Source organism: Variovorax sp. PMC12, assembly GCF_003019815.1.
In the GTDB taxonomy this organism is placed as follows: Bacteria; Pseudomonadota; Gammaproteobacteria; order Burkholderiales; family Burkholderiaceae_C; genus Variovorax.
The window spans coordinates 1,737,278-1,847,972 of sequence record NZ_CP027773.1; the positions used below are offsets into that span (position 1 = coordinate 1,737,278).

General features: G+C 67.4%; 109 protein-coding genes, 1 tRNA gene and 1 riboswitch (2 of these 111 cut by a window edge). Of the genes, 48 read left to right on the top strand and 62 right to left on the bottom strand.

Features of this window, described 5'->3' with window-relative positions; translation table 11 throughout:
* The 3 genes in view from C4F17_RS08100 to imuA are tightly spaced (each overlapping or abutting the next) and all read right to left on the bottom strand, a layout consistent with a single transcriptional unit that may run on beyond the window.
* On the bottom strand, positions 1 to 1,429 hold the 5' end (the start) of the coding sequence (locus tag C4F17_RS08100; protein ID WP_106934888.1) for an error-prone DNA polymerase. The gene continues 1,925 nt to the left of window position 1, outside the view; the window shows 1,429 of its 3,354 coding nt (coding positions 1-1,429); the start codon lies at positions 1,427 to 1,429; the stop codon falls past the left edge of the window.
* A complete protein-coding gene (locus C4F17_RS08105; RefSeq protein WP_106934889.1) occupies positions 1,422 to 2,774 on the bottom strand; it encodes a Y-family DNA polymerase in 1,353 nt (450 codons plus the stop codon). Before C4F17_RS08105 ends, C4F17_RS08100 begins: the two co-directional genes overlap by 8 nt.
* Positions 2,743 to 3,552 (bottom strand): translesion DNA synthesis-associated protein ImuA, encoded by an 810-nt coding sequence (gene imuA, locus C4F17_RS08110; protein WP_106934890.1) that lies wholly within the window; start codon positions 3,550 to 3,552, stop codon positions 2,743 to 2,745. The genes C4F17_RS08105 and imuA overlap by 32 nt, the downstream gene beginning before the upstream one ends.
* Positions 3,553 to 3,726: 174 nt before the next feature.
* Here imuA and C4F17_RS08115 point away from each other — a divergent pair, with 174 nt between their 5' ends.
* Both C4F17_RS08115 and C4F17_RS08120 read left to right on the top strand, forming a co-directional pair.
* Positions 3,727 to 4,575 (top strand): CmcJ/NvfI family oxidoreductase, encoded by an 849-nt coding sequence (locus C4F17_RS08115; RefSeq protein ID WP_106934891.1) that lies wholly within the window; start codon positions 3,727 to 3,729, stop codon positions 4,573 to 4,575.
* The gene (locus tag C4F17_RS08120; protein ID WP_106934892.1) at positions 4,572 to 5,177 is read left to right on the top strand and encodes a 2-hydroxychromene-2-carboxylate isomerase; all 606 of its coding nucleotides are present in this window, start codon (positions 4,572 to 4,574) and stop codon (positions 5,175 to 5,177) included. The genes C4F17_RS08115 and C4F17_RS08120 overlap by 4 nt, the downstream gene beginning before the upstream one ends.
* Here the strand turns inward: C4F17_RS08120 and C4F17_RS08125 are convergent.
* Positions 5,166 to 6,080, bottom strand: coding sequence for a LysR substrate-binding domain-containing protein (locus C4F17_RS08125; protein WP_081266724.1), 915 nt, complete (start codon positions 6,078 to 6,080; stop codon positions 5,166 to 5,168). The two genes, C4F17_RS08120 and C4F17_RS08125, sit on opposite strands and share 12 nt — an antisense overlap.
* A 114-nt stretch (positions 6,081 to 6,194) precedes the next feature.
* On the opposite strand from C4F17_RS08125, the gene C4F17_RS08130 reads away from it, so the two are divergent.
* On the top strand, positions 6,195 to 7,118 hold the full coding sequence (locus tag C4F17_RS08130; protein WP_442805200.1) for an aldo/keto reductase: 924 nt from the start codon (positions 6,195 to 6,197) through the stop codon (positions 7,116 to 7,118).
* Here the strand turns inward: C4F17_RS08130 and C4F17_RS08135 are convergent.
* The 7 genes from C4F17_RS08135 to C4F17_RS08165 all read right to left on the bottom strand — a co-directional run bounded on the left by C4F17_RS08135 (position 7,105) and on the right by C4F17_RS08165 (position 15,221).
* The gene (locus tag C4F17_RS08135; RefSeq protein WP_106934893.1) at positions 7,105 to 8,076 is read right to left on the bottom strand and encodes a Bug family tripartite tricarboxylate transporter substrate binding protein; all 972 of its coding nucleotides are present in this window, start codon (positions 8,074 to 8,076) and stop codon (positions 7,105 to 7,107) included. The two genes, C4F17_RS08130 and C4F17_RS08135, sit on opposite strands and share 14 nt — an antisense overlap.
* 14 nt (positions 8,077 to 8,090) lie before the next feature.
* Positions 8,091 to 9,218 (bottom strand): porin, encoded by a 1,128-nt coding sequence (locus tag C4F17_RS08140; protein ID WP_106934894.1) that lies wholly within the window; start codon positions 9,216 to 9,218, stop codon positions 8,091 to 8,093.
* 125 nt (positions 9,219 to 9,343) lie between these two features.
* Positions 9,344 to 11,044 (bottom strand): dihydroxy-acid dehydratase, encoded by a 1,701-nt coding sequence (ilvD, locus tag C4F17_RS08145; RefSeq protein ID WP_106934895.1) that lies wholly within the window; start codon positions 11,042 to 11,044, stop codon positions 9,344 to 9,346.
* Positions 11,041 to 11,493 carry an aconitase X swivel domain-containing protein gene (locus C4F17_RS08150; RefSeq protein WP_106934896.1) on the bottom strand — a complete coding sequence of 151 codons (453 nt, stop codon included), beginning with the start codon at positions 11,491 to 11,493 and terminating at the stop codon, positions 11,041 to 11,043. The genes ilvD and C4F17_RS08150 overlap by 4 nt, the downstream gene beginning before the upstream one ends.
* Positions 11,490 to 12,785 carry an aconitase X gene (locus C4F17_RS08155; protein ID WP_106934897.1) on the bottom strand — a complete coding sequence of 432 codons (1,296 nt, stop codon included), beginning with the start codon at positions 12,783 to 12,785 and terminating at the stop codon, positions 11,490 to 11,492. The genes C4F17_RS08150 and C4F17_RS08155 overlap by 4 nt, the downstream gene beginning before the upstream one ends.
* Before the next feature lie 53 nt (positions 12,786 to 12,838).
* Entirely contained in the window at positions 12,839 to 13,681 is an 843-nt protein-coding gene (locus C4F17_RS08160) for an IclR family transcriptional regulator (RefSeq protein ID WP_106934898.1), read from the bottom strand.
* A gap of 85 nt (positions 13,682 to 13,766) precedes the next feature.
* Positions 13,767 to 15,221 (bottom strand): FAD-dependent oxidoreductase, encoded by a 1,455-nt coding sequence (locus C4F17_RS08165; protein WP_106937486.1) that lies wholly within the window; start codon positions 15,219 to 15,221, stop codon positions 13,767 to 13,769.
* Between the two features lie 155 nt (positions 15,222 to 15,376).
* Here C4F17_RS08165 and C4F17_RS08170 point away from each other — a divergent pair, with 155 nt between their 5' ends.
* Together C4F17_RS08170 and C4F17_RS08175 are read left to right on the top strand one after the other, a co-directional pair.
* The gene (locus C4F17_RS08170; protein ID WP_106934899.1) at positions 15,377 to 16,372 is read left to right on the top strand and encodes a Bug family tripartite tricarboxylate transporter substrate binding protein; all 996 of its coding nucleotides are present in this window, start codon (positions 15,377 to 15,379) and stop codon (positions 16,370 to 16,372) included.
* Positions 16,369 to 17,385, top strand: coding sequence for a Bug family tripartite tricarboxylate transporter substrate binding protein (locus C4F17_RS08175; RefSeq protein ID WP_106934900.1), 1,017 nt, complete (start codon positions 16,369 to 16,371; stop codon positions 17,383 to 17,385). The genes C4F17_RS08170 and C4F17_RS08175 overlap by 4 nt, the downstream gene beginning before the upstream one ends.
* A 15-nt stretch (positions 17,386 to 17,400) precedes the next feature.
* Here the strand turns inward: C4F17_RS08175 and C4F17_RS08180 are convergent, their stop codons facing one another.
* A complete protein-coding gene (locus C4F17_RS08180) occupies positions 17,401 to 18,258 on the bottom strand; it encodes an alpha/beta fold hydrolase (RefSeq protein ID WP_199851929.1) in 858 nt (285 codons plus the stop codon).
* Between the two features lie 8 nt (positions 18,259 to 18,266).
* Positions 18,267 to 18,839, bottom strand: a complete 573-nt coding sequence (locus C4F17_RS08185; RefSeq protein ID WP_106934902.1) for a cytochrome b — start codon at positions 18,837 to 18,839, stop codon at positions 18,267 to 18,269.
* A gap of 128 nt (positions 18,840 to 18,967) precedes the next feature.
* On the opposite strand from C4F17_RS08185, the gene C4F17_RS08190 reads away from it, so the two are divergent.
* Entirely contained in the window at positions 18,968 to 20,425 is a 1,458-nt protein-coding gene (locus C4F17_RS08190) for a glycosyltransferase family 2 protein (protein ID WP_106934903.1), read from the top strand.
* Positions 20,426 to 20,429: 4 nt separating this feature from the next.
* Here the strand turns inward: C4F17_RS08190 and C4F17_RS08195 are convergent, their stop codons facing one another.
* The 6 genes from C4F17_RS08195 to C4F17_RS08220 form a co-directional block, all read right to left on the bottom strand.
* Positions 20,430 to 21,254: a DODA-type extradiol aromatic ring-opening family dioxygenase gene (locus C4F17_RS08195; protein WP_106934904.1), complete on the bottom strand. Its 825-nt coding sequence runs from the start codon at positions 21,252 to 21,254 to the stop codon at positions 20,430 to 20,432.
* A 122-nt stretch (positions 21,255 to 21,376) separates the two neighbouring features.
* Complete coding sequence (locus tag C4F17_RS08200) at positions 21,377 to 22,261, bottom strand: LysR family transcriptional regulator (protein ID WP_106934905.1); 885 nt, start codon at positions 22,259 to 22,261, stop codon at positions 21,377 to 21,379.
* Between the two features lie 76 nt (positions 22,262 to 22,337).
* Positions 22,338 to 23,060: an ABC transporter ATP-binding protein gene (locus C4F17_RS08205; RefSeq protein ID WP_081266711.1), complete on the bottom strand. Its 723-nt coding sequence runs from the start codon at positions 23,058 to 23,060 to the stop codon at positions 22,338 to 22,340.
* Between the two features lie 34 nt (positions 23,061 to 23,094).
* Entirely contained in the window at positions 23,095 to 25,020 is a 1,926-nt protein-coding gene (locus tag C4F17_RS08210; protein WP_081266710.1) for a branched-chain amino acid ABC transporter ATP-binding protein/permease, read from the bottom strand.
* Between the two features lie 25 nt (positions 25,021 to 25,045).
* The gene (locus C4F17_RS08215) at positions 25,046 to 25,921 is read right to left on the bottom strand and encodes a branched-chain amino acid ABC transporter permease (protein WP_081266709.1); all 876 of its coding nucleotides are present in this window, start codon (positions 25,919 to 25,921) and stop codon (positions 25,046 to 25,048) included.
* 83 nt (positions 25,922 to 26,004) lie between these two features.
* The gene (locus C4F17_RS08220) at positions 26,005 to 27,234 is read right to left on the bottom strand and encodes an ABC transporter substrate-binding protein (RefSeq protein ID WP_081266708.1); all 1,230 of its coding nucleotides are present in this window, start codon (positions 27,232 to 27,234) and stop codon (positions 26,005 to 26,007) included.
* A gap of 219 nt (positions 27,235 to 27,453) precedes the next feature.
* Between C4F17_RS08220 and C4F17_RS08225 the strand changes: the two genes are divergently transcribed.
* A complete protein-coding gene (locus tag C4F17_RS08225) occupies positions 27,454 to 29,310 on the top strand; it encodes an ABC transporter ATP-binding protein (protein ID WP_199851930.1) in 1,857 nt (618 codons plus the stop codon).
* Between the two features lie 14 nt (positions 29,311 to 29,324).
* Here the strand turns inward: C4F17_RS08225 and C4F17_RS08230 are convergent, their stop codons facing one another.
* Entirely contained in the window at positions 29,325 to 29,756 is a 432-nt protein-coding gene (locus C4F17_RS08230) for a VOC family protein (RefSeq protein ID WP_106934907.1), read from the bottom strand.
* Between the two features lie 83 nt (positions 29,757 to 29,839).
* Between C4F17_RS08230 and C4F17_RS08235 the strand changes: the two genes are divergently transcribed.
* From C4F17_RS08235 to C4F17_RS08245, 3 genes are all read left to right on the top strand, one after another.
* Complete coding sequence (locus C4F17_RS08235) at positions 29,840 to 30,421, top strand: TetR/AcrR family transcriptional regulator (RefSeq protein ID WP_106934908.1); 582 nt, start codon at positions 29,840 to 29,842, stop codon at positions 30,419 to 30,421.
* A 346-nt stretch (positions 30,422 to 30,767) separates the two neighbouring features.
* Entirely contained in the window at positions 30,768 to 32,171 is a 1,404-nt protein-coding gene (locus tag C4F17_RS08240) for a DUF2868 domain-containing protein (protein ID WP_106934909.1), read from the top strand.
* Complete coding sequence (locus tag C4F17_RS08245; protein ID WP_106934910.1) at positions 32,168 to 33,592, top strand: GTPase/DUF3482 domain-containing protein; 1,425 nt, start codon at positions 32,168 to 32,170, stop codon at positions 33,590 to 33,592. Before C4F17_RS08240 ends, C4F17_RS08245 begins: the two co-directional genes overlap by 4 nt.
* Positions 33,593 to 33,598: 6 nt before the next feature.
* Here C4F17_RS08245 and C4F17_RS08250 read toward each other — a convergent pair whose 3' ends face one another.
* The gene (locus tag C4F17_RS08250; protein WP_106934911.1) at positions 33,599 to 34,594 is read right to left on the bottom strand and encodes a sialic acid TRAP transporter substrate-binding protein SiaP; all 996 of its coding nucleotides are present in this window, start codon (positions 34,592 to 34,594) and stop codon (positions 33,599 to 33,601) included.
* Between the two features lie 177 nt (positions 34,595 to 34,771).
* Here C4F17_RS08250 and C4F17_RS32720 point away from each other — a divergent pair, with 177 nt between their 5' ends.
* The 5 genes from C4F17_RS32720 to C4F17_RS08270 all read left to right on the top strand — a co-directional run bounded on the left by C4F17_RS32720 (position 34,772) and on the right by C4F17_RS08270 (position 38,812).
* A complete protein-coding gene (locus C4F17_RS32720) occupies positions 34,772 to 34,930 on the top strand; it encodes a hypothetical protein (RefSeq protein ID WP_159053623.1) in 159 nt (52 codons plus the stop codon).
* The gene (locus C4F17_RS08255; protein ID WP_106934912.1) at positions 34,927 to 35,697 is read left to right on the top strand and encodes a class I SAM-dependent methyltransferase; all 771 of its coding nucleotides are present in this window, start codon (positions 34,927 to 34,929) and stop codon (positions 35,695 to 35,697) included. Before C4F17_RS32720 ends, C4F17_RS08255 begins: the two co-directional genes overlap by 4 nt.
* Before the next feature lie 136 nt (positions 35,698 to 35,833).
* Positions 35,834 to 37,246: a glycerophosphodiester phosphodiesterase family protein gene (locus tag C4F17_RS08260; RefSeq protein ID WP_106934913.1), complete on the top strand. Its 1,413-nt coding sequence runs from the start codon at positions 35,834 to 35,836 to the stop codon at positions 37,244 to 37,246.
* A gap of 37 nt (positions 37,247 to 37,283) precedes the next feature.
* Positions 37,284 to 37,907, top strand: coding sequence for a PAQR family membrane homeostasis protein TrhA (gene trhA / locus C4F17_RS08265; protein ID WP_106934914.1), 624 nt, complete (start codon positions 37,284 to 37,286; stop codon positions 37,905 to 37,907).
* Positions 37,908 to 37,954: 47 nt separating this feature from the next.
* On the top strand, positions 37,955 to 38,812 hold the full coding sequence (locus C4F17_RS08270) for an amidohydrolase family protein (RefSeq protein ID WP_199851931.1): 858 nt from the start codon (positions 37,955 to 37,957) through the stop codon (positions 38,810 to 38,812).
* Positions 38,813 to 38,822: 10 nt separating this feature from the next.
* On the opposite strand, the gene C4F17_RS08275 is transcribed toward C4F17_RS08270, so the two are convergent.
* Together C4F17_RS08275 and bla are read right to left on the bottom strand one after the other, a co-directional pair.
* Positions 38,823 to 39,140 carry a hypothetical protein gene (locus C4F17_RS08275; RefSeq protein ID WP_106934915.1) on the bottom strand — a complete coding sequence of 106 codons (318 nt, stop codon included), beginning with the start codon at positions 39,138 to 39,140 and terminating at the stop codon, positions 38,823 to 38,825.
* Positions 39,141 to 39,342: 202 nt separating this feature from the next.
* Positions 39,343 to 40,230, bottom strand: a complete 888-nt coding sequence (gene bla, locus C4F17_RS08280; RefSeq protein ID WP_081266697.1) for a class A beta-lactamase — start codon at positions 40,228 to 40,230, stop codon at positions 39,343 to 39,345.
* Between the two features lie 452 nt (positions 40,231 to 40,682).
* On the opposite strand from bla, the gene C4F17_RS08285 reads away from it, so the two are divergent.
* A complete protein-coding gene (locus C4F17_RS08285; RefSeq protein ID WP_106934916.1) occupies positions 40,683 to 40,943 on the top strand; it encodes a hypothetical protein in 261 nt (86 codons plus the stop codon).
* A gap of 113 nt (positions 40,944 to 41,056) precedes the next feature.
* Here C4F17_RS08285 and C4F17_RS08290 read toward each other — a convergent pair whose 3' ends face one another.
* The 7 genes from C4F17_RS08290 to C4F17_RS08320 form a co-directional block, all read right to left on the bottom strand.
* Complete coding sequence (locus C4F17_RS08290; RefSeq protein ID WP_106934917.1) at positions 41,057 to 42,040, bottom strand: Bug family tripartite tricarboxylate transporter substrate binding protein; 984 nt, start codon at positions 42,038 to 42,040, stop codon at positions 41,057 to 41,059.
* Positions 42,041 to 42,067: 27 nt separating this feature from the next.
* Complete coding sequence (locus C4F17_RS08295) at positions 42,068 to 43,036, bottom strand: tripartite tricarboxylate transporter substrate binding protein (RefSeq protein WP_234382665.1); 969 nt, start codon at positions 43,034 to 43,036, stop codon at positions 42,068 to 42,070.
* A gap of 94 nt (positions 43,037 to 43,130) precedes the next feature.
* Entirely contained in the window at positions 43,131 to 44,192 is a 1,062-nt protein-coding gene (locus C4F17_RS08300; RefSeq protein WP_106934918.1) for a cyclase family protein, read from the bottom strand.
* A gap of 10 nt (positions 44,193 to 44,202) precedes the next feature.
* The gene (locus C4F17_RS08305; protein ID WP_106934919.1) at positions 44,203 to 45,129 is read right to left on the bottom strand and encodes a hydroxyacid dehydrogenase; all 927 of its coding nucleotides are present in this window, start codon (positions 45,127 to 45,129) and stop codon (positions 44,203 to 44,205) included.
* Positions 45,126 to 45,812 carry an RraA family protein gene (locus tag C4F17_RS08310; RefSeq protein ID WP_106934920.1) on the bottom strand — a complete coding sequence of 229 codons (687 nt, stop codon included), beginning with the start codon at positions 45,810 to 45,812 and terminating at the stop codon, positions 45,126 to 45,128. Before C4F17_RS08310 ends, C4F17_RS08305 begins: the two co-directional genes overlap by 4 nt.
* A 114-nt stretch (positions 45,813 to 45,926) precedes the next feature.
* A complete protein-coding gene (locus C4F17_RS08315) occupies positions 45,927 to 46,868 on the bottom strand; it encodes a Bug family tripartite tricarboxylate transporter substrate binding protein (protein ID WP_199851964.1) in 942 nt (313 codons plus the stop codon).
* 168 nt (positions 46,869 to 47,036) lie between these two features.
* The gene (locus C4F17_RS08320; RefSeq protein WP_275892582.1) at positions 47,037 to 47,906 is read right to left on the bottom strand and encodes a LysR family transcriptional regulator; all 870 of its coding nucleotides are present in this window, start codon (positions 47,904 to 47,906) and stop codon (positions 47,037 to 47,039) included.
* On the opposite strand from C4F17_RS08320, the gene C4F17_RS33120 reads away from it, so the two are divergent.
* Together C4F17_RS33120 and C4F17_RS08325 are read left to right on the top strand one after the other, a co-directional pair.
* On the top strand, positions 47,905 to 48,045 hold the full coding sequence (locus C4F17_RS33120; protein WP_199851998.1) for a hypothetical protein: 141 nt from the start codon (positions 47,905 to 47,907) through the stop codon (positions 48,043 to 48,045). The genes C4F17_RS08320 and C4F17_RS33120 overlap by 2 nt on opposite strands.
* A gap of 275 nt (positions 48,046 to 48,320) precedes the next feature.
* The gene (locus tag C4F17_RS08325) at positions 48,321 to 49,187 is read left to right on the top strand and encodes a DUF2272 domain-containing protein (RefSeq protein ID WP_234382667.1); all 867 of its coding nucleotides are present in this window, start codon (positions 48,321 to 48,323) and stop codon (positions 49,185 to 49,187) included.
* 25 nt (positions 49,188 to 49,212) lie between these two features.
* Here C4F17_RS08325 and C4F17_RS08330 read toward each other — a convergent pair whose 3' ends face one another.
* From C4F17_RS08330 to C4F17_RS08340, 3 genes are read right to left on the bottom strand one after another with little or no spacing between them, the layout of a single operon-like run.
* On the bottom strand, positions 49,213 to 49,479 hold the full coding sequence (locus C4F17_RS08330; protein WP_081266691.1) for a DUF3297 family protein: 267 nt from the start codon (positions 49,477 to 49,479) through the stop codon (positions 49,213 to 49,215).
* A 47-nt stretch (positions 49,480 to 49,526) separates the two neighbouring features.
* A complete protein-coding gene (locus C4F17_RS08335; protein ID WP_106934923.1) occupies positions 49,527 to 49,994 on the bottom strand; it encodes a ribonuclease HI family protein in 468 nt (155 codons plus the stop codon).
* A gap of 13 nt (positions 49,995 to 50,007) precedes the next feature.
* A complete protein-coding gene (locus C4F17_RS08340) occupies positions 50,008 to 50,517 on the bottom strand; it encodes a hypothetical protein (RefSeq protein ID WP_106934924.1) in 510 nt (169 codons plus the stop codon).
* A gap of 53 nt (positions 50,518 to 50,570) precedes the next feature.
* Between C4F17_RS08340 and C4F17_RS08345 the strand changes: the two genes are divergently transcribed.
* The 8 genes from C4F17_RS08345 (at position 50,571) to C4F17_RS08380 (ending at position 57,767) form a co-directional block, all read left to right on the top strand.
* Complete coding sequence (locus C4F17_RS08345; protein ID WP_081266688.1) at positions 50,571 to 51,311, top strand: glutamine amidotransferase; 741 nt, start codon at positions 50,571 to 50,573, stop codon at positions 51,309 to 51,311.
* Positions 51,312 to 51,422: 111 nt separating this feature from the next.
* Positions 51,423 to 52,061 carry a CDP-alcohol phosphatidyltransferase family protein gene (locus C4F17_RS08350; RefSeq protein WP_106934925.1) on the top strand — a complete coding sequence of 213 codons (639 nt, stop codon included), beginning with the start codon at positions 51,423 to 51,425 and terminating at the stop codon, positions 52,059 to 52,061.
* Between the two features lie 27 nt (positions 52,062 to 52,088).
* Positions 52,089 to 52,670 carry a glutathione S-transferase family protein gene (locus C4F17_RS08355; RefSeq protein WP_081266686.1) on the top strand — a complete coding sequence of 194 codons (582 nt, stop codon included), beginning with the start codon at positions 52,089 to 52,091 and terminating at the stop codon, positions 52,668 to 52,670.
* A 94-nt stretch (positions 52,671 to 52,764) separates the two neighbouring features.
* Entirely contained in the window at positions 52,765 to 55,167 is a 2,403-nt protein-coding gene (locus C4F17_RS08360) for an acylase (RefSeq protein WP_106934926.1), read from the top strand.
* Between the two features lie 13 nt (positions 55,168 to 55,180).
* The gene (locus tag C4F17_RS08365) at positions 55,181 to 55,831 is read left to right on the top strand and encodes a histidine phosphatase family protein (protein WP_106934927.1); all 651 of its coding nucleotides are present in this window, start codon (positions 55,181 to 55,183) and stop codon (positions 55,829 to 55,831) included.
* Between the two features lie 59 nt (positions 55,832 to 55,890).
* Positions 55,891 to 56,853, top strand: coding sequence for a DnaJ C-terminal domain-containing protein (locus C4F17_RS08370; protein ID WP_081266683.1), 963 nt, complete (start codon positions 55,891 to 55,893; stop codon positions 56,851 to 56,853).
* A gap of 2 nt (positions 56,854 to 56,855) precedes the next feature.
* Entirely contained in the window at positions 56,856 to 57,173 is a 318-nt protein-coding gene (locus C4F17_RS08375) for a chaperone modulator CbpM (RefSeq protein WP_106934928.1), read from the top strand.
* A gap of 9 nt (positions 57,174 to 57,182) precedes the next feature.
* On the top strand, positions 57,183 to 57,767 hold the full coding sequence (locus C4F17_RS08380; RefSeq protein WP_106934929.1) for a DNA-3-methyladenine glycosylase I: 585 nt from the start codon (positions 57,183 to 57,185) through the stop codon (positions 57,765 to 57,767).
* Positions 57,768 to 57,843: 76 nt separating this feature from the next.
* Here C4F17_RS08380 and C4F17_RS08385 read toward each other — a convergent pair whose 3' ends face one another.
* The 10 genes from C4F17_RS08385 to C4F17_RS08430 form a co-directional block, all read right to left on the bottom strand.
* A complete protein-coding gene (locus C4F17_RS08385) occupies positions 57,844 to 58,197 on the bottom strand; it encodes an alpha/beta hydrolase (protein ID WP_081266769.1) in 354 nt (117 codons plus the stop codon).
* A gap of 220 nt (positions 58,198 to 58,417) precedes the next feature.
* A complete protein-coding gene (locus tag C4F17_RS08390; RefSeq protein ID WP_106934930.1) occupies positions 58,418 to 59,386 on the bottom strand; it encodes a Bug family tripartite tricarboxylate transporter substrate binding protein in 969 nt (322 codons plus the stop codon).
* Between the two features lie 142 nt (positions 59,387 to 59,528).
* Positions 59,529 to 60,383, bottom strand: coding sequence for a hypothetical protein (locus C4F17_RS08395; RefSeq protein ID WP_106934931.1), 855 nt, complete (start codon positions 60,381 to 60,383; stop codon positions 59,529 to 59,531).
* 43 nt (positions 60,384 to 60,426) lie between these two features.
* Positions 60,427 to 61,098, bottom strand: a complete 672-nt coding sequence (locus C4F17_RS08400; protein WP_234382670.1) for a DUF1345 domain-containing protein — start codon at positions 61,096 to 61,098, stop codon at positions 60,427 to 60,429.
* Between the two features lie 120 nt (positions 61,099 to 61,218).
* Complete coding sequence (locus C4F17_RS08405; protein WP_106934932.1) at positions 61,219 to 62,001, bottom strand: Crp/Fnr family transcriptional regulator; 783 nt, start codon at positions 61,999 to 62,001, stop codon at positions 61,219 to 61,221.
* Positions 62,002 to 62,187: 186 nt separating this feature from the next.
* Positions 62,188 to 66,909, bottom strand: coding sequence for a beta strand repeat-containing protein (locus C4F17_RS08410; protein WP_199851932.1), 4,722 nt, complete (start codon positions 66,907 to 66,909; stop codon positions 62,188 to 62,190).
* A gap of 105 nt (positions 66,910 to 67,014) precedes the next feature.
* Complete coding sequence (locus C4F17_RS08415) at positions 67,015 to 68,424, bottom strand: CsgG/HfaB family protein (RefSeq protein WP_081266676.1); 1,410 nt, start codon at positions 68,422 to 68,424, stop codon at positions 67,015 to 67,017.
* 16 nt (positions 68,425 to 68,440) lie between these two features.
* A complete protein-coding gene (locus C4F17_RS08420) occupies positions 68,441 to 68,950 on the bottom strand; it encodes a hypothetical protein (protein WP_081266767.1) in 510 nt (169 codons plus the stop codon).
* Between the two features lie 131 nt (positions 68,951 to 69,081).
* Positions 69,082 to 69,288 (bottom strand): hypothetical protein, encoded by a 207-nt coding sequence (locus C4F17_RS08425; protein ID WP_081266675.1) that lies wholly within the window; start codon positions 69,286 to 69,288, stop codon positions 69,082 to 69,084.
* A complete protein-coding gene (locus C4F17_RS08430; RefSeq protein ID WP_106934934.1) occupies positions 69,285 to 70,709 on the bottom strand; it encodes an EAL domain-containing protein in 1,425 nt (474 codons plus the stop codon). The genes C4F17_RS08425 and C4F17_RS08430 overlap by 4 nt, the downstream gene beginning before the upstream one ends.
* 621 nt (positions 70,710 to 71,330) lie before the next feature.
* Between C4F17_RS08430 and C4F17_RS32725 the strand changes: the two genes are divergently transcribed.
* Entirely contained in the window at positions 71,331 to 71,540 is a 210-nt protein-coding gene (locus C4F17_RS32725; RefSeq protein WP_159053624.1) for a hypothetical protein, read from the top strand.
* A 57-nt stretch (positions 71,541 to 71,597) separates the two neighbouring features.
* On the opposite strand, the gene C4F17_RS08435 is transcribed toward C4F17_RS32725, so the two are convergent.
* The 14 genes from C4F17_RS08435 to C4F17_RS08500 form a co-directional block, all read right to left on the bottom strand.
* Positions 71,598 to 71,858 carry a hypothetical protein gene (locus C4F17_RS08435; RefSeq protein WP_081266673.1) on the bottom strand — a complete coding sequence of 87 codons (261 nt, stop codon included), beginning with the start codon at positions 71,856 to 71,858 and terminating at the stop codon, positions 71,598 to 71,600.
* 121 nt (positions 71,859 to 71,979) lie between these two features.
* Complete coding sequence (locus C4F17_RS08440; protein ID WP_106934935.1) at positions 71,980 to 72,678, bottom strand: Crp/Fnr family transcriptional regulator; 699 nt, start codon at positions 72,676 to 72,678, stop codon at positions 71,980 to 71,982.
* Positions 72,679 to 72,882: 204 nt separating this feature from the next.
* Positions 72,883 to 73,116, bottom strand: coding sequence for a hypothetical protein (locus C4F17_RS08445; RefSeq protein WP_081266766.1), 234 nt, complete (start codon positions 73,114 to 73,116; stop codon positions 72,883 to 72,885).
* 230 nt (positions 73,117 to 73,346) lie between these two features.
* Positions 73,347 to 73,423: transfer RNA gene (locus C4F17_RS08450), tRNA-Pro, on the bottom strand.
* A 26-nt stretch (positions 73,424 to 73,449) separates the two neighbouring features.
* Positions 73,450 to 73,917 (bottom strand): MerR family transcriptional regulator, encoded by a 468-nt coding sequence (locus tag C4F17_RS08455; protein ID WP_081266643.1) that lies wholly within the window; start codon positions 73,915 to 73,917, stop codon positions 73,450 to 73,452.
* Between the two features lie 72 nt (positions 73,918 to 73,989).
* On the bottom strand, positions 73,990 to 74,367 hold the full coding sequence (locus C4F17_RS08460) for an integration host factor subunit alpha (protein WP_081266764.1): 378 nt from the start codon (positions 74,365 to 74,367) through the stop codon (positions 73,990 to 73,992).
* A 5-nt stretch (positions 74,368 to 74,372) separates the two neighbouring features.
* Entirely contained in the window at positions 74,373 to 76,814 is a 2,442-nt protein-coding gene (pheT, locus tag C4F17_RS08465; protein WP_106934936.1) for a phenylalanine--tRNA ligase subunit beta, read from the bottom strand.
* Positions 76,815 to 76,855: 41 nt separating this feature from the next.
* Complete coding sequence (pheS, locus tag C4F17_RS08470; RefSeq protein ID WP_106934937.1) at positions 76,856 to 77,932, bottom strand: phenylalanine--tRNA ligase subunit alpha; 1,077 nt, start codon at positions 77,930 to 77,932, stop codon at positions 76,856 to 76,858.
* 112 nt (positions 77,933 to 78,044) lie between these two features.
* Complete coding sequence (gene rplT, locus C4F17_RS08475) at positions 78,045 to 78,404, bottom strand: 50S ribosomal protein L20 (protein ID WP_012747009.1); 360 nt, start codon at positions 78,402 to 78,404, stop codon at positions 78,045 to 78,047.
* 24 nt (positions 78,405 to 78,428) lie between these two features.
* Entirely contained in the window at positions 78,429 to 78,632 is a 204-nt protein-coding gene (gene rpmI, locus C4F17_RS08480) for a 50S ribosomal protein L35 (protein ID WP_007832497.1), read from the bottom strand.
* Positions 78,633 to 78,783: 151 nt separating this feature from the next.
* The gene (infC, locus tag C4F17_RS08485; protein ID WP_106934938.1) at positions 78,784 to 79,395 is read right to left on the bottom strand and encodes a translation initiation factor IF-3; all 612 of its coding nucleotides are present in this window, start codon (positions 79,393 to 79,395) and stop codon (positions 78,784 to 78,786) included.
* A gap of 101 nt (positions 79,396 to 79,496) precedes the next feature.
* Positions 79,497 to 81,404, bottom strand: coding sequence for a threonine--tRNA ligase (thrS, locus tag C4F17_RS08490; RefSeq protein ID WP_106934939.1), 1,908 nt, complete (start codon positions 81,402 to 81,404; stop codon positions 79,497 to 79,499).
* Between the two features lie 314 nt (positions 81,405 to 81,718).
* A complete protein-coding gene (gene aceA / locus C4F17_RS08495; protein WP_007832492.1) occupies positions 81,719 to 83,050 on the bottom strand; it encodes an isocitrate lyase in 1,332 nt (443 codons plus the stop codon).
* A 227-nt stretch (positions 83,051 to 83,277) separates the two neighbouring features.
* Positions 83,278 to 83,670 carry a gamma-glutamylcyclotransferase family protein gene (locus C4F17_RS08500; RefSeq protein ID WP_106934940.1) on the bottom strand — a complete coding sequence of 131 codons (393 nt, stop codon included), beginning with the start codon at positions 83,668 to 83,670 and terminating at the stop codon, positions 83,278 to 83,280.
* Between the two features lie 41 nt (positions 83,671 to 83,711).
* On the opposite strand from C4F17_RS08500, the gene C4F17_RS08505 reads away from it, so the two are divergent.
* Complete coding sequence (locus tag C4F17_RS08505) at positions 83,712 to 84,635, top strand: DMT family transporter (protein WP_106934941.1); 924 nt, start codon at positions 83,712 to 83,714, stop codon at positions 84,633 to 84,635.
* Positions 84,636 to 84,789: 154 nt separating this feature from the next.
* Positions 84,790 to 85,242 (top strand): SWIB/MDM2 domain-containing protein, encoded by a 453-nt coding sequence (locus C4F17_RS08510; protein ID WP_081266636.1) that lies wholly within the window; start codon positions 84,790 to 84,792, stop codon positions 85,240 to 85,242.
* Between the two features lie 86 nt (positions 85,243 to 85,328).
* On the opposite strand, the gene C4F17_RS08515 is transcribed toward C4F17_RS08510, so the two are convergent.
* Positions 85,329 to 86,072 (bottom strand): AraC family transcriptional regulator, encoded by a 744-nt coding sequence (locus tag C4F17_RS08515; RefSeq protein ID WP_106934942.1) that lies wholly within the window; start codon positions 86,070 to 86,072, stop codon positions 85,329 to 85,331.
* A gap of 103 nt (positions 86,073 to 86,175) precedes the next feature.
* On the opposite strand from C4F17_RS08515, the gene C4F17_RS08520 reads away from it, so the two are divergent.
* Positions 86,176 to 86,475, top strand: a complete 300-nt coding sequence (locus C4F17_RS08520) for a hypothetical protein (protein WP_106934943.1) — start codon at positions 86,176 to 86,178, stop codon at positions 86,473 to 86,475.
* Here the strand turns inward: C4F17_RS08520 and C4F17_RS08525 are convergent.
* Positions 86,435 to 88,165, bottom strand: a complete 1,731-nt coding sequence (locus C4F17_RS08525; protein ID WP_106934944.1) for a thiamine pyrophosphate-binding protein — start codon at positions 88,163 to 88,165, stop codon at positions 86,435 to 86,437. The two genes, C4F17_RS08520 and C4F17_RS08525, sit on opposite strands and share 41 nt — an antisense overlap.
* A gap of 93 nt (positions 88,166 to 88,258) precedes the next feature.
* Between C4F17_RS08525 and C4F17_RS08530 the strand changes: the two genes are divergently transcribed.
* From C4F17_RS08530 to C4F17_RS08570, 9 genes are all read left to right on the top strand, one after another.
* The gene (locus C4F17_RS08530) at positions 88,259 to 88,933 is read left to right on the top strand and encodes a TetR/AcrR family transcriptional regulator (protein WP_081266633.1); all 675 of its coding nucleotides are present in this window, start codon (positions 88,259 to 88,261) and stop codon (positions 88,931 to 88,933) included.
* Between the two features lie 158 nt (positions 88,934 to 89,091).
* Positions 89,092 to 90,084 (top strand): tripartite tricarboxylate transporter substrate binding protein, encoded by a 993-nt coding sequence (locus C4F17_RS08535; protein ID WP_106934945.1) that lies wholly within the window; start codon positions 89,092 to 89,094, stop codon positions 90,082 to 90,084.
* Positions 90,085 to 90,106: 22 nt separating this feature from the next.
* Positions 90,107 to 90,880, top strand: a complete 774-nt coding sequence (locus C4F17_RS08540) for an ABC transporter permease (protein WP_106934946.1) — start codon at positions 90,107 to 90,109, stop codon at positions 90,878 to 90,880.
* Between the two features lie 39 nt (positions 90,881 to 90,919).
* A complete protein-coding gene (locus tag C4F17_RS08545) occupies positions 90,920 to 91,921 on the top strand; it encodes an ABC transporter substrate-binding protein (RefSeq protein ID WP_106934947.1) in 1,002 nt (333 codons plus the stop codon).
* A 57-nt stretch (positions 91,922 to 91,978) separates the two neighbouring features.
* Positions 91,979 to 92,758: an ABC transporter ATP-binding protein gene (locus C4F17_RS08550; RefSeq protein ID WP_106934948.1), complete on the top strand. Its 780-nt coding sequence runs from the start codon at positions 91,979 to 91,981 to the stop codon at positions 92,756 to 92,758.
* Positions 92,759 to 92,769: 11 nt separating this feature from the next.
* Positions 92,770 to 94,209 carry an enolase C-terminal domain-like protein gene (locus tag C4F17_RS08555; RefSeq protein WP_106934949.1) on the top strand — a complete coding sequence of 480 codons (1,440 nt, stop codon included), beginning with the start codon at positions 92,770 to 92,772 and terminating at the stop codon, positions 94,207 to 94,209.
* Positions 94,210 to 94,257: 48 nt separating this feature from the next.
* On the top strand, positions 94,258 to 95,421 hold the full coding sequence (locus C4F17_RS08560) for a Gfo/Idh/MocA family protein (protein WP_081266627.1): 1,164 nt from the start codon (positions 94,258 to 94,260) through the stop codon (positions 95,419 to 95,421).
* 7 nt (positions 95,422 to 95,428) lie between these two features.
* The gene (locus tag C4F17_RS08565; RefSeq protein WP_106934950.1) at positions 95,429 to 96,616 is read left to right on the top strand and encodes a dihydrodipicolinate synthase family protein; all 1,188 of its coding nucleotides are present in this window, start codon (positions 95,429 to 95,431) and stop codon (positions 96,614 to 96,616) included.
* 8 nt (positions 96,617 to 96,624) lie between these two features.
* Positions 96,625 to 97,503: a sugar phosphate isomerase/epimerase family protein gene (locus tag C4F17_RS08570; RefSeq protein WP_106937489.1), complete on the top strand. Its 879-nt coding sequence runs from the start codon at positions 96,625 to 96,627 to the stop codon at positions 97,501 to 97,503.
* Between the two features lie 413 nt (positions 97,504 to 97,916).
* Here the strand turns inward: C4F17_RS08570 and C4F17_RS08575 are convergent, their stop codons facing one another.
* Positions 97,917 to 99,170, bottom strand: a complete 1,254-nt coding sequence (locus tag C4F17_RS08575; protein ID WP_106934951.1) for an alpha/beta hydrolase family protein — start codon at positions 99,168 to 99,170, stop codon at positions 97,917 to 97,919.
* An 844-nt stretch (positions 99,171 to 100,014) separates the two neighbouring features.
* Here C4F17_RS08575 and C4F17_RS08585 point away from each other — a divergent pair.
* The 5 genes from C4F17_RS08585 to arsC all read left to right on the top strand — a co-directional run bounded on the left by C4F17_RS08585 (position 100,015) and on the right by arsC (position 105,583).
* Entirely contained in the window at positions 100,015 to 101,109 is a 1,095-nt protein-coding gene (locus C4F17_RS08585; RefSeq protein ID WP_106934953.1) for a DNA glycosylase AlkZ-like family protein, read from the top strand.
* Between the two features lie 271 nt (positions 101,110 to 101,380).
* Positions 101,381 to 103,567, top strand: a complete 2,187-nt coding sequence (locus C4F17_RS08590; RefSeq protein WP_199851933.1) for a TonB-dependent siderophore receptor — start codon at positions 101,381 to 101,383, stop codon at positions 103,565 to 103,567.
* A 97-nt stretch (positions 103,568 to 103,664) separates the two neighbouring features.
* Positions 103,665 to 103,836, top strand: a riboswitch (FMN riboswitch).
* 98 nt (positions 103,837 to 103,934) lie between these two features.
* On the top strand, positions 103,935 to 104,447 hold the full coding sequence (locus C4F17_RS08595) for a 6,7-dimethyl-8-ribityllumazine synthase (protein WP_081266623.1): 513 nt from the start codon (positions 103,935 to 103,937) through the stop codon (positions 104,445 to 104,447).
* A gap of 32 nt (positions 104,448 to 104,479) precedes the next feature.
* Complete coding sequence (locus C4F17_RS08600) at positions 104,480 to 105,166, top strand: glutathione S-transferase family protein (protein WP_081266622.1); 687 nt, start codon at positions 104,480 to 104,482, stop codon at positions 105,164 to 105,166.
* 27 nt (positions 105,167 to 105,193) lie between these two features.
* Entirely contained in the window at positions 105,194 to 105,583 is a 390-nt protein-coding gene (gene arsC / locus C4F17_RS08605) for an arsenate reductase (glutaredoxin) (RefSeq protein ID WP_106934954.1), read from the top strand.
* Here arsC and queG read toward each other — a convergent pair.
* Positions 105,580 to 106,653, bottom strand: coding sequence for a tRNA epoxyqueuosine(34) reductase QueG (gene queG, locus C4F17_RS08610; protein WP_081266620.1), 1,074 nt, complete (start codon positions 106,651 to 106,653; stop codon positions 105,580 to 105,582). The two genes, arsC and queG, sit on opposite strands and share 4 nt — an antisense overlap.
* On the opposite strand from queG, the gene tsaE reads away from it, so the two are divergent.
* From tsaE to C4F17_RS08625, 3 genes are all read left to right on the top strand, one after another.
* Positions 106,639 to 107,145 carry a tRNA (adenosine(37)-N6)-threonylcarbamoyltransferase complex ATPase subunit type 1 TsaE gene (gene tsaE / locus C4F17_RS08615; protein WP_106937491.1) on the top strand — a complete coding sequence of 169 codons (507 nt, stop codon included), beginning with the start codon at positions 106,639 to 106,641 and terminating at the stop codon, positions 107,143 to 107,145. The two genes, queG and tsaE, sit on opposite strands and share 15 nt — an antisense overlap.
* Positions 107,142 to 108,632, top strand: coding sequence for an N-acetylmuramoyl-L-alanine amidase (locus C4F17_RS08620; RefSeq protein ID WP_106934955.1), 1,491 nt, complete (start codon positions 107,142 to 107,144; stop codon positions 108,630 to 108,632). Before tsaE ends, C4F17_RS08620 begins: the two co-directional genes overlap by 4 nt.
* A gap of 153 nt (positions 108,633 to 108,785) precedes the next feature.
* Positions 108,786 to 109,073 carry a glycine zipper domain-containing protein gene (locus C4F17_RS08625; RefSeq protein ID WP_081266617.1) on the top strand — a complete coding sequence of 96 codons (288 nt, stop codon included), beginning with the start codon at positions 108,786 to 108,788 and terminating at the stop codon, positions 109,071 to 109,073.
* An 81-nt stretch (positions 109,074 to 109,154) separates the two neighbouring features.
* On the opposite strand, the gene C4F17_RS08630 is transcribed toward C4F17_RS08625, so the two are convergent.
* A complete protein-coding gene (locus C4F17_RS08630) occupies positions 109,155 to 109,823 on the bottom strand; it encodes a DedA family protein (RefSeq protein ID WP_106934956.1) in 669 nt (222 codons plus the stop codon).
* 85 nt (positions 109,824 to 109,908) lie between these two features.
* Here C4F17_RS08630 and mutL point away from each other — a divergent pair, with 85 nt between their 5' ends.
* Positions 109,909 to 110,695: the 5' portion of a DNA mismatch repair endonuclease MutL gene (mutL, locus tag C4F17_RS08635; protein WP_106934957.1), read on the top strand. Its footprint extends 1,085 nt past the window's final position; 787 of the gene's 1,872 nt are visible here — the first part of the coding sequence; the start codon lies at positions 109,909 to 109,911; its stop codon lies off the right edge, out of view.

A 110,695-nucleotide genomic window follows, 5' to 3' on the forward strand; every position in this document is an offset into this window, starting at 1 on the left:
CCACGTCGCGCAATGCGCTGCGCGAGCGGTAGCAGATGACCACGGCGGCGATGGCGGCGCGATGCCGTCCGTATTTTTCGTAGATGTACTGGATGACTTCTTCGCGCCGCTGATGTTCGAAGTCGACGTCGATGTCCGGTGGCTCATGGCGCTCGCGGCTGAGGAAGCGCTCGAACAGCAGCGTGCCCTTGTCCGGATCGATGGCGGTGATGCCCAGGCAGAAGCAGACGGCGGAGTTGGCCGAGGAGCCGCGCCCCTGGCAAAGGATCTTCTGCGACTTGGCGAAGCCGACGATGTTCTCCACCGTGAGGAAGAACATCTCGTATTTGAGCTCGATGATGATGTCGAGCTCTTTGTGCACCTGCTTTTGCACCTTGTCGGGAATGCCGTCGGGGTAGCGGCCGCGCGCGCCTTCCCATGTCTTGCGCACCAGCGTCTGCGCCGGCGTTTCATTGCTGCCAAGGGTTTCGAGCGGGTACTTGTAGTTCTCCCTGATCACATCCGGATCGAACTTGCACCGTTCGGCCACCACCAGCGTGTTGTCGAGCATCTGCCGCAGATGAATCTCGGCCAGCCGCATGCGCGGCCGCAGATGCCGCTCGGCATTCGACTGCAGCGCAAAACCGCATTCGGCCACCGTCTTGCCCTCTCGTACGGCCGTCAACACGTCGTGCATCGGCTTGCATGAGCGCGCATGCATATGCACGTCGCCGGCCGCCACCAGCGGCACGCCGGCTTGCTCGCCCGCCTCCATCAGCGTGACCAGCCAGAGGTCGTCATCGAGTTCGCTGAACAGCTCCACGGCCAGCCAGAGGTTCTCGCCGTACAGCGCCCTGGCGGCCATCAGGTCTTCATGCAGCGTGGCCGTGTCCATGGCGCCGCCCGGGTTGCGGTCCGGCACGAAAAGGATCTGGCAGCGCTGCAGGGAGGCCACGTCGCTCTCCTCCCAGCTCACGCGGTACTCCCCCTTGGGCAGCTCGGTGTTGCGTGCTGCGGTGATGAACTCGCACAGGTTGCCCCAGCCTTCGGTGTCATTGGCGATCACCACGAGCCTGAAGCGCTCGAACTGGAACTCGCTGCCGAACAGCAGGCGGAAAGCCGGGTTGCGCGGGATCTTCGGCTCGTCGGGGTTTTCGCGCTCGTATTCTTCGAGCTTCGCGGGCAGGTCGCGCAAGCCCACATGCGCCCGCACGATGCCGGCCACCGAGCACTCGTCGGTGATCGCCAGCGCCGTGTAGCCGAGCTGATAGGCCCGCTCCACCATCTCCTCGGGCGTGGATGCGCCGCGCTGGAAGCTGAAGTTGGTCAGGCAGTGCAGCTCCGCGTAGTCCGGCAGCGTGAACGCGGGCGGCTTGCGCAGCGGCACCGGCAGCGCATGCACCTTGGCGGGCTGGCGCCTGCTTTCCTGCTTGTCGCTCAGCTCAGGCATAGAACCCCTGCAGGTACCAGCGCACCTCGCCCGAAGAAAAGCGCGCAGCGGGCCGCTCGCGAAAGATCCACACCAGCCCGGCTTCGGGGCTTTCCGCGACGTAGTAGTCGCGCATGGCGGGCTGGCCGCCCTCTTCCTTGTCACCCCACCAGCCTGCCTCTACGCGCTGCGGCCCGACCAGCCTGCTCAGCGTGCCGCGATAGCACGGGCGCTCGCCATCCATCTCGAGCCGCAGCGGCTCGGGCAGCAGCCACGGCGGATAGATGGCATCGGGCTGCGAGGCGGCGGCCTGCGCCTGCCTGCGCGCCTTGTCGGGCGGGGCTTTGTCCTTGTGCAGCGCGGGCCGCCACGCCTGCTTGCGCTCCGGCCGGTGGTCGGCCTGTGCCGAGGGCACCAGCACCTGCGACGGGCCGAGCCGCACGCTGAGGCGCTCGACCATCTCGTGCAGCCTGTCGCCCTTGCGGTTGTCCTCGGGCAGGAAGCTGGTGCTGGCGCCGGCCCACGTATCGGTCTCCAGCGTGCGCAGCCGCAGCCAGCTCGCGGGCGCCGAGAGCGTGGTGAGCGCGAGTTTCTCGGACATCAGCCGGCGCAGGTGCGCCATGTCCTGCGTGGGCTCGGCCGTGCGCACGGTGACCTGCTGGTGCGGCGGCAGGTTCACGCCGTTGAAGCGCTTGAGGTCGAGCGTCCATTGCAGCTCGAGCGCGCGCGCGCCGCGCTGGCGGGCACGCAGCCACAGCTGCAGCGAGGCCAGCAGCCGGTTGGCCGACCACATGAGTTCGGGCGCGGTTTCGGCCAGCGCGGGCAGTTCGAGCTTCTGCTCGAACACGTCGGGCAGCGTGAGCCAGGCATGGCTTTCGGGGCGCAGGCCCCAGGCGGCATCGAGCGCATCGCGCAGCTCGGCACCGAAGCGCCGCGTGAGCCCGCCGCGCGGCAGCGCAGCCACGTCGCCCCAGGTGCGGCAACCGAGGCGCGCGAGCAGGTCGAGGTGCGCGCGCGCCGCGCTCAGGGTGTCGAGCGGCAGGCCGGCGGGCACGTCTTGCGGCCGCTTCTCTTCGCGCGCGAACAGCCGCAGCCGCGCCAGCGCGATGAGGCTGGTGGCGCCCTGCGTACCCAGCATGCGCGCGTCGGGCGCGGGGTTGTCGGCCAGCAGCAGGCGCATCAGCTGCAGCCGGCCGCCCCAGAGGCGTTCACAGGCCGAGACCTCGAGCATCAGCGCTTCGTCCTGCCAGGCGACGTGGGGCGTGTAGCGCAGCGCCCACCAGCCGAGAGCCTCGGGCATGGGCAGGACCGGGCCCTCGGGCGTGCCGGCGTCGTCAAGTAGCCACCGCAAGGCGATCCAGTGCACCTGGGCCTCCTTTCCACGCGTCGATGCGCACCACCTTGGCGGAGGTTGCCGTCTCGCCGGCTTCCACCACGGTGCCTTGCTGCTGCAGCCGCAGCTTGCGGCGCACCCGGGCGGCGGCCAGCAGCGCGGCCATGCGCTCGTTGCGCGCGGGCAGCATGACCGGCGAGGCCAGCGGCGGCCCGCGGCGCTTGAGGATGTGCAGCGCGATCTGCGAAGCATCGGCCTCGCAGCGGTCGGTGCGAAGGCGCAGCCGCGCGGGCGAAGCCGACAACGCGACCGAGTCGGGCCGGCACACGAACAGCAGCAGTTCATGCTGCGCCGCCGCCAGTTGCAGCCGCCGCAGTTCGGCCACCCGCGCCTGCGGCAGCCACGCCACCACGGCCGCCACGTCGGCGCAGCGCAGCGCCTGCTCGCAGGCCCACAGCCGCGCGGCCGGTGCCTCGCTGCGCACCCACATCAGCGCTTCCACCGGCAGCCCCTGCGCCGCGAGCGACGGCCCGCAGGGCTCGAAGGGCGGGCCGACCAGCACCACCGGCCCGCCGCGCGCCTGCACCGCCTGCGCCAGCGCCGGCAGCAGCAGCCGCCAGACATGGGCTTCGGGCGCGGCCTGCAGCAGTTCCGTCATCGCGCCGACCGGCCATCCGCCGCCCGGCAACTCCGCGTCGAGCGCGGCATGGCCGGTCGCGACGACCTGGGCGTCGGCCAGGCCGAGTTCGTCGGCATGCCAGACGCCGCGGCCCGCGGCAGCGGAAAAGGAATCGAGGAAAGGAAGGCCCATGGCGAAGACTGTTAACTGTATTTTTATACAGTATTCCATGGGCTGCGGGAAAAAAGCTGTTTTTCTTCGTCACGGGGATTTTCATATTCCCGGTGCTCATGCGAAGGCGCCCAGAAGTCGTTTGAGCCGGGGCTGCCGCTTCGCTCCAATGGAGCCGTCCAACAGGAGCACCGCATGACCACCCCCAGCACAGCCGTCACAGCCGTCACCGCAGGCCTGAACTACCTCCAGCCGTCCGCCCTGCGCCCCGTCAGCTACACCTTCCAGCCGCCGCCCGACACGCCCTGGGAAAGCGGCAGCTACGAACTGCGCCCCATGCCCATCGCGGATGCGCGCGCAGCCACCGCGCCACCCGACATCGAGCGCGAAGGCTTCGTGCTGCGCGACGCGCCCACGGCCGTGCGCGACTTCCTCGACGACGCGGAGGTCACGGCCATCTACCATCGCGAGGTGGCCGAACTGGCACTCGCCGTCACGGGCGGCACGCGTGCCCATGTCTTCGACCACCTGGTGCGCAGGCGCGAAGCCGACCGCGCCGCCCTGAGCTTCGGCCGCCGCGCGACCGACGGCCGGGCCGCCGCCAACGGCCGCATCCACAACGACTACACCGAGGAATCTGGCCGTCGCCGGCTGTCCCTGGTGCTGCCCGACCCCGAGGAAGCCGCGGCCGTGCGGCGCTATTGCATCGTCAATGTCTGGCGTTCGATAAGGGGGCCGGTGCTCGACACGCCGCTCGCCGTGTGCGATGCCCGCTCGGTGATGGCCTGGGACCTGGTCGACGCCGAGGTGCGCTATCCGCGCCGCACCGGCGAGATCTACCTCGCGACGCATTCGCCCTCGCACCGCTGGTCTTACTTTTCCGCGATGGACCGGCACGAGGCGCTGGTGTTCAAGCAGTACGACTCGCAGCTCAGCGGCGTCTCTCGCTACACGCCGCATGCCGCCTTCGACCACCCCGAGGCGCCCGCCGACGCGCCGCTGCGCGAGAGCATCGAGGCCCGCTGCCTGGTGGTGTTCGAATGAACACGCTCGACTTCTGGTTCGACTTCGGCAGCAACTACAGCTACCTCAGCGTGATGCGCGTGGAGCAGGAGGCGGCCGCGCACGGCATCGGCATCCGCTGGCAGCCCTTCCTGCTGGGGCCGATCTTCCGATCCTTCGGCTGGGAGACGTCGCCCTTCGTTTTGCAGAAGGAGAAAGGCGACTACACGTGGAAGGACATGGCCCGCCAGTGCCGCAAGCATGGCCTGCCGTGGCGGCAGCCAACGCGCTTTCCGCGCCCGGCCGTGCTGCCGCTGCGCATTGCGCTGATGGGTGCCACGCAGCCGTGGATGGGCGAGTTCTGCCGCCGCACCATGACGATGAACTTCGCCGAAGACAGCGACATCGATTCGCCGCAGGCCATGCGCGACCTGCTCGCCGGACTGGGCCTGCCGGCGCACCGCATCCTCGAAGAAGCGCTTTCCGACGCCAACAAGCTGCGGCTGCGGCGCCAGACCGAGATGGCCGCGGAGAAAGGCATCTTCGGCGCACCGACCTTCTTTGCCGGCAGCGAGATGTTCTGGGGCAACGACCGCCTCGACGAGGCGATCGCGTATTGCGAGGCGATGCCCTCAGTGCCCTGACGACTGCCGGGCCTCGTCCATCAGCCATTCGGCCACGTGGCGCACGTCTTCGCGCGGCGCCTCGTCGGCGTGGATCAGCCAGTAGGCATGGCCCGAAGGCTGCGCCGGCGCGGGCGCGGCCACGCGCACCAGCCGCCGGTCGTCGAGCAGCGGCTGGATCAGTTCCAGCCGCCCCAGCGCCACGCCCTGGCCGGCCAGCGCCGCCTGGATCAACTGGTCGTACTGGTTGAAGTGCAGCACGGCGCGCGGCTTCGCATCGGCCCAGCCCACCGCCGCGAGCCAGTCGCTCCATTGCAGCCACGGGTGCTGCGGATCGTCGAAGGCCAGCAGGCAAAGCTGCGACAGCGCCTGCGCCGACGCCAGCGACGCCAGCCCGAGCGAAGGGTGCGCCACCGGTGCCACGGTTTCCCCGAAGAGCCGCACCGCCCCGGCCGGCGCGAGCGCGGGCGTCGTGTAGCGGATGGCAAGGTCGATGCCGTCGTTGCGCATGTCGGCCAGGCGGTTGTTGGACGACACGCGCACGTCGACGCCCGGATGCAGCTTCTGCACATTGCCCAGCCGCGGCAGCAGCCACAGCCCCGTCATGCCGATGCTCGCGCTCAGCGTCACGGGTCGCTGCTCGCCGGACTGGCGGATGCCGCCCATCACGTCCTGCAGTTGCTGCACCGCGCCGTCGGCGCTGCGAAAGAGCCGCTCGCCTTCGGCCGTGAAGGCGATCGAGCGGTGGCCGCGCACCAGCAGTTTCACGCCGAGCAGCGTTTCCAGCGCATGCACCTGCTTGCTCACCGCCGACTGCGTGAGGCAGAGGTCTTGCGCCGCGAGCGAGATGCTCATGCGCCGGCCTACCGCCACGAAGCCCCGCACCAGGTCCAGCGAAGGCATGCGAAGCAGCGAGAGTGGCATTCCCATGATGAATGTGAGGCGGCGAAAAGCCGGATTGGAGCACAGGCCGCAAGCTTGCGTGCGGCGCCTTCCGCCGGATACTGGCCGTCGATGCCGCCCCTGAAGGATTTCCCCATCACCCGCGCCGAGCTGCTGCGCACAGGCGTTGCGCTGTGCGCCGGCGCCATGCTGCCCGCCCTCGCGCAACGACCGCCCATGCCCGCCATCAAGCCCGCCATGAACACCCGCCCCATTCCCTCCACCCGCGAAGCCCTGCCCGTCATCGGCTGCGGCACCTGGATCGGCTTCGACCAGCGCCCCGGCACCGAGGAATACAAGCGCCTGCCCGGCGTGCTCGATGCGCTGTTCGCGGCCGGCGGCACGGTGATCGACAGCTCGCCGATGTACGGCCGCTCCGAGGAAACCACCGGCGAGCTGCTGGCGGCTTCGGGCCAGCGCGACAAGGCCTTCCTCGCCACCAAGGTCTGGACCTCGGGCCGCGAGGCCGGCATCGCGCAGATGGAGCAGTCGTTCGCGCGGCTGCGCACGCAGCGCATGGACCTGATGCAGGTGCACAACCTCGTCGACTGGCGCATCCACCTGGCTACGCTGCGCGGCTGGAAGGACAAGGGCCGCGTGCGCTACATCGGCATCACGCACTACACCGCCTCGGCCTACGGCGAGGTGGAAGCGGTGCTGAAGGCGGAGAAGCTCGACTTCCTGCAGATCAACTACTCGCTCGACGCCCGCGAGGCGCAACAGCGCCTGCTGCCGCTGGCGGCCGAGCGCGGCGTGGCGGTGATCGTCAACCTGCCATTCGGCGGCGGCGGCCTGCTGCGCCGCCTGCGCGACAAACCGCTGCCGCCGTGGGCCGGCGAGATCGGCTGCACGAGCTGGGCGCAGGTGCTGCTGAAGTTCGTGCTGAGCCACCCGGCCGTGACCTGCGTGATCCCGGGCACGAGCCGCGCCGAGCACATGGCGGACAACGCGGCGGCCGGCAGCGGCACCTTTCCCGATGCCGCGTTCTGGCGCCGCGAGGCCGACGCTATTCGAACTTGACGTTGTGCTCGCGCACGGTGGCGCCGAAGGCGTCGTACTGCGTGCGGAAGAACTCGGTGAACCTGGCAGGACTCATGCCGTAGCCCTCGAAGCCCTGCTGCACCAGCTGGGCATGCACCTCGGGCCGCCTGAGGGTGTTCTGCAGCTCCTGCGAGAGCCTGTCGGCAATGGCCTGCGGCAGCCCCGGCGGCCCGAAGAAGCCGGCCCACGGCGTGATGGTGAGCTTGCCCAGCCCCAGCTCGCCGCCGGTGGGCACGTCGGGCAAGAGGCCGCTGCGCTGCGGCAGCAGCGTCACCAGCGCGCGGATGCGCCCTTCCTTCACGAAGCCCGGCGCCAGCGTTCCGGTGGTGAACATCATGTGGATCTGCCCGCCCAGCAGGTCGGTCATGGCCTGCATGTCGCCCTTGTAGCGTGCGTTGACCACCTTGCGCTCGCCCAGCAGCTGCAGCATCGCGAGTTCCGAGGCACTGTTGCTCGACGCGGAGTTGAGCGCGCCGGGCTTGGCCGCAACCAGCGCGAGCAGCTCGTTCACGCTCTTCACCGGCAGGCTGGCCGGCACCACCAGGAACATCGAGAACTGCCCGGCCGAGCTGATCGGCGTGAAAGCCTTGAACGGGTCGTAGGGCGGCGTGGGCCGCAGCGTGGGCGCGGCCACCATCGCGGTGTTGGTGCCCATGAGCAGCGTGTAGCCGTCGGGCCTGGCCGACGAGGTGGCCTGCGCGGCGAGCACGCCGTCGGCACCGGGACGGTTCTCCACGATCACCTGCTGGCCGAGCTGCTTGGCCAGCCCCTCCGCGATGATGCGCGTGAGCGAGTCGGCGCCGCCGCCCGCGGCAAAGCCGACGATCAGCCGGAGCGGCTTGCTCGGATACGCCTCGGCGCCCCATGCGGCGGTGCCGGGCAGCGCGGTTGCGGCAAGCGCCGATACGGCCGCCAGGGTCAGGGTTCTGCGTTGCATGACGGACTCCTGTTTCAGAAGAGATGGCGCACGCCGAATTCCCACCCGGTCGAACGCTGCCCGGCCGCCGGCGCCAGGCCTCCGCTGACCACGTAGCGCGCCTGGCCGCCGTTCATCAGCCTCGCGTAGGTGCCGTAGAGCGCGGTGCGCTTCGAGAGGTTGTGCACGTAGCCGATGCCGAACTGCCGCGCATCGTCGCGGTTGCGCGGCGTGCCGTCGGCGTTGCGCACGCTTTCGTCGCTGCGGTCGTCCAGGTAGGCGTAGCTGATGCGGATGCGCCCGACCTCGAAGGCCGGGATGTGCACGCCGATCTCGGCGGTGTTCTTGCGCACCGTGCCGGCCACGATCTTCACGCGCACCATGTTGTAGAGCGCGAAGAACTTCGCGAAGCCCGCGTCCCACGAGCCGCCGATGTTGGCGTGCGTGTAGTTGCCGATGGTGGCGGTCGAATTGAAATGCGATCGCGTGACCGCCGCTGCAATGTCGAACGCGCCGGAGGCAAAGCCCAGGCGCGCGCCGGCGAAGTTGCCGTCGTCGCGGTTCGCCGCGGTGGAGTCGTTCTCGCCGGTGCCCACCATCGCCATGCCGTAGAGGCCGCCGAGCTTGGGCGGCAGCCAGTAGCTCACGGTGTTGCTGCCGGTGATGGCCGTGGGCAGCGGCCCGGTGCCCGCGCCCGCAAACGTGAGGTTGCCCGCGCGCGCCACGCCGTTGGCGTTGAAGGGGTCGAAGTAGATGCTGTTGTAGTGCGTGGGAATGAAGTCGTGCCCCAGCCGGAGCTCGCCCAGCGTGTCCGACGAGATGCTCACGAAGGACATGCGGTCGAAGGTGATCGGCCCCGCCGTGCCCGCGCCGCTGGTCTGGTTGTTGCTGTTGCTCGGCCGGCCGGTGCCGGTGTCGGGGTTCAGGCTGCCTTCGAGCCAGAAGCCCGCGCGCAGGCCGCCGCCCAGGTCCTCGGTGCCGCGAAAGCCGATGCGGCTGGTGGAAAGGCCGCCGTTCGACAGCGCCTTCACCGAGCCGTTGCCGGCACCCTTGGTGTACTGGATGCCGAGGTCCATCACGCCGAACATCGTGACGCTGGATTGCGCATGCGCCGCGCCGCTGCCGGCCAGCCCCAGCGCCGACCACATCAAGAATCTCTTCATGGTTTCCTGTCTCCTGCTTCTTTTCTTGGGTTGAAAAACTCGGAACGGACGCGACGCGCGCAGGGCTGCGCCACCGGATGCGGACGTGTGTCCGCACCGGTTGGGAAGGCCGGGTTCGAAGAGGCCTAGCCCGCGGGCTCGGGGCGCTCGGTGCGAACGAGCACGGCGCCCTTGGAAAGCGGCCCCACGTTGCGCCGGTACTGCTGCAGCCAGCCGGTGTCATGCACCGGCGGCGGGGGCTGCCAGTCGGCGCGGCGGGCCTGGAGTTCGGCGTCGGTCAGCGCGATGTCGAGGCGGCGCGCATCGAGGTCGATGGTGATCGTGTCGCCGTCGCGCACCAGTGCGAGCGGGCCGCCCAGCGCGGCTTCCGGTGACACCTCGGCCACCACCAGCCCCTTGCAGACCAGGCCCGAGAGATGGCCGTCGGTGAGGAGCGCCACCTGGTCGCCCAGCCCGGCACCGTCGATGGCGAAGACCACGCGCGACGCGCCGCCACCCATGGCCGGGCCGCCGCAGGCGCCGGCACCGCGCATCACGACCACCTGGCCCGGCACGATCTCGCCCTTCTTCAGCGCGCCGATGGCCGCGTCCGAAGTCCAGAAGCACACGGCCGGGCCGGTGAAGCGCCGCACCTTGCGCTCCATGATGCCGGTCTTGATGAGCCCGGACTCCGGCGCGAGGTTGCCGCGCAGGAGCACGATGGCCGGCAGCGGCGCGACCGGCCGGCCGATGGGGCGGATCACTTCGGCGTCGGCGACTTCGATGTTGCGCAGGTTGTCTGCCACGGTGCCGCCGGTGACGGTCGGCGCGGTGGTATCGAGCAGCGGCTCGAGCTGCTTCATCAGCGCGCGGCAACCGCCCGCCGCCTCGAAGGCCTCGATGGAATCGCTTCCGATGGGCCGCACGCCGGCCAGCACGGGCGTCGTGGGACCGAGGCTTTCGAAGAGGCCGTAGACGTCGACGCCGCACTCCCCTTCGGTGGCGACCGCCTGCAGGTGCTTGGCGGTGTTGAGCGAGCCGCCGATGGACAGCACGGCGCGCACCGCGTTGGCAAAGGCACCGGGCGTGAGGATGTCGCGCGGCTTCAGGTCGTCCAGCACCATCTGCACGATGCGCGTGCCCGCCGCGCGCACGTCGGCCATCATCTTCGGGCTGAGCGCGGCCACCGGCGCGCTGCCCGGCAAGGCCAGGCCGAGCGCCTCGCACACGATGTGCATCGAGTTGGCCGTGCCCAGGCCCGAGCACACACCGGGCCCGCGAATCGCCTCGCGGCTCATGCCCACCAGTTCCTCGACCGGAAGATTGCCGGTGACGGCATGCATCGCGCCGATGAACACTTCCTCGATGTCCATGTGATGGCCCCGGTACTCGCCGCTGGGCTGGTAGCCGCAGGGCACCAGCAGCGTCGGGATGTTCAGCCGCGCGGCCGCCATGAGCTGGCCCGGCACCGTCTTGTCGCAGGAGGTGAGGCAGACCATGCCGTCGAGCTGCGCGCCTTCGACGGCCACCTCGATGTCGTTGGTGACGAGGTCGCGCGCGGCCAGCATGTAGGCACCGCGTGCGCCGGCACCGGTGATGAAGTCGCTGGGCGCGGCGGTGCGGATCTCGAAGGGCACGCCGCCCGCGGCGCGGATGGCGGCCTTTACTTCCACCGCCACGCGATCGAGGTGGCTGAAGCAGGCCGCCAGCTCCGAGGAGCTGTTGACGATGGCGATCTTGGGCTTCTCGCAGTCCTCTTCCGGAATGCCGAGCGCGCGCCAGTGCGCATTGCGCACCGACCACAGGTAGGAGCCGCGCGGGAAGTTGCTGCGCAGGGGACGGGTCATGCGGCACCTCCGGTCTTCTTCTTCGTGATCTCGATCACGCCGCGGTCGGCGTCCACGCGCACCCGGTCGCCGGTTTCGATGCATTCGAGCGGGTCGCGCTCGAAATCGGTCATCGAAGGCGCGTGCGTGACCACGGCGCCCAGCGCCATCTTGGTCGTCATCTCGTTGAACAGGAACGCTGCGGGGGCCGAGTTCATGAGCCGCGTCATGTGGAACATGGCCGACCAGCCCGACGAGCCCTTGGCCCCCGGAAACACCAGCACCTTGCCGGCAAAGCTCTGGCCGCGCAGCTCGTGCCGGGTCTCGACGACGGTGCCAGTGCGCGGATCGATACCGCCCCAGCCGGAAATGCGGTCGCGCGTGACCAGCGCCTCGCCTTCGGCCACGCCGCCCACCACCTTGCGGCCGCGGATGACGATGGTTTGTCCAGTGACGACTGCGGCGCTCATGCGTAGCCTCCGTTCCAGCGGCCGGTGCAGGCCGCGTCGATGCATTCGGCCGTGCTGCCGAACCAGGCCTGCACGCCGAGGATGGCGGGCAGGTAGTGGGCCTGCTTGGCCGAGTCGAGCGCCACGGTCTTCGTGCCCTTGGGCACGGCGCGGCTCATGGCGGAGCAGCTGTCGCTCATGATGATGCCGCCCGCGTCCTCGATGATCTTGGTGTAGCCGTTGCGGTCGGCCAGCGACTTGATGGCGCGCGGCGTGAAGATCCACAGCTCGCAATCGGGATGCACCTTGCGCCCCTCGATGAGCTGCGCGGCCTCCCAGATCTGCTCGATGGTGTAGTGCGGGCAGCCCAGCATCACGTACTGCACCTCGGCGTCCTTGCCCGTGGTGTTGATCTTCTCGTAGGTGGCGCGGCGCTCGGCCTCGCCGTAGCGCAGCACCTCGACGGGTGCCTTTGCGCCGAGCGCCTGTTCCAGCGTCAGCGCCTCGGGCGTGACGCCCGCGATGTGATACATCTCCACGCCGCCCGAAGACGAGGCCGCCGCGCCGAAGTGTTTGAGCCGCGGCAGGTTCGGCACCCGCGAAATTCCGCGCCGGCTGTGCACCACCGGCACGCGTTCCTGCACATGCTCGCCGATGTAGTAGCCCAGCAGGCCCCAGTCCTGCACCGACTCGACCTCGATGTCGAGCTCGACCAAGTGCGTGGCCCGGCGGTTCTCGTCGAGGTGGTAGCCCCAGTACGGAATGCGGCCGGTGAGCATGGCGGCGCCGGTGCTCTCGCGGCCTTCGGTGTTGGTGCGCGCGCCCAGCACCGAATTGCAATACACCACGGCGGACGACTCCATCCATGCGCAGTGCTCGCCGCGCGTCGGGATGTTGCCGACCTGGTACGGCGTGCAGGTGTTCATGATCTGCGCACCCAGGCCGGCGGCGTGCCGCTCGCTCTTGTTGTAGAACTGGACGATCTCCTCGCTCACGCCCATGCGCTCGGGCTGGCCGGGGTCGAAGCCCAGTTGCAGGTGGCTGGTGAAGACCTTGAATTTCGGAATCTCGACCGTCTCCTGGCTGTCGAGGCTGAACTCGGAGAACACCGCATCCATGCCGCCGCCCTTGGCGAGCGCGAAGTCGCGCTGGAAGGGGGTGGTCGACGTGATGGTGGCGCACACGTTGCGCGTCTCCACCAGCCGCTCGGCGCCCAGCGCTTCGCCGTAGCGCATCAGCAGGTCCATCGCCTTCTGCACGGCCGGGCCGTCGCGGCCGTCGTACATGGCTTTTTCTTCATCGCTCAGGTGCATGGCCTGTGTCTCCGTTCTTCTGTCGTCATGGGGAATGGACCCCGGCCGGGCTGCTAACCCGGCGAGGGCGTGGGTACGTGGCCGCCGATGTCGCGCGCAATGCTCAGCGCGATGTCGTGCAGGCGCGGCGCAAGTTCGTTGCGCAGCCGGTCTTCGGTGAAGACGAAGGCGGCGCCGCCGCCGTTGAGCGCCATCACCTCGCCATCGGGCCCGATGAGGGGCACCGACACGGAGTTGATCTCGCGGTGGAATTCGCCGAGCGACAGGCAGTAGCCCAGCCGCTTCGACTCGCCGATGGCGCGGTTCATGCTGGGCGCGATGCTGTCCCACTCGGGGCCGCGCAGCAGTCGCATCGAATCGACCAGCTGGTTGCGCTGCGCCTCGGGCAATGCCGAGAGGTACGAGCGGCCCAGCGCCGAGTTGGCCAGCGGCGCGCGCGAGCCCACGTCGAGCCGCGCCGAAAGCATCGACGAGCGCGGGCGGCAGGCTTCGATCAGCACCATCTCCATGCCGTCTCGCACGGCCAGGTAGACCGAGGCGCCGACCTCCTCCGCCATTGCCTGCATGCTGGGCCGCGCGGCGGCGCGCACGTCGAGGCTGCCGAGGAACACCCGCGACAGCGACACCACCCCAGGCCCGAGCATGAAGCGGTCGGGGGCCTGCGCCGCCTTGAGCATGCCCAGCGAAAGCAGCGTGGCGACCAGCCGGTTGACGGTGGGACGCGGAATGCCGGTGATGCGTGCAATGTCGGCATGGCCCAGCACCGGGCGTTCTTCGCTGAAGCAGCGCAGCACGGAGATGCCGCGCTCCAGTGCGCTCACCGTGTCGGAACGCTCGCCGCGCGCATCGGCCGGCTCGGCCGCGGAAAAGGAGGTGTCGTTTTTTTCAGTGGACATGGAGGGACCCTTTGCAAGACTCTTCTCAGGACTCTCCAATGTAGAGGCTTGCGAAGAGAGGGCTTTCGGGCTCATGGCCGCCGGCTCACACGCCGGCCTCGGCAGCCGCGGGCGACGCTGCCGCCGCCTGCGCCGCCCCGGCGCGCAGGTACACGCCCTGGTTCAGCAACTCGGCCTGCAGCGCGCCCACGTCGACGAAACGCGGCGCGATGCCGCCGCGCGATGCCAGCGCCGCCGCCGCGCCCGCGGCCTGCCCGGTGATCCAGCATTGCGGAATCTCGCGCATGAAGCCGTGCGAGTTGCGGTCGCAGGAAATGTGGCGTCCGCAGGCCAGCAGGCCGTCGAGCTTCTGCGGCACCAGCGCACCGTAGGGAATGGAGATGTTGGGGAATTTCGGCGACACCGCGGGCGACACGCCGATCTCGTCCGCCAGCGGCACGCCGTCGGGCCACTGGCTGCGCAGCACGGAGCCCACGCCGACGAGGCGCCGGGCGTGGCGCACACCGATCTGCGGTGCGCTGAGCATCAGGTAGGCGTTCTCGAAGCCCGGCGCATGGGCGCGGAAGTAGTCCAGGTGCGCGGCCATGGCGCGGTGCGAGCGCACTTCCACGGCGGTGAGGTCGTCCACGTCGAGCGCCGAGTAGCCCGACTGGCGCGGCCCCATGAACAGCGCCACGTCGTTGCGCCACGAGACGAAGGGCCGCTCGAACAGGCCGCACTGCTCGCGCCCGCCCGCCATGAAGGCGGTGAATGCCTCGGGCTGGCCGGCCTTGAACTCGATCCAGCGGTTCATGTCCACGCCGCCGAACAGCCAGGAGGTGTTCATGCAGTGGTGCACGTCGGCCTCCTCGATGTCGTTCACGTAGTCGGCGCCGGCGCGGGCGAACAGGTCGCCGTCGCCGGTGGCGTCGACCACCACGTCGGCCATGATGGCCATGCGGCCTTCCTTGCTCTCGAACACCACGCCCTTCACGGCGCCGTCCTGCACGATGGGAATGGCGGCCCACGAGTGATAGATGAGCTTGACCTTGCGCTCCAGCACGATTTCCTGCGAGAGCAGCTTGAGCCGCTCGGGGTCGATGGTGGGCGACCAGGTGACCACGCCGTGGTAGGCCGCCGTGCGCTGCGACCAGTGCGCGGCCTTGGCGGCGTCCTGCGAGCCCCAGTCTTCGCGCACCGGGCCGGCGATGGCGTCGGCAGGCAGTCGGTCGAACAGCTCTTCGGCAAAGCCGCGGATCACCAGCTGGCCTTCCCAGTCGGTCATGCGGTCGATCCAGATGACGAGGCCGCCGGTCGACAGGCCGCCCAGGTGGTTGTAGCGCTCCAGCAGCGCGACGTCGGCGCCCGCGCGGGCGGCGGCGGCCGCAGCCGCCGTGCCCGACGGGCCGCCCCCCACCACCAGCACGCCGCAGCGGTGATAGACGGGAATGCGCTTGCCCGGCTCGGCCCAGCTGCCGTGGTCAGGCCGCTTGACGCGGCTGTCGCGGTCGAAGATGTCGGAGGTCAGGATGCGCTCGTCGGTACGTACGACAGTTTTCATGAATGCGATCTCGGCTTGGCTTGTTTCATCGTATTTTGATTTCATTTTCCATTTTGTCAAAGAAAAAAGCGCATCTTCTGGGGTATTCCCTAGAAGATATGGATTTTTATGGATTTCAAGATCAATATAAAAGAAACATTCCGACGGAGACATCGATGAAGAAACTTCGGGGCACGCGCCGTGCCTTCAGTTCGGCCCTTGGTGCCGCGGCCTTCCTGGGCCTGGCGCCCCTGGCCCTGGCGCAGGACTTTCCGGCGCGCGGCAAGCCGATACGCATCGTGGTGGGCTTCACCGCCGGGGGCGGCACCGACGCGCAGGCGCGCATCGTGGCGCAGAAGCTCGGCGAGGTGCTGGGCACCAGCGTGATCGTCGACAACAAGCCGGGCGCCAGCACCATGCTCGCGGCCAACGAGGTGGCGCGCGCCCTGCCCGACGGCTACACGCTGCTGTACGCGCCCTCGTCCACCATGGCCCAGAACCCGCACACCTTCAGCCAGGTGCCCTACGACCCGTTCAAGGACTTCACCGCCATCTCGATGGGCGGACGCGGGCCGCTGGTGCTGTCGCTGAGCACCACCGTGCCGGTGAACAACGTGAAGGAACTGGTCGCCTACGTGAAGGCCCATCCGGGCAAGGTGAGCTATGCCTCTTTCGGGGCGGGCACCTCCTCGCACATCTACGGCGAGGCCTTCGTGAAGAAGACCGGCATCGACGCGGTGCACATCCCGTACAAGGGCGGCTCCGACGCGGCCAAGGACCTGATCGGCGGGCGCGTGCAGTACATGTTCGACTCCGCCTCGTCGGCCGTCATCACCTCGGCCAGCGGCAAGGTGAAGATCCTCGCGGTGGCCGCCGGCGCGCGCATCGCGGCACTGCCCGACGTGCCCACCTTCGCCGAGCAGGGCTACGCCGGGCTCGACCTGCCGAGCTGGCTGGGCTTCTACGGGCCGGCGCGCATGCCCGCGCCGGTGATCGCCACGCTCAACGCCGCACTCACGAAGGTGCTGGCGATGCCGCAGGTGCAGGAGTTCTACCGAAGCGGCGGCTACGAGGCCGGCGCCTCCACGCCCGAGGAGTTCGCCGGCATCACGCGCTCGACCTACGACCGCTGGGGCGCGATGGTGCAGCAGGTCGGGCTGGCCAAACAATGAGCGGCATGCACGCCATGCTTCATCGCCGCCGCTTCACCGCCGCGCTCGCGGCCAGCGCCCTCGGCACGGCACTGGCACCGCTGGCCGCCCGCGCCGCCGCGCCGTTCCCGCAAAAGGGGCGCCCCATCCGCATCGTGCTGGGCCTGGCGGCCGGCGGCGCGTCGGACACGCAGGCGCGCTTCGTCGCGCTCCGGCTGGCCGAAGTGCTGCAGACGCCGGTGATCGTTGAAAACCGGCCGGGCGCGAGCTTCATCCTGGCAACCGAAGAAGTGATCCGCGCCGCGCCCGACGGCTACACCTTCATGTACGCGCCGTCTTCCGTGGTGGCGCAGAACCCGCAGACGCTGGCGCAGGTGCGCTACGACCCGTTCAAGGACCTGACGCCCATCTCGCTCGGCGCGCGCGGCCCGCTGGTGCTGACCGTGCATGCGAGCGTGCCGGCGCGCACGGTGCAGGAACTGGTGGCGTACATCAAGGCCAACCCGGGGAAGATGAGCTACGCCTCCTTCGGCACCGGCACTTCGTCGCACATTTACGGCGAGGCCTTCGCGCGGCAGGCCGGGCTGGACGTGGTGCACGTGCCGTACAAGGGCGGCGCCGATGCCGCGAAAGACTTTCTCGCGGGCCGCGTGCAGTACTACTTCGACGCCGCGCCCAACGCCATCCAGAACACGGCCACCGGCAAGGTGCGGATGCTGGCGGTGGCCGCGCCCAGGCGCAGCCCGATGCTGCCCGACGTGCCCACCATGGGCGAACAGGGCGTGAGCGGCGTGGACATGCCCAGCTGGCTCGGCTTCTACGGGCCGGCGCGCATGCCGGCGCCGGTGGTCGAAAAGCTCAACGCCGCGCTCGCGCAGGTGCTGGCGATGCCGGCCACGCGCGAGTTCTTCCGCCAGGGCGCCTACGAGGCCGAGTCGTCGAGCCCGCAACAGCTGGCCGAGCTGACACGCGCCACCTACGACCAGTGGGGCGACATCATCCGCAAGCTGGGGCTGGTGAAGCAGCAGCAGTGACGCGCTCGGGAAGCGTCAGGCCAGGAACTGCAGCAAGCGCGCATTGACCTCGTCGGCGCGCTCGTACTGCGCCCAGTGCCCGGCGCCGTCGATCACCGCGCCCTCGCGCCCCGGGCCTTCGGCCACCAGCCGCGCCACCAGCGGGCGCGGATCGGCGGTGACGTCGAACTCGCCCCACAGCAGCAGCGTGGGCACGCCCAGTGTGTCGATGGCCTGCTGCAGGCCGCCCGACAGCGACACCTCCTTGCTGCGAAAACGCGTGCCGTGGCAGGAGATGTCGTGGATCTCGAAGGCCAGCGCGTCGATGGCGGCCTTGTCGTGCAGCATCAGCGCGGCCAGGTTGTGCAGCAGCGCGGCGCGCTCGCGTTCGCGGTCAGGCGCGGAGCGCCAGTTGATCATCTCGACCGTCATGCGCCGCAGCGTGCCGTGGCCGCCGCTGCCCACCAGCGCAAGCCGGCGAATGGCGCCGCGCCGCACGGCAAAGCGCGCCGCCGTCAGCCCGCCGAAGGAAAAACCGCCCAGGTCGATGGGCGTGCCCGCGCCGATCAACTGGTCGAGCGTGCCGCCGAGCGCATCGAGCAAGGGCGGCAGCGAGTCTTCGCCGGGTGCCACGCGCGGCGGCGCGTCGGATTCGTTGAAGCCCGGCATGTCGGGCAGCCACAGGGTGCGGCCGGCCGACAGCGCCTCGGCGTTGCGCAGCCAGTGCATCCAGCTGCCATGGCCGCCGTGCAGCAGCACGAGCGGCGGCCGGCTGGTGTCGGTGCCGAAGCGGCGCCAGCGCACGCGCACGCCGCCGTGAACCGGGTCGTGATGGGTGGAAAGCGCATCGACGCGCGCGATGGCTGCGCGCGCTTCCTGTTCTTCTTCGTTCATGCCGCCGCTCATCCGCGTGCTCCCGGCCACATGCGCTGCAGCTCGCGCTCGCCGTCCAGGAACTGGTGCTTCAGCGCGCCCAGCACGTGCAGCCCGAACATCGCGTACAGCACATAGCCGGCCCAGGCGTGCACGCCGCCCAGCACGGTGTGCCAGGTTTCCTTGAGGGTGGGCTCGATGGCCATGATCCAGCCGATGCGCGGCCACTCGAACAGGCCGAACAGGTACATCGGGTGGGTGCCGGCGTCCTTCCAGGCCGAGTCGTGCATCCAGCCCGACAGCGGCAGCAGCACCATCAGCAGGTACAGCACGCCGTGGGCCGCGTGCGCGGCGAAGCGCTCGAACGCGCCGTAGGAGCCCGGCATGGCCGGCGGCTTGTGCGTGAAGCGCCAGAGGATTCGCAGGATGACCAGCCCCAGCACCGTGATGCCGATCGACTTGTGGGTGTCGACCGCCGGGCGCACCCAGTCGTCGGGGTAGCGGTCGACCAGCAGGATCAGCGCGATGTTGACGGCCATGAGCAAAGCGATGACCCAGTGCAAGGCGATCGCGGTTCGGGTGTAGCGGGTTTGTGGGAGCATGCGGGGAATTTTCAGGCGTGGGCCGAGTCTGTCGGTGGGTTTTGCGATTGTCCCGGTTGTATCCGGGCCTTTGCGAAACCGCCGACCATGTTCTTGCGTATGACAGTTCGTCGCCCAGGCATCTTCTCTTGAACAATTCCCTTCATTCCGCGTTCCTGGCCGCATCGCCGCGCCTGTCTCCCCCCGCCACGCCGCTGCGAAGCTGGCTGATCCACGGCGGCGTGCTCGTGCTGTGGGGGCTGCTCTTCGCCATGGCCTTCCGCGTCGGCAACGTCGGCGCGTGGTCGGTGGGCGTGGCCTATGTGCTCTACGACACGGTGCTGCTGCTGTTCGTGGGCTGGATGACGCTGCCGATCCTGCGCCCCCGCCCTCCTTCCCAGCCGGCCGTCACTGGCCGCCGCACCACGCTGGGCGTGATCGTCGCCTCGCACAACGAATCCGCCGTGCTGCCCGTCACGCTGGCCGCCCTGCTCGGCCAGACCGACGTACCCGACCGCATCGTGATCGCCGACGACGGCTCGAGCGACGGCACCGCCGAGCTTCTCACCACGCGCTACGGCCTGGTCGCGCCGCCCCTGGGCGAACTGAGCGCGGCCAGCGCCACGCACCCCGCGCTCTACTGGCTGCGGCTGCCGCACGGCGGCAAGGCGGTGGCGCTGAACGCGGCCATCCTGTGCATCGACACCGACACCGTGCTCACTGTGGACGGCGACACGCTGCTCGACAGCAAGGCCATCGCCGCGGTCCGCCGCGCTTTTTCGGAAGAGCCCGACCTCGTGGCCGCCACCGGCGTCATCACGCCGGTGTGCAGCCGCACGCTGGCCGGGCGCTGCTTCCAGTGGTTCCAGACATACGAGTACATCCGCAACTTCCTGTCGCGCTATGCGTGGATGCGCGTCAACGGCCTGCTGCTGATCTCGGGCGCCTTTGCCGGCTTTCGCACCGATGCGGTGCGGGCAGTGGGCGGCTTCGACACCGACTGCCTGGTCGAGGACTACGAACTCATCCACCGCCTGCACCGGCACGCCCAGGCCCACGGGCTGCCGTGGACCGTGCGCGTGCTCGGCGACGCGCAGGCCCACACCGACGCGCCCAGCAGCACCGGCGCCTTCCTGCGCCAGCGCCGCCGCTGGTTCGGCGGCTTCCTGCAGACCCAGTACTGGTATCGCGCAATGGTCGGCGACCGGCGCTATGGCTGGCTCGGCATCGCGATGCTGCCGGTGAAGGCCATCGACACGCTGCAGCCGCTCTACGGGCTGGCCGCCTTCGGCCTGCTGCTGATGTACCTGGTGCGCGGCAACTTCGGCGTGCTGGCGCCAGTGGCCGGCGTGATCGGCGCGAAGATCGTGCTCGACCTGGTCTTCCACCTGTGGTCGGTGTTCCTGTATCGCCGCTGGATCGGCCAGCAGAGCGAGGCCAACATGGCGCAGGCGTTCCTGGCGGCGCTGGTGGAGCCCTTCACCTTCCAGATCCTGCGGCACACGGGCGCGGCCTGGGGGTGGTGGAGCTTCCTGACCGGGCGCGGAACCTGGGGACGGCAGACGCGCGTCGGGCTGGTGGATGCCGACGGCGTGCGCCGCAGTTGAGCCCTCAGGCGCCGAAGCGGAAGCTCGACACCACGAGCCCGCCCATGAAGGCGTCTTCGTGATAGACCCGCTCGCCGGCTTCGCTCTCGGCCGCGCCCACGGCCACCATCAGCGGAATCAGATGCTCTTCGCGCGGGTGCGCCATGCGCGCCGCGGGCGCTGAAGCCCAGTCGAGCAGTTGCGCGCTGCGCCCGGCGGCGTCGCTTTTCACCACCGCTTCATCGAGCCAGTCGTCGAAGGCCTTCGACACGCCGTGCGCCTGCGGGCCGAAGTTGCGCAGGTTGTGATAGCTCAGGCCGCTTCCGACGATCAGCACGTTCTCGTCGCGCAGCGGTGCGATGGCGCGGCCCAGCGCCAGGTGCTCCGCCGGGTCGAGCCCGCGCCGCAGCGACAGTTGCACCACCGGCACGTCGGCCTGCGGATAGATGGCCGCCATCGGCGAGAACATGCCGTGGTCGTAGCCGCGCTCGGGGTCGATCTGCACCGGCAGGCCGGCGGCGGCGATCAGCGAATGCACGCGCTGCGCGAGTTCCGGCGAACCGGGCGAGTCGTAGTGCACTTCGTAGGTGTGGGCGGGGAAACCGCCGTAGTCGTAGATCATCGGCGGCCTGGGGTTGCCCTGCACCGTGAAGGCAAGCGCCTCCCAGTGCGCCGACACCATGAGGATGGCGCTCGGCTTGCGGCCGATCTGGCGCGGCATGTCGGCCAGCGAGGCGGCGAGCTTGTCGTAGGTGGCGCCCATTTCCTTCTTCATCCAGGGCCAGGGGCCGCCGCCGTGCGAGATGAAATAGGTCGGCAGGCGCGAGGTGGGGGTGTCGTCGTGGGTCAAGTCGATGCTCCTTGAAAGCGTTGCATCGACTGTAGACATTTCCTGCGAGGAAATCGACAGGCGCCGATGCATCGAATCAGTTCCTTGCAGGAAACATTGAAACGGCAGTCTTGGTGGCTCGCCTACCCGAGCTGCTCGCTCAGAAAGTCGATGAAGGTCCGCAGCTTCGACGACATGTACTGCCGGCTCGTGTAGACCGCAAACAGCGTGACAGGCACGGAATGGAACTCCGGCAGCAGCCGCAGCAGCCGCCCGCTGGCGATGTCTTCTTCGACCAGCCACGAGGGCATGTAGGCGATGCCCATGTCCGCCCGCACCGCATGCAGCGTGAGCGTGGTGTCGTCTGAGCGCATGGCCGGCGCCAGCCGCAGCGGGAACATGCGCCCGCCCGGCCCCTTGAGCGCGAGGTTGTCCAGGTTCACGTAGCTCGGCACGATGGCGCCCAGCCTCGCCAGGTCGGCCGGCAGCGCGGGCAATCCGCCCGCCCTCTCGACGCAGGCCGGCGTGCCGACCAGATGGAAAGGCACGCTGCACAGCGGCCGCGCGATGAGCGCCGGCGACGGCTCCTGCGTCGCGCGCAGGGCCAGGTCGTAGCCGTCGGCCGCGAGATCGACCTTGCGATTTTCCAGGTGCATGTCGACCAGCACTTCGGGGTACCGGGCGCGGTAGTCGGCCAGCATGCGCGCGAAGCGCGGCGTGGCGCACCACACGGGCGCGCTCACCTTGAGCTGGCCGCGCGGCGTGTCGTGGGTCTGGCCGATGGCGGCCTCCGCAGCGTCCAGCAGGTCGAGCGCGCGGCGGCTCTGCTCGTACCAGGCGGTGCCCGCCTCGGTCAGGCTCAGGTGGCGGCTGGAGCGATGCAGCAGCCGCGCGCCGAGCGATTTCTCCAGCTGCGCCACATGCTTGCTGGCCATCGGCGGCGACATGCCCAGCCGCTCGGCGGCAGCCACGAAGCTGCCGGCCTCGACGACTTCGCGGAACACGCGCAGGCTGGTCATGCGGTCCATGGCGGTCTCCGCAAGATGCCAGGCGCGGGGGTGTCGGTTCCTTCAGGTTTCACGCGGGGAGTCTAGCGGCCGGCACCTAATGCCCACCCCCCAGGTAGGCCGCCTTCACCGCCGGGTCGCTGCGCAATTTCTCCGCCGGCCCGTGCAGCGAAATGCGCCCGTTCTCCAGCACATAGCCGTAGTCGGCCACGCCGAGCGCGGCTGCGGCGAACTGCTCCACCAGCAGCATCGTCACGCCCTCGCCCTTGAGCCGCTCGATGATGCGGAACACCTCGGCCACCAGGATCGGCGCCAGGCCCATCGAAGGCTCGTCGAGCAGCACCACCTCGGGGTTCAGCATCACCGCGCGGGCCATAGCCAGCATCTGCTGCTCGCCGCCAGACAGCGTGCCGGCAAGTTGCGTGCGGCGCTCCTTCAGGCGCGGAAAGAGTTCGAGCGCGCGCTCCAGGTCGCCCGCCACGTCGCCGCGCGGGCGGCTGCCGGTCAGGCGCGGGAAGGCGCCCAGCGTGAGGTTGTCGGTGACGGTCATGGTCGCGAACACGCGCCGGCCTTCGGGCGAATGCGCCAGGCCCTGCTTGGCGATGTGGAACGACTCCAGGCCGTCGATGCGCTTGCCGTTGAGCGTGATCTCGCCGGCCGTGGGCGCGATCATTCCCGACACGGCGCGCATGGTGGTGGTCTTGCCGGCGCCGTTGGAGCCGATCAGCGTCACGACCTTGCCCTTGGGCACCTCGATCGAAATGCCGTGCAGCACCTGCACCTTGCCGTAGCCGGCAAAAAGATTCTGGATGGTCAGCATGTTGGGGTTCCTGGTCTTGCGTTGCCGGCGCCCGTCATGCGCCGCCGCCCAGATAGGCCTCGATCACCTTCTCGTCGGCCTGCACCCTGGCCGGCTCGCCTTCGGCGATCTTCTGGCCGAAGTCGAGCACCGAGACGGTGTCGCACATGCTCATCACCACGTCCATGTGGTGCTCGATCAGGATCACGGTCACGCCGTGCTCGCGGATCTTGCGGATGATGGTGAGCAGTTCCTTGATGTCGGGCGCGGTCAGCCCGGCGGCCGGCTCGTCGAGCAGCAGCAGTTGCGGGTCGAGCGCCAGCGCCCGCGCGATCTCCAGCAGGCGCTGCTTGCCGTAGGGCAGGTTGCGCGCCTCCTCGGTGGCAAACGACTCCAAGCCGACGAACTTCAGCAGCCCCAGCCCGCGCTGCACCGCCGCTGCGCTCTCGCGCCGGTAGCGCGGCGTACCGGCCGCCACGTCGAGCAGGTTGCTGGCAAAGCTGTGGTGCAGGCCGACCTGCACGTTCTGCAGCGCCGTCATCTCGCCGAACAGCTGCACGTTCTGGAAGGTGCGCGCGATGCCCGACAGCGCGATGTCCGCCGAGGTGCGCCCCACCAGCGAACGCCCGCCGAAGGAGATGGCGCCGGCCGTCGGCACGTAGATGCCGGTCAGCACGTTCATCATGGTGCTCTTGCCGGAACCGTTGGGCCCGATCAGGCCGTGGATGGTGCCGCGCTTGATGCGCAGGTCGACGTTGTTGAGCGCCTTCAGGCCGCCGAACTGCATCAGCACGCCCGAGGCCTCGAGCACGTCTTCGGTGCCGCCGGCATGGGCCGCGGTGGACACCGCGTCGGCCGGCGCCGCATCGACATCCGCCGCCACCACCGACGCCACGGGCCGGCGCATGTTCAGCGCCTTGCGCACGAAGCCGACGATGCCGTCCTGCAGGTAGTAGATGACGAACAGCATGATCACGCCGAAGATCGACAGCCGCCAGTCGGTCATTGCGTCGAGCCAGAAGGCCAGGCCCGCGAGCGCGATGCTCCCGACCACCGGAATGGCCATCTGCCCGGGCGTGGCGCGCTGGCGCCGCACGGCGACCACCGCCGCCACCAGCACCGCCACGGCCAGCCCCACCGACACGTAGCGGAACAGCACCACGTCGTCCAGCAGCTTGGGCAGCAGCACGATGATGGTGGCGCCCAGCATGGAGCCGATGCGGCTCTTGCGCCCGCCCATGATCACCGCCAGCAGGAACAGCACGGTGAGCTCGAAGTTGTAGGAGTTGGGCGAGATGTACTGCTCGGAGTACGCATACAGGCAGCCCGCCAGCCCCGCAAAGCCGGCGCTGATGACGAAGGCATAGACCTTGTAGCGGTACACCGACACGCCCATGCAGTCCGATGCCACCGGACTGCCGCGCAGCGCCTCGAAGGCCCGCCCCAGGTGCGAGCGCAGGATGCGGTGCACCACCACCAGCGACAGCACCATCAGCACCGCCACCACCCAGTAGTACTCGCGGTCGTCGAGCTTGTGGCCGAAGAGCGCGGGCTTCTCCAGCTTGATGCCCATCGGCCCGTCGGTCAGGAAGCTCATCTCGTTGATGAGGATCTGGATGATGGTGCCGAAGGCCAGCGTGACCATCGCCAGGTAAGGCCCCGACACGCGCAGCGCCGGCAACGCCAGCAGCGCGCCGAAGCCGGCCGTGAACACGATGGCGAACGGCACCGTGATCCAGAACGGCGCCGACAGCTTGAACACCAGCACGCCGGCCGCATAGGCGCCCAGGCCGAACAGGCCCGCGTGGCCCAGCGAGACCTGGCCGGTGTAGCCCACCACGATGTCCAGCCCGAACAGCAGGATCGCGTAGATCATGATGGTCTCGAGCAGGTGGATGTAGTACGGGTTGTCGACGCCGATCGGGAACAGCAGCAGCGCCGCCACGCCCGCTACTGCCAGGAGGAGATGGCTGGTTTTCATTTTTTCGGAATTCATGGCCACGCGCTCACACCTTCTTGATGGCGGCCTTGCCGAACAGGCCCGACGGGCGCACGGCCAGCACGATCAGCAGCAGCACCAGCCCGGGCACGTCCTTGTAGCCGGTGCTCAGGTAGAAGCCGGTGGTGGTCTCGGCAATGCCCAGGATGATCCCGCCCACCACGATGCCCATGCCGCTGGTCAGCCCGCCGATGATGGCGACCGCGAATGCCTTCAGGCCGAGCACCGCGCCCATCGAGGCGCCGGTCAGCGTGAGCGGCGCGATCAGCACGCCGGCAAAGGCCGCCGTCATGGACGACAGCGCATACGAGAAGGTGATGACCAGGCCGGTGTTGATGCCCATGAGCTTGGCGGCGTCGCGGTCGTTGAAGGTGGCGACCACCGCCTTGCCGTAGATCGAGCGGCGGTTGAACAGCTCCACCGCCAGCATCATGAGCAGCGCGCCGACGACCACCAGTATTTCCATCGGCAGCACGTTGGCGCCCAGGAAGTGCATCGGCGACTCCGGCAGCGGCGACGGGAACTTCAGGTCGTCGCGGCCCCAGACGTTCTCTGCCACGTTGGTGAAGATGATGCCCAGCGCGATGGTGGACATGATCCAGCCGAACTCCGACTTGATCTTGATCGCGGGGCGCACCGCGATGCGCTCCACCACCGCCCCCTGGAAGGCGCCGAACAGGCACACCAGCGGGATCATCAGCCAGTAGTTCAGCCCCATGTTCACCAGCGTGAGGCCGACCATCGCGCCGAGCATGAGGGCGTTGCCCTGGCCGAAGTTCAGTGTGTCCGAAGTGGCGAAGGTGAGCTGATAGCCGAACGCGATGACGGCGTAGATCATGCCCAGCGCAATGCCGCTGAATATGAGTTGGGTAAGGATTTGCATGGCGGCTCGCAGGAGGCGGTGGACCAAAAAATGCGCCGCCGCAGGAACAGGTCCCGGGGCGGCGCCGACGCTCGATCCGGCGGCTACTTCTTCAGCAGCGCGTCGTTGGCCGCCACATCCTTCAGGCGGACGGTGCCGGCGTTCTTCTGGTCGTCTGCGTTGGCGAACACCACGCGTCCGCCCTTGACCTCGCCGAACACCGGAATGTTGGCGGTGATTGCGTCATGGTCGGTCTTGGTGAAAGGCTTGTTGTAGGTCGTCACCACGCCTTCGACCGGCGCCTTCAGGTCTTCCAGCGCGGCCTTGATCTTCGGACCATCGGTGCTGCCGGCCTGCTTGATCGCGGCGGCCAGCAGGTAGATCGAGTCGTAGCCCTGCGCCGCCGAGACCGGCGAATCCATGCGGTTGTTCTTGGGCTTGAACTTGCCGACGAAGGCGTCGATGAAGGCCTTGCGCTTGGGGTTCGTCGGCTCCTGGATGAAGGTCTGCGGCATGCGCGCGCCGTCGCCGCCGGGGCCGGCGTTGTCGATGAAGTTGGCCATGGCCAGCGTCCAGCTGCCGATGATCGGCACCTTCCAGCCCAGCTTGGTCATGCCGTTGGCGATCTGGGCCAGCTCGGGGCCGATGCCGTAGGTGAGCACGGCCTCGGCGCCGGCTTCCTTCGACTTCAGCAGCTGGGCCGTCATGTCGACGTCCTTGATGTTGAATTTCTCGACCGCCACGGGCGTGATGCCCTTGTTCTTGAGCGCGCGCTCCAGGTCTTCGCGGCCCAGCTGGCCGTAGTTGGTGGAGTCGGCCAGGATCGCGACCTTCTTGTAGCCGCGCCGCGTGATGGCCTCTTCCACGATCATCGGCGCCTGGATGCTGTCGTGCGCGGCATTGCGGAAGACGTAGTTCTCCGGGTCCTTGTCGAACTGGTGGGTGATGACCGAGCCCGTGGCCACGTTGTTGAGCACCGGGATCTTCGCCTCCTGGAAGAAGCGCTGCGAGGCCAGCGCCACGCCGGTGTTGATGTAGCCCACGGCGGCCACCACCTTCTCCTTGTTCACGAACTCCTGGGCGATCTGCACCCCGCGCTCGTTCTTGGCTTCGTCGTCGCGCTCGACCAGCTGGATCTGCCGGCCCAGCACGCCGCCGGACTTGTTGATCTCCTCCGCGGCCAGGCGAACGCCGTCGCGCATGCTCACGCCCATGGAGGAGGAGCCTCCGGTGAAGGGGCCGTCCACGCCGATCTTGATCGGATCGGCAGCGAGGGCGCCCATCGAGAAGGCGAGCGCGCTGGTCAGCGCCAGCAGCTTGAAACGAAAGTGCATGGAAAACGTCTCCAACGTTGTTGTGAAATTTCTGGGTCGGACCGACAGCGACGACGCGCAAGCGCGAAGTCACCAAAACATAGTCGATAAAGATTCGGCCTCCGGAGAGTGACAACCCTAGCCGGACTGTCCACGTGCGACACGTGGACAACGCACCTTTTCGGGGCAAGGTCATGCATGCGCGGCTACAGTCAGCGGCTCTCCGGGAGACCGTTCGCCTTGTTCCGCTTCTTCGAAAAACTGCTTCACCCCTACCCTGCCGCCGAGCCGTCGCTGCCGCCACAGGGCTTCTTTGCCTTTCTCTGGGCCTGCACGCACGGCGTGCGCGGCAAGATCGCGGCCATGGCCGCGCTCACGGCCGTCATGTCGACCTTCGAGGCGGCGCTGTTCGCGATCCTCGGGCGCATCGTCGACTGGCTCGGCGGGCAGGTGCCTTCGCGCCTCTGGGAAGAGCGCGGCACCACGCTGATGTGGCTGGCCGCCTTCCTCGTGATCAGCATCGGCGTGGTGGCGCTGCAGACCATCGTCAAGCACCAGACGCTGGCCGTGAACCTGCCGATGCGGCTGCGCTGGAACTTCCACCGCCTGATGCTGGGCCAGAGCATGGCCTTCTACCAGGACGAGTTCGCGGGCCGCATCACGGCCAAGGTGATGCAGACCGCGCTCGCGGTGCGCGAGACCATCTTCGTGCTGGCCGACGTGCTCGTGGCCATGGGCGTCTACGTGGCCACCATGATCATCCTGGTGGGCGTGCTCGACGCGCAGCTGGTGTGGCCGTTCCTGGTCTGGCTGGTGCTGTACGTGGTGTCGCTGATCTACTTCGTGCCGCGCCTGGGCAAGGTCGGCAAGGCGCAGGCCGACGCCCGCGCCCTCATGACCGGCCGCGTGACCGACGCCTACACCAACATCGCGACCGTCAAGCTGTTCTCGCACACGCAGCGCGAGGCCGGCTTCGCGCGCGACGCCATGCGCGAGTTCATGAAGACCGGCTACGGCCAGATGCGGCTGGTGAGCGCCTTCGAGATCGTCAACCACGCGCTGAGCATGGGCCTGACCGCCGGCATGGCGGGCGTGGCGCTGTGGCTGTGGTCCAACGGCGCGGTCGGCGTGGGCGCCGTGGCAGCGGCCACCGCGATGGCGCTGCGGTTGCAGGGCATGTCGCACTGGATCATGTGGGAGATGACCAGCCTGTTCGAGAACATCGGCACGGTGCAGGACGGCATGAAGACGCTGTCGCGCCCGCGCACGGTGCTCGACGCGACAGACGCCACCGTGCTCCAGGTGCCGCAGGGCGAGGTGCGCTTCGAGCATGCGAGCTTCCGCTATGGAGACGGCGGCCGCCGCGTCATCGACGACCTGAACCTCACCGTGAAGCCCGGCGAAAAGATCGGCCTGGTGGGCCGCTCGGGCGCGGGAAAGTCGACGCTGGTGAACCTGCTGCTGCGCTTCCATGACCTGGAAAGCGGCCGCATCCTGATCGACGGACAGGACATCGCGCACGTCACGCAGGATTCGCTGCGCAGCCACATCGGCATGGTCACACAAGACACCTCGCTGATGCACCGCTCGGTGGCCGACAACGTGGCCTACGGCCGCCCCGACGCCACGCACGCGGAGATCGAGGCCGCTGCCAAGCGGGCCGAAGCGCATGAATTCATCCAGACGCTGGGCGACGCGAGCGGGCGTCGCGGCTACGAGGCGCACGTGGGCGAACGCGGCGTGAAGCTGTCGGGCGGCCAGCGCCAGCGCGTGGCCATCGCGCGGGTGATGCTGAAGGACGCGCCGATCCTGCTGCTCGACGAAGCCACCAGCGCGCTCGACTCCGAGGTGGAGGCCGCCATCCAGCAGAGCCTCTACACGCTGATGGAAGGCAAGACCGTGATCGCCATCGCGCACCGGCTATCGACCATTGCAGCGATGGACCGGCTCATCGTGCTCGACGAAGGCCGCGTGGTGGAAGAAGGCGACCACCGCACGCTGATGGCACAGGGCGGGCTGTATGCGCGGCTGTGGGCGCACCAGAGCGGCGGCTTCCTGGGCGACAGCCTCGACGAGGACGAGGCCCTGCGCGCGTGATCGCCTGATCCCGTTCAGGCGGCCGGCAGCGCCCCCGCCTCGTACTGCGCAACGAACTCCCCCGAAGGCGGGATCGGCTTGATGACGTCGATCAGCACGCCGTTCGGGTCGCGGGTGATGAAGTGGCGCTGGCCGAAGGCCTCGTCGCGCAGCGGAAGAAGAATCGGCAGGCCCGCGGCCTTCAGCCGGTCGTGCACCGCATCGGCATCCTCCACCTCGAAGTTCAGCAGCAGGCCGCCCGCTACCTGCCCGCGCGCCGGTTCCGGAATGGTCTCGTGGCGCCCGTCCAGCACCGCGAGGTTCACTGAAGGGTGGCCCTCCAACTGCAGATGCACATACCAGTCGCTGGAAAAGCGCGGCACGAAGCCGAAGTGCGACCGGTAGAAGGCGGCGGTGCCCGCCACGTCTTCGGTCATGACGACGGGGTAGTAGCTCGTGACTTTCATGGGATCGGCTCCTTCATAAAACATACAGTCTGTACGTACGTTAAATACTAACCTACAGACAGCCTGCATGTAAATTACCCGGCATGGCCACCAACCGCGAACGCACCGAAAGCACCCAGCTCGCCCTGCTCGAAGCCGCACGCGCGCTTTTCGTCAGCAAGGGCTACGGCGACACCTCCACCCCCGAAATCGCCCTCGCGGCCGGCATTACCCGGGGCGCGCTGTACCACCACTTCGCGGACAAGCGCGACCTGTTCCGGCAGGTGCTGGCGCGCGAGGCGATGGCCGTCGCGGCCGACATCGAAGCCGCCACGCCCGAGCGGCTGAGCCCGCGCGAAGCCCTGCGCCAAGGCAGCGAGGCCTACCTGGACGCCATGACCGTGCCGGGCCGCACGCGGCTGCTGCTGGTCGACGGCCCTGCGGTGCTGGGCATGGCGGAAATCATGGCGATCGACGATGCCAACGCGGCGCACTCGCTGCGCCAGGGCCTGACGCGCGCCGGCATGGGGCGCGGCGAAGTCTCGGTCGATGCGCTTTCGCAGCTGCTGTCGGCCGCTTTCGACCGCGCCGCGCTGGAGATCGATGCCGGCGCCGACGCGAAAGAGGTTCGCGCGGCGATGCGCTGGCTGGTCGAGCAGGCGCTGGGGCCCGACAGGAAGCGCTGAGCGCGCTATCCGTGCCGCAGGCGGTGCGGCTTGTCACTTCGCAAGTCCTACATCACACGCCGCCTGCCGCCGACATTCGCGCACCCTGCGCAGCGCGATGCTGACGTCGTCGTCATCAACAACGGAGTCTCGCGTGAATTCCATCATTTACATCGTCGGTCTGGTCGTGGTCGTGGTTGCAGTGCTCTCGTTCTTCGGCCTTCGCTGAGACCGGGCACGCCCCCTACTCCGACACCTGCAGAACGGGGCCGCTCGCGGCCCCGTTTCTCATTGGGAGCCCGCGACGCGCCGGGCATAATTCGCGCGCCCCGACACCGTGCGGGGCCTCACTTGCGAAGGGACCCTGTTGACCAACACCGCGCTGCGCGAACCTGACATCACAGATGCGGTGATCACCGAGGCGATCCGGTGGGTCGAACAGAACGGTCCGCTCGACGACGCGCAGGCCATGCGCACCGCCATCGCCTCGCGCAAGACAGACCCCCACGCGCAGATCACCGAACGCGCCCGCCAGCTCGGCGAACGCATAGGCCTGCAGCATGAACTTTCGCGCGCCCGCCAATGGGCGCCCTGGGTGCTGACGGCGCTCGTGGCACTGATCGTGATGGCCGGCCTCGGCCTTGCGGGCAACGTGGTCGGCGGCGGCGAGCGCCACATCAACGTGATCGTCGCGCTCGTGAGCCTGCTGGGCCTGCATGCGCTCACGCTGCTGCTGTGGCTGGCGGGGCTCCTGTTTCCGCTGGGCACCTTCGGCACCGCATCGCTCGGCTGGATCTGGCTGTCGCTCAGCGCGCGCGTGGCCGGCGGCAAGCGCGGGCAGGCGCCGGTGCTGCTGCGCTCGATCACCGGGCTGCTGACGCGCGCCAGGCTGCTGCCCTGGGCCTTCGGGCTCGTGAGCCACGGCATCTGGTCACTGTCGTTCGCCGTGGTGCTGGCGTCGATGCTGTTCGCACTCGCCTTCCGCAGCTACACGCTGAGCTGGGAAACGACGATCCTCGACCCCGCCTTCTTCGTGCGGGCCGTGCAGCTGCTGGGCTGGGCACCGGCGCAGATCGGCTTTCCCGTGCCGGATGCGGCCACGGTGCTGGCCTCCACGCCCGCGGCGGCGGGCCAGCGCACCTGGGCGCTGTGGCTCACCGGCTGCATCACGGTCTATGGCCTGCTGCCGCGCCTCGCGCTGGTGCTGTTGAGCGCCGCCGTCTGGAAGCGCCGACGCCAGGCGCTGCGGCCCGACTGGCACGAGCCCTACTACCGCAAGCTGCTCGCGCGCTTCGCCGCGCTGGCGCCCGCCGCCATCGTCGATGCCGACCCGGGCCGCACGCGCACCGGCGCGCCTGCCGGCCTGCCCGCAGCCGACCTGCGCGACGGTCTCTTCGTCATCGGCTTCGAGCTGCCGCCCGACATGCCCTGGCCTCCCGCGACCATTCCGCCCGATGCAGCCATGCACATGGAGCGCATCGACGGCAGCGCCCCGGCACGCCGAACGCTGCTCGACCGGCTCGCGCATGCCCGCCCGCGCACCGTGCTTTTGGCCTGCAATGCCGCATCGAGCCCCGACCGCGGCACCGAACGCTTCCTGCGCGAAGTGCTGGCGCATTGCGGCGAATGCCGCCTGTGGCTCGCGGGCCCGGCCGATGCTACCGCCACGCAACGCTGGCTCGACTGGCTGCGCGACAGCGGCCTGGAAAGCATCAGCGCCAGCGAGCGCATCGACATCGCACTGCGGCCGAACGAGGCCACCGCCCCATGACGCAGCAGCAACAACCACAGCCCGTCCGCATCGCGGTCGTCGGCCACACCAACGCGGGCAAGACCTCGCTGCTGCGCACGCTCACGCGGCGCATCGACTTCGGCGAGGTGTCTCAGCGCCCCGGCACCACGCGCCACGTCGAGTCGGCCGACCTCGAGGTGGAAGACGAAACCGCCGTGCGCTTCTTCGACACGCCGGGCCTGGAAGACGCCGTCGCGCTGCGCGAGCACCTCGCGCGCTTCGACCCGCAGGCCACGCCGCCGGAGCGCATCCGCCAGTTCCTGCAAGGCCCGGAGGCACACGGCGTGTTCGAGCAGGAGGCCAAGGTGCTGCGCACCATGCTCGACATCGACGCGGCCTTCCTCGTCATCGACGTGCGCGAACCGGTGCTGCCCAAGTTCCGCGACGAGATCGAGCTGCTCAACGCCTGCGCGCGCCCGGTGCTGCCGGTGCTGAACTTCGTGCGCGACGCCGCCAGCCGCGAGGCGGACTGGAAAGAGCTGCTGTCGGCATACGGCCTGCATGTGCAGGTGCGCTTCGACGCGGCAGCGCCGTTCGTCGGTGCCGAACAGGACCTGTACAACGACCTCGCCACCCTGCTGCGCGACCGCCGCGAGCTGCTGCGCGGCGTGGTCGATTCGCTGCAGGCCGAAGCCGCCGGCCGCCGCCGCTCGGCCTGCACGCGCATCGCCGCGCTGCTGGTCGATGCCGCCGCCGTGCGCCGCACGGTGCAGGCGACCGAATTCGCCGATGCCGCGCGCCGGCAGACGCTGGTCGCGGCGCTGCAGAAGACCGTGTTCGACAAGGCCCAGCGTTGCACCGACGACCTGCTCGCGCTCTACGGCTTTCGCCAGGGCGACGCAGACGAAGCACCGCTGCCGATCATCGAAGGCCGCTGGACGCTCGACTTCTTCAGCCCCGAGGCCATGAAGGACGCCGGCCTGCGCCTGGGCAAGGGCGCGGTCATCGGCGCCGCCGTGGGCGTGGTGGCCGACCTGGCCGTGGCCGGCATATCGCTGGGCGCGGGCGCTGCGCTGGGTGGCGCCATCGGCGGCGCGGTGTCGCAGGGCTGGGGCCCGCTGGGCCGCAAGATCGCCAACAAGCTGCGCGACGTGCATGAGTTGACGGTCGAAGACGACGTGCTGTTCGCGCTGGTCGCATGGCAGCTCAAGCTCGCGCAGGCGCTCGAGGTGCGCGGCCATGCGGCCACGCAGCGCATCGCAGCCGAAGCACCAGCCGACGGCGATGCCCCCACCAAGGCCGCCGCCGCGGCCGTGCGCGCCGCGCAGCCCGCGCGCAACCACCCCGACTGGGAAGCGACCGGCGTGACGAGCCGCGCCTTCTGGCGACCGTCGCCGCAGCGCGAGGCCCTGGTCGCCGACTTGTCGAGCCAGCTGCTGCAGGCCTTCGAGCAGCCCTGAGCGGTCTCAGTTCGCGCCAGCCGCCAGTGCCTGCAGCTTGGCGTAGTCGCCCGGCCGCGCGCCCTGCTGTTCCGGCGTCGCACGCTTCGCGATGCGTTCGAGGAATGACTGGCGATTGACCGGCGTCACCGTCATGCCCTTGCCGCGCAGGAACTGCTCGTCTTCCAGCTCACCGGCGATCACGCCGACGTTGGTCCACTTCGCGGTCTCCACGAGCACCTTCTCGACCATCGCCTGCTGCGGCGGCGCGAGCCTGGCCCACGCAGCCTTGCCGATCACGATGCCCAGCGTGTCGTAGACGTGCGCGGTGAGCTGCACGTACTTCTGCACTTCATAGAGCTTCTTCGACCTGACGATGCCCAGCGGGTTTTCCTGCGCCTCGACCTCGCCCTTCTTGAGCGCACCGTAGAGGCTCATGAAAGGCAGCGTGACCGGCTTGGCATCGAGCGCGGTGGCAAAGAGCTGGTACGAGGCGGCGGCAGGCACATACAGCCGGAGGTCGCGGAAGTCTTCGGGCCTTGCCAGCGGCCGGGCCGACGTGACCTGCCGCGCGCCGTAGTACACCGTGGCCACCATGCGGTTGCCGCTCTTCTCGTTGTAGCCCTTCATCAAATCTGCCAGCAACGGGCTCGCCAGGTACTTGCGCATGTGGTCGAGATCCTTGAAGGCGAAGGGGTAGCTGCCCAGGCTCAGCGGCGGATAGCCCTCGGCCAGCGTGGCGTCGCCGACGTAGGCGATCTGCATCGCATCGTTCGCCAGCATCAGCGGAAAGTCGGCCTCCTGCCCCATCTTCGACGCAGCCACCACCTCGATCCTGATCTTGCCGTCGGACTGCTCCGCGATCTTGCGCGCCGCCAGTTCGGCCTGCTGATGGAAGATGCTCGTGGGCTCGTAGACATGGCCCCACTTGAACTGCAGCACCTGCTGCGCCTGCACGGCCATTGCGCATCCCAGCGCCGCCAGCGCGAATGCGGCGCGGCACCACGGCAAGAAGCTTTTCATCGACTCTCCCTCGGGTTGAGAACAATCCGGCCCCATGCAAGATCGACGCCACTGCTGCGGGGCCGGCGAGCGGATCGTAAGGAGTCGCGGCAGCCGCCGGGAGCGGGTTTGCCCGACTGGGGTTTACTGGGGTTCGCGCGGCGCTATCGTCGGGCTTGCACCAGAAAGGAACACGCCATGACCGACGCGCTTCGCGCCCTTCGCACCCTTCGCGCCCTTCGCGCCGACATCACCACCCTGCAGGTCGACGCCATCGTCAATGCCGCCAACTCTTCGCTGCTCGGCGGCGGCGGGGTGACGAGCGACCTCGCGGTCTACGAGGCGGCACTGGCATGACCAACGACTTCTACGACGAACTCGCCCCGCTCTATCACCTGATCTATCCCGACTGGAACGAGAGCATCCGCGCGCAGGGCGACAAGCTCGCGCAGCTGATCGGCGCCGAGTGGCCCGGCGGCAACGCGCGGCGCAGGGTGCTCGACGTGTCCTGCGGCATCGGCACGCAGACACTCGGGCTCGCAGCGCTGGGCCACGCGCTGACGGCATCGGACCTGTCGCCCCGGGAGATCGAACGCGCACGGCACGAGGCCCAGGCGCGCGGGCTCGATGTGGCGTTCTCGGTCTGCGACATGCGCGAGGCGCACACGCACCACGGCGGCGGCTTCGACATCGTGATGTCCTGCGACAACTCCATGCCGCACCTGCATACCGACGATGACCTGCTGGCCACCTTCCGCCAGATGGCCGCATGCCTGCGCCCGGGTGGCGGCTGCGTGGTGAGCGTGCGCGACTACGCGAAGGAAGAGCGCGGCAGCAACCTCGTGAAGCACTACGGCGCGCGCGTGGAGAACGGCCTGCGCCACGTGCTGTTCCAGGTGTGGGACTTCACGGACGGCGGCAAGGGCGAGCACTACGACCTGGGCTTCTTCTTCGTCACCGAGGACCTGGCCACGCACGCCGTGAGCACGCGCGTGATGCGCTCGCGCTACTACGCCGTGTCGACCACGCGGCTGTGCGAGCTGATGCGCGAGGCGGGCCTGGAAAACGTGCGGCGCATCGACGACGCGTTCTTCCAGCCCGTGCTGGTGGGCACGCGGCCCTGAAAGTGGAGTGATCGCCTGGAGGTTGCCGGTCACCGTAGCGTCATGGGCCAAACCTAGCATCCGCCAGCTTTCAATCCACTTGCAACGGACGCCAGAACCAATGACAAAAAATGTGCCCGCACCCGCCCCCCGCCCCATGCGCGCTGCCTTGGTGGCCGTTGCAGGCGGCCTCATGATTGCCGCGTGCGGCGGCGGCGGGGGCGGAGGCCCCTCGATTCCGGCTTTTCCGCCCGCGCCGGCTCCGGCCCCAGCACCGGCACCACCCGCGCCCCCGCCCCCGGCGGCACTGGGCACGCTCGACGGCTCGGTGCCGCTCGTCATTGCTCACCGCGGCCTGCCGGGCCTGTTCCCGGAAGAAACCAAGACCGCCTACGAAGCCGCGGCCGATGCCGGCGCCGATTCGCTCGAGACCGACCTGCACCTCACCAAGGACTGCGTGCTGGTGGCGCGCCACAACCCCTGGCTCAGCGACAACACCAACATCGCGGAGGTGGCCAAGACCAACAGCGCTGTCGCAGCCCGCAAGCGCACCGTGCCGGGCGTGCTCGTCAACGTGAAATATCCGGCCATCCCGGAAAACGGCCCCGCGCAGTACCTGAGCGACCTGACCGACCCGAACGATCCGAAGTCCGTGCTGAAATCGCTCGTCGTCGACGGCCAGGAACACAAGGACGACTGGTCCATCTCCGACTTCACCATGGACGAGCTGCGCCAGTGGATCCGCGGCACCACCTACGACGCCAGAGACGAGCGCCCCACCGACCTCAACGGCAAGCTGCCGATCATCAGCTTCCAGGAGCTGATCGACATCGCCAAGGCCAAGGGCGCCGCCACCGGCCGCACGTTCTCCGTGTATCCGGAAACCAAGAACCCGATCTGGAACAACGCGCAGGCCATTGCCAACGGCTGCGGCCCGGCCGGCAGCCATCCGCTGGAAGATGCGCTGCTGAAGGTCATGAACTTCAACGACCTGAACCGGAAGGACGCGCCGATCTTCGTGCAGAGCTTCGAGCCCGAGAGCCTGAAGTACCTGCGCTCGGCCGGCCTGAAGGCGCGCGCGGTGCAGCTGGTGGACGGTAACGACGTCGACTACAAGACCGGCGCGATGATCTACGTGACCAACGACGAATACACCTTCGTCGACGGCCGCCCCTACAGCTGGACGCTGGCCGGCAACCCGAAGTTCTTCGGCGAGATGCTCACGCCCGCGGGCCTGGCCGAGATCAAGACCTACGCCGACGGCATCGGCCCCTGGAAGCCGCAGGTCATGGCGCACACCATCGTGCCCTTCGTCGCGGCCAACAAGGGCATGGCCGACGTGAACACCGTCAAGCCCACCAGCCTCATCGCCGATGCGCACAAGGCCGGCCTGTTCGTGCACAGCTACACCTTCCGCAACGAAGCCAGGTACCTGGCCGGCATCTACAAGGGTGACCCGACGGCCGAATACCTGGCGTACTTCCGCGCCGGCATCGACGGCGTGTTCTCGGACTTCGCGAACACCGCCGTCGCGGCGCGCAAGACCTACCTGAAGGAAACGGGCCGCTGATGCGCGGCGCGGCGCGGGCAACCGGCTGAACGGCACCATGTACCCGGGCGAACGACTCAACGGATACAGCCACCTGCTGGGCCTGCTGCTGGCGCTGTCGGCCACCGCGCTGCTGCTCGCCAAGACCGTGCCCACCGGCGACCCCGCGCGCATTGCGGGGGCGCTGGTGTTCTCGCTTTCGGCCGTGGCGCTGTACGCGGCCTCCACGCTCTTCCACAGCACGCGCGGCCGCCTCAAGCGCGTGTGGGAGCGGGCAGACCACTGCGCGATCTACCTGCTGATAGCCGGCACGTACACGCCCTTCGCGCTCGTCACGCTGCATGGCAAATGGGGCGGGCTGCTGCTCTCGGCGATCTGGGGCGTGGCGCTGTTCGGCATCTGGCGCGAGCTGCGGCCGCCGAAGCCCGGCGCTTCGGCCAAGCCCTCGCTGCCGCTGTACATCGGCATGGGGTGGCTCGGCGTGCTGGCCGCCGTGCCGCTGGCCGCGCGGCTCGAAGGTGCCGGGCTGGCCTGGCTGCTGATCGGCGGCGTGCTCTACACCGTGGGCACCATCTTCTACCGCAACCGGCAGGGCTTCCGGCACGCGCACGGCGCCTGGCACCTGTTCGTGCTGGCGGGCACGACCAGCCACTACATCGCGGTCGGCTGGTTCGTGCTGTAGCCGGGGCAGTGCCGGCCGCCGCGTGGCAATGCCACACTCGGCACCCCATGGACGCTTCAATTTTTTCCGCCCCGAAGATCGACTGCCACTGCCATATCTTCGACCCCGAATCCTTTGCGTACGCGCCGGGCGTTTTCTACGCGCCTTCGGGCGGCGAGATCGCCACTGCCGATTACTTCATGCAGGTGATGTCGGCCTACGGCGTGTCGCACGCGCTGCTGGTCGGCCCGAACTCGGGCTACGGCACCGACAACCGCTGCATGCTCGACGCCATCCGGCGCGGCGGCGATCGCTTCAAGGGCATTGCCGTGGTGGACAACGACGCATCGGCCTCGCAGTTGCAGGACCTGCAGGCGCAGGGCGTGGTCGGCATCGCTTTCAACATGGCGCTGCTGGGCCTTGCCCACTATGCGCAAGCCGATGCGCTGTGGGAACGCATCGCCGCACTGGGCATGTGCGTGCAGGTCCAGGTGCAGGACGACCAGATGGCAGGCCTGGCGCCGCGCCTGCTGGGCTGCGGCGCGCAGATCGTGGTCGACCACCACGGCCGCCCCGACCTCTCGCGCGGCCTCGCGAGCCCCGGCTTCGACGCACTGCTGCGCATGGCCGACAGCGGGCGCTGCGCCGTCAAGCTGTCGGGCTACGACAAGTTCTCGCGCGAGGCGCTGCCCTTCGCGGATGCCCGGCCCTTCACCGACGCGCTGCTGTCCGCCTTCGGGCCCGCCAACTGCCTGTGGGGTTCAGACTGGCCGAACATCCGCGCCACCCGGCGGCTGGACTACGGCACGCTGCTGGGCGTGCTCGCGCGCAGCGTGCCTTCGGAGGCAGACCGCCGCGCGATCCTCTTCGACACGCCGATGCGGCTGTTCGGATTCGGCGAAGGAAGCGGCACCGGCCCGGCGTGAGGCCGGGGCCTCAGCAGGCCAGCTCGAACACAAATTCGACCGTGTTCGGAGACGACAGCATCGCCTTCGCCTTGGCGGTGGCCTGTTCGCAGCTCTGGCGCCAGGCGCGGGCGTCGGCCAGTTCATGGTCGTTGAGCAGTTCGCCGCTCGGCGCCGTCTCCTTCGACCACGCACGAAAGCAGGCGACCACGCGCTCCGGCGACCCGAGCGCGTCTTCTATCAACCTCAGGAAGACCTGCCGCACCACCATGGTGTCGCGCAGCGTGACACCGTCGCCATCGAGATGCACGGAATAGGGCGGCGGCGCGGTCGAGTACCTGGCGCTCATTGCGCCGTGCCCGCGCAGGGCGCGCCGTTACCCACTGTCCCGTATGACTTGTCCACGCTGACCGCTCCTTTTTATCGCTGCCGAATGCTTGTGCGTCGAAATGAAATGATCTTTCGATGCTAATCGAGTAGCGGCTCGGCTGTAGTAGGAATGGAGTCAATGCCGACTGCTTTCGGCGGCTTTCGTGCACTTTCAGAGCAGCTCAGCCCCCGAGCGTGTTGACGGCGATGCGCGCCGCGGCGGCCACCACGTCGTTGCGGTTCTTCGCATCCTTGTCGGGGAAGGTCAGGTAGACCGCGACCACCAGCGGCGCGCCGGCTGGCGGCCACATCACGCCGACGTCGTTGTTGGTGCCGTAGGAGCCCGCACCCGTCTTGTCGCCCACCTTCCAGCCCGGCGGCACGGCGGCCATGAAGCGTTCGGCGCTTGTCGTGTTGCCCAGCAGCCAGGTCTGCAACTGGCTGCGTTGCGCGCCAGCCAGCGCATCGCCCAGCACCAGCCGCTGCACGCTGTCGGCCATGGCCGCGGGCGTGGTGGTGTCGCGCAGGTCGCCGGGAATGGCGGTGTTGAGCTCGGTCTCCCAACGGTCGAGCCTGAAGACCTGGTCGCCGATGGTGCGCGCGAAGGCGGTCACGTCGGCCGGGCCGCCCAGCATCTTCATCAGCAGGTTGGCGGCTGCGTTGTCGCTGTACTGAATGGTGGCGGCGCACAACGCGGCCACTGTCATGCCGTCGGACACGTGCTTTTCGGTGACGGGCGAGTTGGGAATGATGTCGGCCTTGCCGTAGCTGATGCGACGCGCCAGCAGGCTCGGGTCTTTGGCGCTGCGCTCCAGCACCGTGGCCGCCAGCATCAGCTTGAAAGTGCTGCAGAACGGAAAGCGTTCATGCGCCCGGTGCTGCAGGCGCGCGCCGCTGTCCGTGTTGAAAGCCACCACCCCAAGGCGCCCGCCACAGGAGCGTTCGAGTTCGGCGAGCTGGGCCTCGGCGGAAGCCTGCGGCCCCTTTTGCGACCATGCGGTGCAGGCGGAGGCGAGCGGCAGCACGGAGGCGGCGAGCAACAGGGTGCGGCGCTGGACGGGTGAGTTCATTTCTTCTTTGCTTTCTTTCGGCGAGTGGAGTGGGTTGGATGGCACGCCGGCAATCGTAGGAGCGCGATGCCCGGCGCTCCAGCGCGCCGCCTCGGTTCTGCGTCTCCGGTGTATCGGCTGTAACTCGCTTCGGCCGAGCGGCGCCCTTGGTCGCATGGCGCCGTGGCGCGCAAATCGCGCAGATCACGTAATTGCCAAAAGCTGCATTTGTTGGCGCGAATCGAGGCTCAGTGGCGCGCCCTCAGGCCAGGCCGCCCCGCTCTTCTCTAGAGTGGATGCCCCTGTCACCAAACACCCCGCCATGGGGGCATGAAAGGCATCACCCGACCCGCCGCATCGACGAACAAGCAAGCAAGTAAGTAAGTAACGAACAAAAGGCGACGGCCAAGGTGCGGTAACACCTCAGCCGTCTAACCAAGTGACGTGCCAACTCTCAAAAAGGAGCACACCAAATGGCTGGACCGAATATAGCCCGGCGCCCCGCGCCGGCCCCCTCCCCCAACGTCAATGCGCAAGAGCCCAGCGACCTTCTGGAAAACAAGCTGGCGCAACTGAGATCGCTCACATGGATCTGCTACGGCGGCGGCATCGACTGGCACGACGGCGCAGGCCCGCAACACCTGGACAACGTGCTGTGGCTCGTGGCTGACCTGGCGCTGGAGACCGAGGAGTTGCATCAGCGCAGCGAGGCTGCGCGGCTCGCGGGGCGCTGAGAAGCGCCTCCGGGCCTTGGAGCCCGAGGCTTGAACTCAACCCCGTTGAAGTAACACGGTCAGCGTGTCGCCGGCCGGCTGCCGAAGGAAGAACACGTCTCCGCCCGCCGTCGTCACTGCTTCTCGACCTTTGCCGACTCGGCGACTCGCCCCCAGAGCTGAGAGTTCTCGCGCAGCAATTTGATGAACTCATCGCCGCTCAGAACGTTCGGAACCGCGCCGATGCTCTCGGCGAATTCCTGGACGTCCTTGCTCGCCATCGCCGTCACGATCTCTTTCTGAAGCTTCGCAACAACCGGCGCAGGCGTGCCCTTCGGGGTCCACAGGCCAGTGAAGTTCACCACGCTGTAGCTTTTGAATCCGGCCTCGGCGAAGGTCGGCACGTCGGGCAGTGCATTCAGGCGTTTGGTGCCGCTGATCGCCAGGAGGCGGAGCTTGCCTCCTTTGACCTGGCTGATGACACCTGCCGTCGACGCCAACTGGAAGTCGATCTGGTTTCCCAGCAGCGCCATCGTGGCTTCACCGTTGCCCTTGAAAGGGACGTGCGTAGCCTCGAACCCCGCCGCCGCCTTCAACGCCTCGGTTCCGAAGTGCGGCATGGTTCCAGCGCCACCGGTGCCGTAGTTCAGTTTGCCGGGATTGGCCTTCGCATACGCGACGAGGTCTGCCAGCGTCTTGAACTTCGAATCGCTTGCCACGACCACAGCGACCGGGGCGAAGTTGAATGCTGCGACGGGAATCAGGTCGTGGTCATGGTCCCACGGCAGTTTCTTGAAGACATACGGCAGGATGGAATAGGTCAGATCGTTCGCCACCAAGGTATAGCCATCCGGGGCCGACCGCACGACTTGACCGATGCCGATCGTGCCGGTTCCTCCCGCTTTGTTGTCGACAAAGAAGCTCTGTCCGGTTTGCTCGGTGAGCTTCTGCGCGATGCGGCGTGTGACCTGGTCCACCGCGCCACCGGGAGGATAGGGAACGACGACCTTGACGGCCTTGCTCGGATAGGTGTCGGCGGCGTGAGCCGAGACGTTGAAAACCAGGGCGGCAACGAGGGCGAGCCCCAGAATCGGCGCCAGTGAGGGTGCTTTAGACATGTATCTCTCCAATCTGTGCGCTACGAGTCAATCGACCTTGATGTTGCCGGCCTTGATGACGCCAGCCCACTTGGCGGTCTCCGACTTCACGAATGCCGCAAAGTCCTTGGAACTCGAGCCCACGCCTTGAACGCCCATCTCGGCGAAGCGACTCGCCACCGCCTTGTCTGCAACGACGGCGCGAGTCTCGGTTTCGAGGCGCTCGAGAATGGGACGAGGCGTACCGGCCGGCGCGAACAGGCCGTTCCATTCGTTCACTTCGAAACCCTTGAGGCCGCTTTCCACGACCGTCGGCACCTGAGGCCAACTCTCCTGCCGCTTGGACGATGTGATGGCCAGGGGCTTGAGCTTGCCGCCCTTCACGAATACTCCGCTCGCGGTCGTCGCGCTGAACATCAGGTCGACCTGGCCACCGATCAGGTCCGTCAATGCCGGCGCCCCACCCTTGTATGGAATGTGGGTCATCGAGATCTTCTCGTTCTGGGAGAACAACTCCGCCGCCAAGTGCTGGGCGCCGCCGCTGCCGGCGGACGCATACGTGAGCTTTCCCGGAGTGGCCTTCGCCGCTTTCACGACATCCGCAACCGAGGCATACGGGGAGTTGGCTGGCACCACCATGAGCAGCGGGACCTGCATGATGAGCGAGACCGGGGCGAGTTCCTTCGCGGGGTCATAGTTGAGCTTGGGAAAGAGGCTCGGATTCACCGTGTACGACGTCGCGTCCAGCAGCAGCGTGTAGCCATCGGCAGGTGCCTTTGCTACATACGAGGCTCCGATCGTCCCGCTGGCCCCCGGGCGGTTGTCGACGATGATTTGCTGCTTGAGCCGTTCGCCGAGGTGCTGCGCCAGGATGCGCGCCGTGTTGTCTGCCGCGCCGCCCGCCGGATAGGGCACCACCAGCTTGATGGGTTTGTCGGGCCATTGCGCGTGCGCAGCGCTGACCGCGCCAAGCGCCAATGCGGCCGCGGTCAGGGCGGGCTTCATCCATTGCTTCATTTCTTGTCTCCAGTAAAAAAGGTTATTGGTGTCAGAGGCAGCGGCGTCCCACGCGGCCCCTCGGTCCGCGATGCCGTCTGTGCGAGCGTGCGGCTTACACGGTCGCGATAGGGGTCGCAGGGGACCCTGCGGCGCCCGGCAGGCGCAGGGGAGGCGCAGTCAGCAGGAAGCGGGAGCGTCCATGCTCTCGAAGCCATTTCGCCAACGGCGTGAGATGCCACAACTCCCCAAGATGGATGCCGTTTTTGAACAGGCAGTGCTCGTGCAGCGGCAGCCGCGGACCCCGAATAGGCGTCGGCTGGGTCAGGCGTGGCACCACCAGTTCGACGGCGGGGTTGTCAGCCAGAAGGCACGAAAGGCGGACATCGACGATCCAGTTCAGCAACCTGGCGTCGTTGCCGTCCAGGCCGCTGCCCGTCTCGTGAAGCTTCTTGAGATCGGGTTGGCGATTCATCGCAAGCAGCGTGTCGGCGAATCCGGTGTGGATGCACACCATGTCCCCGGCCTCGATCTCGACGCGGTCTTGCTCGAGGATGCGCATGAGGCGCTCGTAACCGACGGCTTCGCGGCGACGCCCGATGTGGTGTTCCAGGTCGACCATGACGCCACGCCCTTGGGCGCCGTGTTCGGCCAGGTTCTCGATGCCCAATGCCTCTGCGCGAGGCGCCGGGAAGCGCATCCAGTCGACAGGCGCCTTTTCGTCCTCCTTGGAGGAGCGAATCTCCACGCCGGCGCGGAAGCCGTTGTAGAAGACGGCTTCGGGCTGACCGTCGCCGTCCGCATCGAAGCGACTGCCCATGTGCGCGAGGCTGTCCCATTGGGTCGAATACTGCGTATTCATGACCAGCACTTCGTCGCAGACCACATCGGTCAGCGTCGTGTCCTCGTCGAGGTACGACCAGCAGAACCCCTGTGCGCCGGCGCTCTTGCCGTCGCGCAAGGTCGCGAAGGTCTGCGCCGGCATCCGCCGGGGATTCATCGTCATTCCGCCGGGCACGTCCAGAGGCAGCGACAGACAGAAGGTCTTCCCGAGCTTCACTTCGGCCACGCCCTGAAGAACCTTCGAACGGTCGACCAGGTTCATCCGGCCTCGCTGATCGTCGGCGCCGAATTCGCCCCAGGTGCTGCCGTCGGGCGCATGCTTCCATCGCTGCATGGAACTCTCCTCAGGCCGCTTCAGCCTGCCTGGCGAGCACGGCAAGCGCGTTCCTGGCAGCCGATTCGCCCATGTTGATATAGGCGTCCGACGTCACCGAACCGACATGAGGGCTCAACACGAAGCCGCGTTGGGACTGGAATGGATGACCAGGTGCCATGGGCTCCACGGCGAAGCTGTCCAGGCCCGCTGCGCGGACGTGTCCGGAGCGCACGGAATCCAGAAGTGCCGCCTCGTCGATCAGAGCGCCGCGTGCCGTGTTCACGATGATGACTCCGGGCTTGCAACGGGCGAGCGTGTTCGCGTTGAGCAGCCCCTGGTTGTCCTCAGTCAGCGGGCAGTGCAGCGAGATGACGTCGGACCGGCCGAACAACTCCTCCAGGTCGACCAGCGTCACATGGTCGGGCACATCCTTGGCGAACGGATCGAACGCGACGACTTTCATTCCAAAGCCCTCGGCCATCCGAGCGAAACGACGGCCGATGGCTCCCAGACCCACGATGCCCACCGTACGACCGGAGAGTTCGAGGCTGGAGTGAGAGGCTTTCTCCCAGTGACCGGCGTGCATGCGGGCATCGACGGCTGGAATCGACTTGGCACAGGCCAGAAGCAAGGCGAATGCATGTTCGGCGACTGCGTTGGCGTTGGCCCCCACGGCTGCGACCACCTCTATACCGCGTTCCTTGGCCGCTGCCTTGTCGATGTTGTCGGTGCCCGACCCATGCTTGGAGATGACGCGCAGAGCGGGCGCCGCATCCATTGCAGCCGCGCCGACCTTGCCGTACCGCACGACCATCGCGACAGGGTTGTGCTGCCTGCACAGGGCGACGATGTCTTCCGGCGTGGGCGTCTTGCCGGTGTAGACGAGCTCATGGCCTTGCAGCAGTGCGACGGCGCTGGGCGCAATCGCTTCGGCCGTGATGACGATGGTGCTCACAGCACTTCCCCTTCCTTGAGCACACCCGCGGCGCGCAGTGCGGACACCAACCACTTGGCATTCGTGTCGCCGCCCTTGATGGCCTCGATGCGAGCCGCTTCGTCCTTGACTTTCTTGGCCGCGCTGGGCAGCAGCCCTTCGATCTTCTCGCGCTCCACGACCACTACCCCATCGGCGTCACCGATGACGAAGTCTCCGGGGTTCACCGTGACGCCGCCGACCGACACGGGGTGGCCGATACGGCCGGGCACCATCTTGGTCGGACCGTTGGGGTTGGTTCCCACGGAGAAGACGGGGAAGCCCATCTCCTCGATCTCCAGGCTGTCGCGGGCGGCGCCATCGATGACCACGCCGGCAATGCCGAGCTTCTTGCAGGCGGTCATCATGATGGTTCCCATCAGCGCCGCCGTCTGGTCCCCCTTGCCGTCAATGACGAGCACGTCACCCGGCTTTGCCATGGCCATGGCTGCATGAATCATGAGGTTGTCGCCGGGACGAACCTCCACCGTGAAGGCGGTGCCAGCAACCTTCATGTTCGGACGCAAGGCTTTGATGCGTCCATGCATCGCGCCGCGCCGTCCGGCCACGTCCGCCAGGATGGCGGGCTGAAAGGTCGATGCCTCCTTCACGACGTTCGCGGGCACGCGGTCGAAGTCACGGATGATGTCGGGTACGTTGCTCATGGTTCCGATTCCAAAGAAAAAGAAGGGTGAGATCGGCCCTGCTCCTGCATACGCAGAGCCGTCTCGGGAGAAAAAAGAAAAAGGGAGAAGAACGGAAAAGAACGGAGAAGGAGCTCAGTCGACCTTCGCGCCGGATTCCTTGACGACCTTGGCCCAGCGGACCGTCTCGTCGCGCACCAGGGCGGCAAACTGCTCGGAGGAGCCGCCCAGTACGTCGGCACCTTGCTCGGTGAGCTTCTTCCTGACGTCGGGAGCCTCCAGTGCCTTGTTGAAGGCGGCGTTGAGCTTGCCGACAGCGTCCTTGGGCACGCCGGCAGGCGCGGCAATGCCGAACCAGGTCACAGCCTCGAAGCCCTTGTACCCAGCCTCCGCGACCGTCGGGACGTTGGGCAGGTCGGCGGAACGCTTGGCAGAGGTCACGGCGAGGGCGCGCATCTTTCCGTTCTTGATGTGGCCGCTCAGCGTGACAACCGACGAGATGTACATCTGGATCTGGCCGCCGATCAGGTCGGTGACGCCCTGCGCCGCGCCCTTGTAGGGGACGTGCGTCAGCTTGACGTTGGCGATGCGCTGGAGTTGTTCCGTCGCCAGGTGAGCGACCGTGCCGCTCCCCGAGCTCGCGTAGTTGATGCCCTCAGGGTTCGCCTTGGCGGCATTCACGAGGTCCGCGAGTGTCTTGTATGGCGAGTTGCTGGCCACCGCGATGACCAAGGGGGCACTGGCGACCAACCCCACCGGGGTCAGGTCCTTCTGCGGGTTGTAGGGCAGCTTGGCATACAGCGACGGATTGATAGCCATGTTCGACGTCTGCCCCATCACGAGCGTGTAGCCGTCGGGCGCCGCCTTGGCGGCTGCATCCATCCCGATGTTCCCACCCGAGCCGGGCTTGTTGTCGATGATGATGGTCCAGCCCTGCTGCGTTGTGACCGTCGTTGCGACTTCCCGTGCAATCAGGTCGGGACCTCCGCCAGGAGGAAACGGCACGATGAGCTTGATGGGACGGGCAGGATACGCCTCTGCTGCGATGGCGCCAGAGGCAAACGCAAAGGCCAACATGCCGGCGGTGAAGGCGAATGCGCGAAGAGCGCGAACGTTGTGCAACGAGTTCACTTGATGTCTCCAGTGTTGTGTGCGTCAGGCGCACCTCTATGGAACTCGAGTATTCGCTGCCCCCTTCATTCGGTCCAATCGAACTTTTCTTGGAATCGATAAATTTGACTTTGCCTATTCGGCCGCAGGCAGCCGGGCGTGCCTGGCCAGCAGTGCAATCAGCCGCTGGGCAGCGGGCGAGACATAGCCACTTTCCCGGAACGTCACCACCATTCGACGCCGCATCGTGGTGCCGCGCAGCTTCACCTCGCGCAACCTCGCCCCCGAACTGCCCTCCTGCAGATGCAGACGAGAGATGAAGCTCAACAGGCCCGTCTCGCCGATCAGCGCGGGCAGCATCAGAAGCATGGTGCTTTCCACCTGAACGACGGGACGCGGCAGGTGGTGTCGGTCGAAGGTCTGGTCGAGCCAGTCGCGGATAGGCGCCCCCTGCGGTTGCAATACCCACTTGTAGTTCGCGAGGTCGCGCAGCGTGACCTTGGTTTTCGAGAACAACTCGTGGTTCGCGATCGCGGCCACGACGATCTGGTCCTCTGCCAACAGGCGGGTGGTGAAGCCCGGTTCGCTCGGGCCCTCCGTGCCGACGAGGAGATCGATGTCGCCGCTGCGCAGAAGCGGGGCAAGAACGTCGCCCAGCGCCACCGTCGTTCGCACGGTCACGCCAGGCGCCTCCTTCAGCAGGTCCCGCGCGGCAGGAGGCAACAGGAACTGCGCCGCGGTGGGCACGATGCCAAGCTTGACCTGGCCGGAGAGCCCCTGGCCGATGTCGCCAATCTCGCGGCGAGCACTCTCCACGTCGAATCGGGTGCGCTGGGCCCACCTCAGCAGCGCTCGCCCCGCCGTGGTCAGCCGGATGCCGCGTCCGGTCTTTTCGAACAGCGTGGCGCCGTACGCCTCCTCCAGGCGCCGTACGCAGCTCGTCAAGGCAGGTTGGGTCTTGTGCAGGCGTTCCGCCGCACGCCCCATGTGCTCGAGCTCGGCCATGACTTCGAAGTACCTCAAATCCCGCAAGTCCACGGGTTCCCTTTCAGTTGGCTTTGACGTCCGAGAGCATGCCGCACTCGAGGCGCGCACGATCGCCATGCGCCAGGCGCTCGGCCGCCTGCACTGCGCGAAAGTCTAGCCGCGACGTGGGATACCCCCCGAAGGCCGCTTCCCGAGGCCTGGAAGTCTGCTCTTGAGCGCTCCGCCGAGCCTTCGGCGCACTCTCGCGTCAAGCACCGGGCTATGCTCCCCGACCACATGCCGCGACAGAACGCCTCCCCCTCTTCTCTCCCGCACCAAGCCAAGTCAGCCCTGGCCGCCCTGTGCCTCGCCAGCGCCTGCGCGCCGGCACTCGCCGCCCCGGGCTGCCTCGACACCGCCCTCCAATCCCCCTCCCCCGCACGCGCCCTCGCCATGGCCACCTTCGCCACGCAGGAGCACGAAGCCTTCGGCGGGCAGACGATGGATGCCGAGGGCCGCATGACGACGGACGGCGACTCCGAAGCCGAGGACACGCGCCGCACGGTGCCGGGCCTTGCGCCCTGGGAGCGGGTGGTCGGCTACTGGCAGGCGGTCGATCCGCTGTTGCCTTCGCGAGTGCGCTACGGCGGGCTGCGGCCGGCCTACCGGCAGTTGCTGATGCAGTCGCTGAACGAGGCTTCGGCCGCGCGCCTCCAGGGCATGGGCGTGGGGCCCGACGAGGGGCTGGACTCGCCGGAGCTGCGCGCGGTCGATGTCGCATTGAAGCGGGTCGCGGTGATCGACACGCCGTGGTCGGCGGCCTTCATCAGCTGGCTCGCGCGGCAGGCGGGGCTGGCGGGAGACGAGTTCGTCTTCTCCGAAGCGCACGTGGACTACGCGGGTGCCGCGTGGCAGGCAGGCATCGAGGAGCAGGCCGGGCGCCCGACGCGCTACGCCCTGCGTGCCTGCGACCTGACGCGCACGCCGCCTCGCGTGGGCGATCTGGTCTGCCAGGCGCGCGGCGCGGGCGCGGACCTGGACACTTTCGACAAGATCGGCGAGGTGCTGGCAACGCGGCCCACCGGCGGCGATGCGCTGCCGATGCATTGCGATGTGGTGGTGGCCGTCGATGCGACGGGCTTCGACACGGTGGGCGGCAACGTGCTGCAGTCGGTCACGCGGCGCCGGCTGGACTTTGCGCCGGGCACGCGCCGGCTGGACCCGAGCTATCTGCCCGAGGGATGCACGCCCGGCGCGGCGAGCTGCATCGACCGCCACATGAGCCGGCAGCCGTGGTCGCTGCTGCTGCAGTGGCGCTGATCGAGAAACAAAAAAAGCGCGCCGCTTACTTGTAGTACGCCTCGACCTTGCCCTTGAGCTTGAGCAGCAGGGGCTTGCCCTTGCGATCAAGCGTCTTGCCGGCGGGAACCTTGATCCAGCCTTCGCTGATGCAGTATTCCTCGACGTCGAGGCGCTCCTTGCCGTTGAAGCGGATGCCGATGTCGCCTTCGAAGGCGGCCGCCAGGTGGTGGGGGCTGCGCGGATCGGAAGACAGGTGGTCGGGAAGGGGCGGGAGGGAAGAAGAAGAAGGAGTGGGAGTGGCTTCGGTCATGGCGCGTGATGATAGGGGCTCCGGCCGGCCCCTCCCCTCGCGGCGCTCTAACGACGCTTTTTCTTCCCGTGCCTGGGCGGCGGCTTGGGGCCGAAGCCGAGCGCGGCGCGTGCCAGTGCGTCGGCCTCGCCGTTGCGGTGGCGCGGAATCCATTGCACACGCGCCTGGGCGAAGCTGCCGAGCAGCGCGCGGGCATCGTCGAAGAGCGGGGCCATGCGCTCGATGGGTTTGGCGCCCGGCGCGGCGAGCTGCTCGACCAGCGTGCTGTTGTCGCTGTAGGCCAGCACGGCGGTGGCGCCCTTGTCGCGCAGTGCGTGGAGCGCGGCGGTCAGCGCCAGCAGCTCGGCCTCGTTGTTGCAGCCGATGGCGTGCGTGGCCTGCGACAGCGTGTGGCGGCTGCCGTCGGGCGCGGTGATGACGGCGCCGATGCCCATGCGGCCCGGGTTGGGCATGGCGCTGCCGTCGCAGTGAACCACCCACGGGAGCCCCGTGGCCACGGAACCGTCGCCGTTCATTCGCTCTTCTTGTTCAGCAGTTGTTGCGCTTGATGCCCGCCAGGTTCTGGCAGGGCCTCTGGCCGGGCGGCGGACCGGGGTCGACCGCATGCGGGGGCCGCGGCCGGCGGATCGGGCGTGCGCCGTCGTAGTAGGGGTCGTAGTACGGATCGGGGCTCAACACGACGACGCCCGGCGGCTCCGCAGCCGGCTGCGGCTGCGTCTCGGCCGGGAAGCGCGGGATGATGGCCGGCCCCGAGGGCGGGTTGCTCGCCACCCGGCTGGGCGGCGAGGATGACGGCGGAGATGGCGGCGCGGAGCGCTGCGGCGTGGACGAAGAGTCGCGGCGCGCCGGGTCGGGCGGGGGCGATTCGAGGATAGGCACCTGCCGCGCCTGCTTGCTGCCTGCCGGGCATTCGACGTTGGTGTAAGAAACGGCGCCGCTGGCATCGGTGCAGCGGATTACTTCCGCGCGGGCACCGCCGGGGGACGCCGCCGCGGCCACGGCAAAGATCGCCGGAATGAGGAGTGCCAATGCGCGCATCGCGCCACTGTAGCCGCAGCGGGGCCGCAGCGCACCTGCGGCATGATCGCGTCATGGACAACAGCCCCCCGCTCCCCCTCGTCATCGTCAAGGTCGGAGGCACCTTCGACGCGCTGCGCGCCCGTCGTGGCGACTTCGAACACTGGGTTGCCGACGGACTCGGCACGCAGACGCTTCCCATCCTGGTGATCGACCCGCGCCGCGGCGACACCCTGCCCGACCCCGGCCAGGTGGCCGGCGTGGTCGTCACCGGCTCGCATGCGATGGTGTCGCACCGCGAACCGTGGAGCGAAACCACGGCCGCGTGGCTCGCGAAGGCGGTGGCGCTCGACACGCCGGTGCTCGGCATCTGCTACGGGCACCAGTTGCTGGCGCATGCGCTCGGCGGCGAGGCCGGCAACCACCCGGGCGGCGCGGAGGTCGGCACGGTGACGGTGTCGCTCACCGAGGCCGCCGCCACCGACCCGCTGCTGGGCGGCCTGCCCGCGCAGTTTCCGGCCAACGCGGTGCACTGGCAGAGCGCGCTGCGCCTGCCCGAAGGCGCGGTGCCGCTGGCCGCCAGCGCGCATGAGCCGGTGCATGCCTTTCGCGCAGGCAAGCACGCCTGGGGCGTGCAGTTCCATCCGGAATTCGACGCCGAGGCGATGCGCGGCTACATCGACAACCTGCGCGGCGAACTGACCGCCATGGGCGCCGACCCGCAAGCGCTGCGCAACGGCGTGAGCGAGACCGGCGCGGCCGCCAGCCTGCTCGGCCGCTTTGCGCGGATCGCCGAGGCGCGCCAGGGCGTTTGAGCCCGATCGGGGTCCATCGCGGCCCTCTGTAGCCGTCGGACCGCGACTACAAGGGGCGCCCGGCGCTTGGGTTAAGGTGCGGTCCATTCGCCCATCGCTCCACACCTTTCCATGACCACTCCCTCGCCCGCGCCGGCTCGCAAGCATTTTTCGATGATCCGGGAATTCCACCTGGCCGACGTCTTCACGCTCGGCAATGCGGCATGCGGGGTGGGCGCGGTTTTCCTGGCAATGGCCTTCATGGCCAGCCAGTCGCTCCCGCAGTTCCTGTGGGCGGCGGCGCTGGCGCCCGCGGCATTCATCTTCGACGTGTTCGACGGGCGCATCGCGCGCTGGCGGCAGACGCAGTCGGCCCTGGGCCGCGAACTCGACTCGCTGGCCGACATCATTTCCTTCGGCGTGGCGCCGGCCGCGCTGGGCTTTGCGGCGGGGCTGAACGGCGGCTGGGACTGCGTGCTGCTGATCTATTTCGTCGGCTGCGGCGTGAGCCGGCTCGCGCGCTACAACGTGACGGCCGAGGCGCTGTCCGCCGGCGCCGACAAGGTGAAGTATTTCGAGGGCACGCCCATTCCCACCAGCGTGGTGCTGGTGGCCGTGCTGGCCTATGCCGCGTGGCAGGGCAGCATCGGTGCATCGGCGTGGGGCGGCGCCTGGACCATCGGCCCGTGGCAGCTGCATCCGCTGGTGCTGATGTTCGCGCTCTCGGGCACGCTGATGATCAGCAAGACCCTGCGCATTCCGAAGTTCTGAGTTCCGCCAGACCCAGGAGACACCGCGATGACCATGAAGCTCTACTTCGACCCGCAAAGCCGCTCGCAGGTCGCCAAATGGATGCTCGACGAGACCGGCGCGCCCTATGAGATCGTGACCACGCTCATCCGCGAGAAGGCGCACAAGAAGCCCGAGTACCTGAAGATCAACCCGGCGGGCAAGCTGCCCGCGCTGGTGGACGGCCGCGCGCGCGTGTTCGAGAACGCGGCCATCTGCATGTACCTGGCCGAGAAGTTTCCCGGCAAGCGGCTGGCACCGCCTGTCGGCTCGGTCGACCGGGGGCGCTACCTGTCGCTGATGGTCTATTCGACCTCGCAGCTCGAGCCCGCGATGGGCGACAGCCTCTTGAAGATCCGCAGCAACAACAGCGCCCGCGGCTGGACCGACTTCGAGGCCGCCAAGGATGCGGTCGAGCGCGAACTCGGCGACGGGCCCTACCTGTTCGGCTCGCAGTTCACGGCGGCCGACGTGATGATCGGCTCCATGTTCATCTGGCACCGCGCATTCGGCGGCCGCTCGAACCGCCCGAAGATCGACGCCTACATCAACCGGCTGCAGGCCCGCCCCAAGGGCATGAAATTCGGCTGAATACGGCGCGGCATGCCGCGCTGGTGACATCGCGCGGCAAAGGCTCGTCCTTTAATCGGCTTGCTTGTTCCATTCCAACAATAGAGACGCCCGCATGACATCGAAGAACGCCACGCCCTCCCGCTTTGCGCTCACTGCCCTTTCCATGGGCCTGGCCGCCCTGCTCGCCGGCTGCGCGAGCACGCCGCCGCCCGGCGGGCGCAGCGTGACCATCGAGCGCACCACCTTCGGCATCGCGCACATCACCGCGCCCGACTACGAAGGGCTGGCGTACGGCAGCGCCTATGCGCATGCGCAGGACAACGTCTGCCAGACCGCCGAACACCTGCTCACGCTGCGCGGCGACCGCTCGCAGTTCCTGGGGCCGCAGAACACCGGCGACCTGGGCCTGGGCCGCGCGCCGAATGCGCAGATCGACCTGTTCATCCGCTATCACATGGACGACGCGGCACTGGCGCGCGCGGGCGCCACCACCAGCCCCGACGTGCAGGCAGCGCTGCGCGGCTACGTGGCCGGCTACAACCGCTACCTGCAGGATGCCGGCCCGAATGGCCTGCCCGCCGAGTGCCGCGGCAAGCCCTGGGTGCGGCCGATGACGGCGGCAGACCTGTCGCGCGCCACCGAGATGTCGATGATCCAGGGCGGCGTGGGCGCGCTGGCCGGCGCGGTGCTGGCCGCAGTGCCGCCCGCCCCCGGCGCCAGGACGAGCGCCGCGCCGGTCGCGCTGAAGGAAGCCGTCGCCGAAATCGGCCGCCACAGCTTCAACGCCAACCCCGAGGGCGGCGAACTCGGCTCCAACGGCTGGGCGTTCGGGCGCAACGCCACGCCGGACGGCCGTGGCCTGCTGCTGGGCAACCCGCACTTCCCCTGGACCGGCACCAACCGCTTCTGGGAAATGCACCTCACCATTCCCGGCAAGGTCGACGTGATGGGCGCCACCGGCGGCCTGAGCCCGGTGGTGGCCATCGGCTTCAACAAGGACGTGGCCTGGACGCACACCGTGTCGACGGGCAAGCGCTTCACGCTGTACGAGCTGAAGCTCGACCCCAGCGACCCGACGGTGTACCTGGTCGACGGCCAGCCGAAGAAGATGGTGGCGCGCACCGTGGTGCTGCCGGCCGCGGCAACGGGCGGCAGCGCCGCGCCGCTGCAGCACACCTTCTATTCGACCGACTGGGGCCCGGTGATCTCGCTGCCGCGCGCCGGCCTGGGCTGGACCGCGCAGAAGGCCTACGCCATCCGCGACGCCAACACGCTGAACGTGCGCTCGGCCGAAAGCTGGATGAAGATGGCCCAGGCCCGCAACGTGGCCGAGCTGCGCGCCGCCATGGGCAACCAGGGCATGCCGTGGATCAACACTATCGCGGCCGACCGTGACGGCAACGCCATGTACGCCGACCTGTCGGTGGTGCCAGACGTGTCGGCCGACATGCTCAAGGCCTGCGCGCCCTCGCCCGCCGCCGCCGCGCTGCTCAATGCGGCCGGGCTGCCGGTGCTCGACGGTTCGCGCAGCGCCTGCGCCTGGAACCGCGACAGCGCGGCCGCCGCGCCCGGCGTCATCGCGCCGGCCCGCATGCCGGTGGTCATCACGCCGGACTACGTGCAGAACAGCAACGACAGCTTCTGGCTCAGCAACCCCGAGACCGCGCCGATGGCGGGCGTCTCGCCGCTCGTAGGCCCCGTGGGCGTGCCGCAGCGGCTGCGCACGCGCAGCGCCATCATGGAAATCCGGGGCCGCCTGGCGGGCAGCGACGGCCTGCCCGGCAACCGCATGGGCGCGGCCGAGCTGCGCAGCGTGATCTTCCGCGACAAGAACCTCGCCGGCATGCTGGTGATGGACGACCTGCAGGCCGCCTGCCGGGCCAGTGCCGGCACGCTGAATGCCGACCAGGCCCTGGGCTGCCGCGTGCTGTCGGCCTGGGACCGCACCAGCAATGCCGATTCGAAGGGCGCGGCGCTGTTCCGCGAGTTCTGGCGCAAGACCAAGGACGTGCCGAAGGTCTGGCGCGTGCCCTTCGACCCCACCCAACCCGTGGCGACGCCGGCCGGCCTCGACATGGCCGCGCCCGCCACGCGCGACGCGGTGTTCAAGGCGCTGGGCGAGGCGGTCGGCATCCTGCGCACCGCCGGCTTCGCAGCCGACGTGCCGCTGGGCGTGCCGCAATCGCGCCTGGTGCGCGGCCAGAAGATCGCGCTGCATGGCGGCGACGAGTTCGAGGGCGTGCTCAACAAGCTGGAGTCGCAGGGCCAGTCGCTGATCGACCCGAAGGGCTACAACGTCAACTACGGCAGCAGCTACATGCAGGTCGTGACCTTCGACGCCAACGGCCCCGTCGCCCAGGGCCTGCTGACCTACGGCCAGAGCAGCGACCCGGCCTCGCCGCGCGCCTACGACCAGCTGCCGCTGTTCGCGGCCAAGCAGTGGCACCCGCTGCCGTTCCACCCCGCCGACGTGCGGGCACAGCGCGAGGGCACGCCGCTGCAGCTCGCGTACTGACATCATTTCGTCCATGCCGCAACAGACTTCCCCTTCCCACACCGCCGCGAGCGGGCTCGACGAGCTGATCCGCATCGCGGCGGCGCAGCCGCTCGCGCCGGCCTGCGACCATTTCTACTTCCTGCGCCACGGCCAGACCGGGCGCAATGCGCAGCGCATCTTCCAGGCGCCGGACGAGCCGCTGAGCGAACTCGGCCTGCAGCAGGCGGCACGCGCCGCCGGGCTGCTGGCGGGCGAGCCGATCCGCACCATCGTCTGCAGCGATGCGCGGCGCGCCTTCGACACCGCGAACACGGTGGCCGCCGCGCTGCGGCTGGCGCCCACGGCGCACGAAGCGCTGCGCGAGCGCAATTTCGGCGCGCTGATCGGCACCTCGTCGGCCAACATCGACTGGGCCTGCGAGCCCGAGGGCGGCGAGACGCTCACGCAGTTCGTCGTGCGCAAGCGCGCCGCGCTCGACGCAGCCCTGCGCCAGCCCGCCCCGGTGCTGGTGGTGGCGCACGGCGGCACGCTGTACGCACTGGCCGCGCTCCTGGGCGTGCCGATCGATTTCAAGCTCCTGGGCAATGCGCAGCCATTGCGTTTCGAACGCAGCGGCCCCACATGGGCCGTGACGCCGCTGCTGCGGCATGCAGACACAGACGGCGAGGCGGCCCTGGCCTAGCACCCCGCGAAGCGCCCCGAGCCCACCCCAGCCGTCCATACAACGAACCGCCACACACCATGGAATTCAAGGACTACTACAGCGCTCTGGGCATCGACCGCACCGCGTCCGACGACGAGGTGCGCAAGGCCTATCGCAAGCTCGCCCGCAAGTACCACCCCGACGTCAGCAAGGAGCCCGACGCCGAGAAGCGCATGCGCGACATCAACGAGGCCAAGGACGTACTGGGCGACAAGGAAAAACGCGCCGCCTACGACGCGCTGGCCGAGCGCGTCGCGCGCGGCGGCAGCCCCGACGGCCACTTCCAGCCGCCGCCGGGCTGGGACGAAGGCTTCGAGTTCCACCGCGGCCCCAACCAGGGCCCCGCGGACCACGCCGACTTCAGCGAGTTCTTCTCTTCGCTCTTCGGCGAGGCCGAGCGGCGCGGCGCCACGCGCAAGAACTACAAGGCGCGCGGCGAAGACCACCACGCGGCCATCGAGATCGCCCTCGAAGACGCGCTCAACGGCGCCGAGCGCGAGATCACGCTGCGCGCGCAGACGCTCGACGCGCAGGGCCATCCCCATTGGGAGAACCGCACGCTCAGCGTGAAGATTCCGCCGGGCGTGCATCCGGGCCAGTTCATCCGCCTCGCGGGGCAAGGCATGCCCGGCCACGGCGGCGAGCCGCCGGGCGACCTGTACCTCGAAGTGCGCATCGCGCCGCACAAGCTGTACCGCGTGGAAGAGCGCGACCTGTACATGACGCTGCCCGTCACGCCCGCCGAGGCGGCGCTGGGCGCGCAAGTGCAGGTGCCGACGCCGACCGGCGGCCTGGTCGAGGTGACCGTGCCCCGCAATGCGCGCGGCGGCATGAAGCTGCGGCTCAAGGGCCGGGGCCTCGCGGGCAAGACGCCCGGCGACCTGTACCTGCTGATCGAAATCGCGCTGCCGCCCGCCGACAGCGACGATGCCCGCAAGGCCTACGAGCAGCTGGCGCAAGCCACGGCATCGTTCAACCCACGCCAGCATCTGGGAGTCTGAGCATGGTGAATTTCACACTCACGACCGCCACCGCCATCAGCGCCTCGCAGCCGCTCGCGGCCAGCGACCTGGCGCATGCCGTGGGCGCCGACACCGCATGGGTGATGCAACTGGTCGAGGTCGGCATCCTTCGCATCGAAACGCCCGAGACACAGCCCGAGCGCTGGCAGTTCTCGAGCACCGACCTGCAATACGCACTCGAGGCGCGCCGGCTGGAACGCGACTTCGGCGTGGGGCTGGACGCGGCGGCGCTGATCCTCGACCTGCAGCACGAAGTGCGGCGGCTGAAGGCGATGCTGCACGCGCACAGGCTGGGCTAGGTGGGCGGGATGAGCCAACAGCCCCCGAAAATCCGATGCGCCTGGGCCCAGACCGACCCGCTCCTGGCCGCCTACCACGACGCCGAATGGGGCGTGCCCGAGCACGACAGCCGCGCGCTGTGGGAGAAGCTCATGCTCGACGGCTTCCAGGCCGGCCTGTCGTGGCTCACCATCCTGCGCAAGCGCGACGCCTTCCGCAAAGCCTTCGAGGGCTTCGTGCCCGAGAAGATCGTCAAGTTCACCGAAGCCGACATCGAACGGCTCATGCAGGACGCCGGCATCGTGCGCTCGCGCTCGAAGATCGAGGCCACCATCGGCAATGCGCGTGCCTACCTCGCCATGCAGGCGGCGGGCGAAGACTTCTCTGAATTCATCTGGGGCATGGCTGGTGGCAAGCCCATCGTGAACCGCACCGGAAGCGTGCCTGTGAAGACGCCGCTGTCGGAGGAAATCTCCGCCGCACTGAAAAAGCGCGGCTTCAAGTTCGTCGGGCCGGTGATCGTCTACGCATGGATGCAGGCCACCGGCATCGTCGACGACCATGCCGCGGACTGCCACAGGCACGGCGCCAGGCACAAAGCCAGGCCCCAATGAAAAAACCGGACGCTGCTTTCGCAGGTCCGGTTTTTCATTGGCTTGTGACCGAAGCGGCTTGCGCCGCCTTCATCGATTACAGGCCGGCTTGGCGCGTGAAGCTCAGGCTCTTGGCTTGAGCGGGGATCACGCTGCCGGCGAAGGTTTCGGGGCGCAGGTTCTGGCCAGGTGCGTGTGCAGCGGCGACGGCCTGGCTACGAACGGTGGCGCGGTCGACGGAAGCGGCCAGGACCGGGGTTGCGGTCGATGCGGCGCCTTCGTTGTCGCCGTAGGCGTTGCCGGCACGGGCGGCTGCCACGGCTTGGGGCGCCACGTCGGCGCGGCTGTAGCCGGAGGTCAGGGGCTGCACGCCTTCGTAGGTTTCTGCGTGGGCGCCAGCGGCGGCGAGCAGGGACAGAGCGGCGGCGGCGAGGATGTTCGAGGTCTTCATTTCAATTTCCTTCTTCATTGGGCTTTTGAGTGCCTCAAGTGTGCACCACGATTCCTAGGGAAAACCCTATTCAATCGAACCGCAGTGTTCATGAAATTGAAACAATGACGAGGAACTTTCTGACGCCGCTAACTCAATTGCCCTTTCATGCGCTGGAAACGTGCCGATTTGCGTATCCGCTCGCGGCTCGACAAGCTGCATGCACATTGCGTGCCAGTTGCTAGTCTTCCTTCATGCCCGTGGCCTTGACCACGCCGCCCAGCCGCACGCGCTCTTCGTCGACGAACTTGGTGAAGCTCGCCCGCGTGCCGCCGATAGGCTCGATGCCCATGCCCTTCAGGCGCTCGACCGTGGCCGGGGCCTTCATCGCGGCGTCGACGGCCGCGGCCATCTTGTCCAGGATGGCGTCGGGCGTGCCGCGCGGCGCATGCACGCCGGCCCAGTGGGCGATGCGGATCTCGGGGAAGCCCTCTTCCGCCGCCGTCGGCAGGTCGGGGTAGGCCGAAATGCGCTGTGTCCAGGTGCCGGCCAGCGCCTTCAGCTTGCCGCTCTTCACATAGGGCAGCACCACGATGCTGGCTTCCGAGGTGGCCTCGACCTGGCTGCCGAGCACCGCGGTGATCGACTCCGAACCGCTCTTGTAGGGCACAACGTCGAGCTTGCTGCCGTACTTCGTCTCGAGAATGCCTTCGACGAAATGCGGCGTGCTGCCCGTGCCCGCGGTGGCCCAGTGGAAGCCGCCGCCGGACTTCTTGGAGGCCGCGACGAACTCCTTCAAGTCTTTGTAGGGCGCATTGGCCGGCACCACGATGACCGAAGGCGCCAGACCGATCATTGCAACCGGCACCAGCGCATCGTCCTTGTACGGCATGCTCTTCTTGATCATGCTGTTCGACACCACGCCGGCCGCGCTCACGAGAAAGGTGTAGCCGTCAGGGGCGCTCTTGGCGACCACGTCGGCCCCCAGGATCGCGCCCGCGCCGGGCTTGTTGTCGACGATGACCGGCTGGCCGAGCTGCTTCGACGCGCCCTCGGCCGCCGCGCGCGCCATCAGGTCGTTGGCGCCGCCAGCGGAAAAGGGAACGACCAGCCGGATCGGCTTGGTGGGCCATGCCTGGGCGGCGGCGCCCTGTGCGATCACCGACACGGCAAGCCCGATGGCCAGCGAAACAATGCGGATGGGAAACATGAGTGAGGTCTCCTGTGTTGTTGTGGGATATGAGGAAGAAGGATCGAACCCGGGACGCCGGGCGTTTTCATGATGCCACGCGCCTCCGGATATGCGACGGCGACCGCCAGGGGCCGCCCCTGCGGCAACGCGGGTGCTGCGCTCAGGAGCGCGGCCAGCCGCGTATCAGCGTGCGCAGCGCCACCCCGCCGCTGCCCTTGACCTCGGCGCGGTAGGTTCCCACCAGCGCCTCGCGCTCGGCCGCCGCCTGCGGCTCGTTGCGCCAGGCCAGCAAGGCGGCCACGTCTTCGTCGGGCGACGCGGCCAGCAGCGCCTGCGTGACCTGCTTTTCGAATTCGCGCGCCACGATCATCAGGTTGCGCGGGCGCGTCGAAGTCACGCCGCGCGACCACAGGGTGTCCAGCGCCATGTCGAGCGTGCTGTCGGGCAAGGCGCTGAGCTGGCCGCCGTTGCCGCGCGCCAGCTGCTTGACCACCGCGCTCATCAGCAGCTGGCTCGAGAAATCGATTTCGCGCACGTCGCCCACGGCCATGCGTTCGAGCAGTTCGGTGCGCGCCGGGTCGGCCGGCTTGGCGCGTTCGCGGCTGAAGAATTCGGCCTTTCCGGCCTCGCTCATGGCGGCGTAGTCGGCGCGCAGCTTCGCGAAGCGGGCGACGGCGGCCAGCACCTGGGGGCTGGGCGCGGCACCGCCGTTGCCGGCAGATGCCACTTCCTGCTGGATTGCGGCCACGGAAGCCTTGGCGCTGAATGCCCGGCTGGCGGCGGCGTCGAGTGCCTTCAGGGCCTTGTCGGCGATGGCCTGGTCGTCGGGCTCCAGCAGCTCGCGCGCACCGCGCGCCACCGCGCCCGGCGCATACGAAGCCTGGTAGCGCGCCTGCACGCCTTCGAACTGCAGCAGCGCTTCCGCGCGGCTTTGCGCCCAACCCATCAAGGGGGCCAGCAGCAACGCAAGCAACAGAAAGAAACGGGTCGGGGAAAGTCGGTTCGAAGAAGGCATGGCGCCATTATTGGCACGCCCGCATTTCCCCTCCCTTGGCCGCTCAGAACAGGCTTGCGCCGATGTTGATGAGCAGCGCCAGCACCGTCGTGTTGAACAGGTACGCGAGGATGCAGTGCACCGAGCCGATGCGCCGCAGGGGCTTCGACACGAAGGACACATCCGCCGTCTGCCCCGAAGTGCCGATCACTGCCGAGAAGTAGAAGAAGTCGCCATAGGTCGGCACCTCGTCATCGGGAAACTGCAGCCCCGGCTTGCGCCCCTTGCTGACTGCCGCGTAGTAGTCGTGCGCATAGTGCAGCGTGAACATCATCTGCGTGAAGGCCCACGACGACATGACCGTGAGCCCGGCCAGCGCGATGTGCGCGATCTTCTCGAAGCCGTGCATGTCCTTAACCACCGCCAGCTCCCCGCCGATGGCCGCGAGGCTCGCGATGGCAGACACCACCACCAGCACGAGGATGACGATCTGCCCCTCGTCCTGCAGCTGCGCGCGGTAGCGCATGTGCTGCGGCGACGACCGGATCATCATCGTCGCGGCCAGTGCCACGTAGAGGCATGCGCCGGTGTTCCATGCGATGAGCAGCCGCGTGACCAGGTGGGCCTCGATGGCCGACGGCAGCAGGATGCCGACCGCGATGGCGATGGCCGCGGCAATGAAGAGCCGCGGCCGCGCGACCAGCGGGCGAAGAAGTGGGTGTCTTGAAGTTTTCATGTGGATCCGCAGAACGCCGTCGAGGATACGGCGCGCGCGCCGAACTGGCGACTGCGGGCGAAACTTCATCCACGCCCCAGGTTCATCTCATGGAAAGCCTCGCAGGTGCAGGCAAGCTGATCAGGGCCGTCCGGATTTGCCGGTCCGGTCGGCCGAGCCGCGCGAGCCGTCGAGCATGTCGGGCGCGAACATCGGATTGCCCTGGTGCGGCTCGATGTGCGAGAGGTTTTCCTCCACCGGCAACAGGCCGCCGAAGTCGGTGGCCGCGAAATCGGCGTCCACGTGCACGCCGTGCTCGTCGCGTCGCACGAGGCCGCGGCTCTCCAGGTCGCGAATGGTCTTGTTGACCACCTCGCGCGAAAGGCCGGAGTAAGAGGCGATCACCGACTGGGTGATGCGCTTGTCGTAGCCGCCGGTCACGGCCGGGGCGAGCTGGGTCAGCTGGTGCAGCACGCGGCTGACCAGGTCTTCGGACGACAGCGCGGAAATGCGGCGCAGTTGCCCGCGAATGACCGACATGCGCTTCATGGCGAGCCCCAGCAGGCCGATGGCCACTTCCGGGTACTGGCCGCACAGCTTGCGCACGGCCGCCACGGGCACGAGGTAGACCGAAGACGGCAAGGCCGCGACGAGCGTCTGCATGGCCTGGTAGCGGTCTTCGGAGAATGAGGGGCTGAGAAAGAAGTCGTCCTGGCGAATGAAGTCGGTGGTGACGTCGCCGCCGTCTTCGCGGCCGTGCGCGACCACGCGCAAGAGGCCGCTCGCCACACAGTAGATGCGGTCCGTCCATTCGTCGGCGTTGAGCACGACGTCGTTGCGCCGGTACGAGCGCAACTCGCTGCACTGGACCAGGGCCGCGCGTTCGGCGGGCGGCACTTTGGCTATGAGGGGATGCAGATACATGGCTGAAGGTTTTCCTGGCGAGAGGGCAAGCCGGAAGCGATGTGGATCGATCCGGAACCGGCGTACGGCATTGCCCAACCCGGCATGGCCCCGCCCTTGGGGCCTGCGACGCCGGACCGCGCAAGCGGCCCGGGCGGACAAGAAGCCCCGGCGAGGGAAATCCCGCCGGGGCTGGAGCGGCAACCCTTAGCGGGCCGACGCGATCGTGGACACGGCGGAGTTGCCCACCGCCGTGGCGGTGACCTGGTTACCCGCGGCGCGCAGGGTGCTGCCGTTGGTCGCACCCGTCACGCCCACGCCGTAGTTCACACCAGTGGCCGTCGCGACGATGGCGCCGCTGTTGGTCTGGTAGTTGCCGATGGCGGCGGTCGGGCGACCGGTGGCCGGTGCCGTCACGGTCAGCGTGTTGGTCGCGCTGTTGCCGTACGCCTGCGCGGCCACGGTGTTGCCCGTGACAGCCGCCGTGCCGTTGATCAGGCCCGGCACGGTGCCCACGGCCTGGCCGTTGAGCGCGACCTGGTAAGTCCCCGTGGCGTTCGACGTCACCGCACCCGAGTTGCCCTGGGTGTTCAGCACGGCGGCCGTGGCCTGCGTGGTACCCAGCGTGCTGCCGGCCGTACCGGCGGTCGAGGTGCCGTAGCTGCTGCCGGCCGCGACGTTCAGCGCGTTGGTGGCCGCGTTGCCGCGCGCCAGCGACGTGGTGCTGTTGCCGTCGATCGTCACGCCGCTGTTCAGCGCCGCGGCCGAGGCCGGTGCGGTGCCGTTCAGCTGGAACGTGGCCGAGGTGGTGGCGTTGGACGCCACTGCCGCGGAGCTGCTCTGCGTGTTGACCAGGCCGGCGTTGGCGCCTTGCAGCGCCGCACCGTTCAGGGCCACGCTGTTGTCGGCGCGGTTGGCGGAGGCTTCTGCCGCGGTGCTGTTGCCGGTCACGGTCACGCTGCTGTTCGCCAGGCCCGCGGTGGCGGTTGCCACCTGGTCCTGGTTGTACAGGCGCGTGCTGGCCGCGCTGCTCACGCTGGTGGAGGCAACCTGGTTGTTGTTCAGCACATGGTCGCCGGTGGCGGTGGCCGGGTTCAGGGTCGCGTTGACGGCGGCGCCGACGGGCGTCACGTTGGTGCCGGTGACGGCCAGCGTGTTGGTCACGTCGTTGATCACGCCGAGCGACACGTTCTTGTTGCCCGAAAGAGCAACCGACGAGTTCGACACCGCACCCGGTGCGTACAGCTCGAGTGCCGAGCCGGCCGACACCGCAGCCGCGCTGCTCTGCTGCGACGCCAGCGCCGTGGTGGCCTGCACGCTGTTGCCGCTCAGTGCCACGCTGTTGGCCGCCGTGTTGGCGACCGCGCTGCCGCGCTGGCTGTTGTTCGACACGCTCAGGGTCGAGCCCGAGATGGCCGCGCCCGCGGTTGTGTCGATGGCATAGGTGCCGAACACGCTGGTCGTGAGACTTGCGCCTTCGTTCACCTGCTGCACGTTCGACAGCGCATGGTCGGCCTGCGCACCGGTGCCGGAACCCAGCGGCAGCGTGCCCGCCGTTGCCACGGTGGCGCCGCTGCCCGCAGCGATGTTGCCGCCGGTGACGGACACGCTGTTGGTGGCGGTGTTGCCGGTGACCGCGCCGTTGGCGGTGTTGCCGTTGACGCTCAGCTGCGAGTTGGTGACCGCGCCGGCCACGGCGACGGTGACGCCGCCCTGGTTCGGTACGGCTGCCGTTGCGGACGCGCCGGGGATCGTTGCGTTGAAGGGTACCGATTGTGACGCGTGCAAGTTGTCGTAGGTGGTCGTCGAAACGACGCCCAGGATGTTGGCGGGTGCCGTCAGCAGACCGGCGTTCGCACCCGTGCCAACCGCCCAGCCGTTCGAGGTCAGGTAAGTGATCTCTGCAGGCGTCAGGCTGGACTGCAACACACCCAGCGTGCCGCTCGTGATTGTCGTGTTGCCGCCAAGGGTGTTGCCACCGAGGGCTTCCGGATCCAGCACGTGCGCGTTGTAAGTGAACGGCGTCGAAGGCGTAGCCGGCGAGCCAGGCGTACCGGCCAGGCCGATCAGCGCATTCACGTCGGCACTCGTTCCTTGCGAGTTCTGCAGCGCGCCCGAGGTGGCGATAGTGGTGCCCGCAAGCGTCAGGCCGTTGGTGGCGCTGTTGCTCGTTGCGGCAGCGCTGGAGCTGTTGCCGTTGGACGCGACCGTGGAGCCCGTGACCGAGCCGCCGATGTCCGTGCGCACCTGTGCGGCGAGGGGCGAAGCCGGGTTCGTGGTCGTGTCACGCTGGGTGGCGGTGACAGAGCCCGAGCCGGTCTGCACGTTCTGCACGCTGAACGAAGCATCGGTGATCAGCTGCCCGACGTTCGACACGGCGCCCTGGCGAACACCGGCGGTGCTTGCGGTGGACAGCGAATTGCCCGTCACCGACAGCGTGTTGCCGCTCGCGCGGTTGCCGTAGGCCAGCGCCTGGATCTGGTTGGTCGACGTCGAGACCGAGGAGTTCGCAAGGTTGTCCTCGATGCTCGTGTTCACCACCGAGCCACCGGACGCGGCTGCCTCGACGGCACCGGCCGCGTTCTGCACGCTGGTCACGTTCGCCACCGACGAGAAGCCGGTGGTCGTCACGCCGGTGCCCAGCGCGAGCTTCGCGCCGTTGGCCACGTCGTTGCCGTAGGCCGCGCCGACGAAGGCGTTGCCTTCGTTGGTGACGGTGCCGCGCGTGACGTTGCCTTCAACCAGCACTTGCAGTGCGCTCACCGGCAGGAGCTGCGCGGTGCCCGATGCGCTGGCGGTCACGTCGCCGAGCGCCGACTGGCTGCTCAGCACGCCGTAGCCGGCGCTGACGTTGTTGCCGGCAGCGAACACGACCGAAGCGGGTCCACCCGCCGCAGCCACGTTGGCGCCGTTGGCCGCAACGTTCAGAGTGTTGGATGCCGAATTGGCGTAGCCGACAGCGCGCTGCAGGTTGTTGGTCAGCGCCACGCTGGTGTCGGTCGAATGCGTGCCGAGGTACGCGGTGGCCGTGGCACCGACGAGTTCGGCCTGCACCGGCGAGTTGCCGTCGACGACCTGCACATTGGCCACGCCGGCGCCCGAGCCCACGCTGGTGCCGGTCAGCGACAGCGCATTGCCCGCGCTGTTGCCGACAGCCACTGCTTCCTGGGTGTTGCCGTTGACCGCGAAGGCACTCGCCTTGATGGTGTCGCCGCCGGTGCCGCGCGAATCGGCGCTCAGGCCGAGGACGGAGAGAGCGTTCGTGGCGCTGACCGCGGCGCCGTAGTTGCCTTGCAGGTTCGACACCGTTGCTGCGCCGTTGGCGTTCACGTTGCCGTCGGGCGTACTGCCGCCGTTGAGGAATGCGGTCCCGACCAGGGGCATTGCATTCGCTTCGAGCGACAGGTTCTGGCTCACGCTGCTGCCATAAGCGGTGGCCGCGATGCGGTTGTTGCCCACGGTCAGCGTGCTGGCGTTGTTGGTGCCGTTCTCGGAACCGGAGATCACGCCGACAGCCGACGGGCCGGTGCTGGCTTCCACGCTGGCGCGGTAGTTGCTCTGCTGGCTGGCCAGCGCGGCGGTGGCTGCAAATGCAGCCGCGTTATTTCCGCTGGCAATGGCGCTGGAAGCCGCGTTGCCGGTGGCTGCCGAGGTCACGCTGTTGCCCGAAAGGTTGACCGAGCCGTTGTCGATCGACTGCACCGCGGCACCGATGAACGTGCCCTGCGTCTGGCTGGAAAGCGAGACGCCGACATTGCCCTGGCTGTTGAGAATCGCCAGGTCGGCCGCCACGACGTTCGACAAGGCGCCGCCGTTGAAGCTTGCGTTGTTGAAGCCCGGGCCGCCGGAGCCGGTGACGGACATGCCGTCGCCCAGCACGATCCGGTTGCCCGCCACGCCCGCCGCGCCCAGCGACTCATTGCCGGTGACCGCGCTCGACACGGTGTTGCCCTGGACCGAGAGACCGCCCGTCAGCGTGTTGGTGACGCCCGGGGCGTTGCCGGCCACGGTCGCGCCGATGGTCGTGCCTTCGGTGACAGCGCTGTGGGTCACGCCGACGCCGGCAGCCTGGTTCAGCTGCAGGTTCGACACGACGGCCGAGCCGACGAACGTCGGCGCGCCGCTTGGCTGGATGCTGGCCGTGCTGGTCGCGGCGTTGCCCTTGAGAGTGGCCGAGACGGTGTTGTTGTCGAGCACCGGACCGGCAGTCACGGTGGCGGTGGCGGGCGAGGTCAGGCTCAGCGTGACCTCGTTCTCGCCGGCCGTCGCGCTGGAGGCGGCGCCCGTGCCCATCTGCGCCGAGGTGATGGCGATGCTGCCTTGCGCGGTGGCGGAGTTGCCGCCGGGCGTGTAGCTGATGCTCGTGATGCCTGCCGTCCCTGAGGTGTAGTCGTTCGGCACCGTGCCGGCGATCGTCGAGGAGCCGCTGTTCAGCGTGGTGCTGGCCGCGATGGTGTTGGCCGTGTTCGAAGCGCTGCCGCTGGTGAAGCCGGTCAGGTCGACCTTCACGACGTTGTTGTTGGCGGTGCTCGACACCACGCCGCTGTTGGTCTGCACGCCGAGCGAAGCCGAGCCTTCGGCGCTCGAGTCGGGAGCATTGCCGGTCAGCGACAGGTCGATCGAGTTGGTGAAGGTGTTGCCGATGGCGGTGGGCTTGACCTGGTTGTTGGTCGTCGTGTTGCTGGTGCCGGCCTGCGGGCCGACCACGGTGACGCCGGTCGTCGTGTCCGAGGTGTCGGCGGAAACACCGACGGTGTTGCCCTGCACGCTCTGCACGGTCTTGTGGCCCGTGACCGTCACTGTGGACGGGGTGCCGAAGCTCACATCGGCGGCTTGCGCGCCGCTGCCCATCAGCATGGCGAGCACTGCAAGGCCAACGCTGCCGAGCGCCGGGGTGCCGGCGCCGTGATTCTTGCGATTCTTCTTCATGGATTTTCCTTTTTGGATCGGATGACTGACTCGATCCCGAAGGGGACCGATCTGGAAACGTGATGCGTTGTGGTGGTGGTGGTGCGGTTGGGGACTCGGTGTCGGTTACTTCCCTCCGGTTGCGTTCTCCTCGCGGACCGTGCGGGCCGGTCCACCCCTCCCCGCGCCCTGCACGCGGAGCTTGGCGATCTCCTGCAGGCCGGGACCGTCGCGATGGATCGACGTGTCCGCCTTGTCAGGCCGCCATGTGACGTTGATGCCGCCGGGGGCGATTCCGCGCGACGCGAGCGCGGACGTGACCACGCCGATGCGCTGGTCTGTCAACATGTCGCGCTTGCCGGCGTCCCAGTTCTCGGTGTCGCGCGCCACGAGCACGACTTCGGTCGCGCCCTTGGCGGCGGCCGCGGCGATCTGGTCGAGCAGGTTCAGCGTGCCGCCCGTGAGCGCGGCGGCGCCGAACTCGAACGGGATCTGCACGCTGGAACCCGACAGGCTGGCGCCGGTCTGGCTGGCCGCGTTGACGGCCTCGCCCTGCTGCACCGGCGTGCCGGCCGAATCGACCAGCGGGTTGGCGACCCTGCGCAGCTTCTCGGCCGGCACCATCTGCAGCTGGTCGTTCATGCGCATGCCCAGGCAAGGCTCGGGGTCGACCTTGGAGACGGCGGCCACCAGGCGCACCACGCCCTCTTCGAGCGCGGCACGCACGCCCATCTGCACGGGTTCCTGCCCCTTGGCGCCGACGTCGATGTCGTACAGCTTGCTGCCGAAGAAGCGGAAGACGTTGAAGCCGACCTCGTAGCCGTTGAACTGCTTGGTCAGGCTGATGGTCTTGACGATCATCAGCGTCTTGGTGTCGACGATGCGCAGGTCCACGCCCACCGACTGGCTGAAGGTGCGCGCCTTGATGCCCACCTGGTTCACCGCGACCTCGGCGCCGCCGGAGTTGATGTTGTAGTTGAGCTCGGTGATGCCGCCGACGATGAAGTAGTCGGACTTGTTGATGGAACCGCCGAAGTACGGCAGCCACGGCACCACCTGCCCGCCGTTGGGGCCGGCGAGCTGGTGCGTGCGGCCATCGCCGAGCTGGCGGCGGTCGGCATAGCCGAGCTCGCGTTCGGCGATGACGGGGTCGAAGCGCTCGGCCACCTGCACCGCGCCGCCGAGCTTGCCGAGTGCCGAATACACCATCAGCGCGCCGCCCTGCGTGATGGCATTGCCTTCGTTGATGCTGTACTTGCCGGTGTAGTCCTTCACGTCGCCCACGGTGATGACGATGGGCGGACGCTGCATGGCGGCCACGTGGTCGCCGAAGCAGGCGAGCACGGGCTCCATCGGCGTGATGTTCTCGCGCACGGCTGGGCCGAGGACGATGGGCGCCTCTTTCGGCGCAAGCTGCTGCTGCGGCGCGGTCACGCAACCGGCCAGGCTCATGACGGCGGCTGCCGCCAGCAGGCCGCGCGACGCGGCCGTCTTCTTGACGCGCGGCAATGCGCGGATCGACTCGAACGTGATCATTCTTTCTTCTTCCCTGTCAGTTGAGCGCGCCGAATGCGCATGCCGAGCTGCCGCCGACGCTGGCGCTCTGGTTGCCGGTGTTGGTCTGGTTGGAGTTCAGGGCCTGGCTGGACCAGCCCTGCACGCTGCTGCTGGTGGACCCGTTCACGAACGAGCCGACGGTGCCGGTATTGGCCTGGCCCGTCGTCACCGTGCCCGCGCCGCCATAGCCCGTGTTGGCATTGCCCGTGGAATTGGCGGCCGGTCCGCTGGTGCTGGGCGAATTGGCGACCGTGCTGTTGGTGCCCTGGTTGCCCTGTGCCGTGGCCGTGATGTCGCAGTTGTATTGCTTGCCGACGTAGTTGTTGGTGGTGTAGTTGGCCGCCCCATAGCTGCCGGCCTTCTTGCGCTGGATCATGTCCTGCACCGCGGCCTGGTTGGCCTTGTCCGCGGAGGTCTGGAACTGCCAGGCGCTGTTCTCGCCCACGTTGTTGGCCGAAGCCCCCACTGCCGCGACCACGAAGAACGCATGCACACCCACTTGCATGAAGTGCCTGAGCGAAACGAAAGACAAGCGCTGGCGCAACCGGAGGTGTCGCGCGCCGGGGGGAACCTGGACGAGTTGGGTAGGCATAGGATTTCTGCGGGAGAGAGGAAACGTTGAAGGGGGAAGCGGTGTCATGCGCGCGTCGTGCTGCGCGCATCGGGCATGCGCAACGCGGCTTCGAGCGCCAGGTACTGGGCCTTGGCGACGATGTCGTCCGCACTCGCGTTGTCCGAGTGCATGACGCATTGCTGCATCAGGTCTTGCACTGCGCGTTGCAGCTGGAGCAGCTCGGTGTTCAACCGGGCAAGGCGAAGGTGCAGGTCCGTAGGCATGTTCATGAGAAGTCCACCTGTTGGCGCCGGGCGGCGGGCGCCTCGGCCTGGCTTTGCGGCTCGCTGCCGCGAACGCTGTAACCCTGAAGCCACTGCGCGCCCGCGGCCAGGGCGACGTGCACGTCGTCCTCGCGCTCGACGCCGTCGACCACCACGTGCGTCGCGAAGTGGCTGCACAGCGAGACCATTCCCTGCAGGCACTCGCGGCCGAAGGCGCTGCTGCGTGCACGGCGCAGGAAGGAAGCGTCGAGCTTCACGATGTCGGGGCGGCAGGCCTGCACGGCCGCCAGGTTGTCGCCGCCGCCGCCGAAGTCGCGCAGCGCGATGCGGCAGCCGCGCAACTGCAGCTGCACGCAGAAATCGCGCGCCGCCTCAAGGTCGGGCAGGCCGCTGCTGCCGGTGATCTCGATCACCAGGCGCGAGGCCAACGCAAACTCTTCGTCGAGCGCCGACAGCAGCGAAGCCCACCAGTGATCGGGCTTGGCGCTCTGCGCGCTGATGCGCACGCCGATGTGCGCCGAAGGACGCAGCCTCAGGGCTTCCATCGCGCGCCGCAGCACGAGGCGGTCGAAGGCGCGCGCAAGGCCCAGGCGCTGCAGGCATGGCAGGAACACCTCCGGCGCGAGCGACGCGGGTTCTCCGCGGCTCGGGGCGATGCGCGGGCGGCCCTCTCTGTAGAAGATGGTGGCGATGCCGCCCGCGTGCACCACGGGCTGCCATCCGAAGCTCAGCCCCTGGGCCAGCACGGCCTCGCTGACGTGCACGGCGACGTCCATGTCGGCGCGGTAGCGCTGGCGCCATCCGTCCGCCCTGCTCTCGCCCGACTCGGGGAAAGGCTGCGCGGTCCACAGCGTGAGCTCGATCTCGGCGGTGCCGAGTTCCTCGGGGGGGCGCACCTCGATCCAGTCGGCATGCAGCTGCGCCATTGCGGCGATCCCGCCGGCGCGCACCGGCTCCGCGCCGAGTTCGGCCAGCAGCGTCTCAAGCTCGCGGCTCACGGACGAGCCGGCGCGCACCGTGCCGGCCGCGAAGGCATCGTTGGCCCAGAGCAGGAAGCAGTCGTCGCGCAGGCGGGCGAGATCGGTCTCGGCCGAACACAGGAAATTCGCGCACAGGCGGCGCTGGATCTCGCGGCTGGCGCTCGACGCGAAATCTTGTCCGTAGGCCTCGGCGAGGTGCGGCAGGTTCGCGATGAAGACGTAGGCGCAAGGCCTGTGCCGCGGCTGGCGCGCGAAGAGCTCGGCGGGCACGGTGGAAACGAAGGGCACCGAGTCCGCATAGGGAATGCGCATCGTGTCCTGCGCGTCGCTCGCGTCGCGAGGCGGGCGGTCGTTTGCCGCGTCGCCCGTCGCCGACGCACGCGGTGCCCAGCCGGCGGGCAGGTCCGCGCCGAGAGGCCAGGTTGTCAGCGGAGAGAGAGCAGGCATTGCATCCTCGGTCGAAAATTTCTGCGTCGAAGTCACACAAGAGAAGAAAGAGCCACCGCGTTTCTTGCGGCAACAGTCGGCCATCCCACGTCGCAACGCGGGTTCGAACCGGACTTTTGGAAACTCGACGCGCAGGCGACAGCCGTCAGACGACGGGCCTTCTTTTCAGGAGGCCTCGCGATCGGCTATCGGGTCACGGCGAGGTAGTGCGCAGCGTCAGGCGGAGAACGCCTGCGCTCGCGCTGCGGCAGCTAGGAATAAGGCATGGACGTGGCCCTCGACTCATCGGCGCCACGCGTTCGTGAGGCAGACCCGCACACGGCATGGCGTGGCTTGTACGTTCGGAAGAACGGGGATCTTTGAACCATCACGTTGCAAGCTCCGTAGGACATTTGAAACAAAATGAATACTACGGATTACAGTAGCCGTTGGCATTCGCTTTCGGCCCGTGAATGTGTTCCTGCTCACATTTGTAAACAATGTTCGAAGAACACCGGACGGCTCACGGGACTGAGCTGGAGCGAGAGCGAACTGGCGCAATGGCTGTGCGAACGGCTCCAGGAGCCGTTCCGCCATCAGATCAACCGGCCGGTGTGGGCTTCAGGCCCCGGGCACGACCACATGAAGCTGGGCAACGATCACCACCGCGCCTGCGAGAGAGATGGCGCCGCCGATGAGCTTTCTGAATGTCTTCATGATGTTCTTCCAAGCTTGTCCAAGGAGAACATCGATGGTGCCGCGTTTGCCATCGCGCGTGGTTTGGCAATCTTCATGCGCGGGATAGGAAAAACATGGGCAAATGAAAATCTGCCGCAACCGTGGACTGCGTGAGAGAGTCCACGACCGCATCCCAAAGCCCGCCTTGCGCGGGCTTTCTTCATTTGAGCCTCAGTGCAGCTGCATCCGCGCTTCGACGTCGAGCAGCGAAATCCGTTCTCTCGCGAACTGGCTGGCCCGCAGCCGCACACGTGCCAGCGCGGCTTCCAGCGACGGCTGCTGCATGAAGACCAGAACGCCCCACTTGAGCCCCTGCAGGCTCAATTCGGCGACACCCGCGTAGCGGCCATTGGTGGTTTGCTTGATATCGATCCGGCTCGACCACCCGTCGGGCAGTTCGACCAGAAGTTGTTGTTGTTGCGTTGAACTCATGCGCCGAGAATAGGCCGCGGGCAATGTCACACCAAGGAATTAGTTCCTTGGTATGAGAAGAAGATTTTTCTAATGGCGCGATCGTTCTCTCGCCTTCCTCGTCTCCCGCCGCCCCTACGCACTACACGCGCTGGCTGCATCCGGTCGATGTACCGGATACCCGAGGCGGCGCCGGAGCCTCCACGAGTTGCGGCAGCACATGAATTCCGTCCTCGTCGCGTCGCACGAGCCCCCTGCTCTCCAGATTGCGCATCGTCTTGTTGACCACCTCGCGCGAGAGCCCCGAGTAAGAGGCGATCACCGACTGCGTGATGCGCCTGTCGTAGCTGCCAGCACCTGCTGGTGCCAAGTGGGTCAACTGCTGAAGCACGCGGCTCACCAAGTCTTCGGTCGGCAGTTCCGACACGCTGCGCATCTGCCCACGAATGCCGGACATGCGATTCATCGCAAGCCCCAGGAGACCGAGCGCCACCTCTGAATGCTTCGCGCACAACTCGCGCAGTGCGGCGGCCGGAACGAGGTACACCGACGACGGCAGCACCGCGATCAAGCCCTGCCTGGCTTGGTACCTGTCCTCGCTCAAGGATGGGCCGAGGAAGAAGTCGTCGGGACGAATGAAATCGGTCGTGACGTCCGTGCCATCGCCGCCGCCCGGGGCCGCTACGCGCAGCAGGCCATTCGCGACACAGTAGATGTGGCTTGTCCAATCACCGGCAACGAGAACCGGAGCGTTGCGCCGGTATGAGCGCAGTTCGCTGGACTGGACGAGCGCGTCGCGCTCGAGGGTGGGCAACTTGGCAAGAAGTGGATGCAGGTACATGACGGGAAGCGGTCTCCGGGCCGCCGCGACGTTGGCGTCGCAAGGCGGATACAGAGAGTGCTGGCTCGTCATCCACGGACTTGACCGGACGTCTCACTCCGGAGACTGGCCCTCTTCCGATTCGGTACTTTTTGACAGTTCTCGGCGATATCTAGCCGGAGCCCTTCAAGAAGAGCGCTATCTATGCGTGCAGAAAAGCCTGCATCACTCCCGAGCGCTTGAGATCCACTCCCGCACGAAGTGCGCGGCCCGCGCACATGCGCGCTCGAAGGCGCCGTCCCAGGTCAGTTGCTGGGTGATGACCAACGCGCACTTCTGCACACCACTGAGGCTCAGCCTGGCAATGCCGGCATAGGAGCCATGAAGGGTGCGGACGATCTCGAAATCAGCAGTCCAACCATCGGGCAGGTCAAGAATGTGGGTTGGTGCTCTCATCATGGTCTTGAGGATAAAAGGCACCGTCCCATAGGCACAGGAACTAGTTCACAAGCGCCAATCTGCTCGTCGAGCATTGCGCACAACCTTTGCCAATCGTGAAAAACATCTCGTCCAAGACTGAGGGCGTCAGTTCCACCGCAGGTCCAGGCCGGGTGAACCTCTGCTCGTCACGCGCAAAGAAAAACGGCCTACGCCTTGTGAGCGTAAGCCGTTGTTCCATCTACTGATTTTGGTCGGTGTGAAAGGATTCGAACCTTCGACCCCTTGCACCCCATGCAAGTGCGCTACCAGGCTGCGCCACACACCGAAGCTCTCAATTATAGCTGTGAAAATTCAGTGTCCGACAGTCAGCAGCTCACGAATTTCAAAGAGTTCGCGTCGAAGGTTCAGCAACTGCGACAGATCGGCCATCTTCGGCGCAGCGGCAGCCACGGGTGCCGGCGCGTCCTGAACGGCCGCATCGAATTCTTCCTGTTCGATCTCGATCGCTTCCATGCCTTCGAGCGGCAGTTCGCCACCGGCCTTGCGGCGATCGCGCTCACCTTGCACCAGTTCTTGCAGCTTGTTGCGTGCACCGCTGATGGTGAAGCCCTGGTCGTAGAGCAGGTCACGGATGCGGCGGATCATCAGCACCTCGTGGTGCTGGTAGTAGCGGCGGTTGCCGCGCCGCTTCATGGGCCGCAGTTGCGTGAACTCCTGCTCCCAATAGCGCAGCACGTGCGGCTTGACGCCGCAGAGCTCGCCCACCTCACCGATGGTGAAGTAGCGTTTGACAGGAATCGGCGGGAGCGTTTTCTCCATTGAAATCAAGACTGTGCGCGGGAAACCTTAGAGATTACTCTACGCAAGCGCGCAGCACCAAGCACTATTCATTCACTCGGTGCCAAGGCTCCACTCGACTTCGGTCGCCGCACCGCCCTGCGGCTCGATGCTGCCGTGAATCTGTTCCTTGAGCTTGGCGCTCGCGTGGAAAGTGGCCACGCGGCGCTCACCGATCGGAATGGCTTCGCCGGTACGCGGATTGCGCCCCGGCCGCGGTGCCTTCACGCGGATTTGGAAGTTGCCGAAGCCCGAGATCTTCACGTCCGTGCCTTCGATGAGGCTCCTTGCCACGAGCTCGAAGAACGCCTCGACCATGTCCTTGGACTCACGCTTGTTCAGGCCGATCTGCTCGAACAGCAGGTCTGCCAGGTGCGCCTTGGTGAGCGCAGGCGTTTCCAGGGCCTCGAGCGTGAAGTCGGCAGCATTCATTCTCTTCACCCCCTCAAGCGGCCGCCGAGCTTGGCGCCCAATTGTTCGACGATGGCACGCACCGCAGGCTCGACCTGCTCGTCCGTCAGCGTGGCGCTGTCGCTCTGGAAGCTCAGGCGCACCGCCATGCTCTTCTCGCCCTGTGCCAGCGCGCCCGGCGCAGCCACGGCGCCATCGCGCAGCGGCTGGGGACGGTAGATGTCGAACAGCGTCGCATCGCGCAGCAGGCCCTGCGCGGCCGTGGCCGCGCGGATGGTCTGCATCAGCGCGTCGTGCGTGACGGCTTCGGCCACGACGACGGCGATGTCGCGCTCCACGGCCTGGTGCTTGGGCACCGGCTGCGCCACGGGCACGGGGCGCGCCGTCACTGCGTCGAGATCGAGTTCGAACAGCACCGGCGCCTGGGCAAAGTCCCACTTCTGGCGCCAGCGCGGATGCAGTTCACCGACGAAGCCGATGGCCTTGCCGTCGACCAGCACGCGTGCCGAACGGCCCGGGTGCAGCGCGGGATGTTCGGCTGCCTCGAAGCTCGGCACCAGCGGCGCGAGCAGTGCTTCCACGTCACCCTTGACGTCGTAGAAGTCGATGCGCTCGGGCTTGCCGTCCCAACGCGCTTCGTCGGCATCGCCCCACGCAAGGCCCGCCACGCGCATCGGCTGATGAACGCCGCGCACGGTGCTGTCGGTGGTGGCGACACTGTCGTCGCGCAGGTAGACACGGCCCAGCTCGAACACACGCACGCGCGGCGCCTTGCGATCGAGGTTGAACTTGAGCACCTGCAGCAGCGAACCCAGCAGCGACGAACGCATCACGCTCATCTGGCTGGCGATGGGGTTCAGCAGCTTGATCGGATTGGCATTGCCGGCAAGGTCCTGCTCCCAATGCGCCTCGACGAAACTGAAGTTGATCGTTTCCTGATAGCCCAGCGCCGCAACGGCGCGGCGCACCGCAAAGCGGCCACGCTGCGCCTCGGGCCGCACACGGGCCGTGATCGGCGCGAGCGGCGCGGTGGTCGGCAGGTTGTTGAAGCCGATCAGGCGCGCCACTTCTTCGATCAGGTCTTCTTCGATGAGCAGGTCGAAGCGATGCGGCGGCGGGGTCACGGTCAGCGTGCCTTCGCCTTCGGTGATGGCAAAGCCCAGCCGGTTCAGCGCGTCGGCGCATTGCGCCTGCGTCAGCGGCATGCCGATCACGCGCGCGGCGCGCGCCACGCGAAGCGTGACGGGGACGGCCTCGGGCACGTGCAGTTTCTGGTCGTCCATCGCGCCGGCCTGGCCGCCGCAGATTTCGACGATCAACTGCGTGATGCGCTCGATGATCTGCACGGTGCGGCTCGGATCGACGCCGCGCTCGTAGCGATGGCCGGCGTCGGTCGAGAAGTTGAAGCGGCGCGAGCGGCCCTGCACGGCGGCAGGCCACCAGAACGCGGCCTCGACGTAGATGTTCTGCGTGTCGTCCGAAACGGAGGTGGCGTCGCCGCCCATGATGCCGGCGAGCGACTCGACCTCGCGGTCGTCGGCAATCACGCCGACCTTGTCGTCCACCGTGATGGTCGTGCCATTGAGCAGCTTGAGCTGCTCGCCCGCCTTGCCCCAGCGCACGGTGAGGCCGCCATGGATCTTGTCGAGGTCGAAGATGTGGCTGGGCTGGCCGTACTCGAACATCACGTAGTTCGAGATGTCGACCAGCGGCGTCACGCTGCGCTGGCCGCAGCGCGCCAGGCGCTCGACCATCCATGCCGGCGTGGCCACCTTGGTGTTCACGCCGCGCACGATGCGGCCCGAGAAGCGGCCGCAAAGCTCGGGCGCCTCGACCTTGACGGGCAGCACGTCGCTGAACGCCGGGGCCACCGGCGCGATGGCCGGCGTCTTGAGCGGCGCGCCGGTGAGCGCGGCGAGTTCGCGTGCCACGCCGTACACGCTCAGGCCGTGCGCCAGGTTGGGCGTGAGCTTGAGGGTGAGCAGCGAATCGTCGAGCTTGAGCACATCGCGCACGTCGGCGCCGATGGGCGCGTCGGCAGCGAGCTCGAGCAGGCCGCCGTGGTCTTCGCTCAGGTGCAGTTCTCGCGCCGAGCACAGCATGCCCTGGCTCTCGACGCCGCGCAGCTTGCCCAGCTTGATGAGGAAAGGCTTGCCGTCTTCACCCGGCGGCAGTTCGGCGCCGACGAGAGCGCACGGCACCTTGATGCCGACGCGCGCATTGGGCGCGCCGCACACGATGTTGAGCAAGGCGCCCTGCCCCACGTCGACCTGGCACACGCGCAGGCGATCGGCATTCGGGTGCTGCTCGGCTTCCTTGATTTCGCCGACCACGATGCGCGTGAAGGGCGGCGCGACCGGACGGCGCTCTTCGACCTCGAAACCGCCCATGGTGAGCGTTTCGGCCAGTTCGGCGCTGTCGAGGGGCGGATTGCAGAACTCGCGCAGCCAGGATTCCGGGAATTGCATCTCTTCGATCTCGATCTGGTTTTTCTATGTATGGAGGGGGCTTACTGGAACTGCGAGAGAAAACGCAGGTCGCCGTCGAAGAACAGGCGCAGGTCGTTCACGCCGTAGCGCAGCATCGTGAGCCGGTCAGGGCCCATGCCGAAGGCGAAGCCGATGTAGCACTCGGGGTCGAGGCCCATGTTGCGCACCACGTTCGGATGCACCTGGCCCGAACCCGACACCTCGAGCCAGCGACCGGCCAGCGGGCCGCTGGCGAACTGGATGTCGATCTCGGCGCTCGGCTCGGTGAACGGGAAGAAGCTCGGGCGGAAACGCAGCACGAGGTCGTCGCGCTCGAAGAAGGTGCGGCAGAAGTCGGTGAAGACGACCTTGAGGTCCTTGAAGCTCACGTTCTCGCCGAGCCACAGGCCTTCGCACTGGTGGAACATGGGCGAGTGGGTGGCGTCGCTGTCGACGCGATAAGTGCGGCCCGGCGCGATCACGCGGATCTCGGGCGCCTTCACGGTGCCAGTGGTGTCGGCCGCCGCGGCGGCGAACTCGGCGGCGTACTTCTTGATGTGCTGATGCGCATAGCGCACCTGCATCGGGCTGGTGTGCGGACGCAGGTTGTAGGGAATGCCGTCGTCGCCGTTGATGTCGACGTAGAAGGTGTCCTGCATCGAACGCGCGGGATGGTTCGGCGGGTTGTTGAGCGAGGTGAAGCTGTGCCAGTCGCTTTCGATCTCGGGGCCGTCGGCCACGTCGAAGCCCATGCTCGAGAAGATTTCCTCGATGCGCTCCAGGGTGCGGCTCACGGGATGCAGGCCGCCCGGGATGCGGCGGCGGCCGGGCAGGCTCACGTCGAGGGCTTCGGCGCGCAGTTGCAAGGAGAGTTCTTCGTCGGCCAGTTGCTGGCGGCGATCGGTCAGCGCGGCCTCGATGGCCTGCTTGGCCACGTTGATCGCCGCGCCGCGGGACTTCTTCTCTTCGACGCTCAGCGCGGCCATGCCCTTCATCAGCTCGGTGATGCGGCCCGACTTGCCGAGGAACTGGGCCTTGGCGTTTTCGAGCTCTGCGGGCGTTTTCGCTTCGGCGAAGGCGGCGCGTGCGGTGTCGACAAGGGAGTCCAACTCGTTCATAGCAACAAAAATCTTCGAGGGGAAATAAAAAAGAGCTGGAGCCTTTTAAAGCGCCAGCCCTTGAGCCGTGGGCGCAGGAAGCCGCCCGGAGGCGGCAGCCTGCTGTGCAGAATCAAGCAGCCAGCTTGGCCTTGACCTGCTCCACGATGCCGGCAAATGCGGCCTTGTCGTGCACGGCGATGTCCGCAAGCATCTTGCGGTCGATCTCGATACCGGCCTTGCGGATGCCATTGGCGAACTGGCTGTAGGTCAGGCCCAGTTCACGCGAGGCGGCGTTGATACGCGCGATCCACAGCTGACGGAACACGCGCTTCTTGGTACGACGGTCACGGTAGGCGTATTGGCCCGCCTTCATCACCGCCTGTTTGGCGATGCGGAAGACATTGCCGCGACGACCGCGGAAACCCTTTGCGAGTGCGAGAACTTTCTTGTGGCGGGCGCGAGCCGTTACACCACGTTTGACGCGAGGCATGTGTGTACTCCTTGTTCGTCTGAGTTAAATGCCACGGCCGGGCAGCATGGCGGCGACAGAAACCATGTTGGTTTCATGCACTGCGACTGCACCACGCAGGTGACGCTTGTTCTTGGTGGTCTTCTTCGTCAAGATGTGACGCTTGAAGGCTTGACCGCGCTTGACGGTGCCACCGGGACGAACGCGGAAACGTTTTTTCGCGCTGCTCTTGGTCTTCATTTTGGGCATGTGAATGCTCCTTTAGTTTGTGCTCGTGAGGCGCCATGGATGCTCCACGGACTTGTTGGCCCCGAGACACTTCTTTATCTCGCCCCTGCCAGCCCTTCTTGCGAAGCGCGGGCAAAGGCGAAATCCCTTCAAAACCTCTCTACCGCAGACCTCAGGCCGCCGCAGGTGCAGCAGCGTCAGCCGCAGGCTTTGGCGCTCCGCCACCAGCCTTCTTGCGCCCTGGCGCGATCATCATGATCATCTGCCGGCCTTCGAGCTTCGGGAACTGCTCGACCATGATCAGGTCGCCCAGTTCGTCGCGAATGCGTTGCAGCAGTGCCAGACCCAGCTCCTGGTGCGTGATCTCGCGGCCGCGGAAGCGCAGCGTGATCTTGCATTTGTCGCCGTCTTCAAGAAAGCGCTTGATATTGCGCATCTTGATGTTGTAGTCGCCATCGTCGGTACCGGGGCGGAACTTGATTTCCTTGACCTCGATGACCTTCTGCTTCGACTTCGCCTCGGCCGCCTTCTTCTGCTCGTGGTACTTGAACTTGCCGTACTCGATCAGGCGGCACACCGGCGGATTGGCCGCCGCGACGACCTCCACCAGATCCACGTCCTGCTCACCGGCAAGGCGCAAAGCCTCGGCAAGACTCACGACACCCAATTGCTCGTTATCCGGGCCGATCAGGCGGACTTCCGGGGCCATGATTTCCCGGTTCAGGCGGTGTTGGCGTTCCTCGCGGTGGCGGCGGTCGCGAAATGCAGTAGCGATGGTCAGAATCCTTCAAAATTTGCTACAAAATCTGTAGCGAACGCCGGTCAGTCCTCGCGGACAAGCGGCACGATTTGGCAAGGAAACATATAGGGTGTTTCAGAGACAAATCAACGCTTGTCAGCAACATCCTGCACGAGCCGTTGTGCAAACGATTCGAGGGACATTGCACCGAGGTCTTGATTTCCCCGGGCGCGCACTGCGACGGCACCTGCTTCCTTTTCCTTGTCACCCACGACAACGATGTAAGGGAGCTTTTGCAACGAATGCTTCCGTATTTTATACGTAATCTTTTCGTTGTGCAGATCCAGCTGGACCCTAAGCCCTTGATTTTGCAGCGTTTTCGCAACTTGCGCAGCGTAGTCGGCCTGTCCTTCGCTGATATTGAGCACTGCAACCTGCACCGGAGCGAGCCATGCGGGCATTGCGCCGGAGTGGTGTTCGATCAGCATGCCGATGAAGCGCTCCAGGCTGCCGACAATCGCGCGGTGCAGCATCACAGGGTGTGCGCGACCGCTCGATTCCGTCACGTATTCGCCGCCCAGGCGCTCGGCCGTGTTGAAGTCGACCTGCATCGTGCCGCACTGCCACTGGCGGCCGATGGCGTCACGCAGCGTGTACTCGATCTTCGGGCCGTAGAAGGCACCGTCGCCGGGCGCGATGACGAAGTCGACGCCGGAGCGGCGCAGCGACTCCATCACCGCATGCTCGGCCTTGTCCCAGAGTTCGTCGGAGCCCACGCGGTTCTCCGGCCGCGTGGCGACCTTGTAGAGAATGTCCGTGAAGCCGAAGTCGGCATAGACCTTCTGCAGCTGCGCCGTGTACGCGATGCACTCGTCGAGGATCTGGTCTTCCGTGCAGAAGATGTGCCCGTCGTCCTGCGTGAAGCCGCGCACGCGCATGATGCCGTGCAACGCGCCGCTGGGCTCGTTGCGGTGGCACTGGCCGAATTCGCCGTAGCGCAGCGGCAGGTCGCGGTAGCTGCGCAGATCGCTCTTGAAGATCAGCACATGGCCCGGGCAGTTCATCGGCTTCAGCGCGTACTCGCGCTTCTCCGACTCCGTCGTGAACATGTTGTCGCGGTAGTTCTGCCAGTGGCCCGTTTTCTCCCACAGGCTCTTGTCGAGGATCTGCGGGCCCTTCACTTCCCAGTAGCCCGTGTCGCGGTAGATGCCGCGCATGTACTGCTCCACCTGCTGCCAGATCGCCCAGCCCTTCGGGTGCCAGAACACCACGCCCGGCGCCACTTCGTCGATGTGGAACAGGTCGAGCTCCTTGCCCAGGCGGCGATGGTCGCGCTTCTCGGCTTCCTCGATGCGCTGGATGTATTGGTCGAGCTGCTTCTTGTCGGCCCAGGCCGTGCCGTAGATGCGCTGCAGCTGCTCGTTCTTGGCGTCGCCGCGCCAGTAGGCGCCTGCCAGCTTCGTGAGCTTGAAGACCTTCAGGAAGCGCGTGTTCGGCACGTGCGGCCCGCGGCACATGTCGACGTATTCCTGGTGGTAGTACAGGCCCATGGCCTGCTCGTCGGGCATGTCCTCGACGAGGCGCAACTTGTAGTCTTCGCCACGCGACTTGAAGACTTCGATGACTTCCGCGCGCGGCGTCATCTTCTTGATCACGTCGTAGTCCTGCGCGATCAGCTCGCGCATGCGCGCCTCGATGGCGGCCATGTCTTCGGGCGTGAAGGGGCGGTCGAACGAGATGTCGTAGTAGAAGCCTTCGTCGATCACGGGGCCGATCACCATCTTGGCCGTCGGGTAGAGCTGCTTCACCGCGTGGCCGACCAGGTGGGCCGTCGAGTGGCGGATGATCTCCAGACCCTCGTCGTCCTTGGGCGTGATGATCTGCAGCTTGGCGTCATGGTCGATGACGTCGCTGGCATCGACGAGCTTGCCGTCGACCTTGCCGGCCACCGTCATCTTGGCGAGGCCGGGGCCGATGGACTGGGCAACCTGGGCCACCGAAACCGGGCCGGGGAACTCGCGGCGCGAGTTGTCGGGGAGCGTGATCTGGATCATGTGAAAACCTCGGGGAGAAAAACAAAAAAGCGCGGTGGAAGACCGCGCTTTGCTTGGTTGTAGAGCTGGCAGAAACCAGCGTGCGCGGGGCTACCGGCCTTTTCCTTCAGTGAAGAAAAAGCCGCTGAATCCTTGCGGAGTAGTTCGCGGTGTCATAACCAAGGTGCCTTTCTCGCTCTTGTTGAGTGCAGAGTCCGCGATTCTAGCCGCTGCCCGCTCGGGATGCGGGCGCTGCATCCTCGAGGCCTGATCCCGGGCGCAAAAAAGCCCGGCGCGCGGCCGGGCTCAAAGTGACAGCGAAATAATCCGGCGGATCAGTGGAACTGTTCTTCTTCGGTCGAACCCGACAGCGCCTTCACGCTGGACGAACCGCCCTGGATGACGGTGGTCACGTCGTCGAAGTAGCCCGCGCCCACTTCCTGCTGGTGCGACACGAAGGTGTAGCCCTTGTCGCGCGCCGCGAATTCGGGCTCCTGCACCATGTTGACGTAGTGCTTCATGCCTTCGCCGCGAGCGTATGCGTGGGCGAACTGGAAGGTGTTGAACCAGTTGACGTGGATGCCGGCCAGCGTGATGAACTGGTACTTGTAGCCCAGCTCCGACAGGTCTTCCTGGAACGACGCGATCTGCTTGTCGTCGAGGTTCTTCTTCCAGTTGAACGAAGGCGAGCAGTTATACGACAGCAGCTTGCCCGGGCAGGCAGCGTGCACGGCCTGCGCGAACTCACGGGCGAAGCCGATGTCGGGCACGCCGGTTTCGCACCACACCAGATCGGCATAGGGGGCGTAAGCCACGCCGCGGCTGATGGCTTGCTCCAGGCCGTTCTTGACGCGGTAGAAGCCTTCCTGCGTGCGTTCGCCCGTCAGGAAGGGCTTGTCGTTGGCGTCGTGGTCGGACGTGATCAGGTTAGCGGCTTCGGCGTCGGTACGGGCCAGCACGATGGTGGGCACGCCCATCACGTCGGCGGCGAAGCGGGCCGAGATCAGCTTCTCGCAGGCTTCCTGCGTCGGCACGAGCACCTTGCCGCCCATGTGGCCGCATTTCTTCACTGCGGCCAGTTGGTCTTCGAAGTGAACGCCGGCAGCGCCGGAGGCGATCATGTTCTTCATCAGCTCGAAGGCGTTCAGCACGCCGCCGAAGCCGGCTTCGGCATCGGCCACGATCGGCAGGAAGTAGTCGATGAATTCCTTGTCGCCCGGGTTGATGCCGCGGCCCCACTGGATTTCATCGGCACGGCGGAAGGTGTTGTTGATGCGACGGACCATCGTCGGCACCGAGTCGTAGGCATAGAGCGACTGGTCGGGATACATCGTTTCCGACGTGTTGCCGTCGGCAGCGACTTGCCAGCCCGACAGGTACACGGCTTCCAGGCCGGCCTTGGCCTGCTGCATTGCCTGGCCTGCGGAGATGGCGCCGAAGGCGTTCACATAGCCCTTCTTGGCGCCGCCGTTGATCTTGTCCCAGAGCTTCTCCGCGCCGCGCTTGGCCAGCGTGTGCTCGATGGGGAACGAGCCGCGCAGACGCACCACGTCGGCCGCGCTGTAGCCGCGCTTGACGCCCTTCCAGCGGGGGTCGGTGGCCCACTCTTTTTCGAGGGCGGCGATTTGCTGTTCGCGGCTGAGTTGTTCTGTGAGGGTCTGGGGCATGGTCACTCCGTGAGGTTGATTGAGGGTTGGGCGCTGCGGCCGTGGGGTTACTTTAATCCGGCTGCGGACTCTTATGTCTTATAGAAGACATATTTTTCATCCATCAAAATCAACAACTTACAGAGATATTTCTCAATGCAAAATTATTTTTCTCGTATTGAGAAAAAATATTGCGGCGCAGCAGCGGAAGATTTCGCAATGCGCAATCAATCTTTCGGTGGTGAAAATCAAGCACCGATGCGCACCGCGTGCGCGATCCAATCCCCGCTTTCGATCACGCGCCGGCCCACGATGCGCGACGGATGGATCTCGTACACCAGGCAATCGATCCACCGCCCGCCCACCTCCACGCGCACCCGCCGCCTGATGTACTCGCCCGTGTCGTCGTCGGCCACCTCCTCGAGCAGATCGAGCGCCGCCTCCACCGAGGGGTCGATCGCATACACCTCGCCCTTCACGCACCGCGCCCCGCCCAGCACCACGCCCGGATAAGTCCCCAGGTCGTACAGCGTGCCGCCGATCGCCGCCTCGCCCACCAGCACAGGCGCGGGCCGGTAGCGCGCGATGTCGTTGCGTCCGCCGCGGCGCAGCGTGCCGTAAACAAAAACGTGGGGCATCATCGAAAAACCGCCTTCCCAGCAACTACGAAAACTTCAGTCTATTGAACTCCGCCGCCCCCACACCAGGCCGCCTCGTGGCCTACGGCTGCCTGGCCTTGAGCATGTCGCTCGTCGGCGGCTACGTTGCCCTCTCCAAGCCCCTCGTTGCCGCCTTCCCTGTGCTGTTGCTCGCATGGCTGCGCTTCGGCATCGCCGCCCTGGCCATGCCGCATTGGCTCAAGCGCACCCCCGACGAGCCACCCATGACGGCGCACACGCGCTGGCTCGTGTTTCTCGAATCGTTCCTCGGCAACTTCCTGTTCTCGATCTGCATGCTGTTCGGCGTGAGCCTGACGAGCGCTGTGTCGGCCGGCGTGATCATGGCGTCGATCCCCGCCTGCGTGGCCGTCGCGAGCTGGCTCTTCCTGCGCGAGCGCATCACGGTGCGCATCGGCCTGGCCATCGCATGCGCCGCGCTCGGCATCGGCCTGCTGGCGCTCTCGCCCGCGCATGCATCGGCCACGCCCTCCGCCTCGCCGGCGTCGATGCCCTGGCTGGGCAACCTGCTGGTGTTCTGCGCGGTGCTCTGCGAGACGGCCTATGCGGTGATCGGCAAGTCGCTCACCGGACGGCTCGGCCCCAAGCGCATCGCGTCGCTCATCAACCTCTGGGGCTTCGCGCTGTCGATGCCCTTCGGCATCTGGTTCGCGCTGCAGTTCGACTTCACCGCCGTGCGCTTCGGTACATGGGCACTGCTCGTGGCCTATGCGCTCGCGGCGAGCATCTGGACGGTGTGGCTCTGGATGACCGGACTTCGCAACGTACCAGCCGCACAAGCGGGTGTTTTCGCTGTGCTGCTGCCGGTCAGCGCAGCCCTCGTGGGCGTGCTCGTGCTGGGGGAAAGCCTCTCTTCGACACAGCTGCTCGCGTTCGTGATCGCACTCGTGGGCGTGGTGCTGGCGACGTGGCCCGGGCGCCGGCGGTGAAAACGGGGCTTCTCCCCTCTGAAAAAACAACAACTCCCAATGAAAAAAGCGCTTTTTCCCTTGGAAACGCGTTTCTTCTCATTTAGCATCCGCATTGCCACTGGAGACGCAAGTTTTTCATTGGTGAGTGTTCAACCAAAAAAGGAAATCAACCATGGCAACTGCAAAGAAGGCTCCGGCCAAGAAAGCTCCGGCAAAGAAGGCTGCGGCTCCTGCGAAGAAGGCCGCCGCTCCGGCCAAGAAGGCTGCTGCACCGGCAAAGAAGGCCGCTGCTCCCGCCAAGAAGGCCGCACCGGCGAAGAAGGCTGCTCCTGCAAAGAAGGCCGCTCCCGCAAAGAAGGCTGCTCCCGCAAAGAAGCGCACGCCCAACGCAGCGTTCATGAAGGCACTGACCCCCAGCCCCGCACTGGCTGCCGTGGTCGGTTCCACGCCGCTGCCGCGTACCGCTGTCGTGAGCAAGCTGTGGGACTACATCAAGAAGAACAACCTGCAAGACAAGGCCAACAAGCGCAACATCAACGCCGACGCCAAGCTGAAGGAAATCTTCGGCAAGGCCCAAGTGTCGATGTTCGAACTGGCCGCGCTGATCGGCAAGCACGTCAAGTAAGCGCCAGGGGCCTCGCGCTCCTGAATCAAGAAGCCGGCTTCCAGCCGGCTTTTTTTTGCCCGCGAGCGGGGCCTTTCAGGTGCCTTTCACGCCTCGAAGAAGCGCGACGGCGTTCGCCTGAAGTGCTTGCGGAAGGCCTCTATGAAGGCGCTGACCGAGGTGTAGCCCACCGTCAGCGCCACCGCCGTCACCGGCTCCTTCAGGCTCAGAAGCTCCACCGCCTTGAGCAACCTCGCCTGCTGGCGCCACTGCGCAAAGCTCAATCCGGTCTCGGCGGCGAAGCGGCGCGTGAGCGTGCGGCGGGCCATGCCGATTCGATCGGCCCAATCGTCGATGGTGTCGGGCAGCGACGGGTCGTCGGCCAGCGCGGCGGCCATCGCGGCAAGGCGCTTGTCCTGCGGCATCGGCAGGTGCAACGAAGGACGTTCGCCCGCCGCGAGTTCATCGACCAGCACGCCGACCAAGCGCGCGCGGCGCGCATCGAGCGAACCGGCAGAAGCATCGAGCGAGGTCAGCCGGTCGACCAGCCCCTGCACCAGCGGCGTCGCGGCAAACACATGCGGCCCATCGGGCAGTAGTGCGCCCAACCGAGCGTCGACGTGCAGGCTCCAGCCCGCCGTAGGACCGAAGCTCTGCGCTGCGTGAGCGCACCGCGGCGCGATCCATCCGATCCACCCCGGCGGCTGCACCCAGCGGCCCGAAGGCGTCTCGATGACCTGCAAACCCTCGCGCAAGGCGAACAGCTGCCCGTCCTCATGGGCGTGGTAGCCCGTGACGCGCGGCGCCACGTAGGCGCTGATCCAGAGCTTCACAGGGCCATCAACAGCCATGGGTGGCCCGCCGGCGGTATCGATTGGCCCCGCGCCGCAAGCCCGAAGACCTGCTGCGGCCTAGCATCGGCCTCATCTTCACTGCCCCTTCAAAGGAACAAAGATGAGAGCCCAAGACGTATTGCCCGACGGCCAGGACTTCGCCGTCATCGACGGCCAGCCCCTGCGCAAGGGATCGGTCGCCGCCTTCCTCGCCAACGTGCGCATCCTCGAAGACGCAAGCACGCCGGCCGCCGACAGGCAAGCCGCCGAGCAAGACCTGGTTTCCCTGATTCCCACGCTCGACGCACTGGGCTTGTTCGACGTGTTCGAGCTGCGGTCGCCCGCCTTGCGCGCCGAGGTGGCACGTCATCGCGCGGCGCTCAGCCCCGCGCCTGCTGCTGCTGCTTTGCCGCGCGCGTGATCGACGCCAGCGTGCCGCGCGTGGTGATCACCTCGGGGTCCAGGGGAATCTCGATCAGCGTGCCCGTGTCGGCCGCCAGCGCGCGCAGCAGCGCGGCCTCGAACTGCGACGTCTGCGTCACGCGCTCGGCCGCATAGCCGTAGGCGCGCGCGAGGCCGCAGAAGTCGGGGTTGCGCAACGCCGTGCCGCTCGTGCGGTCCGGGTACTCGCGCTCCTGGTGCATGCGGATGGTGCCGAACATGCCGTTGTTCAGCAGCACGACGATGCTCTTGCCGCCGTGTTGCGAAGCCGTCGCCAGTTCCTGCCCCGTCATCAGGAAATCGCCATCGCCTGCAATGGTGAAGGCCACCCGCCCCGTCGCCAGGTTGGCCGCAATGCCGGCCGGCACCCCGTAGCCCATCGCGCCGCTGGTGGGCGCCAGCTGCGTCTTGGCGCCCTTGGCGAGCCCGTGATAGCGGAAGTAGCGGTGCACCCAGCTCGCGAAGTTGCCCGCGCCGTTGGTGATGGCGGCGTCCGCCGGCAGGTGCTTCTGCAGCAGCGCGACGACCGCCGCCATGTCGACCGGCCCGCGCGGTGTTTCGGCGGGCATGCCGGCCAGCGCCTGGGGCTCGAGGTTGGCCTCGTAGTCCGCGTGGGCCTGCAGGGCCCATTCTTCCCAGGGCAGCGTCGGCGGCGCGCTCAGCACCTCGAGGCTGCGCGCGGCGGCGCTCATGCCGGCGTTGATGGCCAGGTCGGCCTGGTAGACGCGGTTGAGTTCTTCCGCGCTTGCGTGGATGTGCACCAGCGTCTGCCTAGCCTTGGGCGCCTCGAGCAGCGTGTAGCCGCCGGTCGTCATCTCGCCCAGGCGAGGGCCGATGGCCAGGATCAGGTCGGCATCTTTCACGCGCTGCGCAAGCTTCGGGTTGATCGCGATGCCGACGTCGCCCGCGTACAGCGGGTGGTGGTTGTCGAAGGTGTCCTGGAAGCGGAAGGCATTCGCCACCGGCAGCCGCCAGTTCTCGGCAAAGCGCTGCAGCGCCTGCGCCGCCTGCGTCGTCCAGCCGCCGCCCCCCGCGATGACCAGCGGACGCTGCGACTTCAGCAGCAGCTCGCGCAACGTGCGCAGGGCGCCAGGGTCGCTCCACGGCTCGACAGCCTCCACGCGCGCCAGCGGCCGCGCGCCGGTCTCGCTGCGCAGCATGTCTTCCGGCAGCACCAGCACCACCGGGCCCGGCCGCCCGTTCATCGCGGTGGCGAAGGCGCGCGCCACGTACTCCGGAATGCGGTCGGCGTCGTCGATGCGCTCCACCCGCTTGGCGAAGCCCTTGGTGCTCGGCCCGAAGAAGCTGCCGTAGTCGACCTCCTGGAAGGCCTCGCGGTCGCGGAAGTCGCTGCCGACGTCGCCCACGAACAGCACCATCGGCGTCGAGTCCTGGAAGGCGTTGTGCACGCCGATCGACGCATTGGTCGCGCCCGGGCCGCGGGTCACGAAGCACACGCCCGGGCGCCCCGTGAGCTTGCCGTGCGCCTCGGCCATGAAGGCCGCGCCGCCCTCCTGGCGGTTGACGATGAAGCGCGCGCGGTCGCGGTATGCATGAAAACCGTCCAGCACCGCCAGGAAGCTTTCGCCCGGCACGCCGAACGCGATATTCATCCCTTGCTCGACCAGGCACTCCACGATCAGGTGGCCTGCGGGTTGTGATGTACTCATGTGAAGAAGAACCTCGCTACGAATGTCTCCGGCAATTATGTGCGCCCCCTGCAGACGCCTTGCGTTAATTCCCCAATTGGTTAAATTCGCGACATGAAGGCCCCAAAGGACTCCACGCCCGACGCCCACGAAGCGACCGAAACGCTCGAGCCACGCTCGCGCGACGCCGATCGCTCGCAGCTCGCCATCCTCGCGTCGGCGCGCGACGAGTTCTCCGCGCGCGGGCTCGCCGGCGCGCGCATGGACAGCATCGCCGAGCGCGCCGGGCTCAACAAGCGCCTCATCTACTACTACTTCGGCAGCAAGGACGACCTGTTCCTTGCGGTGCTGGAGCGCGTGTACGCCGACATCCGCGAGGCCGAGCAGCGCCTGCACCTCGACGAGATCGACCCCGTGGAGGCCATCCGCCAGCTGGTGTCGTTCACCTGGCACTACTACCTGGAGCACCCGGAGTTCATCACGCTGCTCAACAGCGAGAACCTGCATTGCGCGTCGCACCTGAAGCGCTCCGAGCGCATCCAGGAAATGAACTCGCCGCTGGTGCAGCTGCTCGACACAGTGCTCGAACGCGGCCGCCGCGACAACCTGTTCCGCGCCGGCGTGGACCCGGTGCAGCTCTACATCTCCATCGCATCGCTGTGCTACTTCTACCTGTCGAACAACCACACGCTGTCGGCCATCTTCGGCCGTGACCTGCGGGCCCCCAAGGCGATGGCGCAACGCCTCTCGCACATGACAGACCTCGTGCTGGGCTACGTCCTGCACTGACGCACCGGGCGCGCCCATCCGCGGCGCGCCCTCCGACTCTCCGGGTATTCACTAGGCAGCGGCCGTTGACGCTGCGGCGCAGCCATTTCTAAAATCCATAATTCACTCATTGGTGAATTGATCGACACAAGAAGCGGCCCGACCGCGCGGAGACATCCATGAAGTTCTTTGCAAGCACTGCACGCACCACTGCCCTTGCCTCGCTGACCTGCATCGCTGCCCTGCTGCCGGCCATGGCCTCGGCACAGAACGGCTATCCGTCCAAGCCGATCCGCGTGATCGTGCCCTTCGCCGCCGGCAGCACCACCGACATCATTGCGCGCGCCATCACCGACAAGATGGGCGCGAGCATGGGCCAGCCGCTGGTCATCGACAACCGCGGCGGCGCCAGCGGCACCATCGGGCAGCAGGCGGTGGCCACGGCCGCGCCAGACGGCTACACGCTGATGATCCACTCGTCGTCGCACACGGTCAGCCCATCGACATTCGCCAAGCTGCCCTTCGACACGGTGCACGACTTCGCCGGCGTCACGCCGATCTCGTCGCTGCCCAACGCGCTGGTGATCTCGCCGTCGAAGAACATCAAGACCCTGCCGCAGCTGCTGGCAGCCGCGCGCGCCAAGCCGGGCAGCATGAACTTCGCCTCGGCCGGACAGGGCAGCGCCACGCACCTGAACGCCGAAAAATTCAAGCTGGCCGCGAAGATCGACGCGACCAACATCCCGTTCAAGGGGTCGGGCGAAGCCGTCACCGAGGTGCTCTCCGGCCGCGTCGACTACTACTTTTCGCCCATCGCGCCGGTCATCGGCCAGATCAAGGAAGGCCAGCTGCTGGCGCTGGCCGTCGGTTCGCCCAAGCGTGCCGCCGCGCTGCCCGACGTGCCCACCACCACCGAGGCCGGCGTGCCCGGCTCCGAGTTCAACTTCTGGATCGGAATGATGGCGCCCGCCAAGACGCCGCGCGACGTCGTTGAGCGGCTGCACGCCGAAGTGGCGAAGGCGCTGGCCACGCCCGAGGTGAAGGAGCGCTTCGCCAAGCTCGGCGCCGATCCATGGACGCTCAAGCCCGCGCAGTTCGACGCCTACATCAAGGAAGAGATCGCCAGCAACGCCGATCTCGTGAAGGCCGCCGGCCTTTCGGTCCAACAGTAAGCCAGAAAGTCCCGGCACCTCCATGCTCCGCAAGCTCCTGCTCTCCCCTGCCCTGCGCCCTTTCCTGCTGATCCTGATGCTGCTGGTGCTGTGGGACCTGGCGATCCGCCTCTTCAAGATTCCCGCCTACCTGATTCCGCCGCCGTGGGAGGTGGTGAAGCAGCTCGTCGCCGAATGGCCGCACCTGCTCGCCGAAAGCTGGAAGACCACGCTCGCCACGCTCGGCGGCTTCGGCCTGACGATCCTCATCGGCATTCCGATCGCGATGGTCATCGCCTACTCGCGCGTGGTCGAGTCGTATGTGTACCCGCTGCTGGTGTTCTCGCAGAGCATTCCCAAGGTGGCCATCGCGCCGCTGTTCGTGGTGTGGTTCGGCTTCGGCATCTTCCCCAAGGTGATCAGCGCCTTCCTGCTGGGCTTCTTCCCGGTGGTGGTGTCCACGGTGATGGGCTTCAAGTCGGTGGAGCCCGACATGCTCGATCTTTCTCGCTCGATGGGCGCGAGCCGCCTGCAGACCTTCTTCAAGATCAGCCTGCCGCAGGCGCTGCCCCAGATCTTCAGCGGCCTGAAGGTGTCGGTCACGCTGGCCGTGGTGGGCGCGGTGGTCGGTGAATTCGTCGGCTCCAACTCGGGCATCGGGTACGTGCTGCAGGTGGCCAACGGGAACTTCGACCTGCCCCTGATGTTTGCCGCGCTGGTGGTCCTGTCGAGCATTGGCGTCATTCTTTTCGTCGCGGTCGACCTGGTCGAGCGCGTGATGATTCCGTGGCATGCCTCGCAGCGCCACACGCACTGAGTTACTTCGCAAAAACCGACAACTCCCGGAGACAACACCATGAAGAAACTGCTTCCCTCGCTGCTCGCCGCGGCAGCGCTCGCCACCTTTTCCATCGCACCGGCCCATGCCCAGGGCGACAAGCCCAAGGACAAGGTCACGCTGATGCTCAACTGGTACCTGTACAGCGAGCACGCGCCCTTCTTCCTCGGCAAGGAAAAGGGCTTCTACGCCGACGAGGGCATCGATCTCGACATCCAGGAAGGCCGCGGCTCCGCCGTCACCGCGCAGGCGGTGGCCGCCAAGTCGGCCACCTTCGGCTACATCGACGTCACCACCATGATCAAGGCCGCCGCCAAGGGCGCGCCGCTGAAGTCGACCGGCGTGCTGTTCCAGGTGAGTCCGATGTCGGTCATGGGCTTCACCGAGAAGAACATCAAGACGCCGAAGGACATCATCGGCAAGACCGTGGCCGTGACGCCCGGCGACTCGATGTCGCAGATGTGGCCGCTCTTCCTCAAGGTCAACGACATCAAGCCCGACCAGGTGAAGATCGTCTCTGGCGACGGCCAGACCAAGCTCAATGCCGTGACCAACGGCCAGGCCGACCTGCTGCTGGGCTACGTGATGGACCAGGCCATCAAGCTGCAGGACGCTACCGGCAAGCCCGTGACGCCGATCCGCTTCGCCGACTCCGGCGTGAACCAGATCAGCTCCGGGATCATCACCAACAAGAACCTGCTGACCGAGAACCCCGACCTGGTGAAGCGCTTCATGCGCGCCTCCACCAAGGCCGCGGAAGCCGCCGAGAAGAGCCCCGAGGCGGCAGTCGACGCCATGCTCAAGGCCAACGCCAAGGCCGGCGTGCGCGACACGCTCATCGTGGGCATGAAGCAGAGCATCGCCCTCTATCACACGAAGGAAACCGCCAACCAGCGCCCGTTCCGCGTGACCATGAAGAACGTCAGCGACTCGCTCGACCTGCTGGTGCAGTACGGCGGCATGGACGCTTCCACGCGCGGCAAGCCGGAAGACTACGTCACCCTCGACTTCCTGCCCTGACCCGCCCCTGCCCCTGAACCCGCGCGCCTTTCGCTGCCGCCACCTCTCACGCATTCCATGTCCCAAGTCAACCTGATCGAAGCGCGCGGCGTCTCGAAGATCTACCAAAGCAAGGACGGCCCGGTCGAGTCGCTCAAGCCGCTCGACTTCGCCATCGGGGAAGGCGAGTTCGTCTCGGTCGTCGGCCCCTCGGGCTGCGGCAAGAGCACCTTGCTGAAGATGGTGGCGGGCCTGCTGCCGATCAGCGGCGGCAGCCTCACGCTGGCCGGCAAGCCCATCAAGGGCCCGCAGAAAGATGTGGGCATCGTGTTCCAGAGCGCGGTGCTGCTGCCCTGGCGCAGCGTGGAAGACAACATCCTGCTGCAGGCCGAGATGCGCCATCTGCCCATGGACGCCGCGAAGGCCCGTGCACGCAACCTGATGGAGATGGCCGGCCTGAAGGGCTTCGAGGGCAAGTACCCGTGGCAGCTGTCGGGCGGCATGCAGCAGCGCGCGTCGATCTGCCGCGCCCTGCTGCACGACCCGTCGGTGCTGCTGATGGACGAGCCCTTCGGCGCGCTGGACGCCATGACGCGCGAGAAGATGAACCTGGAACTGCAGCGCATCTGGATGGCGTCGAAGAAGACGGTGATGCTCATCACCCACAGCATTCCCGAGGCCATCTTCCTGTCGGACCGCGTGATCGTGATGAGCGAGCGGCCCGGCTCCATTGCCGCGGTGTACGACATCGACCTGCCACGCGCCCGCACGCTCGACATGATGGCCTCGCCCGAGTTCGGGGCCTACACGAAGCTGGTGCGCGCGCATTTCTTCTCGCAGGGCATCCTGGACCACTGAAGGCGACGGCCATGGACGCGATCCGTTTTCATGTCGAGGAGATCCGCTTCGCCGAGCGCAACGTGGCGCTGCGGCTGCCGTTCCGCTTCGGCGCGGCCACGGTCACGGCCTGCCCTCAGGTCTACGTGAAGGCCCGCATCCGTTTCGCGGACGGCCGCACGGCCGAGGGTTGCGCCGCCGAGATGATGGTGCCCAAGTGGTTCGACAAGAACCCCGCGCTCACCAACGAACAGAACTTCGAGCAACTGCGCTTCGCCCTGCGCGATGCGCGCGAGGCCTATACCGCCGAGGCCGACGCCCAGACCGCGTGGACGCACTTCGCCTCCAACTACGCCGCGCTGCAGGGCCGCGCCAAGGCCAAGGGCCTGCAGCCGCTGGTGGCCAGCTACGGCCCGGCGCTGATCGACCGCGCACTGCTTGACGCCCTGTGCCTGCACAGCGGCCTGAGCTTTGCTACCGCGATGAGCGGCAACCTCGCCGGAATCGACATCGCGGGCAGCGGCCTGGCCGACGACCTCGCGGGCTTCGACATGCCGGGCTTCCTGGCCAGGCAATCGCCGCGAACCCGCATTGCCGCGCGCCACACCGTGGGCCTGGCCGATGCCATCGACGACAGCGACGCCCTGCCCGATGCGCCCGATGCGCCCGATGACGGCCTGCCCGCCACGCTCGCAGCCGCCGTGCGCCGCTACGGCCTCACCCATTTCAAGCTCAAGCTCTGCGGCGACACCGCGCAGGACATCGCGCGGCTCGAACGCATCGCCAACGTCATCGACGGGCACGCGCAGTTGGTGACGCTCGACGGCAACGAGCAGTACGCCGACGCGGACGCCTTCGGCGCGTTCCTCGACCGCATGCTGTCCACGCCCTCGCTGCGCACGCTGGTGCGGAAGACGGCGTTCGTCGAGCAGCCGATCCGCCGCGACGCCGCATTGCAGCGCGACGTGTCGGCACTGGGCAAGCGCATTCCGCTTCTCATCGACGAATCCGACAGCACGCTCGACGCCTTCGTGCAGGCCCGAACGCTGGGCTACACCGGCGTGTCGAGCAAGAGCTGCAAGGGCTTCTACAAGTCGATCGTCAACGCCGCGCGCTGCGCGCAGTGGAACGCGGCCGGCGACACGGCACGCCACTTCCTGTCCGGCGAAGACCTCACCATGCAGGCCGGCATCGGCGTGCAGCAGGACCTGGCGCTGGTCGCCTGGCTCGGGCTCTCGCACGTCGAGCGCAACGGCCACCACTACGTCAACGGCCTCGCGGCCTCGCCCGAGGCCGAGCAGCAGGCGCTGCTGAAGCTGCATCCCGGCCTCTACGAACCCAGCGACGGCGCAGTGCGCCTCGCCATCCGCGAAGGGCAGCTCGATCTGTCCTCGCTCGCCAACGCGCCCGGCTTTGCCACCGGCAAACCCGGCGCCGGCATCTCGTGGGACGCCATGCGTTCCGTCTACTGAAGCACCCTCTTCAATCTCTGTCTCTCTCGCATCTCAAGGAAGCAAACGATGGCCACCCAACGTCTCGGAATCATCATGCACGGCGTCACCGGACGCATGGGCATGAACCAGCATCTGATCCGCTCGATCTGCGCGATCCGCGCGCAAGGCGGCGTCACGCTGTCGAACGGCGACAAGGTGATGCCCGACCCGATCCTCATCGGGCGCAACGCCGAGAAGATGGAAGCGCTGGCCAAGGCGCACAACATCCCGCGCTGGGGCACCGACCTCGACAAGGCCCTGGAGAACAAGGACGACACCATCTTCTTCGACGCCGGCACCACGCAGATGCGCCCCACGCTGCTGGCCAAGGCCATCCGCGCCGGCAAGCATGTGTACTGCGAGAAGCCGATTGCCACCAACCTGAACGAGGCCGTCGAAATCGCACGCCTGGCCGAAGGCTCGGGCCTCAAGCACGGCGCGGTGCAGGACAAGCTCTTCCTGCCCGGCCTGCGCAAGCTCGACATGCTGCGCCGCGCCGGCTTCTTCGGCCGCATGCTCAGCGTGCGCCTGGAGTTCGGCTACTGGGTGTTCGAAGGCGACCTGCAGCCCATCCAGCGCCCGAGCTGGAACTACCGCAAGGAAGACGGCGGCGGCATGATCCTGGACATGATGTGCCACTGGCGCTATGTGCTGGACAACCTGTTCGGCGAGGTGAAGTCGGTGTCCTGCATTGGCGCCACGCACATCCCCAAGCGCTGGGACGAAGCCGGCAAGCCGTATGAGGCCACCGCCGACGACGCCGCCTACGCCACCTGCGAACTCACCGGCCACAACGGCGAGCCGGTCATCGCGCAGATCAACATGAGCTGGGTCACGCGCGTGCGCCGCGACGACCTCGTGACCTTCCACGTCGACGGCACCGACGGCTCCGCCGTGGCCGGCCTGTCGAGCTGCCGCGCCCAGTCGCGCGTGGCCACGCCGCGCCCGGTGTGGAACCCCGACGAGAAGCAGACCATGAACTTCTTCGACCAGTGGCAGGAGATTCCGGACTCGCAGGTCTACGACAACGGCTTCAAGATCCAGTGGGAGCACTTCATTCGCCACGTGGTCGAGAACGCACCCTACAAGTGGACGTTGCCCGAAGGCGCCAAGGGCGTGCAGCTGGTCGAGGCCGCGCTCGAGTCGTGGCAGGACCGCCGCTGGGTCGACGTGCCGGCGCTGAAGGTCTGAGGCAGGCATGGCGCTTTCTCTCACCCTCCCCACCGCAGGCGGCGCGCTCGCGCCCTACGCGTTGCGCGGCACCGCGCCGGTCAAGCCCGGCGCGGGCGTGAAGTTCAACCGGATTGCGTACTCGGCCGCGCACGTGGTGGCCGACCCGCTGGCCGCCATCGATCCGTGGCTGCAATGCGCGGTCGACTGGGACACCACCATCGCCTACCGCCGCCACCTGTTCTCGCTGGGGCTGGGCGTGGCCGAGGCCATGGACACCGCGCAGCGCGGCATGGGTCTGGACTGGCCCACGTCGCTGGAGCTGATCCGCCGCTCGCTGGATGCGGCCAAGGACGTTCCGGGCGCGCTGGTGGCTTCAGGCTGCGGCACCGACCACCTGGACATCGACAGCGTGAAGAGCGTCGACGACGTGATCCGCGGCTATGAAGAGCAGATGGCCGCCATCGAGGCCCTGGGCGGCAAGCTGATCGTGATGGCCAGCCGCGCGCTCGCCCGCGTGGCAAAGAGCCCTGCCGACTACGAGCGCGTGTACGACCGCATCCTGAGCCAGGCGAAGCAGCCGGTGGTGCTGCACTGGCTGGGCGACATGTTCGACCCCGCATTGGCCGGCTACTGGGGCACCAAGGACGTGGACGCGGCCATGGACACGGCGCTGGGCATCATCGTCGCGCACCCGGACAAGGTCGACGGCATCAAGATCTCCCTGCTCGACAAGGACAAGGAAATCGCGATGCGCCGCCGCCTGCCGGCCGGCGTGCGCATGTACACGGGCGACGACTTCAACTACGCCGAGCTGATCGCGGGCGACGGCTTCGGCGACGAGCCCACGCACGGCAAAAGCGACGCACTGCTGGGCATCTTCGACGCCATCGCGCCCGCGGCCAGCGCGGCCCTCGGGGCGCTGGCGCAGGGCGACGAGAAGAAGTTCCACGACATCCTCGGCCCCACCGTGCCGCTGTCGCGCCACATCTTTGCGGCGCCCACGCGCTTCTACAAGACCGGCGTGGTGTTCATGGCCTGGCTCAACGGCCACCAGAAGCACTTCACCATGGTCGGCGGCCAGCAGAGCACGCGCTCGCTGCAGCACTTCGCCGAGCTGTTCCGGCTGGCCGATGCGGCCAACCTGCTGGAGCAGCCGGAGCTGGCTGTGCAGCGCATGAAGACGCTGCTGGCCCTGCACGGCGTGGAAGGTTGAAGCAGCCCATGCGCGATTTCTCGCAAGACCACGACTGGCTGTCGATCAACACCGCCACGGTTCGCAAGCAACTGGGCGCCGAGGTGCCGCTGGACCGCATCATCGACCAGTGCGCCGAGCGCGGCATCCGCGCGATCAGCCCGTGGCGCGACCAGGTGGCGGCTGTCGGTCTCGACAAGGTGGCGAAGCAGTTGAAGGCGCACGGCATCGGGCTCTCGGGCTACTGCCGCGGCGGCTTCTTCCCCGCGCCGGATGCAGCGGGCCTGAAGGCCGCGCTGGAAGACAACCGCCGCGCCATCGACGAAGCGAAGACGCTCGACGCGCCCTGCCTGGTGCTGGTCGTCGGCGCGCTGCCCGGCGCGCTCGACGGCAAGGCGGCCTACAAGGACATCGGCCGCGCGCGCGGCGAAGTGCGCGACGGCATCGCCGCATCGCTTGAGTACGCCCGCGAGGTCGGCATGCCGCTGGCCATCGAGCCCCTGCACCCGATGCAGGCGGCCGACCGCGCATGCATCAACACGCTGGAGCATGCGCTCGACCTGTGCGACGAGCTCGACGCGGGCAAGAGCGGCATGCTGGGCGTGGCGCTGGACATCTATCACGTGTGGTGGGACCCGAAGCTGCAGCAGCAGATAGCCCGCGCCGGCCGCGAGCGTCTGCTGGCGTACCACGTCTGCGACTGGCTCACGCCCACGCGCGATCTGCTGAGCGACCGCGGGATGATGGGTGACGGCGTGGTCGAGCTGAAGAAGATCCGCGGGTGGGTGGAGGACGCGGGGTTCTCTGGCTTCAGCGAAGTGGAGATTTTTTCGAATCTCGACTGGTGGCAGCGGGCTGGGGCTGAGACTCTGGAAGTCTGTATCGAGCGGCACAAGCGGGCTGTCTAGCGCTGCTCTGTGTTCGCCGTGTTCGGGGCGCGTGCACAGGCCATCGGGTACTCCCCTCCGCGAATGTCCCCCGGGGCTGCGCCCCTCCTCCTTTATTTCGCTGCGGGGAGCACCCGATGCCCTGTACACGAGGACACGTTGCTGGTGCTCGGCCGATCAACAAGTGCTCAGAACGACGCAGAAGTACACATCCACGTCGGTTGCTACGGAGAACTTGCGATGAGCAGTCATCTCGCGCCCCCGGTTCCAGGCCAGTCTTCATCAGCCCGGCGGGCAATCTCCTGATCTGACGGGTCAATGCTGCAACTTCCGCTGCGTGGCTGCCTCACGTCGACGGACGATTTCGAGCCCGGAATTGGCTTTCCTTGGGCTTCCGGCTTCAAAGCGGCCTCCAATGTGACCGCTCTCACTGGTCAGTTCGACGTGGAAGGCCCGCGACTCAGGTTGCTGTCGCGATCCAGGAAACCATCTACGACTGGTCCCCATAGGTCGGTCAAGGAAAGGATGTGATGGCCGTCTTGCCCAGGACGTGTATCGAGTGCATGAAACTGCCCCTGACCGCCAGCAAGCAAGAAGGCGTTAAAGCTCTTTTGACTATGAGCAACGCTATAGAAGGGGTCGTTTTCCGCGTATAGCCATACGCTGGGACCGGAGAACTTCGCGCCTCTTCGGGCAATAGCAGTATTGATCATCTCGGATGCAGGCCCATTTTCAGCAACCCAGCCACCCACAAAATTTAGGACGGCGCCGAAGAGATCGGGTCGAGACGCGGCAGATGCCAGTGCAAGGAAGCCTCCACGAGAATGGCCGCCGATCATCAAGTGTTCACGGTTCACGTCAGGCCTCGCAAGCAGGTGCTCCACAACGCACGCCACGTCTACCAGCGCATGCTCGAAGCCTGGAAGAGCATATTGGGGATCGTCAGAGTACTGCGACCGATCTGGTTCGAAGCCCTCGTCGTAAATTCCCCCTGACTTTCCGCGCCCGCGCCGTTGGGGGAACACGACCATCCAGCCGCGGTCGTTGAAGTGCTTCGCCAATGCTGGACTGGTCACCGTGCTGGTAAACACAGACGGATCATTCCCGATACCCGTCGAACCATGATTGAACACAAGCGTCGGGAAAGGACCCGGCCCATCCGGTTTGAACGTCACCATCTCAAGCGTGATCTGCTCACCATGCTCGAACATGCCGGTGGGCACGCGTTCGATGATGCGCCGTCCTCCAGCACTCAGCTGTGATAGGACACCAGCGATCCAGCGGCCGTCCGGCTCTCGCCACAAAAGCTCAACAACACTCGGGTTTCTCATTCGAAGCTGGAGGGTTGCGCCACTTTTCAGCTGACCGCGAAGTTCGTTTCCGTGAATTTGCGCGAGCAGACGTTCGTTAAAAGGATCATGGCTCACAGATGCTCGCGCACAAACGATCGTGGCGGCGCGCCGGGAAAGCCGTTCGACTATCAGCTTGACGTCGCAGCGCCGGCCCTGATCGGCCCATCCTGACCACTCCCCGGACCAAGCTGAAATTGATGCCGGCAGATCGGCAGACGGCTTCTCGACCGCGATGTCTGCCGGAAGAGCAGCGGCGCCTGTGCTCTCCGATGCGTCTGGCTCCAGGGCGCTCATGAATCCGGGCCAGATTGTGGTGATCTCTTGGTCTGCGGTCATCGGCTATCGAGCGACACCTTCAAACGTTGGGTAGTGGACGACGGGGAGCGTACACCACGAGTGCTCGACTGACAGCAACCCGTTCCCCAGGCGGGCCGCGAAATCCGCGGCCCGCAGACCAGCCGCTAACCGCCAGCCCCAAGCGCTCCACGTCGCGCCATCTCGTTCACCTGAAACAACTCTCCAGCCTTGCGAGCAAGATCGGCCGCAAGCCAAAGCAGGTTGTCCAGTCGTCGAGGCCCATCGCCGCTGCACCAGTCGATGTCTTCCCCGTGGCAGACCCACAGGAGCGCTTCGAGTTGAGAGAGTGTGTTTTCGAGAAGATCCGCCGGGTCTTGGGCGGTTTCTGCGGAAGCTACCGGCGTGCGAGGCCGGGCTATAGTCTTGCTAGCCATTTTTGTGCGGTCCTTCTAGGGTGTTGCACGAACTTGGTTAGACGGTCGGGGTGCTGGTAACACCCCGGCCGTCGCCTTTTGATACCTCGCATCTGCATCGCTGCTTTCGCACCGACGACCTGCCGCGAGGCAAGCAGCCTTCAAACATGTAGGTGGCTTGGGTGTGTTGCTTCCCTTGGTGGGGTGTGAAGTGACAGGGGCATCCACTCTAGAGAAGAACGCGACAAAGCAGCCGTTCCACGCGGCACGAAGTCCCGACGACCGCCAACAAATGCAGCTTCCGCAGCGGCACTGAACGATCACGCTGGCGGGGTGCCTTGCGCAGCGAAATAAAGGAGGAGGCCGAAGGCCGGGGGACATTCGCGGAGCAAGGCACCCCGTCGGCGTGAGCGCGCCCTGAACAACAGCGCAGCAAAGCGCAAAGCCGCGACCTGTGCTGCAATCCGCGAATGCCCGCCCCGACCCTGGACGACCTGCGCCGCTACGCCGTCGCGCGCACCCTCTTCAAGCCGACCACGCTGCCAGCAGCGATCCGCCAACTCGGCTTCGTGCAGGCCGACCCGATCCGCGCACCTGCGCGCGCACAAGACCTCACCCTGCGCCACCGCGTAAAAGACTACCGCGCGGGCGATCTGGAAAGCCGCTACTCGCGGCTCGCCATCGAAGAAGACTGCCTCGTCAACTACGGCTTCCTTCCGCGCGAACACCTTGCGCTCATGCATCCGCGCGAGGCCAAGCGCGTGTGGGACGCCGACACGCGGCGCAAGGCGGCAGACGTGCTGGCCTATGTGCAGGAACACGGCCCGGTGCATCCGCGACAAGTCGAACAGCACTTCGCGCATGGCCGCATCACGAACTACTGGGGCGGCTCGAGCAACGCCACCACGCACCTGCTCGACGACATGCACTACCGCGGCATGCTGCGCGTGGTGCGGCGCGACAGCGGCACGCGCGTCTACGAAGCCGTGACGCACCAGCCCGCCGACGACAGCCCCGCCGGCCGCGCACAACGCGCTGCCGCGCTCATCGAACTGGTGGTGCGCAAATACGCGCCGCTGCCGGCCGCGAGCCTCACCTACCTCGTGCGCCTGCTCGGCTACGGCGCGCCGCATCTCTCGGCGCAGACGCAGGCGGCTCTGCGCATCGCACGCGAAGAACTCGCGAGCTGCCGCATCGACGGCACGACCTGGTACTGGCCCGCCGACGAGAACCCGGCCTCGCGCCGCCACGCGCCCGACGATGCGGTGCGCCTGCTCGCGCCCTTCGACCCCGTCGTGTGGGACCGCCGCCGTTTCGAGCTCCTCTGGGGCTGGACCTACAAGTTCGAGGCCTACACACCCGCGCCCCAGCGCCAGTTCGGCTACTACGCGCTGCCGATGCTGTGGCACGACCGGGTGATCGGCTGGGGCAACTTCGGCAGCTCGGCCGAGGGACGGCTGAAGCCGGTGTTCGGCTATGCCGGCAGGAAGCCGCGCGACGCGGCATTCCGCGCGGCGCTCGACGACGAACTGCAGCGAATGGCGCTGTTTCTCGCCGGACGATGACGCCTTTCTTCCTATAATCGCCAGCCTCAGCCAGCTGCCCGCAACGGGCGCCAGCCGTCTTCGAAGGAACGAAGACCGCAGCTTCGACAGCTGCCCGCGACGACGCAACAAGAACCCATAAAACCCACCGGCCGCCAGCCCGAAGCCAGCCGCCGGTTTGCGCTCGTCCGACCCGCATCGACCGGATCAGAGACGAGAAGCCATGGCGCGCCCGCATTCGTCGCGCGCCGCAGCCACTCCCCCCAAACGCAGGACACAGGAGAAGCTGCACATGACATCGAAGAAGCATCGGCGCCCCGCTTGGCGCCATTCCCATACCCGCCGCGTCACGCTCGCGGCAACCGCCCTGGCGCTGGGCGCCGCCGTGCCGGCCTACGCCGAGGAGAAGGTCGACGCCGCCGAAACCCGCAAGGCGCTGCCCACGGTCACCGTGACGGGCGATGCCGGCGAGACCGCGACCGGCCCGGTCACCGGCTTCGTCGCCAGGCGCGGCGGCAGCGCCACCAAGACCGACACGCCGCTTATCGAGACGCCGCAGGCCATCTCGGTGGTCACGCGCGACCAGATGGAGGCCCAGGGCGCGCTCACGCTGCGCGAAACCACCAACTACACGGCCGGCGTGGTGTCGAGCTACTTCGACAGCCGCGTCGACGCGTTCAAGGTGCGCGGCGGCGACGCGACGCAGTACCTCGACGGGCTGCTGCGCACCTATGGCACCTACAACTCCAGCAAGCTCGACCCGTACATGCTGGAACGCGTGGAGCTGCTGCGGGGCCCGTCGTCGGTGCTCTACGGCCAAGGCGGCGTCGGCGGCGTGTTGAACATGGTGTCGAAGCGGCCGCAGGCCGAGACACAGCGCGAAGTGCAATTGCAGCTGGGCAGCAACGCCCGCAAGCAGGTCGCGGCAGACTTCACCGGACCGATCGACCCCGAAGGCAAGTGGCTCTACCGGCTGGTGGCGGTGAACCGCGACAGCGGCACGCAGGTCGACCATGTGCCGGACGACCGCATCCTGGTCGCGCCCTCGCTCACCTGGCGCCCGAACGCGGACACCTCGCTCACCCTGCAGGCGCTCTACCAGAAGGACAAGAGCGGCTCGCTGATCGGCTTCTTCCCGTGGCAGGGCACGCTGCTGCCCTCGCTCTACGGGCAGATTCCCACTTCGACGTTCCTGGGCGAGCCGGGCTTCGACCGCTACGACACCCGCACCACGTCGCTGGGCTACCTGTTCAGCCACCGCCTGAACGACACCTGGACTTTCCGCCAGAACCTGCGCTCGACCGAGAGCAAGGTGGTCTACAACACGTCGTACACCAGCTTCACCGCCAACCGGCTCACCGGCCGACCGGCGCGGCCGGTGTTCAACGCCGACCAGCGCACGCTGGAACGCGACCTGAGCAGCGACATCAACGGCGGCAAGATGCTGCTGTTGGACAACCAGGCAGAGGCCCGCTTCAAGACCGGCGATGTCGAGCACACGGTGCTGCTGGGCGCCGACTTCCAGCGCAACACCACCTCCAAGCTGTCGGGCCGCGGGCGCGCCGGCGCGCTCGACGTCTATGCACCGGTGTACGGCAACTACACGCCGCCCACCAGCTACACGCGCTCGCCCGAGGTGGTGCAGAAGCAGGCCGGCATCTACGTGCAGGACCAGGTCAAGTACGGCCGCTGGATCGGCGTGCTGGGGCTGCGCCACGACAAGGCCACCACCGACACCCAGGGCCGGCCTGCGGCGGCCGGTGACGACAAAGCCACCACCAAGCGCGCAGGCATCGTGTACCAGGCCGACGGCGGCTGGGCGCCTTACCTGAGCTATTCGGAGTCGTTCCTTCCGCTGGGCGGCGTCGACCTGAACAACACGCCCTTCAAGCCCCAGCGCGGCAAGCAATGGGAAGCCGGCGTGAAGTGGGAGCCCGAAGGACAGCGCAGCTCGTTCATGGCGGCGGTGTACGACCTGCGCGACACCAACCGCAAGACCACCGACCCGACCAACCCGCTCAACAGCGTGCAGCTCGGCGAGGTGCATGTGAAGGGGCTGGAGCTGGAATACAAGCGCAGCATCGCGCGCGACTGGGACTGGATCGCCACCTACGCCTACACCGACGCGCGCGTTTCGCGCAGCAACGCCGCCGACCTGGGCAAGCGCATCTCGGGCGTGCCCACGCATGCGGCTTCGGCATGGGTGACGCACCGCTTCTCGATCGGCGGCGTGCCCGGCTTCTCGGCAGGCGGGGGCGTGCGCTACGTCGGCAAGTCGTGGGACGGCATGGACGCCAACCCGGTGCCGGCGGTCACGCTGCTGGACGCGATGTTCGCCTGGGACAACGGCCCACTGCGCCTGTCGCTCAACGTGGCCAACCTGACCGACAAGGTGCAGCTCACCACGTGCCTGGCGCGCGGCGACTGCTTCTACGGCCAGCGCCGTACAGTGACTGCATCAGCCACGTATCGCTTCTGACGAAAATCCCCGCGCAGCCGAAGGTCTGGCGCGCGGGTGACAAGCCCGGCCGCGGCGCGCTCCTAGAATCGCGCCGTCGTCCGGCCAGCCGGACGGCAAGCGTTCTCAGGGCGGGGTGCAATTCCCCACCGGCGGTAATGGCGGCTTTTTCTCGAAAGAAATGCCGCACAAGCCCGCGAGCGCCTGGCGCCCTCGACGGGTTCCAGGGTCAGCAGATTTCGGTGCGATTCCGAAGCCGACGGTCACAGTCCGGATGAAAGAGAGCGCGAAATGCGGGTCGACCCGCGTGCCCTGCCATGCAGGCGCGCGGGTGGCCCCGTGGTTTCGTGCGCCCTGATTCAGGAAACCTGCTTTCAAGAGGCACACCATGAGTCAGATCAACGACCTTCCCCTCTCCGCCATCACCGCGTCGGGTTCGCCGCGCGGCACGCGCATCGCATTCGTCGAGGCGCAGTGGCATTCCGACATCGTCCACCAGGCGCGCGACGCCTTCCTCGAAGAAATGGCGCGGCTCGGCGTGGCGCGCGAGCTCATCGACATCTTCGACGTGCCGGGCGCCTTCGAGATCCCGCTGCATGCCAAGCGGCTGGCCAACTCGGGCAAGTACGCGGCCATCGTCGGCTGTGCGCTGGTGGTGGACGGCGGCATCTACCGCCACGAGTTCGTCGCGAACACAGTGGTCAGCACGCTGATGTCGCTGCAGCTGGAGACCGACGTGCCGATCTTCTCGGCCGTGCTCACGCCGCACCACTTCCATGAGCACGTGGAGCACCGCAAGTATTTCCATCGCCACTTCGCTGTCAAAGGGACTGAAGTGGCCGAGGCCTGCGTCAGGACGCTCGAAGCGCTCAAGCAGGTGGACGCGCTGCTGGCCGCGTGACAACGGACGCGAGGCTGAAGTAATCTGGGCGGATGAGCTCTTCATCATCCGCCTCGAACGACCGCTACACACTCTACGGCGCGCCCGGCTCCGGTGCCACGCCCATCCATGCGGCGCTGACGCTCATCGGCGCGCAGGTCGACACCGTGGACGTGGCCGCATGGGAGGGAGAAGCTGAGCGCGAACGCGTCTCGGGCGTCAACCCGATGCGCCAAGTGCCCGCGCTGGTGCTGCCTTCGGGCGAGGTGATGACCGAGAGCGCGGCCATCCTGATCTGGCTCGGCGACCGCTACCCGGAAGCCGGCCTCTGCCCCGCGCCCGACAGCCCGCTGCGCGCGCGCTACCTGCGCTGGATGGTCTACCTGCCGGCCGCCATCTATTCGCTGTTCTGGGTGCGCGACGATCCCCCGCGGCTCGTGCCCGACCCCGCCGGCCAGCCCGCGATGCTCGATCGATCGGCCGAGCGCATCGCGCATTGCTGGCACCTGATGGACACGCAGATCGACGAGCCCGCGCCCTACCTGCTCGGCGACAGGCTCGGCATGCTCGACCTGTACGTGACCGTGATGTCGCGCTGGACGCCGCGGCGCGCGCGCTTCTACCGCGAGGCGCCGCGCATGGCGCCGGTGGTGAAGCGCGTGGACGCCGATCCGCGCCTGGCCGGTTTCTGGGCCGAGAGATTTCCGTTCACGCCCGGCTGGGAAACCACGGGAGCGTAGCGCGCTGCTCTTTTCATAATCGACGCCATGACCGCTCGCCCCCCCACCACCGACTATCCGATGACGATCTACCACAAGCCCAACTGCAGCACGTCGCGCAACGTGCTGCAGCTGATCCGCGAAAGCGGCGTGGAGCCCGAGATCGTTCTCTACCTGGAAACCCCGCCGGGCAAGAAGAAGCTGCGCGAGCTGGCCAAGGCCATGGGCCTGGGCGCGCGCGACCTGCTGCGTACCAAGGAAGCGCCCTACGAAGAGCTCGGATTGGCCGACGAGAAACTGAGCGACGACCAGCTGTTCGACGCCATCGTGGCGCACCCCATCCTGCTGCAGCGGCCCATCGTGGTGTCGCCGCGCGGCACGTTGATGTGCCAGCCGTGGCAGCGCGTGGAAGAGATCCTGCCCGCGAAGAAAAGCTAGGCGGGCACTTCCTGCCCGAGGCCCCACGCCACGTGCTCGCGCACGAGCTCGCTGGGGTGCTCCGCGCGCGTGGCGAGCGCTTCCTTTGCGCCGTCTTCGCCCGCGCGCACCGCATTGCCCAGCGCCACCGCAATGTTGCGCAACCAGCGCTCATGGCCGATGCGGCGGATCGGGCTGCCTTCGGTGCGGCGCAGGAAGTCGGCCTCGGTCCATGCGAAAAGCTCCGCCAGCGAGCGCCCGGTGAGCCCTTCGCGCGCGTCGAAATCGGGCAGCTCGCTCTTCTTCGCGAACTTGTTCCAGGGGCAGATCAGCTGGCAGTCGTCGCAGCCGTAGATGCGGTTGCCCATCAACGGGCGCAACTCCAGCGGAATGGCGCCGCCGTGCTCGATGGTGAGGTAGGAAATGCAGCGCCGCGCGTCGAGCCTCCGGGGCGCCACGATGGCCTGCGTCGGGCACACGTCGATGCATGCGCTGCAACTGCCGCAATGCGCGGTCACGGGTTCGCTCGGCGGCAGCGCCATATCGACGTAGATCTCGCCCAGGAAGAACATCGAGCCCGCGTCGCGGTCGAGCACCAGCGTGTGCTTGCCGCGCCAGCCCTGCCCGCTGCGCGAGGCCAACTCCGCCTCGAGCACCGGGGCCGAGTCGGTGAAGGCGCGGTGGCCGAAGGGCCCGACCTCTTCGGCGATGCGTTCCGCCAGCTTCGCGAGCCGGTTGCGCAGCACCTTGTGATAGTCCCTGCCCCGCGCATAGACCGACACGATGGCTTCGCCGGGCCGCGTGAGGCGGTCGAACTCGACGGCCTGCCACTCGGGGGCGGTGTCGCGCGGCAGGTAGTTCATGCGCGCGGTGATCACGCTCACCGTGCCCGGCACCAGTTCGGCCGGCCGGGCGCGGCGGGTGCCGTGTGTTGCCATGTATTGCATCTCGCCATGGAACCCATGGGCCAGCCACTGCATCAGACCGTCCTCGGCGCTCGATAAATCGACGCCCGCGATTCCGATTTGGGAGAATCCGAGTTCCCGGGCCAAAGCCTGAATACGAACAACGAGTGGATGGCTGACGATCACTTGCCGATTGTAGAAACGCAAACGAGCACCCGCACCCTGCGCTGGCGCAGCGAAGACGACACCGCCGCTTTCGCGCAGGCGCTCGCCGCATCGCCCGCGTTGCGCGACGCCTTCATCGCGCTGCACGGCGACCTCGGTGCCGGCAAGACGACTTTCGTTCGGCACCTGCTGCGCGCGCTCGGCATCGCGGGGCGCATCAAGAGCCCCACCTACGCGGTGGTCGAGCCGCACGATGCGCCCGACGGCCTGCAGATCTTCCATTTCGACTTCTATCGCTTCGCCGACCCGCGCGAATGGGACGACGCCGGTTTCCGCGACATCTTCGCGGGGCCGGGCCTCAAGCTGGCCGAATGGCCCGACAACGCCGCGGGCCGCACACCAGTTGCCGACCTCGCTATTAAAATAGAAGCAATGACTGACGACACACGCAGCGTGACCCTCCTCGCGAACACCCCTCGCGGCAGCGATCTGCTGGCGAGCATCGCCGCATGAAGGCGGTCGGCCTGAAACGGCGCGTGCTTCTGCAGGGCGGCAGCATCGCGCTGATGCTCGGCGTGCACCAGATCGCGCGCGGCGCGACCATCCTCGCGGTGCGCGTATGGCCCGCCGCCGACTACACCCGCGTGACCATCGAGTCCGACGCGCGCCTCAATTCGCAACAGCTCGTGGTGGGCAGCCCGCCGCGGCTCGCGGTCGACATCGAGGGCATCGACCTCAACCCCGAACTGCGCGAGCTGGTCGGCAAGATCAAGCCGGGCGACCCGTACATCAACGGCCTGCGTGTCGGGCAGAACGCGCCGAAGGTGGTGCGCATCGTGTTCGACCTGAAGCAGGCCGTGGTGCCGCAGGTGTTCTCGCTCGCTCCAGTGGCCGCGTACAAGCACCGCCTTGTGCTCGACCTGTACCCCGAGCAGGCCGTCGACCCGATGGAAGCGCTGATCGCGGAGCGCCTGCGCGACGCGCCCCGCGCACCACAGGGCAGCAACCCGCCCGTGGCCGGCATCGTGCCCTCGAACCCGACCGCGCCGGCGGGCGACCCGCTCGGCGACCTGATGGCGCAGCAGGCCATGCGCCCCGGCCCGCAGACGCCGCCGCCAGCCGTGGTGGCGGGCAACGATCGCCCGCAGGCGCCGGTGATCTCCGCGCCGCCGCCACCTGTGGTGGGCACCGCGCCCGTCAGGCCGTTGGCGCCACCCGCATCGCCACCGCCGGTGGCCGCGCCCCGCGGCGGCACCGCCACGGCGAGCCGCACCGACCGCATCATCATCGTGGCGCTCGATCCCGGCCACGGCGGCGAAGACCCCGGCGCCATCGGCCCCAGCGGCACGCGCGAAAAAGACATCGTGCTGCAGGTTGCGCACCGCCTGCGCGAACGCATCAACGCGGGCAGCGTGAACGGCAGCCCGATGCGCGCGTTTCTCACGCGCGACGCCGACTTCTTCGTGCCGCTGGGCGTGCGCGTGCAGAAGGCCCGGCGCGTGCAGGCCGACCTGTTCGTGAGCATCCATGCCGACGCCTTCACCACGCCCGCCGCGCGCGGTGCCAGCGTGTTCGCGCTGAGCCAGAGCGGTGCGTCGAGCAGCGCCGCGCGCTGGATGGCCAACAAGGAAAACGAAGCAGACAAGGTCGGCGGCGTCAACGTGGGCGGCCATGAGGCGCAGGTGCAGCGCGCCCTGCTCGACATGAGCACGACCGCGCAGATCAACGACAGCCTCAAGCTCGGCGGCGCCATGCTCGGCGAGATCAAGAACATCGGCGCGCGGCTGCACAAGGGGCAGGTCGAGCAGGCCGGCTTCGCGGTGCTGAAGGCGCCAGACATTCCCAGCGTGCTGGTCGAAACCGCCTTCATCAGCAACCCGGAAGAAGAAGCGAACCTGCGCCGCGTCGACTACCAGGAAAGCCTGGCCGATGCGCTGATGCGCGGCATCCAGCGCTACTTTGCACAGAACCCGCCGCTTGCGCGCAGCCGCCAGCTCTGAGCCGCAGGCGGGGCTTTTGTAAAGCCAAAGCATGCCCTGCTGTCCCACGCGGGGCGGCCCGTGACAGCGCACAGGGAGGCGCGGCAGACTCCTACACCGTGCCAAAGCGCAACCTGGACATGATGGCTCATCACTCCTTGAAAGGTGCACATCATGAAGACACGACTCTGGATCGCAGCGGCTGCAGCCACTTCCGTCATGGCTATCGCGGGTTGCGCAAGCGGCCCCAACCAGAACCTCGGAACTGGTGTGGGTGCGGTAGGCGGTGCGCTGGTGGGCAATGCCATCGGCGGCAACACGGCAGCCACCGTCGGCGGTGCAGCCATCGGCGGCATCATCGGCAACCAGGTGGGCCGCAATGCCGACGAACGCAACTACTACAACCAGCAGCGCTACCCGAGCGGCAGCGGCTACTACCCTGGCAACGGCCCGAACTACTGATCAGGTTCAGGCCCAGTGATGAAAAAAAGCGCGCCCTCGTGGCGCGCTTTTCTGTTTCTGCTCGGGTGAATTGATCGCGGATCAGGCCGCGGGCAACTGCGCTGCGCGCGCCTTCTCGGCCTTGGAAGCGCGCCATGCGCCGAAGATGGCGAGCAGGCCCGGAATGAAGATCAGCGCCCAGATGATCTTGTCGAGATGCTGCCGCACGAACGGCAGGTTGCCGAAGAAGTAGCCGGCGGTCGCGATGCCCAGCACCCAGATCAGCGCGCCGGCGACGTTGTATGCCGTGAACTTGCCGCGGTTCATCTCCGCTACGCCGGCAACGAAGGGCGCGAAGGTGCGAATGAAGGGCATGAAGCGCGCGAGCACGATGGTGATGCCGCCATAGCGTTCGTAGAAGCCATGCGCCTGGTCGAAGGCCTTGCGGTTGAAGAATCGCGAACTCTCCCACTGGAACACCTTCGGTCCGAAGTAGCGGCCGATCGAATAGTTGCACTGGTCGCCCAGGATGGCCGCCACAATCAGGATGCCGCACGCCAGCGGATAGCTCATGAGTCCCGCGCCGCACAGCGCGCCGACGATGAACAGCAGCGAGTCGCCGGGCAGGAACGGCATCACCACCGCGCCGGTCTCCACGAACACGATCAGGAAGAGCAGCGCATAGACCCACGGACCGTAGGCGATGACGAACTGCTCGAGGTGCTTGTCGACATGCAGGATGAAGTCGACGAGAAAGCTGATGATTTCCATGGGCGCGGATTATCCTTGCTCAACCCGAACGCCCCCTGAATCACCCCAACATCGGGCAGCGCGGCACGCCTCCTAAAATGGCTCGGTGAGTGCCCTCCCAACCTCTCCCCTTCCCACCGAACGCCGCCCCATCCGGGAACTGCCCGACGAGCTGATCAGCCAGATCGCCGCCGGAGAAGTGGTCGAGCGGCCCGCCTCGGTGGTGCGCGAACTGCTGGACAACGCGCTCGATGCGGGCGCCCGCCAGATCACGGTGCGGCTGGCCTCGGGCGGCGTGCGGCTGATCTCCGTCGAGGACGACGGCATGGGCATTCCGCGCGAAGAACTCACCGTGGCCCTGCGCCGCCATGCCACCAGCAAGATCGCGAGCCTCAACGACCTGGAAACGGTCGGCACGATGGGCTTTCGCGGCGAGGCGCTCGCGGCCATCAACGCGATCGCCGAACTCAGCATCCTTTCGCGCTTTGCCGGCGCCGACACGGCCTTCGCCCTGGACGGCCGCACCGGCGAACTGCGGCCGGTGGCCCGCTCCACCGGCACCACGGTCGAGGTGCGCGAGCTGTTCTTCGCGACCCCCGCGCGCCGCAAGTTCCTGAAGACCGACGCCACGGAACTCGCCCATTGCATCGAGGCGGTGCGCCGCCATGCGCTGGCGCGGCCCGAGGTGGGCTTCTCGATCTGGCACGACGGCAAGCTGGTGGAGCAATGGCGCGCGGCCGAGGTCCGCGAGCAGCGGCTGGCCGATGCGCTGAGCGACGATTTCGTGGCGCAGAGCGTGGCGGTCGACCGCGTCGGCGGTCCGGTGCGCGTGGTCGGCCGTGCCGGCATTCCCGATGCGGCCCGCTCACGCGGCGACCAGCAGTTCTTCTACG

Bases quoted from the DNA above. Each gene is read 5' to 3' on its own strand.
- C4F17_RS08510 (WP_081266636.1), top strand. From the start codon at position 84,790: ATGGCAACTGCAAAGAAGGCTCCGGCCAAGAAAGCTCCGGCAAAGAAG.
- C4F17_RS08420 (WP_081266767.1), bottom strand. From the start codon at position 68,950: ATGCAAGTGGGTGTGCATGCGTTCTTCGTGGTCGCGGCAGTGGGGGCT.
- C4F17_RS08185 (WP_106934902.1), bottom strand. From the start codon at position 18,839: ATGCTCCCACAAACCCGCTACACCCGAACCGCGATCGCCTTGCACTGG.
- C4F17_RS08430 (WP_106934934.1), bottom strand. From the start codon at position 70,709: ATGCCTGCTCTCTCTCCGCTGACAACCTGGCCTCTCGGCGCGGACCTG.
- C4F17_RS08140 (WP_106934894.1), bottom strand. From the start codon at position 9,218: ATGAAGAGATTCTTGATGTGGTCGGCGCTGGGGCTGGCCGGCAGCGGC.
- C4F17_RS08150 (WP_106934896.1), bottom strand. From the start codon at position 11,493: ATGAGCGCCGCAGTCGTCACTGGACAAACCATCGTCATCCGCGGCCGC.
- C4F17_RS08595 (WP_081266623.1), top strand. From the start codon at position 103,935: ATGAGTCAGATCAACGACCTTCCCCTCTCCGCCATCACCGCGTCGGGT.
- C4F17_RS08385 (WP_081266769.1), bottom strand. From the start codon at position 58,197: ATGAAGACCTCGAACATCCTCGCCGCCGCCGCTCTGTCCCTGCTCGCC.
- trhA (WP_106934914.1), top strand. From the start codon at position 37,284: ATGTACCCGGGCGAACGACTCAACGGATACAGCCACCTGCTGGGCCTG.
- C4F17_RS08285 (WP_106934916.1), top strand. From the start codon at position 40,683: ATGGCTGGACCGAATATAGCCCGGCGCCCCGCGCCGGCCCCCTCCCCC.
- thrS (WP_106934939.1), bottom strand. From the start codon at position 81,404: ATGATCCAGATCACGCTCCCCGACAACTCGCGCCGCGAGTTCCCCGGC.
- C4F17_RS08335 (WP_106934923.1), bottom strand. From the start codon at position 49,994: ATGAACGGCGACGGTTCCGTGGCCACGGGGCTCCCGTGGGTGGTTCAC.
- C4F17_RS08310 (WP_106934920.1), bottom strand. From the start codon at position 45,812: ATGAGCAACGTACCCGACATCATCCGTGACTTCGACCGCGTGCCCGCG.
- C4F17_RS08405 (WP_106934932.1), bottom strand. From the start codon at position 62,001: ATGTATCTGCATCCCCTCATAGCCAAAGTGCCGCCCGCCGAACGCGCG.
- C4F17_RS08340 (WP_106934924.1), bottom strand. From the start codon at position 50,517: ATGCGCGCATTGGCACTCCTCATTCCGGCGATCTTTGCCGTGGCCGCG.
- C4F17_RS08300 (WP_106934918.1), bottom strand. From the start codon at position 44,192: ATGCAGCGATGGAAGCATGCGCCCGACGGCAGCACCTGGGGCGAATTC.
- C4F17_RS08540 (WP_106934946.1), top strand. From the start codon at position 90,107: ATGCTCCGCAAGCTCCTGCTCTCCCCTGCCCTGCGCCCTTTCCTGCTG.
- C4F17_RS08555 (WP_106934949.1), top strand. From the start codon at position 92,770: ATGGACGCGATCCGTTTTCATGTCGAGGAGATCCGCTTCGCCGAGCGC.
- C4F17_RS08355 (WP_081266686.1), top strand. From the start codon at position 52,089: ATGACCATGAAGCTCTACTTCGACCCGCAAAGCCGCTCGCAGGTCGCC.
- C4F17_RS08525 (WP_106934944.1), bottom strand. From the start codon at position 88,165: ATGAGTACATCACAACCCGCAGGCCACCTGATCGTGGAGTGCCTGGTC.
- C4F17_RS32725 (WP_159053624.1), top strand. From the start codon at position 71,331: ATGAAGCTGGGCAACGATCACCACCGCGCCTGCGAGAGAGATGGCGCC.
- C4F17_RS08180 (WP_199851929.1), bottom strand. From the start codon at position 18,258: ATGAACGAAGAAGAACAGGAAGCGCGCGCAGCCATCGCGCGCGTCGAT.
- C4F17_RS08270 (WP_199851931.1), top strand. From the start codon at position 37,955: ATGGACGCTTCAATTTTTTCCGCCCCGAAGATCGACTGCCACTGCCAT.
- C4F17_RS08570 (WP_106937489.1), top strand. From the start codon at position 96,625: ATGCGCGATTTCTCGCAAGACCACGACTGGCTGTCGATCAACACCGCC.
- C4F17_RS08230 (WP_106934907.1), bottom strand. From the start codon at position 29,756: ATGAAAGTCACGAGCTACTACCCCGTCGTCATGACCGAAGACGTGGCG.
- C4F17_RS08350 (WP_106934925.1), top strand. From the start codon at position 51,423: ATGACCACTCCCTCGCCCGCGCCGGCTCGCAAGCATTTTTCGATGATC.
- C4F17_RS08600 (WP_081266622.1), top strand. From the start codon at position 104,480: ATGAGCTCTTCATCATCCGCCTCGAACGACCGCTACACACTCTACGGC.
- imuA (WP_106934890.1), bottom strand. From the start codon at position 3,552: ATGGGCCTTCCTTTCCTCGATTCCTTTTCCGCTGCCGCGGGCCGCGGC.
- C4F17_RS08320 (WP_275892582.1), bottom strand. From the start codon at position 47,906: ATGGCCGAGCTCGAGCACATGGGGCGTGCGGCGGAACGCCTGCACAAG.
- C4F17_RS08435 (WP_081266673.1), bottom strand. From the start codon at position 71,858: ATGAGTTCAACGCAACAACAACAACTTCTGGTCGAACTGCCCGACGGG.
- C4F17_RS08560 (WP_081266627.1), top strand. From the start codon at position 94,258: ATGGCCACCCAACGTCTCGGAATCATCATGCACGGCGTCACCGGACGC.
- C4F17_RS08445 (WP_081266766.1), bottom strand. From the start codon at position 73,116: ATGATGAGAGCACCAACCCACATTCTTGACCTGCCCGATGGTTGGACT.
- C4F17_RS08315 (WP_199851964.1), bottom strand. From the start codon at position 46,868: ATGTTGGCCTTTGCGTTTGCCTCTGGCGCCATCGCAGCAGAGGCGTAT.
- C4F17_RS08345 (WP_081266688.1), top strand. From the start codon at position 50,571: ATGGACAACAGCCCCCCGCTCCCCCTCGTCATCGTCAAGGTCGGAGGC.
- C4F17_RS08260 (WP_106934913.1), top strand. From the start codon at position 35,834: ATGCGCGCTGCCTTGGTGGCCGTTGCAGGCGGCCTCATGATTGCCGCG.
- C4F17_RS08275 (WP_106934915.1), bottom strand. From the start codon at position 39,140: ATGAGCGCCAGGTACTCGACCGCGCCGCCGCCCTATTCCGTGCATCTC.
- C4F17_RS08455 (WP_081266643.1), bottom strand. From the start codon at position 73,917: ATGGAGAAAACGCTCCCGCCGATTCCTGTCAAACGCTACTTCACCATC.
- C4F17_RS33120 (WP_199851998.1), top strand. From the start codon at position 47,905: ATGACTTCGAAGTACCTCAAATCCCGCAAGTCCACGGGTTCCCTTTCA.
- C4F17_RS08565 (WP_106934950.1), top strand. From the start codon at position 95,429: ATGGCGCTTTCTCTCACCCTCCCCACCGCAGGCGGCGCGCTCGCGCCC.
- C4F17_RS08400 (WP_234382670.1), bottom strand. From the start codon at position 61,098: ATGAAAACTTCAAGACACCCACTTCTTCGCCCGCTGGTCGCGCGGCCG.
- C4F17_RS08165 (WP_106937486.1), bottom strand. From the start codon at position 15,221: ATGAAAACTGTCGTACGTACCGACGAGCGCATCCTGACCTCCGACATC.
- C4F17_RS08550 (WP_106934948.1), top strand. From the start codon at position 91,979: ATGTCCCAAGTCAACCTGATCGAAGCGCGCGGCGTCTCGAAGATCTAC.
- C4F17_RS08220 (WP_081266708.1), bottom strand. From the start codon at position 27,234: ATGCACTTTCGTTTCAAGCTGCTGGCGCTGACCAGCGCGCTCGCCTTC.
- C4F17_RS08290 (WP_106934917.1), bottom strand. From the start codon at position 42,040: ATGTCTAAAGCACCCTCACTGGCGCCGATTCTGGGGCTCGCCCTCGTT.
- C4F17_RS08500 (WP_106934940.1), bottom strand. From the start codon at position 83,670: ATGATGCCCCACGTTTTTGTTTACGGCACGCTGCGCCGCGGCGGACGC.
- C4F17_RS08205 (WP_081266711.1), bottom strand. From the start codon at position 23,060: ATGCTGACCATCCAGAATCTTTTTGCCGGCTACGGCAAGGTGCAGGTG.
- aceA (WP_007832492.1), bottom strand. From the start codon at position 83,050: ATGCCCCAGACCCTCACAGAACAACTCAGCCGCGAACAGCAAATCGCC.
- C4F17_RS08515 (WP_106934942.1), bottom strand. From the start codon at position 86,072: ATGGCTGTTGATGGCCCTGTGAAGCTCTGGATCAGCGCCTACGTGGCG.
- C4F17_RS08155 (WP_106934897.1), bottom strand. From the start codon at position 12,785: ATGCACCTGAGCGATGAAGAAAAAGCCATGTACGACGGCCGCGACGGC.
- C4F17_RS08200 (WP_106934905.1), bottom strand. From the start codon at position 22,261: ATGGACCGCATGACCAGCCTGCGCGTGTTCCGCGAAGTCGTCGAGGCC.
- C4F17_RS08255 (WP_106934912.1), top strand. From the start codon at position 34,927: ATGACCAACGACTTCTACGACGAACTCGCCCCGCTCTATCACCTGATC.
- C4F17_RS08395 (WP_106934931.1), bottom strand. From the start codon at position 60,383: ATGCCTTCTTCGAACCGACTTTCCCCGACCCGTTTCTTTCTGTTGCTT.
- C4F17_RS08295 (WP_234382665.1), bottom strand. From the start codon at position 43,036: ATGAAGCAATGGATGAAGCCCGCCCTGACCGCGGCCGCATTGGCGCTT.
- C4F17_RS08170 (WP_106934899.1), top strand. From the start codon at position 15,377: ATGAAGAAACTTCGGGGCACGCGCCGTGCCTTCAGTTCGGCCCTTGGT.
- C4F17_RS08120 (WP_106934892.1), top strand. From the start codon at position 4,572: ATGAACACGCTCGACTTCTGGTTCGACTTCGGCAGCAACTACAGCTAC.
- rplT (WP_012747009.1), bottom strand. From the start codon at position 78,404: ATGCCTCGCGTCAAACGTGGTGTAACGGCTCGCGCCCGCCACAAGAAA.
- C4F17_RS08160 (WP_106934898.1), bottom strand. From the start codon at position 13,681: ATGTCCACTGAAAAAAACGACACCTCCTTTTCCGCGGCCGAGCCGGCC.
- C4F17_RS08365 (WP_106934927.1), top strand. From the start codon at position 55,181: ATGCCGCAACAGACTTCCCCTTCCCACACCGCCGCGAGCGGGCTCGAC.
- C4F17_RS08440 (WP_106934935.1), bottom strand. From the start codon at position 72,678: ATGTACCTGCATCCACTTCTTGCCAAGTTGCCCACCCTCGAGCGCGAC.
- C4F17_RS08620 (WP_106934955.1), top strand. From the start codon at position 107,142: ATGAAGGCGGTCGGCCTGAAACGGCGCGTGCTTCTGCAGGGCGGCAGC.
- C4F17_RS08415 (WP_081266676.1), bottom strand. From the start codon at position 68,424: ATGATCACGTTCGAGTCGATCCGCGCATTGCCGCGCGTCAAGAAGACG.
- tsaE (WP_106937491.1), top strand. From the start codon at position 106,639: ATGGCTGACGATCACTTGCCGATTGTAGAAACGCAAACGAGCACCCGC.
- C4F17_RS08325 (WP_234382667.1), top strand. From the start codon at position 48,321: ATGGCCACCTTCGCCACGCAGGAGCACGAAGCCTTCGGCGGGCAGACG.
- C4F17_RS08370 (WP_081266683.1), top strand. From the start codon at position 55,891: ATGGAATTCAAGGACTACTACAGCGCTCTGGGCATCGACCGCACCGCG.
- C4F17_RS08460 (WP_081266764.1), bottom strand. From the start codon at position 74,367: ATGAATGCTGCCGACTTCACGCTCGAGGCCCTGGAAACGCCTGCGCTC.
- C4F17_RS08330 (WP_081266691.1), bottom strand. From the start codon at position 49,479: ATGACCGAAGCCACTCCCACTCCTTCTTCTTCTTCCCTCCCGCCCCTT.
- C4F17_RS08235 (WP_106934908.1), top strand. From the start codon at position 29,840: ATGGCCACCAACCGCGAACGCACCGAAAGCACCCAGCTCGCCCTGCTC.
- C4F17_RS08590 (WP_199851933.1), top strand. From the start codon at position 101,381: ATGACATCGAAGAAGCATCGGCGCCCCGCTTGGCGCCATTCCCATACC.
- C4F17_RS08215 (WP_081266709.1), bottom strand. From the start codon at position 25,921: ATGCAAATCCTTACCCAACTCATATTCAGCGGCATTGCGCTGGGCATG.
- arsC (WP_106934954.1), top strand. From the start codon at position 105,194: ATGACCGCTCGCCCCCCCACCACCGACTATCCGATGACGATCTACCAC.
- C4F17_RS08390 (WP_106934930.1), bottom strand. From the start codon at position 59,386: ATGTTTCCCATCCGCATTGTTTCGCTGGCCATCGGGCTTGCCGTGTCG.
- C4F17_RS08375 (WP_106934928.1), top strand. From the start codon at position 56,856: ATGGTGAATTTCACACTCACGACCGCCACCGCCATCAGCGCCTCGCAG.
- rpmI (WP_007832497.1), bottom strand. From the start codon at position 78,632: ATGCCCAAAATGAAGACCAAGAGCAGCGCGAAAAAACGTTTCCGCGTT.
- ilvD (WP_106934895.1), bottom strand. From the start codon at position 11,044: ATGACCCGTCCCCTGCGCAGCAACTTCCCGCGCGGCTCCTACCTGTGG.
- bla (WP_081266697.1), bottom strand. From the start codon at position 40,230: ATGAACTCACCCGTCCAGCGCCGCACCCTGTTGCTCGCCGCCTCCGTG.
- C4F17_RS32720 (WP_159053623.1), top strand. From the start codon at position 34,772: ATGACCGACGCGCTTCGCGCCCTTCGCACCCTTCGCGCCCTTCGCGCC.
- C4F17_RS08545 (WP_106934947.1), top strand. From the start codon at position 90,920: ATGAAGAAACTGCTTCCCTCGCTGCTCGCCGCGGCAGCGCTCGCCACC.
- pheT (WP_106934936.1), bottom strand. From the start codon at position 76,814: ATGCAATTCCCGGAATCCTGGCTGCGCGAGTTCTGCAATCCGCCCCTC.
- C4F17_RS08520 (WP_106934943.1), top strand. From the start codon at position 86,176: ATGAGAGCCCAAGACGTATTGCCCGACGGCCAGGACTTCGCCGTCATC.
- C4F17_RS08135 (WP_106934893.1), bottom strand. From the start codon at position 8,076: ATGCAACGCAGAACCCTGACCCTGGCGGCCGTATCGGCGCTTGCCGCA.
- C4F17_RS08250 (WP_106934911.1), bottom strand. From the start codon at position 34,594: ATGAAAAGCTTCTTGCCGTGGTGCCGCGCCGCATTCGCGCTGGCGGCG.
- C4F17_RS08585 (WP_106934953.1), top strand. From the start codon at position 100,015: ATGCCCGCCCCGACCCTGGACGACCTGCGCCGCTACGCCGTCGCGCGC.
- C4F17_RS08410 (WP_199851932.1), bottom strand. From the start codon at position 66,909: ATGAAGAAGAATCGCAAGAATCACGGCGCCGGCACCCCGGCGCTCGGC.
- C4F17_RS08125 (WP_081266724.1), bottom strand. From the start codon at position 6,080: ATGCCACTCTCGCTGCTTCGCATGCCTTCGCTGGACCTGGTGCGGGGC.
- pheS (WP_106934937.1), bottom strand. From the start codon at position 77,932: ATGAACGAGTTGGACTCCCTTGTCGACACCGCACGCGCCGCCTTCGCC.
- C4F17_RS08360 (WP_106934926.1), top strand. From the start codon at position 52,765: ATGACATCGAAGAACGCCACGCCCTCCCGCTTTGCGCTCACTGCCCTT.
- C4F17_RS08425 (WP_081266675.1), bottom strand. From the start codon at position 69,288: ATGAACATGCCTACGGACCTGCACCTTCGCCTTGCCCGGTTGAACACC.
- C4F17_RS08210 (WP_081266710.1), bottom strand. From the start codon at position 25,020: ATGAAAACCAGCCATCTCCTCCTGGCAGTAGCGGGCGTGGCGGCGCTG.
- C4F17_RS08530 (WP_081266633.1), top strand. From the start codon at position 88,259: ATGAAGGCCCCAAAGGACTCCACGCCCGACGCCCACGAAGCGACCGAA.
- C4F17_RS08175 (WP_106934900.1), top strand. From the start codon at position 16,369: ATGAGCGGCATGCACGCCATGCTTCATCGCCGCCGCTTCACCGCCGCG.
- C4F17_RS08245 (WP_106934910.1), top strand. From the start codon at position 32,168: ATGACGCAGCAGCAACAACCACAGCCCGTCCGCATCGCGGTCGTCGGC.
- C4F17_RS08625 (WP_081266617.1), top strand. From the start codon at position 108,786: ATGAAGACACGACTCTGGATCGCAGCGGCTGCAGCCACTTCCGTCATG.
- C4F17_RS08575 (WP_106934951.1), bottom strand. From the start codon at position 99,170: ATGACCGCAGACCAAGAGATCACCACAATCTGGCCCGGATTCATGAGC.
- C4F17_RS08535 (WP_106934945.1), top strand. From the start codon at position 89,092: ATGAAGTTCTTTGCAAGCACTGCACGCACCACTGCCCTTGCCTCGCTG.
- C4F17_RS08115 (WP_106934891.1), top strand. From the start codon at position 3,727: ATGACCACCCCCAGCACAGCCGTCACAGCCGTCACCGCAGGCCTGAAC.
- C4F17_RS08380 (WP_106934929.1), top strand. From the start codon at position 57,183: ATGAGCCAACAGCCCCCGAAAATCCGATGCGCCTGGGCCCAGACCGAC.
- C4F17_RS08630 (WP_106934956.1), bottom strand. From the start codon at position 109,823: ATGGAAATCATCAGCTTTCTCGTCGACTTCATCCTGCATGTCGACAAG.